Annotated in this window: 106 protein-coding genes (2 of these 106 only partly in view); 61 read left to right on the forward strand and 45 right to left on the reverse strand. The window is 68.4% G+C overall.

Going from position 1 to position 112,588, the window contains the following annotated elements; all coding sequences use genetic code 11:
- The 9 genes from WG922_RS11260 to WG922_RS11300 all read right to left on the reverse strand — a co-directional run.
- On the reverse strand, positions 1–61 hold the beginning of the coding sequence (locus WG922_RS11260; RefSeq protein ID WP_340282703.1) for an FAD-dependent monooxygenase. 1,187 nt of this gene lie to the left of the window's left edge; only the first 61 of its 1,248 coding nucleotides appear in the window; the start codon lies at positions 59–61; its stop codon lies beyond the left edge, outside the window.
- 3 nt (positions 62–64) lie between these two features.
- Positions 65–562: an aromatic-ring-hydroxylating dioxygenase subunit beta gene (locus tag WG922_RS11265; protein ID WP_340282704.1), complete on the reverse strand. Its 498-nt coding sequence runs from the start codon at positions 560–562 to the stop codon at positions 65–67.
- Positions 559–1,908: an aromatic ring-hydroxylating oxygenase subunit alpha gene (locus WG922_RS11270; protein WP_340282705.1), complete on the reverse strand. Its 1,350-nt coding sequence runs from the start codon at positions 1,906–1,908 to the stop codon at positions 559–561. The genes WG922_RS11265 and WG922_RS11270 overlap by 4 nt, the downstream gene beginning before the upstream one ends.
- The gene (locus WG922_RS11275) at positions 1,905–2,675 is read right to left on the reverse strand and encodes a class II aldolase/adducin family protein (protein ID WP_340282706.1); all 771 of its coding nucleotides are present in this window, start codon (positions 2,673–2,675) and stop codon (positions 1,905–1,907) included. The genes WG922_RS11270 and WG922_RS11275 overlap by 4 nt, the downstream gene beginning before the upstream one ends.
- Positions 2,672–3,166, reverse strand: coding sequence for a homoprotocatechuate degradation operon regulator HpaR (hpaR, locus tag WG922_RS11280; protein ID WP_340282707.1), 495 nt, complete (start codon positions 3,164–3,166; stop codon positions 2,672–2,674). Before hpaR ends, WG922_RS11275 begins: the two co-directional genes overlap by 4 nt.
- A gap of 34 nt (positions 3,167–3,200) precedes the next feature.
- Positions 3,201–4,631: an aldehyde dehydrogenase gene (locus WG922_RS11285; RefSeq protein ID WP_340282708.1), complete on the reverse strand. Its 1,431-nt coding sequence runs from the start codon at positions 4,629–4,631 to the stop codon at positions 3,201–3,203.
- Positions 4,632–4,650: 19 nt separating this feature from the next.
- Positions 4,651–6,381, reverse strand: a complete 1,731-nt coding sequence (locus WG922_RS11290; protein WP_340282709.1) for a thiamine pyrophosphate-requiring protein — start codon at positions 6,379–6,381, stop codon at positions 4,651–4,653.
- Between the two features lie 13 nt (positions 6,382–6,394).
- Positions 6,395–7,372: a Bug family tripartite tricarboxylate transporter substrate binding protein gene (locus WG922_RS11295; protein ID WP_340282711.1), complete on the reverse strand. Its 978-nt coding sequence runs from the start codon at positions 7,370–7,372 to the stop codon at positions 6,395–6,397.
- Between the two features lie 210 nt (positions 7,373–7,582).
- Complete coding sequence (locus tag WG922_RS11300) at positions 7,583–9,079, reverse strand: sensor histidine kinase (RefSeq protein ID WP_340282713.1); 1,497 nt, start codon at positions 9,077–9,079, stop codon at positions 7,583–7,585.
- Positions 9,080–9,228: 149 nt separating this feature from the next.
- On the opposite strand from WG922_RS11300, the gene WG922_RS11305 reads away from it, so the two are divergent.
- Both WG922_RS11305 and corA read left to right on the forward strand, forming a co-directional pair.
- Positions 9,229–9,594, forward strand: a complete 366-nt coding sequence (locus tag WG922_RS11305) for an H-NS histone family protein (RefSeq protein WP_340282715.1) — start codon at positions 9,229–9,231, stop codon at positions 9,592–9,594.
- Positions 9,595–9,624: 30 nt separating this feature from the next.
- Positions 9,625–10,593 carry a magnesium/cobalt transporter CorA gene (gene corA / locus WG922_RS11310; protein ID WP_340282716.1) on the forward strand — a complete coding sequence of 323 codons (969 nt, stop codon included), beginning with the start codon at positions 9,625–9,627 and terminating at the stop codon, positions 10,591–10,593.
- 263 nt (positions 10,594–10,856) lie between these two features.
- Here the strand turns inward: corA and WG922_RS11315 are convergent, their stop codons facing one another.
- From WG922_RS11315 to WG922_RS11325, 3 genes are all read right to left on the reverse strand, one after another.
- Positions 10,857–12,380, reverse strand: a complete 1,524-nt coding sequence (locus tag WG922_RS11315) for a protein adenylyltransferase SelO (protein WP_340282717.1) — start codon at positions 12,378–12,380, stop codon at positions 10,857–10,859.
- A gap of 430 nt (positions 12,381–12,810) precedes the next feature.
- Complete coding sequence (locus WG922_RS11320; protein WP_340282718.1) at positions 12,811–13,428, reverse strand: carboxymuconolactone decarboxylase family protein; 618 nt, start codon at positions 13,426–13,428, stop codon at positions 12,811–12,813.
- Entirely contained in the window at positions 13,425–14,654 is a 1,230-nt protein-coding gene (locus tag WG922_RS11325; protein ID WP_340282719.1) for a YbfB/YjiJ family MFS transporter, read from the reverse strand. The genes WG922_RS11320 and WG922_RS11325 overlap by 4 nt, the downstream gene beginning before the upstream one ends.
- A gap of 65 nt (positions 14,655–14,719) precedes the next feature.
- Between WG922_RS11325 and WG922_RS11330 the strand changes: the two genes are divergently transcribed.
- From WG922_RS11330 to WG922_RS11355, 6 genes are all read left to right on the forward strand, one after another.
- A complete protein-coding gene (locus WG922_RS11330) occupies positions 14,720–15,652 on the forward strand; it encodes a LysR family transcriptional regulator (protein WP_340282720.1) in 933 nt (310 codons plus the stop codon).
- Positions 15,653–15,841: 189 nt separating this feature from the next.
- On the forward strand, positions 15,842–16,510 hold the full coding sequence (locus tag WG922_RS11335; protein ID WP_340282938.1) for a XamI family restriction endonuclease: 669 nt from the start codon (positions 15,842–15,844) through the stop codon (positions 16,508–16,510).
- Between the two features lie 131 nt (positions 16,511–16,641).
- A complete protein-coding gene (locus tag WG922_RS11340; protein ID WP_340282721.1) occupies positions 16,642–17,913 on the forward strand; it encodes a CaiB/BaiF CoA transferase family protein in 1,272 nt (423 codons plus the stop codon).
- A gap of 16 nt (positions 17,914–17,929) precedes the next feature.
- Positions 17,930–19,123, forward strand: coding sequence for a thiolase family protein (locus WG922_RS11345; protein WP_340282723.1), 1,194 nt, complete (start codon positions 17,930–17,932; stop codon positions 19,121–19,123).
- Positions 19,120–19,554 (forward strand): Zn-ribbon domain-containing OB-fold protein, encoded by a 435-nt coding sequence (locus WG922_RS11350; protein ID WP_340282724.1) that lies wholly within the window; start codon positions 19,120–19,122, stop codon positions 19,552–19,554. The genes WG922_RS11345 and WG922_RS11350 overlap by 4 nt, the downstream gene beginning before the upstream one ends.
- Before the next feature lie 34 nt (positions 19,555–19,588).
- A complete protein-coding gene (locus tag WG922_RS11355) occupies positions 19,589–20,746 on the forward strand; it encodes an acyl-CoA dehydrogenase family protein (RefSeq protein ID WP_340282725.1) in 1,158 nt (385 codons plus the stop codon).
- A 173-nt stretch (positions 20,747–20,919) separates the two neighbouring features.
- On the opposite strand, the gene WG922_RS11360 is transcribed toward WG922_RS11355, so the two are convergent.
- Together WG922_RS11360 and WG922_RS11365 are read right to left on the reverse strand one after the other, a co-directional pair.
- Positions 20,920–21,429, reverse strand: a complete 510-nt coding sequence (locus WG922_RS11360) for a MaoC/PaaZ C-terminal domain-containing protein (protein ID WP_340282726.1) — start codon at positions 21,427–21,429, stop codon at positions 20,920–20,922.
- 4 nt (positions 21,430–21,433) lie between these two features.
- Positions 21,434–22,009, reverse strand: coding sequence for a DUF2889 domain-containing protein (locus tag WG922_RS11365; RefSeq protein ID WP_340282727.1), 576 nt, complete (start codon positions 22,007–22,009; stop codon positions 21,434–21,436).
- A 176-nt stretch (positions 22,010–22,185) separates the two neighbouring features.
- Between WG922_RS11365 and WG922_RS11370 the strand changes: the two genes are divergently transcribed.
- From WG922_RS11370 to WG922_RS11405, 8 genes are all read left to right on the forward strand, one after another.
- A complete protein-coding gene (locus tag WG922_RS11370) occupies positions 22,186–23,805 on the forward strand; it encodes a hypothetical protein (protein ID WP_340282728.1) in 1,620 nt (539 codons plus the stop codon).
- 20 nt (positions 23,806–23,825) lie between these two features.
- A complete protein-coding gene (locus WG922_RS11375) occupies positions 23,826–24,950 on the forward strand; it encodes a CaiB/BaiF CoA transferase family protein (protein WP_340282729.1) in 1,125 nt (374 codons plus the stop codon).
- Between the two features lie 349 nt (positions 24,951–25,299).
- Positions 25,300–26,619 carry a Rieske 2Fe-2S domain-containing protein gene (locus WG922_RS11380; RefSeq protein ID WP_340282730.1) on the forward strand — a complete coding sequence of 440 codons (1,320 nt, stop codon included), beginning with the start codon at positions 25,300–25,302 and terminating at the stop codon, positions 26,617–26,619.
- Between the two features lie 144 nt (positions 26,620–26,763).
- A complete protein-coding gene (locus WG922_RS11385) occupies positions 26,764–27,924 on the forward strand; it encodes an acyl-CoA dehydrogenase family protein (RefSeq protein WP_340282731.1) in 1,161 nt (386 codons plus the stop codon).
- Between the two features lie 22 nt (positions 27,925–27,946).
- Complete coding sequence (locus WG922_RS11390) at positions 27,947–29,083, forward strand: acyl-CoA dehydrogenase family protein (RefSeq protein WP_340282732.1); 1,137 nt, start codon at positions 27,947–27,949, stop codon at positions 29,081–29,083.
- A 47-nt stretch (positions 29,084–29,130) separates the two neighbouring features.
- Complete coding sequence (locus tag WG922_RS11395) at positions 29,131–30,708, forward strand: acyl-CoA synthetase (RefSeq protein ID WP_340282733.1); 1,578 nt, start codon at positions 29,131–29,133, stop codon at positions 30,706–30,708.
- On the forward strand, positions 30,708–31,733 hold the full coding sequence (locus tag WG922_RS11400) for a phosphotransferase family protein (protein WP_340282734.1): 1,026 nt from the start codon (positions 30,708–30,710) through the stop codon (positions 31,731–31,733). The genes WG922_RS11395 and WG922_RS11400 overlap by 1 nt, the downstream gene beginning before the upstream one ends.
- On the forward strand, positions 31,730–32,092 hold the full coding sequence (locus WG922_RS11405; RefSeq protein ID WP_340282735.1) for a DUF6285 domain-containing protein: 363 nt from the start codon (positions 31,730–31,732) through the stop codon (positions 32,090–32,092). The genes WG922_RS11400 and WG922_RS11405 overlap by 4 nt, the downstream gene beginning before the upstream one ends.
- Before the next feature lie 64 nt (positions 32,093–32,156).
- Here the strand turns inward: WG922_RS11405 and WG922_RS11410 are convergent, their stop codons facing one another.
- Both WG922_RS11410 and WG922_RS11415 read right to left on the reverse strand, forming a co-directional pair.
- A complete protein-coding gene (locus WG922_RS11410; RefSeq protein WP_340282736.1) occupies positions 32,157–32,555 on the reverse strand; it encodes a Zn-ribbon domain-containing OB-fold protein in 399 nt (132 codons plus the stop codon).
- Positions 32,556–32,559: 4 nt separating this feature from the next.
- On the reverse strand, positions 32,560–33,729 hold the full coding sequence (locus WG922_RS11415) for a thiolase domain-containing protein (RefSeq protein ID WP_340282737.1): 1,170 nt from the start codon (positions 33,727–33,729) through the stop codon (positions 32,560–32,562).
- Between the two features lie 99 nt (positions 33,730–33,828).
- On the opposite strand from WG922_RS11415, the gene WG922_RS11420 reads away from it, so the two are divergent.
- From WG922_RS11420 to WG922_RS11440, 5 genes are all read left to right on the forward strand, one after another.
- Positions 33,829–34,602 carry an SDR family NAD(P)-dependent oxidoreductase gene (locus WG922_RS11420; protein WP_340282738.1) on the forward strand — a complete coding sequence of 258 codons (774 nt, stop codon included), beginning with the start codon at positions 33,829–33,831 and terminating at the stop codon, positions 34,600–34,602.
- A gap of 31 nt (positions 34,603–34,633) precedes the next feature.
- Positions 34,634–35,683, forward strand: a complete 1,050-nt coding sequence (locus WG922_RS11425) for a DUF7064 domain-containing protein (protein WP_340282739.1) — start codon at positions 34,634–34,636, stop codon at positions 35,681–35,683.
- Entirely contained in the window at positions 35,680–36,501 is an 822-nt protein-coding gene (locus WG922_RS11430) for an enoyl-CoA hydratase/isomerase family protein (RefSeq protein ID WP_340282740.1), read from the forward strand. The genes WG922_RS11425 and WG922_RS11430 overlap by 4 nt, the downstream gene beginning before the upstream one ends.
- Before the next feature lie 69 nt (positions 36,502–36,570).
- A complete protein-coding gene (locus WG922_RS11435) occupies positions 36,571–37,443 on the forward strand; it encodes a MaoC/PaaZ C-terminal domain-containing protein (protein ID WP_340282741.1) in 873 nt (290 codons plus the stop codon).
- A gap of 130 nt (positions 37,444–37,573) precedes the next feature.
- Complete coding sequence (locus WG922_RS11440; RefSeq protein WP_340282742.1) at positions 37,574–38,821, forward strand: MFS transporter; 1,248 nt, start codon at positions 37,574–37,576, stop codon at positions 38,819–38,821.
- Positions 38,822–38,864: 43 nt separating this feature from the next.
- On the opposite strand, the gene WG922_RS11445 is transcribed toward WG922_RS11440, so the two are convergent.
- From WG922_RS11445 to WG922_RS11455, 3 genes are all read right to left on the reverse strand, one after another.
- The gene (locus WG922_RS11445) at positions 38,865–39,140 is read right to left on the reverse strand and encodes an NIPSNAP family protein (RefSeq protein ID WP_340282939.1); all 276 of its coding nucleotides are present in this window, start codon (positions 39,138–39,140) and stop codon (positions 38,865–38,867) included.
- 107 nt (positions 39,141–39,247) lie between these two features.
- Positions 39,248–40,987 (reverse strand): FAD-dependent oxidoreductase, encoded by a 1,740-nt coding sequence (locus WG922_RS11450; RefSeq protein WP_340282743.1) that lies wholly within the window; start codon positions 40,985–40,987, stop codon positions 39,248–39,250.
- A gap of 10 nt (positions 40,988–40,997) precedes the next feature.
- Positions 40,998–41,975, reverse strand: coding sequence for a Bug family tripartite tricarboxylate transporter substrate binding protein (locus WG922_RS11455; RefSeq protein WP_340282744.1), 978 nt, complete (start codon positions 41,973–41,975; stop codon positions 40,998–41,000).
- 465 nt (positions 41,976–42,440) lie between these two features.
- Here WG922_RS11455 and WG922_RS11460 point away from each other — a divergent pair, with 465 nt between their 5' ends.
- From WG922_RS11460 to WG922_RS11475, 4 genes are read left to right on the forward strand one after another with little or no spacing between them, the layout of a single operon-like run.
- Positions 42,441–43,457 carry a Bug family tripartite tricarboxylate transporter substrate binding protein gene (locus WG922_RS11460; protein ID WP_340282745.1) on the forward strand — a complete coding sequence of 339 codons (1,017 nt, stop codon included), beginning with the start codon at positions 42,441–42,443 and terminating at the stop codon, positions 43,455–43,457.
- A complete protein-coding gene (locus WG922_RS11465; protein ID WP_340282746.1) occupies positions 43,454–44,635 on the forward strand; it encodes a thiolase C-terminal domain-containing protein in 1,182 nt (393 codons plus the stop codon). The genes WG922_RS11460 and WG922_RS11465 overlap by 4 nt, the downstream gene beginning before the upstream one ends.
- On the forward strand, positions 44,632–45,099 hold the full coding sequence (locus WG922_RS11470; protein ID WP_340282747.1) for a Zn-ribbon domain-containing OB-fold protein: 468 nt from the start codon (positions 44,632–44,634) through the stop codon (positions 45,097–45,099). Before WG922_RS11465 ends, WG922_RS11470 begins: the two co-directional genes overlap by 4 nt.
- Positions 45,084–46,850: an FAD-dependent oxidoreductase gene (locus tag WG922_RS11475; RefSeq protein WP_340282749.1), complete on the forward strand. Its 1,767-nt coding sequence runs from the start codon at positions 45,084–45,086 to the stop codon at positions 46,848–46,850. Before WG922_RS11470 ends, WG922_RS11475 begins: the two co-directional genes overlap by 16 nt.
- Before the next feature lie 129 nt (positions 46,851–46,979).
- Here WG922_RS11475 and WG922_RS11480 read toward each other — a convergent pair whose 3' ends face one another.
- Together WG922_RS11480 and WG922_RS11485 are read right to left on the reverse strand one after the other, a co-directional pair.
- On the reverse strand, positions 46,980–47,816 hold the full coding sequence (locus WG922_RS11480; protein ID WP_340282750.1) for a FadR/GntR family transcriptional regulator: 837 nt from the start codon (positions 47,814–47,816) through the stop codon (positions 46,980–46,982).
- Positions 47,817–47,859: 43 nt separating this feature from the next.
- Entirely contained in the window at positions 47,860–48,666 is an 807-nt protein-coding gene (locus WG922_RS11485; protein ID WP_340282751.1) for a FadR/GntR family transcriptional regulator, read from the reverse strand.
- 206 nt (positions 48,667–48,872) lie between these two features.
- On the opposite strand from WG922_RS11485, the gene WG922_RS11490 reads away from it, so the two are divergent.
- Positions 48,873–49,844, forward strand: coding sequence for a Bug family tripartite tricarboxylate transporter substrate binding protein (locus WG922_RS11490; protein ID WP_340282753.1), 972 nt, complete (start codon positions 48,873–48,875; stop codon positions 49,842–49,844).
- Between the two features lie 40 nt (positions 49,845–49,884).
- Here WG922_RS11490 and WG922_RS11495 read toward each other — a convergent pair whose 3' ends face one another.
- Positions 49,885–50,688: an SDR family NAD(P)-dependent oxidoreductase gene (locus WG922_RS11495; RefSeq protein ID WP_340282755.1), complete on the reverse strand. Its 804-nt coding sequence runs from the start codon at positions 50,686–50,688 to the stop codon at positions 49,885–49,887.
- A gap of 123 nt (positions 50,689–50,811) precedes the next feature.
- Between WG922_RS11495 and WG922_RS11500 the strand changes: the two genes are divergently transcribed.
- The 16 genes from WG922_RS11500 (at position 50,812) to WG922_RS11565 (ending at position 69,267) form a co-directional block, all read left to right on the forward strand.
- The gene (locus tag WG922_RS11500) at positions 50,812–51,168 is read left to right on the forward strand and encodes a DMT family protein (RefSeq protein ID WP_340282757.1); all 357 of its coding nucleotides are present in this window, start codon (positions 50,812–50,814) and stop codon (positions 51,166–51,168) included.
- A 445-nt stretch (positions 51,169–51,613) separates the two neighbouring features.
- On the forward strand, positions 51,614–52,801 hold the full coding sequence (locus tag WG922_RS11505) for a hypothetical protein (RefSeq protein ID WP_340282758.1): 1,188 nt from the start codon (positions 51,614–51,616) through the stop codon (positions 52,799–52,801).
- A 1,668-nt stretch (positions 52,802–54,469) separates the two neighbouring features.
- The gene (locus tag WG922_RS11510) at positions 54,470–55,126 is read left to right on the forward strand and encodes a sugar transferase (RefSeq protein ID WP_340282940.1); all 657 of its coding nucleotides are present in this window, start codon (positions 54,470–54,472) and stop codon (positions 55,124–55,126) included.
- Entirely contained in the window at positions 55,123–55,764 is a 642-nt protein-coding gene (locus tag WG922_RS11515) for an acetyltransferase (RefSeq protein ID WP_340282759.1), read from the forward strand. The genes WG922_RS11510 and WG922_RS11515 overlap by 4 nt, the downstream gene beginning before the upstream one ends.
- On the forward strand, positions 55,758–56,933 hold the full coding sequence (locus WG922_RS11520) for a DegT/DnrJ/EryC1/StrS family aminotransferase (RefSeq protein WP_340282760.1): 1,176 nt from the start codon (positions 55,758–55,760) through the stop codon (positions 56,931–56,933). The genes WG922_RS11515 and WG922_RS11520 overlap by 7 nt, the downstream gene beginning before the upstream one ends.
- Complete coding sequence (locus WG922_RS11525) at positions 56,930–57,289, forward strand: VanZ family protein (protein WP_340282761.1); 360 nt, start codon at positions 56,930–56,932, stop codon at positions 57,287–57,289. Before WG922_RS11520 ends, WG922_RS11525 begins: the two co-directional genes overlap by 4 nt.
- Positions 57,286–59,250 (forward strand): nucleoside-diphosphate sugar epimerase/dehydratase, encoded by a 1,965-nt coding sequence (locus WG922_RS11530; RefSeq protein WP_340282762.1) that lies wholly within the window; start codon positions 57,286–57,288, stop codon positions 59,248–59,250. The genes WG922_RS11525 and WG922_RS11530 overlap by 4 nt, the downstream gene beginning before the upstream one ends.
- Entirely contained in the window at positions 59,247–60,713 is a 1,467-nt protein-coding gene (locus WG922_RS11535; RefSeq protein WP_340282763.1) for a mannose-1-phosphate guanylyltransferase/mannose-6-phosphate isomerase, read from the forward strand. Before WG922_RS11530 ends, WG922_RS11535 begins: the two co-directional genes overlap by 4 nt.
- A complete protein-coding gene (locus WG922_RS22005; RefSeq protein WP_445322821.1) occupies positions 60,691–61,095 on the forward strand; it encodes a GDP-mannose 4,6-dehydratase in 405 nt (134 codons plus the stop codon). The genes WG922_RS11535 and WG922_RS22005 overlap by 23 nt, the downstream gene beginning before the upstream one ends.
- The gene (locus WG922_RS11540; protein WP_340282764.1) at positions 61,071–61,973 is read left to right on the forward strand and encodes an FkbM family methyltransferase; all 903 of its coding nucleotides are present in this window, start codon (positions 61,071–61,073) and stop codon (positions 61,971–61,973) included. The genes WG922_RS22005 and WG922_RS11540 overlap by 25 nt, the downstream gene beginning before the upstream one ends.
- Before the next feature lie 184 nt (positions 61,974–62,157).
- Positions 62,158–62,940 carry a glycosyltransferase family 2 protein gene (locus WG922_RS11545; protein ID WP_340282765.1) on the forward strand — a complete coding sequence of 261 codons (783 nt, stop codon included), beginning with the start codon at positions 62,158–62,160 and terminating at the stop codon, positions 62,938–62,940.
- Between the two features lie 747 nt (positions 62,941–63,687).
- The gene (locus WG922_RS11550) at positions 63,688–65,046 is read left to right on the forward strand and encodes an oligosaccharide flippase family protein (RefSeq protein WP_340282766.1); all 1,359 of its coding nucleotides are present in this window, start codon (positions 63,688–63,690) and stop codon (positions 65,044–65,046) included.
- Positions 65,047–65,152: 106 nt separating this feature from the next.
- Complete coding sequence (locus WG922_RS11555; RefSeq protein ID WP_340282767.1) at positions 65,153–66,112, forward strand: hypothetical protein; 960 nt, start codon at positions 65,153–65,155, stop codon at positions 66,110–66,112.
- A gap of 175 nt (positions 66,113–66,287) precedes the next feature.
- Positions 66,288–67,037 carry a glycosyltransferase gene (locus WG922_RS22010; protein ID WP_445322824.1) on the forward strand — a complete coding sequence of 250 codons (750 nt, stop codon included), beginning with the start codon at positions 66,288–66,290 and terminating at the stop codon, positions 67,035–67,037.
- Positions 67,034–68,143 (forward strand): glycosyltransferase family 4 protein, encoded by a 1,110-nt coding sequence (locus WG922_RS11560; RefSeq protein ID WP_340282768.1) that lies wholly within the window; start codon positions 67,034–67,036, stop codon positions 68,141–68,143. The genes WG922_RS22010 and WG922_RS11560 overlap by 4 nt, the downstream gene beginning before the upstream one ends.
- A 47-nt stretch (positions 68,144–68,190) precedes the next feature.
- Positions 68,191–69,267, forward strand: coding sequence for a glycosyltransferase (locus WG922_RS11565; protein WP_340282941.1), 1,077 nt, complete (start codon positions 68,191–68,193; stop codon positions 69,265–69,267).
- Between the two features lie 540 nt (positions 69,268–69,807).
- Here the strand turns inward: WG922_RS11565 and WG922_RS11570 are convergent.
- The 4 genes from WG922_RS11570 to WG922_RS11585 all read right to left on the reverse strand — a co-directional run bounded on the left by WG922_RS11570 (position 69,808) and on the right by WG922_RS11585 (position 76,332).
- Complete coding sequence (locus tag WG922_RS11570) at positions 69,808–72,075, reverse strand: polysaccharide biosynthesis tyrosine autokinase (RefSeq protein WP_340282769.1); 2,268 nt, start codon at positions 72,073–72,075, stop codon at positions 69,808–69,810.
- 2 nt (positions 72,076–72,077) lie between these two features.
- On the reverse strand, positions 72,078–72,509 hold the full coding sequence (locus tag WG922_RS11575; RefSeq protein ID WP_340282770.1) for a low molecular weight protein-tyrosine-phosphatase: 432 nt from the start codon (positions 72,507–72,509) through the stop codon (positions 72,078–72,080).
- Positions 72,510–72,535: 26 nt separating this feature from the next.
- Positions 72,536–73,645 carry a polysaccharide biosynthesis/export family protein gene (locus WG922_RS11580; RefSeq protein ID WP_340282771.1) on the reverse strand — a complete coding sequence of 370 codons (1,110 nt, stop codon included), beginning with the start codon at positions 73,643–73,645 and terminating at the stop codon, positions 72,536–72,538.
- A gap of 332 nt (positions 73,646–73,977) precedes the next feature.
- The gene (locus tag WG922_RS11585; RefSeq protein WP_340282772.1) at positions 73,978–76,332 is read right to left on the reverse strand and encodes a YjbH domain-containing protein; all 2,355 of its coding nucleotides are present in this window, start codon (positions 76,330–76,332) and stop codon (positions 73,978–73,980) included.
- A 365-nt stretch (positions 76,333–76,697) separates the two neighbouring features.
- Between WG922_RS11585 and WG922_RS11590 the strand changes: the two genes are divergently transcribed.
- Complete coding sequence (locus tag WG922_RS11590) at positions 76,698–77,255, forward strand: hypothetical protein (protein WP_340282773.1); 558 nt, start codon at positions 76,698–76,700, stop codon at positions 77,253–77,255.
- A gap of 295 nt (positions 77,256–77,550) precedes the next feature.
- Complete coding sequence (locus WG922_RS11595; RefSeq protein WP_340282774.1) at positions 77,551–78,411, forward strand: hypothetical protein; 861 nt, start codon at positions 77,551–77,553, stop codon at positions 78,409–78,411.
- Between the two features lie 91 nt (positions 78,412–78,502).
- Here WG922_RS11595 and WG922_RS11600 read toward each other — a convergent pair whose 3' ends face one another.
- The gene (locus tag WG922_RS11600; protein ID WP_340282776.1) at positions 78,503–78,979 is read right to left on the reverse strand and encodes a tetratricopeptide repeat protein; all 477 of its coding nucleotides are present in this window, start codon (positions 78,977–78,979) and stop codon (positions 78,503–78,505) included.
- 209 nt (positions 78,980–79,188) lie between these two features.
- Between WG922_RS11600 and WG922_RS11605 the strand changes: the two genes are divergently transcribed.
- The 4 genes from WG922_RS11605 (at position 79,189) to WG922_RS11620 (ending at position 82,892) form a co-directional block, all read left to right on the forward strand.
- On the forward strand, positions 79,189–79,689 hold the full coding sequence (locus WG922_RS11605; protein WP_340282777.1) for a pilin: 501 nt from the start codon (positions 79,189–79,191) through the stop codon (positions 79,687–79,689).
- Positions 79,690–79,890: 201 nt separating this feature from the next.
- Positions 79,891–81,600 (forward strand): PglL family O-oligosaccharyltransferase, encoded by a 1,710-nt coding sequence (locus tag WG922_RS11610; protein WP_340282778.1) that lies wholly within the window; start codon positions 79,891–79,893, stop codon positions 81,598–81,600.
- Positions 81,601–81,805: 205 nt separating this feature from the next.
- Positions 81,806–82,060, forward strand: a complete 255-nt coding sequence (locus tag WG922_RS11615) for a hypothetical protein (protein WP_340282779.1) — start codon at positions 81,806–81,808, stop codon at positions 82,058–82,060.
- Positions 82,061–82,487: 427 nt separating this feature from the next.
- Positions 82,488–82,892: a DUF2182 domain-containing protein gene (locus tag WG922_RS11620; RefSeq protein ID WP_340282780.1), complete on the forward strand. Its 405-nt coding sequence runs from the start codon at positions 82,488–82,490 to the stop codon at positions 82,890–82,892.
- A gap of 64 nt (positions 82,893–82,956) precedes the next feature.
- Here WG922_RS11620 and WG922_RS11625 read toward each other — a convergent pair whose 3' ends face one another.
- The 3 genes from WG922_RS11625 to WG922_RS11635 all read right to left on the reverse strand — a co-directional run bounded on the left by WG922_RS11625 (position 82,957) and on the right by WG922_RS11635 (position 84,806).
- Positions 82,957–83,703: a VOC family protein gene (locus WG922_RS11625; protein ID WP_340282781.1), complete on the reverse strand. Its 747-nt coding sequence runs from the start codon at positions 83,701–83,703 to the stop codon at positions 82,957–82,959.
- 252 nt (positions 83,704–83,955) lie between these two features.
- Positions 83,956–84,444 (reverse strand): flagellar biosynthetic protein FliR, encoded by a 489-nt coding sequence (locus WG922_RS11630; protein ID WP_340282942.1) that lies wholly within the window; start codon positions 84,442–84,444, stop codon positions 83,956–83,958.
- Positions 84,339–84,806 carry a hypothetical protein gene (locus WG922_RS11635; protein WP_340282948.1) on the reverse strand — a complete coding sequence of 156 codons (468 nt, stop codon included), beginning with the start codon at positions 84,804–84,806 and terminating at the stop codon, positions 84,339–84,341. Before WG922_RS11635 ends, WG922_RS11630 begins: the two co-directional genes overlap by 106 nt.
- 131 nt (positions 84,807–84,937) lie before the next feature.
- Here WG922_RS11635 and WG922_RS11640 point away from each other — a divergent pair, with 131 nt between their 5' ends.
- Together WG922_RS11640 and WG922_RS11645 are read left to right on the forward strand one after the other, a co-directional pair.
- Positions 84,938–86,185: an EAL and HDOD domain-containing protein gene (locus tag WG922_RS11640; protein WP_340282783.1), complete on the forward strand. Its 1,248-nt coding sequence runs from the start codon at positions 84,938–84,940 to the stop codon at positions 86,183–86,185.
- A gap of 235 nt (positions 86,186–86,420) precedes the next feature.
- Positions 86,421–87,227 carry a glutathione S-transferase family protein gene (locus WG922_RS11645; protein ID WP_340282784.1) on the forward strand — a complete coding sequence of 269 codons (807 nt, stop codon included), beginning with the start codon at positions 86,421–86,423 and terminating at the stop codon, positions 87,225–87,227.
- Here WG922_RS11645 and WG922_RS11650 read toward each other — a convergent pair.
- A complete protein-coding gene (locus WG922_RS11650) occupies positions 87,224–87,637 on the reverse strand; it encodes a YbaN family protein (RefSeq protein ID WP_340282785.1) in 414 nt (137 codons plus the stop codon). The genes WG922_RS11645 and WG922_RS11650 overlap by 4 nt on opposite strands.
- A gap of 243 nt (positions 87,638–87,880) precedes the next feature.
- Here WG922_RS11650 and WG922_RS11655 point away from each other — a divergent pair, with 243 nt between their 5' ends.
- The 5 genes from WG922_RS11655 to WG922_RS11675 all read left to right on the forward strand — a co-directional run bounded on the left by WG922_RS11655 (position 87,881) and on the right by WG922_RS11675 (position 93,288).
- A complete protein-coding gene (locus WG922_RS11655; RefSeq protein ID WP_340282786.1) occupies positions 87,881–88,276 on the forward strand; it encodes a SirB2 family protein in 396 nt (131 codons plus the stop codon).
- A gap of 296 nt (positions 88,277–88,572) precedes the next feature.
- Positions 88,573–89,127, forward strand: coding sequence for a hemerythrin domain-containing protein (locus tag WG922_RS11660; protein ID WP_340282787.1), 555 nt, complete (start codon positions 88,573–88,575; stop codon positions 89,125–89,127).
- Positions 89,128–89,218: 91 nt separating this feature from the next.
- Positions 89,219–90,418 carry an NnrS family protein gene (locus tag WG922_RS11665; RefSeq protein WP_340282788.1) on the forward strand — a complete coding sequence of 400 codons (1,200 nt, stop codon included), beginning with the start codon at positions 89,219–89,221 and terminating at the stop codon, positions 90,416–90,418.
- Positions 90,419–90,701: 283 nt separating this feature from the next.
- Positions 90,702–91,886: a glycoside hydrolase 100 family protein gene (locus WG922_RS11670; protein WP_340282789.1), complete on the forward strand. Its 1,185-nt coding sequence runs from the start codon at positions 90,702–90,704 to the stop codon at positions 91,884–91,886.
- Positions 91,887–91,968: 82 nt separating this feature from the next.
- Complete coding sequence (locus WG922_RS11675; protein ID WP_340282790.1) at positions 91,969–93,288, forward strand: M16 family metallopeptidase; 1,320 nt, start codon at positions 91,969–91,971, stop codon at positions 93,286–93,288.
- Positions 93,289–93,372: 84 nt separating this feature from the next.
- Here WG922_RS11675 and WG922_RS11680 read toward each other — a convergent pair whose 3' ends face one another.
- The 6 genes from WG922_RS11680 to WG922_RS11705 form a co-directional block, all read right to left on the reverse strand.
- Positions 93,373–93,915, reverse strand: a complete 543-nt coding sequence (locus WG922_RS11680) for a c-type cytochrome (RefSeq protein WP_340282792.1) — start codon at positions 93,913–93,915, stop codon at positions 93,373–93,375.
- A gap of 66 nt (positions 93,916–93,981) precedes the next feature.
- The gene (locus WG922_RS11685) at positions 93,982–94,728 is read right to left on the reverse strand and encodes a hypothetical protein (RefSeq protein ID WP_340282793.1); all 747 of its coding nucleotides are present in this window, start codon (positions 94,726–94,728) and stop codon (positions 93,982–93,984) included.
- Between the two features lie 22 nt (positions 94,729–94,750).
- Entirely contained in the window at positions 94,751–95,737 is a 987-nt protein-coding gene (locus WG922_RS11690; RefSeq protein ID WP_340282794.1) for an acyltransferase family protein, read from the reverse strand.
- Positions 95,738–95,843: 106 nt separating this feature from the next.
- Positions 95,844–96,077, reverse strand: a complete 234-nt coding sequence (locus WG922_RS11695) for a DUF2798 domain-containing protein (protein ID WP_340282795.1) — start codon at positions 96,075–96,077, stop codon at positions 95,844–95,846.
- Positions 96,074–96,700 carry a flavodoxin family protein gene (locus tag WG922_RS11700; protein WP_340282796.1) on the reverse strand — a complete coding sequence of 209 codons (627 nt, stop codon included), beginning with the start codon at positions 96,698–96,700 and terminating at the stop codon, positions 96,074–96,076. Before WG922_RS11700 ends, WG922_RS11695 begins: the two co-directional genes overlap by 4 nt.
- Positions 96,701–96,816: 116 nt before the next feature.
- Entirely contained in the window at positions 96,817–97,314 is a 498-nt protein-coding gene (locus tag WG922_RS11705) for a DUF2938 domain-containing protein (RefSeq protein WP_340282797.1), read from the reverse strand.
- Between the two features lie 79 nt (positions 97,315–97,393).
- On the opposite strand from WG922_RS11705, the gene WG922_RS11710 reads away from it, so the two are divergent.
- Positions 97,394–97,864, forward strand: coding sequence for a helix-turn-helix domain-containing protein (locus WG922_RS11710; RefSeq protein ID WP_340282798.1), 471 nt, complete (start codon positions 97,394–97,396; stop codon positions 97,862–97,864).
- A gap of 82 nt (positions 97,865–97,946) precedes the next feature.
- Here the strand turns inward: WG922_RS11710 and WG922_RS11715 are convergent, their stop codons facing one another.
- Positions 97,947–98,261 carry a hypothetical protein gene (locus WG922_RS11715; protein WP_340282799.1) on the reverse strand — a complete coding sequence of 105 codons (315 nt, stop codon included), beginning with the start codon at positions 98,259–98,261 and terminating at the stop codon, positions 97,947–97,949.
- Between the two features lie 280 nt (positions 98,262–98,541).
- On the opposite strand from WG922_RS11715, the gene WG922_RS11720 reads away from it, so the two are divergent.
- The 3 genes from WG922_RS11720 to WG922_RS11730 all read left to right on the forward strand — a co-directional run bounded on the left by WG922_RS11720 (position 98,542) and on the right by WG922_RS11730 (position 102,105).
- Positions 98,542–100,356 (forward strand): sensor histidine kinase, encoded by a 1,815-nt coding sequence (locus WG922_RS11720; protein ID WP_340282800.1) that lies wholly within the window; start codon positions 98,542–98,544, stop codon positions 100,354–100,356.
- Between the two features lie 12 nt (positions 100,357–100,368).
- Positions 100,369–100,944: a flavin reductase family protein gene (locus WG922_RS11725; RefSeq protein ID WP_340282801.1), complete on the forward strand. Its 576-nt coding sequence runs from the start codon at positions 100,369–100,371 to the stop codon at positions 100,942–100,944.
- Between the two features lie 159 nt (positions 100,945–101,103).
- Positions 101,104–102,105 (forward strand): calcium-binding protein, encoded by a 1,002-nt coding sequence (locus WG922_RS11730; RefSeq protein ID WP_340282802.1) that lies wholly within the window; start codon positions 101,104–101,106, stop codon positions 102,103–102,105.
- Between the two features lie 58 nt (positions 102,106–102,163).
- On the opposite strand, the gene WG922_RS11735 is transcribed toward WG922_RS11730, so the two are convergent.
- The 7 genes from WG922_RS11735 to WG922_RS11765 all read right to left on the reverse strand — a co-directional run bounded on the left by WG922_RS11735 (position 102,164) and on the right by WG922_RS11765 (position 110,946).
- On the reverse strand, positions 102,164–103,585 hold the full coding sequence (locus WG922_RS11735; RefSeq protein ID WP_340282803.1) for a coniferyl aldehyde dehydrogenase: 1,422 nt from the start codon (positions 103,583–103,585) through the stop codon (positions 102,164–102,166).
- Between the two features lie 121 nt (positions 103,586–103,706).
- Positions 103,707–105,299: a GMC family oxidoreductase gene (locus tag WG922_RS11740; RefSeq protein WP_340282804.1), complete on the reverse strand. Its 1,593-nt coding sequence runs from the start codon at positions 105,297–105,299 to the stop codon at positions 103,707–103,709.
- Positions 105,300–105,346: 47 nt separating this feature from the next.
- Positions 105,347–107,134 (reverse strand): hypothetical protein, encoded by a 1,788-nt coding sequence (locus WG922_RS11745; protein WP_340282805.1) that lies wholly within the window; start codon positions 107,132–107,134, stop codon positions 105,347–105,349.
- Complete coding sequence (locus tag WG922_RS11750) at positions 107,131–107,541, reverse strand: GtrA family protein (RefSeq protein WP_340282807.1); 411 nt, start codon at positions 107,539–107,541, stop codon at positions 107,131–107,133. Before WG922_RS11750 ends, WG922_RS11745 begins: the two co-directional genes overlap by 4 nt.
- Positions 107,538–108,248, reverse strand: coding sequence for an HAD family hydrolase (locus tag WG922_RS11755; RefSeq protein ID WP_340282808.1), 711 nt, complete (start codon positions 108,246–108,248; stop codon positions 107,538–107,540). The genes WG922_RS11750 and WG922_RS11755 overlap by 4 nt, the downstream gene beginning before the upstream one ends.
- Positions 108,249–108,250: 2 nt before the next feature.
- Positions 108,251–109,252, reverse strand: coding sequence for a UbiA family prenyltransferase (locus tag WG922_RS11760; protein ID WP_340282810.1), 1,002 nt, complete (start codon positions 109,250–109,252; stop codon positions 108,251–108,253).
- The gene (locus WG922_RS11765; protein WP_340282811.1) at positions 109,249–110,946 is read right to left on the reverse strand and encodes a hypothetical protein; all 1,698 of its coding nucleotides are present in this window, start codon (positions 110,944–110,946) and stop codon (positions 109,249–109,251) included. Before WG922_RS11765 ends, WG922_RS11760 begins: the two co-directional genes overlap by 4 nt.
- Positions 110,947–111,182: 236 nt before the next feature.
- On the opposite strand from WG922_RS11765, the gene WG922_RS11770 reads away from it, so the two are divergent.
- Together WG922_RS11770 and WG922_RS11775 are read left to right on the forward strand one after the other, a co-directional pair.
- Complete coding sequence (locus WG922_RS11770; RefSeq protein ID WP_340282812.1) at positions 111,183–112,370, forward strand: thiolase family protein; 1,188 nt, start codon at positions 111,183–111,185, stop codon at positions 112,368–112,370.
- Positions 112,367–112,588, forward strand: the 5' portion of a protein-coding gene (locus WG922_RS11775) for an oxidoreductase-like domain-containing protein (RefSeq protein WP_445322822.1). 12 nt of this gene lie beyond the right edge of the window; 222 of the gene's 234 nt are visible here — the first part of the coding sequence; the start codon lies at positions 112,367–112,369; its stop codon lies beyond the right edge, outside the window. The genes WG922_RS11770 and WG922_RS11775 overlap by 4 nt, the downstream gene beginning before the upstream one ends.

Consider the following 112,588-nt stretch of genomic DNA (forward strand, 5'->3'; position numbering starts at 1 on the left):
CGGTCAGCCCGCCGATGCCGGCGCCGGCGACGAGGATCCTGCTTGTCGTCATGTCTCTCACGAATCACACATAGAAGAAGTCCAGCTTCGAGCGGAGCTGGTCGTTGGTGAGCACGACCTTCTTGCGCGCGATGCGCCACTGCCCGTCCTGCCATCGCAGCAGGTGTTCGTAGCGCCCGGCATAGGCAAGCGACTCCGGCTGCTTGTGCAGGTAGATGTGCGTCATCCATGCCGACTGCACCAGCGCGGCGTCGGCGTCGATGGCGTCCACCAGCGTGCCGCCCACCAGGTGCGTGGTGCGCGGCACCGGCATCGCCGCCACCGAGCGGCCGGAGGTCAGGCGCTGCACGCGCTCGTGCAGCAGCGCGCGGCCGTCCATGTAGATCAGGGACAGCTCGGTGTCGGGGTCGCTCGACAGCGTGCCGTCGCTTTTCCAGGTGGGCACCCAGAAGACCGCGTCTTCGCGGTACAGGTCGAGCCATTCGGTCCAGCGCTGCTGGTCCAGCAGTTGTGCCTCGCGCGCGACAAGCTCGCAGGCGAGCGCCTTGTGCTCGGGCGTCATGCGCCGCTCCCCGCGCGCTGCCGGCCGCGCTGGATCAGATCGAGCCAGGTGCGGTAGGTCGCGTGCATCACCGTCTCGTCGCCGAGGTTGAACGGACCGACCACGCAGGAGAGGGGCTCGATGCCGAGCTCGCGTGCCGCGTCGTTGGCGCCGGCCTGCATGAGCGTGGCGCCACGCGCATGCCCCTGCTGCCAATCGATCGTGCGCGCGCCGAAGCCGCGCTGGCAGTCTTCGTAGTTGGCGATGTCGTCGGGCGTGGCCAGCCCGCCTGGGTTGAAGAACTCCTCGTACTGGCGGATGCGCATGCGGCGCGCCTGTGGCGGCTCGCCCACGGGAGCCAGGCAGAAGGTGCGCATTTCCGTGCGCTCGGCCGAGAGCGGACGCCAGATGCGCAGCTGCAGCGCCGCGTTGTCGGCGATCTGCGCGTTGGGAAAAAGCGTGATGTTGCGCACGTGCTGCATCCAGCGCAGCCGGTCCTCGCCGACCCGCGCGCGGATCTCGTCGAGGCTGAAGGACAGCGGCGTGGGCTTGCCCGCGGGAGCCGGTCCCCACATGGCGTTGTGGCCATGGGCGAACGCGAAGCTTCCGCGCTGCAACTCTCCGCTGGAAAAGCCGGAGTAGACCGAGGTCTTCTCCGCGCGCCGCTGCAGCGACTGGATGTACGAGACGTGCGTGGAGGCGAAGTGGTAGGGGTCCACCCCGTTTTCCATCTGCAGCTTCCAGTTGCCTTCGTAGACGAACACACCGCGGCCGCCGACGCACTCCACGCCCTGCGGGCTCTGGTCGATCACCAGGTCGATCAGGGGGCGCAGGTCGCCGAGGTAGTCGTCGAGCTCGGGCACGTCGGCGCGCAGGCTGGCGAACAGCAGGCCCCGGTAGTTGGCGAAGCGCGCCACCGGCACGAGGTCGTGGTCGTGCTCGTGCGCATCGAATGCCGGCCCGTAGGCTCCCGCGTCGCGGTGGTTCACCAGCACGTTGCGGCCGTCGCAGGCGTAGGCCCAGCCGTGGTACTGGCACACGAAGCTGCGGGCGCTTCCCTGTTCGTGGTGGCACACCAGCGCGCCCTTGTGGCGGCAGGTGTTCAGCAGGCAGTGCAGCTCGCCGTTGCCGGCGCGCGAGATGATGATCGGCGCGCGTCCGATCGAGGTGGTGATGAAGTCGTACGGCCGGGGCAGCTGCGAGGCGAGTCCGACGAGGTTCCAGGTACCTTCGAACACATGCTCCATCTCCCAGGCGAACACCTCGGGGTCGCGGTAGATGTCGCGGTGCACGAGGAAGTCGCCGCCGGGCCGGTCCTGCAACAGGCGGGCGGGGTCGCGTTCGGGGGATGCGGGCGAGGCGTTCATCGCTGGTAGGACGGATCGATCCGGTCGAGCAGGCGCTTGAGGGCGGGCCAGTCGGTTTCGGTGGCGGTGCGTCCGGGGCGGTCCAGGACCGTGGCCACCTTCTCGGCGACCTCGCCCGCGCACTCGATCACCTCGACACCGCCGGCGAGCGCCTTGACCTGCGCGTCGCAGGCACGCTCGAGGTAGTACATCTGCTCGAACGCATCGCGGATGCTGGTGCCGCCCGTGAGCAAGCCGTGGTTGCGCAGGATCATGGCCTTGTGCGGGCCGAGATCGCGCACCAGCCGCTCCTGCTCCGAGGGGTCGAGCGCGATCCCTTCGTAGTCGTGGTAGCCGAGCCGGTTGTAGAAGCGCATCGCGTGCTGCGTGAGCATCAGCAGCCCGCGCTTCTGCGCGGCGACGGCCAGGCCCGCCGCCGTGTGCGTGTGCAGCACGCAGGTGAGGTCCGGCCGGGCCCGGTGCACGCAGCTGTGGATGAGAAAGCCCGCGGGATTGATGCCGATGCCGGTGGGGTCGTGGACGATGCGGCCATCGAGATCGACCTTCACCAGGCAGGACGCGGTGACTTCGTCGAACAGCACGCCGTAGGGGTTGATCAGGAAGTGGTCGGTCTGCGGCACCTTCGCGGTCAGGTGCGTGTAGATCTGGTCCGTCATGCGGTAGTAGTGCGCGAGCCGGTAGGCGGCCGCGAGATCGACCCGCTGGCGCCATTCGGCCTCGCTCACGCGCTCGCGCGTCTGCGGAAACTCGAAAGCCGCGGCGCTCATGGCCGCGCCTCGCGCTGCGCAAGTCGTTCGAGCACGGCCCCGAGCGTGCGGAAGGTCTGCGCCGCGAGCTCGGGCCCGAGATCTTCCTGGAGCGACTGGTACACCTGGTCGATGCGCGGGCGCATGCTGCGGATCAGGCGGCGGCTCGAGGTGGTGAGCGTCACGAGCTGGCGGCGCTGGTCGTCGGGGTGCGGCGTGCGGCTGACCAGGCCCAGGCCCTCCATGCGGGCCAGCACGCCGGCCAGGCTGGGGCTGGAGATGTGGCAGATGGCGCAGAGCTCGCGCGGCTCCAGCGATTCGTTCATCTCGATGGCGCGCAGGATGCGGTACTGCTGCTCGGTCACCCCGTGGGCGTTGAGCACCGGCCGGAAGCGCGCGAGCACCTGCTCGCGCACCTGCAGCAGCAGCAGCGGAAGGTTGCGCCGGACCTTGTTGTCGTCGTCGCCGGCGGGAGCGGCGTCTACAGGGGCGCTGGAAACTGCGTAGGGCATGGCTGGAGTCGCTGGGGTGGCAAGTGCGAAGGTGTCAGAACGGATACGCCTGGGGTGCGACCTGGATGGTGACCGAGCGCAGTTCGGTGAATTCCTGGATCGCCGCGCGTCCGCCGAAGCGGCCGTAACCGCTCGATTTGACGCCGCCGAACGGAAGCTGGGGCTCGCTCTTCACGGTGGGCCCGTTCACGTGGCAGACGCCGCATTCCAGCCGCTGCGCCACCTCGAGGGTGCGCGAGATGTCGCGCCCGAACACCGCGCCGGCAAGGCCGTATTCGGTGTCGTTGGCCACCCGCACGGCTTCTTCGAGGTCGGCCACCCGCACGATGGCGGCGATCGGGCCGAAGGACTCGTCGTCGTAGACGCGCATGCCGGGCCGCACGTGGTCGAGCACCACCGGGCCCATGCGCGCGCCTTCGCGCTGCAGCGGCACCAGCACACGGGCGCCGCGCTCCTGTGCGTCGCGCACCATCGCCTCCACCTGGTCGGCGGCGGGGCAGCTGATCAACGATTCGAACAGCACGGCCGGCTTGCCGGCCGTGGCCGCGCCGAGTGCCTTGGCCTTGGCGGCAAGCGCCTCGGCGAAGCGGTCGGCGATGTCCTCCTCGACCACCACGCGTTCGGTCGACATGCAGATCTGCCCCTGGTTCATGAACGCGCCGAACGCGGCGGCATTCACCGCCAGCTCGATGTCGGCGTCGCGCAGCACCACCAGCGGCGACTTGCCCCCGAGCTCCAGCAGGCAGGGCTTGAGGGCACGCCCGGCGATGGCGCCGATGATCCGGCCCACGCGGGTGGAGCCGGTGAAGTTGACCCGGCGCACGGCCGCGTGTTCGATCAGCGCTTCGACGATGGCCGCCGCTTCGGGCGCGTCGTGCGTGACCACGTTCACCACGCCCTGCGCGAACCCCGCATCCGCGAACAGCCGGCCGATCATCCAGTGGCTGCCGGGGCAGTGCTCGGAGGCCTTCAGCACCACCGTGTTGCCGCAGGCGAGCGGCGCGACGATGGCGCGCAGCCCGAGCAGCAGCGGCGCGTTCCAGGGTGCCATGCCGAACACCACGCCCACCGGAACCCGGAAGGTCATCGCCATGCAGCCGGGCAGGTCGGACGGGATGGTGTCGCCGCTGACGTGCGTCGTGAGCGCCGCCGCCTCGCGCAGCGCGCCGATGCCGCCGCGCACGTTGAACTGGGCCCAGCCGGCCGAGGTGCCGGTCTCCTCGACCATGCAGCGCACGAACGCGTCGGCGCGCTCCTGCAGCAGGTCGGCCGCGCGGTTGAGGAGTTCGCGCCTTCGGGCCGGACCGGTGCGCGACCAGGCGGGGAAGGCGGCCGCCGCCGCGTCGGCCGCGGCCAGCGCCTGTGCCACGGTGGCGGCAGTGGCGACGGTCGCGACTTCGCCCGTGACAGGGCTGCGTCGTTCGAAGGTGGCGCCTTCGGGCGCAGTGAGTGCTTCCAGTGTCATTGCAATTCCTTTGGTGTGTTCACAGCGGCGCGATGCGCGCGTGCAGCAGGGCGCTGCGCCCCGCGTCCAGCGCCTGCAGGCACCGGGCGATCGCTGCCTCGGCCTCGCGCGGATCGGACAGGCGCTCGCCGTGCGCGCCGCCCGCTTGTGCGATGGCCGCGAAATCCGTGCCTTCGGGAAGGAGCGAGGCGAACTCGTCGCTGGCGTGCGCATGGCCCTGCGGGTACATGCGCAGCACCGATTCCTTCACCGCGGACCATCCGCTGTTGTCGAGGACCACGGTGAAGATGGGAAGCCCGTGCGCGCGCGAGACCGCGTACACCGAGCTGGGGTTGCCGAAATAGAAGGTGCCGTCGCCGACCACGTGGACCACCCGGCGCTGCGGATGCGCCAGCTTCATGCCGAGCGCCATGCCGGCGGAAAAGCCCAGGCCGCCGCCCGGCAGCCCGACCAGCGTGCCGGGCTGCGAACGCGGGATCTGCTCGAACACGGCCAGCGTGTTGCGTATCGCCTCATTGAGAACGATGTCGTGCGCGTCCAGTGCGCGTCCCAGCGCGGCACACAGGTAGTGCGGGTTGATGGCGCCCACGGCGCCCGGGTCTTCGGCGGCGCGGGCAACGCGTGCGCTGCGCTCGGCGTGTTCGCGCGTGAGCCGCTCCAGGCGTGCACCGGCGCGCCGGCGGAAGTCGGGCGTGGCGAGCGCCTCCACCGCTTCGATGAGCTGCGCGAGCATGGCCTCGCTGTCGCCCTCGAAGCGGGCGTCGGCCGCGAAGCTCCACATGGGAATGTCGCGCTTGATGGCGTCCACGTCCATCTGCGCCCAGTACGCCCGCGGGTTGACGCGGGTGGTGCGCGGAATCCAGGGCACGTCGACGTCGAGCAGCAGGCCGAAGTCGGCGCGCTCGGCGAAGGGGCCGGGCTGGAAGCCGCCGAAGCAGGGCGAGTCGCGCCGGATGTTCAGGTGCACGCTGTTGAATTCGCACACGCGCATGCCTGTCAGGAGCGCCAGCCGCTCGATCAGCGCCACCGCCCCGGGGCGGCGGCCGGCGTACGCGGTCACCAGGAGCGGGTCTTCGCTGTCGACGAGCCGCTGCGCCACGGCGCGCACCAGCGCGGGATCGCCGTGGCCGGCCGGCACGGCGGCATGGCGGGCGGCGGGAAGCTCGGCGAGCTCGGCGGGCGGGCAGGGCGCGGCGAGCACCTCGCGCGGCAGCATGAGATAGACGGGGCCGCGCGGCTCGGTCTGCATCACGGCGTCGGCACGCGCGATCACCTCGGCGGCCATCGAGGGCCAGCCGAGCGTGTATTCCCATTTGACGTAGGGCCGCGCGACGCTGGCCTGGTCGAACGGCTCCTGGATGAAGTGCACGTAGGTGTCGCGCCCGCCCTCGACCTGCCCGAAGGTGGTGGCGGGCGCCCGTCCCGCCATCAGGAGTACGGGAAGGCGCGCGCGGAACAGGTTGTGCAGGCCCATCGCGGCGTTGGCGGTGCCTGCATCGACGTGCACCAGCACGGCCTGGCCCTGGCCGGTGGCGCAGGCGTAGCCGCCGGCCATGTGCAAGGCCGTGTTCTCGTGCGGACACAGGACGAGCTTCGGCGTCTCGCGGCCCTCGGCCCGCCACCGCGCGAGCTCTTCGATCAGCGGCGCGTGGTCGGTGCCGAGGTTGCAGAAAAGGTACTCGATCCCGCGGTCCAGCAGTGCCTGCAGCAGGTGGTGACTCGCCGAGCGCGCGGAATCGGGTGGGCTCATGTCGGTCGCCCTTTCACTTGCCCTGGGCCTGGCCCAGGCCGGCGGCGCGCGCAGCAGGTGCGAACGCCTTCTGCTCGGCGACGATGCGCTCGCGCACCACCTTGCCGTCGGCGGGATCTGCTTCGTGCCCGAGCTTGGTGAACGCGTCGCGGCCCTGGGGCGAGGCCAGGAAGCGGCTCAGCTCGGTGCTCACGCGCTTGATGACGTCGGGCGGCGTTTTCGCGGGGGCGTAGAGAGCCAGCCAGATCTCGAACGCGGCGCCGGGATAGCCGGCTTCGGCGAGCGTAGGCGCATCGGGCATGAACCGCGACCGCTCTGCGGACGCCACCGCCAGCGGACGCAGCGTTCCCGCCTGGAGCTGCCCACGGATCGACGCCATGTCGGCCATGACGATGCTGACCCGTCCGGTGATGAGGTCGCTCAGCGCGGGGGCGAACCCGGCATAGGGCACGTGGACCATCTTGGCGCCGGCGGCCTGAACGAGCGTCTCGGTGCCGAGATGGCCCATGGAGCCGGTGCCGTTGCTGGCATAGGAGAGGGCTTCGGGCTTGGCGCGGGCGGCGTCCATCAGCTCCTTGACGCTCTTGTACGGCTGCTTGCTGGAGGTCACCAGGAAGAAGGGCAGGCGCGACACCATGCCGACCGGCTCGAAGTCCTCGAGCGGGTCGAACGGCAGCTTGGTGGGATGCGTCAGCGGCAGCATGCTCATGGTCGAGCCACCCGTCAGAAGCAGCGTGTAGCCGTCGGAGGGTGCGCGCGCGACGAACTCGGTTCCGATCACGGTGGCAGCACCGGGCTTGGGATCGACGACCACGTTCTGGCCGAGCGCCGTCGTGAGGTGCTGGGCCACCACGCGCGCGGCCGAATCGACGCCACCGCCCGCGGCATACGGAACGACGATGCGGATCGTGCGGGAGGGGTAATCCTGCGCAGCGCCGGCGAGGGGAACGGCCATCGCCAGGGCAGCGAGGGCGAGTCGAAGCAGCTTCATTGAGATGTCTCCTGATGCGAGTCGATCGCTAAGATGTTAGTGAAATTCGATGCTACTCCTCGCCCAAGCGCCGACGGCAGCCGGAATAACCCTAGCGCCCGGGACACGAGTTGCGTGTGGTGTTTCCTGCTCCTGCTCGGCAACGCAGCGGCAGCCCGACCGTGGACGCGACGCTCCGGGCCGCTCCGGTGGCTCCACCGCCCCGCGCGGCTACGCCGCCGGCAGCTCGATCCGTATGCAGGTGCCCGCGTGGGGGCCGCCGCTGGACGCGCTCACCGAGCCGCCGTGCTGCTCGACGATGCTGCGCGTGAGGGCCAGGCCGAGGCCCAGGCCCTGGTTGCCCGCGCCGCTGGGCTGGGCCTGGACGAAGGCGCCGAACACGGCTTCGAGCAGGTCCGCCGAGATGCCGATGCCGTCGTCCTCCACCTCGCAGACGACCCGCCCGCCGTTCCGCGCGAGTCGTACTTCGACGTGCCCGCCCCGGGGCGTGAACTTGACCGAATTGCCCAGCAGGTTGATGAGGCACTGCGTGAGCCGGGTGGCGTCGCCCTGGACGGTGGGGGCTTCGGCGCCGGCGTCGGCGGGGAGGCTCAGCGCCAACGACAGACCGCCGTCCTCGGCCACGGGACGCATGGCATCGACCGCCGCTTCGACGACGGGGCGCAGGTCCAGCGGTTCGTTGCGCAGGCTGATCTGTCCGCGGTTGATGCGCGCGAGATCGAGCAGGTCGTCCACCAGCCGCGTGAGGTGCTGCAGCTGGCGGGCGAGCACGGTGGCCGCACGCCCGCGCACGGCGGGATCACCGCCGCCCAGGCGCAGCAGATCGATGGCCGAACGCATCGGGGCCAGGGGGTTGCGAAGCTCGTGCGACAGGGTGGTGAGGAACTGGGTCTTCTGCGCGTCCGCCAGCACCAGCTTGCGGTTGGTCTCCTCCAGGGCATGGCGCGTGCGCACCCGCTCGGTGATGTCGGCGACGGTGCCGACGAAACGGGTGGCGGCGCGCTCCGTCGCAGCGCCCTCGAAGCCGGCGATCCCGTGCGCCTCCACCCAGCGTTCCTGCCCGTCGGGCCGGATGATGCGCATCTCGAGGTGGTAGGGCTGCGGATCGTGCGGATCCAGCGCGCGCTCCACGGTGCGGGCGGCGCGCTCGCGGTCGTCTGGGTGCACCAGCTCGAAGAGGCGCTCGGCCGAGATCTCGCGTCCCTCGATGCCGAAGATGCTCGCGTAGCGCGCGTCCACCCGCGAGATGCCGGTGCGCGGATCGAAATGCCACCAGGCCATGCCGGCGGCATCCAGCGCCAGCTGCCGCTCCTGCGAGAGGGCGCGCAGGCGCTCGTCGTCCAGGCGGCGCTGGGTGACGTTGCGCGCCATTCCGAGCAGGCCCACCACGTCGCCGCGCTCGCCACGCAGCGGCGTCTTGCGGGTCCACCAGGTCTGGAGCGTGCCGTCGGGGGCGGCGAACGCGACCTCGGTCTCCACCGGCAGGCCCTCGCGCAGCACGCGCCGGTCGCTCTCGACGATCGGCGCCGCGACCGCCGCATCTCCCAGGATCTCGTGGTCGTTGTGCCCGATCACCTCGCCGGCCGGCTTGCCGAGCGCCGCCAGGGCGGCGGCGTTGGCGAAGCGGTAGCGGCCCGCGCGGTCTTTCGCGAACACGGCCTCGCTCCAGGCCTGTGCGATGGCGCGCCCGATCGTGTTCTCATCCATGTTGTCAGCTGCAGCGCGCGAAGGAAAGGAGCACCCATTGTCCATCGCGTCCGCCGCCGCAGGGGTCCGCCACGCGCCGTCCGAAAGGCAGCAAAGGTCGGCGCATGCGGTGCCTATACTGCGGCGCACCGATCACCGAAGGAGCCGATATGCCCCAGAAAACGTACATGGAAATCCAGGAGGAGATTGCGCGCCTGCAACGTGAGGCGGAAGAAGTTCGCGAGGCCGAACTCGCGGAGGTCATCGAGCGGATCAACAAGGCGATCGAGGTCTATGGCCTGCGCCCCGAGGACCTGAGCTTCCCCCGCGGCGGATCCGGCCGCGCGGCGTCTGCTTCCCCCCGCGCGAGCGGACCCTCGCAGCGTGCGGCGCGGCCTGCCGGCCGCAGCGGCCGCGCCGGTGCGGCGAAGTACCGGGACGACCAGGGCAACACCTGGGGCGGCCGCGGCCCGCGCCCGCAGTGGCTGCGTGACGCCCTCCAGGCGGGCAAGAGCCTGGACGATTTCCGCGCCTGATCGCGCCGACGCATTGCGCAGACCCACGCCATGTTGATCAACTGCGCTGCCTACAGCGAGGGCCGCAAGGTCGCAGACCTCGCGCTGTCCGACATCGGCGGCTATCTCCAGCAGCCGGACACCTTCGTCTGGATCGCACTGCAGGATGCCACCCACGACGAGCTGAGCCGCCTGCAGGCCGAGCTGGACCTGCCGGAGCTCGCTGTCGAAGATGCGCTGCATGGCCACCAGCGCCCGAAGATCGAGGAGTATTCCGAGTCGCTCTTCGTCATCCTGCACCTGATCGAAGCCGGTGAGGAAGACCAGCTGGACGTGGGGGAGGTCGCGATCTTCGCGGGCAGCCGCTATGTGGTGTCGGTGCGCAACGGCAGCAAGCAGTCGTTCCTTGGTGTGCGCACGCGCGCCGAGCGCGAGCCGCAGCTGCTGAAGTTCGGGCCGGGCTATGTGCTCTACGCGCTGATGGACGCGGTGGTCGATCGGTACTTCCCCATCGTGGAGCGCCTGGAGGCGCAGCTCGAGCAGATCGAGGACGAGATTTTCGGCGCCGCCCCGGGCCGTGCCAACGTGGAGCGGCTCTACCTTCTCAAGCGCAAGCTCACGGTGTTGAAGCAGGCGGTGGCGCCACTGCTGCACGACATCGGCAGGCTGCACGGTGGACGCGTGCCGGCGCAGGTGCAGGGGGTGCAGGAATACGTGCGCGACGTGGCGGACCACCTCGCCCGCGTCAACGCCAGCATCGACGCGCTGCGCGACACCATCACCACCGCCATCCAGGTCAACCTCTCGTTGGTGACCATCGACGACGGCGCCGTCACCAAGCGCCTCGCAGCCTGGGCCAGCATCTTTGCCGTGTGGACGGCGTTCGCGGGCATCTGGGGCATGAACTTCGAGTTCATGCCGGAGCTGCAATGGCGCTATGGCTACTGGATTGCGCTGGCCGTCATCTCGCTTGCGTGCGCGGCGCTGTTCGCCCGGTTCCGGCGCATCGGCTGGCTGTAGCAGGGGCAGGCCGGGGCGCGGCCTGCCGGCAGGCACCGGCATTCACTCCGCTTGCGTCGCGGCGCGTGTCTCGGCGGACCGCGCGCCGGACCGGAGTTCTTCGCGGGCGTGCCGCGCAACGGTCAGGGCTCCGGTGATCGCCAGCGCCGCCATCAGCCCGGCGACCAGCAGATCCGCTGGCGTGCGCGCAACGCAGCGGACGGCGGATGCGGGCACGCGGCGTGATGAGGCGCCGAGGCACGCGCCCGCAGTGCGCGTGGCGCTCAGGTCCCGCAGAACGTCTGGTAGGCCGCCGTCACGGCGAGCGGCGCGGGTTCGGCGTAGCGCGCATACCGCGGCTGCTCGTCGAACGGCTCGCACACCGCCGCGAGCAGGCGCTCGAAGGGTTGGAGGTCGCCCTCCGCCGATGCCGCCTGCAAGGCCTCTTCCACACGGTGGTTGCGCGGAATGATCCAGGGGTTGGCGCGGCGCATGCGCGCGGCGCGTTCGCGCGCGCCCTGGTCGCTCCCGGGGTTTGCTTCGTCCTCGCGCGTGCAGCGGGCGCGCCAGCGTTCCAGCCACTGCGCCAGGTCCGCATGGCCTTTGTGCGGCAGCAGCGCCCGCAAGGGCCCGTCGTCGCCCTCGGCCGCGTCGGCCAGACGCCGCCAGCCGAGCGTGAAATCGATCTGCTGCGCCTGCATGAGATCGAACCAGGCGCTCGCCAGGGCTGCGTCCTGCGCGTCGTCGCTGGCCGGGCTCCCGGGCGCCAGGCCCAGCTTGGCCCGCAACCCGCGCAGTTGCGCGGCCTGATACAGCGCGGGAAAGTCGCCGATCGCCGCGGTGGCCTGTTCGACCACTTCGTTGGCGGCGGCTTCGTCCTGGTCCTCGCGCACCATCAGCGGCAGCAGGGCTTCGGCAAGGCGTGCCAGGTTCCACTGCGCCACGGCCGGCTGCCGGGCCCAGGCATAGCGGCCGTTCTGGTCGATGGAGCTGAACACCGCGCCCGGGTCGTACGCCTCCATGAACGCGCAGGGGCCGTAGTCGATGGTCTCGCCGGAAATCGTCATGTTGTCGGTGTTCATCACGCCGTGAATGAAACCCACGCACATCCAGCGCGCGACCAACTCGGCCTGACGCTGCGCCACCCGGCGCAGCAGCGTGAGGTGGCGGTCCGGCGCACCCGCCAGGTCCGGGTCGTGGCGGGCGATCGCGTAGTCGGCAAGGCGCCCCAGCTTGTCGAGCTCGCCGCGCGCCGCGAAGAATTCGAAGGTGCCCACGCGCAGGTGGCTCGCCGCGATACGCGTGAGCACCGCCCCCGGCAGCACCTGCTCGCGGATCACCGGCTCACCCGTCGCCGCCACGGCCAGTGCGCGGGTGGTCGGGATGCCCAGCGCATGCATGGCTTCACCGATCAGCGCCTCGCGCAGCATCGGCCCTACGGCCGCCTTGCCGTCGCCGCCACGCGAAAAGGGCGTGCGGCCCGAGCCCTTGAACGCGACGTCTCGCCGCTGTCCCTGGCGATCGATCACCTCGCCGAGCAGCACCGCGCGGCCGTCGCCGAGCTGCGGCGAAAAGCCGCCGAACTGGTGCCCGGCATACGCCTGCGCCAGCGGCTCTGCGCCTTCGGGCACCGTGTTTCCCGCAAGCAGCGCAGCCCCGTCGGCGCTCTCCAGAAACGCCACATCCCAGCCCAGTTCGCGGGCCAGGGACCGGTTCAGGGTCAGCAGCCGCGGTTCGGGCACCTGGGCCGGTTTCCAGGGGACGTAGAGCCCCGTGAGCTCGCGGGCGTAGCTGTTGTCGAAGTGCAAGGGGGCGCTGCCGGGATGTCGCATGCAGCCGAGTGTGCCTCTGCGCAGCGAGCCACGTTGTGGGGCGAAACGATCATGCGTTGCCGGTGGGGACCGCGTGGGCGCGGCAGTGTGGCCAAAGGCTGAGCGCAGCAGGCGTTGCCGTGTCGGCGGGTCGCTCGCCGGCCGCCCGAGCGACCGCTGTCGCGCCACGAGCCGCTGCCGCGCAGCAGGAGCAGAGCCTGGCTATCGCCGCCGGCGCAGGCACAGCACGGTGGCGCTTGACGACGGCACCCAGGTGGCGACGTCGAGTTGGACTGCGAACGCATCGGACACTGGCTGAACCACTTCGCCCTGGTGCGCTACCTGGCTGCGCGCAACCGATGCACTATGCGCGGCCCATGGGAGGCGCAGTACCGGGCAGCTCTTTCCGGTGCCGTAGCCGGCGCGATCAGGCGGACGCGGGCGCAGGGCCGGGGGTGTGCGCGACGTTCATCAGCCAGCACACCATGGCGAAGTAGCCGACCAGCGTGAGCAGTTCCACGAGCGCCGCTTCGCCCCAGCGCGCCAGCGCCTGGGCGTAGGTGGCGTCGTCCACGCGGTGGTGTGCGAGCAGTTGCTCGGCCAGCGCCCGCGCGAGGGCCAGCTCCGGCGCCAGGACGGCCGGCGAAGGGTTGCCGGCATCGAGCGCTTCGAGTGCCTCCACCGGCACGCCGGCGGCCCGTGCAAGCGGCAGGTGCATGTCCCACTCGAACACGTTGGACAGTGCGCGCGCCACCACGCAGATGGTCCATTCGCGCACCGCGGCGTCGAGCGTGCCCTCGTAGCGCAGCGTCTCGCCCACCTTCGCGGCGGCCTGCAGCAGTGCCGGGGTGTGCAGCAGCGGACGGAAGGGGCCGTAGACCCCGCGCCGCGGGCCGTTGATCAGTGCGTCGGCCGCGGCCTGCTGTGCGGCGTCGAGCCGGGCCGGCGGCCCCAGCCGCTCGGACAGCCCCGCTTCGGGAAAGTGGCGGGGTGAGCGCGCGGAAGGCGGGGTCGGGGGCGTGGAAGCTGCGGTGTCGGCATTCATGTGGATTCTCCGGAAGGGTGGGCAGGCAAGCGGGCGCGCGCAGGCAGCGCGAGCCACACGGCGGTCAGCGCGAGCAGGCCCGTGGCGGCGGCGTTGCTCCACCACAAGGCGTCGTGCCCGCCGTAGCGGGCCGGCCCCAGCGCGCGCACGAGCAGCGGCCCCGCGATCTGGCCGAGGGCGAAGGCCACGGTCATGCGCGCGAGCAGGGGCGTCGGGTTCTCGGGGGCGTGCTCGCGGGCCAGCTGCAGGCCGGCCATGGTCGCCACCATGAAGGTGCCGCCGACCAGCACGGCCGAGATCGCGAGCGCCCAAAGGGCCTGGGACACCAGGAGCACACCGGTGCCCAGCGCCATGCTTGCCTGCGCCAGCGCCCACACCGTGCGGCGGGGCCGTCGCGCGAGCCAGCGGGCGGCGGCCGCCACCGACAGCGCGGCGGCCAGGCCGAACAAGGGCCAGCTGATGCCGAAGACGGCAGGGTCCGCGACCTGCGCCCGCCCCATGGCCGGCAGGAAGGTGGCCGGCACGATGTAGCCGAAGCCGAAGCTGCCGTAGCAGAACACCAGCGCCCAGCGTCCCGGCGCAGCGGGCGCCGTGCCGCGGGTCGCGGAGTGCGGCGCCACCGGAGGTGTGCTGGTCTCGAGGCGCTGCAGGCTGGCCAGCAGCGCCCCGGCCGCCGCGACGGCGCCCAGCTCGAGCCACAGGGCACGTGCAGGCTGGGCGCCCCCGGCCCACGTGAGCACGCCCGTGATGCAGATGCCGAAGCCCACGCCGGTGTAGACCCAGGCCGAACGCTGCGCGGCCCCGCGCCGAGCCAGCTCGGCCAGGCACCAGCTGCTGGCGCACACCAGGCACCAGGCGCTGAACACGCCCGCGGCCAGGCGCAGCACGGCGCCCGCTGCGTTCAGTTGCGGCCCCGCCAGCACACCCACGGCGAAGGTGGTGAGTGCCACGCCCCAGAGCGCCACGCGCAGCCCCCAGACCGGGTCGCGGCCGATGCGCGGCGCCGTGATCGCGCCCAGCAGGTAGCCGATGTAGTTCGCCGCCGCCCATTCGGCGCCGCCGGCCCCGTCGAGGTTGCCGTCGCGCAGCATCAGGGGCAGCAGCGGCGTGAACGCGAAGCGGCCGATGCCCATGGCGACGGCCAGCGCCAGGATGCCGGTGAGCACGATGCGCGTGGTGCCCTGCGGCGCGCTGCTGGGGGTCGGGGCTGGCGCTGGCGTTCGCATGGGGTGGATTGGAACGCAGCGCATTCTTTTTGATAATTGAATTTTTGCGAACGACCATTCCCGATATGAGAACGCTCAGCCTGGACGAACTCGAGATATTCCGCTGCGTGGCGCGCGAGGGCGGCGTACTGCGCGCGGCCAGCCGGCTGCACCGCGTGCCGTCCAACGTCACCACCCGCATCAAGCAGCTCGAGGCACGCCTTGAGGTGCCGCTGTTCCGGCGCCAGGGGCGCGGCCTGGTGCTCACGGACGCGGGCCAGACGCTGCTCGGGTACGCCGACCGCCTGCTGCGCCTCGCCGACGAGGCCGAGCAGGACATGCGCAGCGGCACCGTGCGCGGCACGCTGCGCCTGGGCAGCCTGGAGAGCGCCGCGGCGACACGGCTGCCGCCGCTGCTGTCGCAGTTCCACCAGCAGCATCCGGATGTCTCGGTCGAGCTGCGCACCGGCACCACTGCGGCCTCGCTGCGGCTGCTCGAGCGCTTCGAACTCGAGGCCGCGTTCGTCTCCGAGCCGTTCGAAGCCGCCGGCATGAACGCCGTTCCCGTGTTCGACGAAGAGCTGGTGCTGATCACCGCCCGGCACGCCCCGCCGCCGCGCGGCGCCGCACAGCTCGACGGCTGCACCATGGTCGCCTTCCCGCACGGCTGCTCGTACCGCCGGCGGCTGCTCGAATGGCTGGCGCAGGCGGGCGCGGCCCCCGCGCGCCTGCTGGACCTCGGCTCCTACCACGCCATCGTCGCCTGCGTCGCCGCCGGCTCGGGCGTGGGCATCGTGCCGGCCGAAGTCCTGGACCACACGGTGCTCGCCGATGCGGTTCAGCGCCATCGACTCCCGGCGCGGCTGCGGGTCAATCGCACGCACCTGGTGTGGTCGGGTGAACCCAGCGTGCCCTTGCGTGCGCTGATGGAGTTGCTGCCCGCGCGCTCACGCGGCGGCCGTCGCCGCGGGGTTGCGTCGCCCGGCGAGCTGCGTCTGGCCATGACGCGTTCTGGCTGAACGACGGAAAGAACCCGGGGGGCGCGGCTCGTTGCTTTCGCGCGCGTGTTGCGCATGCGGCGGAGCGACCCTCCGGTCATTCCGCACGCTTTGCTCCTGCCGGCGCAAGAGCGGCTTCATTGCGACCTGCAGGACTGGATGGCACCAGGCGCGCGGATCTGGCAGCACCTCTCTTCCCGGTCGCCAGCCATGCAAAGGCGCCCACGGTCGGACTTCGCGACTGACGACCGAGAAATCGGGCCGGCCCGCGCTGCCGATGGAGGCGCTCGCCGTGAGCGATGCCTTTCTTGCGCGCCGCTCGCGCCCACTCACCCGTTGGCTCGACCTGCGGCGGCAGCCCACCCGCGCCGAACTGCGCCGCCTCTTCGTGTCGGTCGCGCCGCTGATCGCACGCCAGCAGGTGCAGGACATCCAGCGCAATCGTGCAGCAGCCGCGCAGGGAGCGCCGTCGTCCAGCTGCTCAAGGACATGGGCTGGAAGCAGCTGCCTGCCAAGTCCATCGACACGCTCGGTGCCCTGCCGTTCAAGCACTTCAGCCACAAGACACGGTTCGCTACGAAGAGCGTGACCCCGCAGGAGGTCGATCTGGCGCTCGGCTTCAAGGGCACCGTCGTCCTTGCGATCGAGTGCAAGGTTTCGAACGACGGCACCAACTCCATCAAGCGCGTCAACGACGTGATCAAGAAGGCTGCGGCCTGGAAAGATTACTGGGGCAACTTCGTGAAGACGGCCGCCGTGCTGCAGGGCGTGATCGCGCCCAGGGACGTGAACCGGCTCCTCGACCAGGAGGTCGAGGTCTTCTGGTCGCATGACCTGGCGGCCTTCGAAGCCTGGCTCGTGTCACAAGGGCAGGTCTAGTTCATCGATCGCACGCGCAGCGCTCGACCGCTGCTGAGAACCCCGAGTGGCCGTGCATCGGCCGTACCATTGCCAAACAGGCCGGCGAAGGTAGAATGGTTGGACCAACGCTTCCCCACAGGGATTCCGACGTGTTCGACCAATCAAGAATCAACGCCTTGCCCGAGGCGCCGCCCACCGATGCGGGGGCGCCGCGCGTGCTCGACGGCGTGCGGGTAATCGATTTCACGCACTTCGTCGCGGGGCCGCTGGCCACCATGACGCTGGCCGACTTCGGTGCCGATGTGATCAAGATCGAGTCGCCCGGCAAGGGCGACGATTTCCGGTACTACCCGCCGCACGACCCCGAATTGCCGGCCCAGGGCGCGCCCTACCTCTGGACCAATCGCAACAAGCGCAGCCTCGGCCTGGACATGAAATCCCCGGCCGGACTCGCGGTCGCAAAAGCGCTCATCGAATCGGCCGATGTGCTGGTCGAGAACTTTTCCACCGGTGTCATGGAGCGCTTCGGGCTCGACTGGGAGACCTGCCGCAAGCTCAACCCGCGCCTGATCTACACCTCGGTCTCGGCCTACGGCCGCAGCGGCCCGTATGCCGACCGGCTGGGGTTCGATCCGGTGGCGCAGGCCGAGAGCGGCTTCATCTCGATGAACGGCTACCCCGACCGGCAGGGCGTGCGCTCGGGCGCCGCAGTGATGGACACGGCCACCGCCATCAGCGCCACCAACGCCATCCTGCTGGCGCTGCTGGCCCGCGCCAAGGACGGCAAGGGGCAGTTCGTCGAGGTGGCGCTGTTCGACACGGCCATCCTCATGACCGGCTTCGGCGCGATGCAGCACCTGACCACGGGCTACGAGCCCCGGCGCAACGGCAACACCAGCCCCGACACCTGCCCCTCGGGCGTGTTCGAGTGCCAGGACATGCCCTTCTATATCAACTGCGGCAACGACGCGATCTTCGTGCGCCTGTTCGAGCAGGTGCTCGAGCGCCCCGACATCGCGCACGACCCGGTGCTGTCGCGCCGCGACGCCCGGCTCGCCGAACGCGAGCGCCTTTTCCGGATCATGGAGGAGGAGTTCGCCAAGCATCCCTGGAGCCACTGGCAGCCGCGCCTGCGCGCCGCCGGCGTGCCCAGCGGCGAGGTGCGCACGCTCGCCCAGGCGCTGGCTTCGGACGAGGCGCGCTCGCGCGGCCTGGTGCATCGCATCCCGCATCCGGTCAAGGGCTGGATTCCCAACGTCGCGACTCCGCTGCGGCTATCGCGCACGCCGGCCGTCCCGGCCCGTGCGGCGCCCGCCGTGGGCGCCGACACGCAAGCCATCCTGAGCGAGGTGCTGCACTTCGACGAAGCCCGCATCCGCGAGCTGCGCGAAGCCGGGGCCTTCGGCGCACGCAGCGTCTGAGCGCGCGGCGGGCAGCATGACGCGACAGGTCGCCATCGTCGGCGCGAGCGCCATTCCGGTCGGGCGCCACCAGAGCGCCGACGACGCGGCCTTGCAGGCGCTCGAGCACGAGATCCTGGGCCGGCTCGTGGTCGATGCCGTGCAGGACGCGGGCGTGGACAAGCAGGACATCCAGAGCCTGGTGTTCACGTTGCCGCGCCCGTACACGCGCCAGAAGTATTTCCACACCTTCCTGATGGGCCAGCTGCGCCTGGCCTGCCGCGGCAACGTGATGGAGGTGATGGGCAACGGCATGACCGCGGCGCTGGCCTTCGATCAGGCCTGCAACGACATCCTGCTGGGGCGCGCCGAGGTGGCGCTGGCGTTGGGCATCAACATGGAAAGCGCGGTGTCCGCCGCCGAACACATGATGAGCAGCATGCGCACCACGGGCGACGTGGACTTCCACACCTCGGCGGGGTTCACGCCGATCGCCTGGTATGCGATGGATGCGATGCGCTACATGCACGAGCACGGCGCCACGCGCGCGCAGTTCGCCGCCGTCGCCGTGAAGAACCGTGGTCACGCGGCGCTGAATCCGGTCGCCCAATACCGCAAGCCCATCACGCTCGACGAGGTGCTGGCCCAGCGGCCCATCGTCGAGCCGCTCGGCCTGTACGACGTGCCGCCGCGCGGCGATGGCGCCGCCTGCCTGGTGCTGGCGAGCGAGGCGGTGGCGAAGTCGCTCGGGCGGCCCTACGTGCTGGTGCGCGGGCGCGGCTTCTGCCACGACGGCACGCACCAGATCAGCGACGTGCCCAACGACATGATCGCGTTCGACGCGGCGCGCCAGGCGGCGGGCGCCGCCTACGCCCAGGCCGGCATCGCGGCGGCCGATATCGACGTGGCCGAGCTGTATGCGCCGTGCACCATCGTCGAGGTGCTGGTGAGCGAGGCCGTCGGCCTGGTGGAGCGCGGACGGGGCGCGCAAGCGGCCGCCGAAGGGCAGACCCGCCTGGGCGGGCGCATTCCGATCTCCACCTCGGGCGGGCTGACCTCGCGCGGCCATCCGGCGTACGTCACCTCCCTCTACAACTACGTCGAGCTCGCCGAGCAACTGCGCGGCCGCGCCGGCGAGCGGCAGGTGCGCGATGCGCGCTTCGGCCTCGCCACCGGCGAGCTGGGCAACTACAACGCCGCGCTGGTGCACGTGCTGGAGGCGGTGCGATGAGCCGGCTGCCAGAAGTGCGGATCGACGCCACGCGCGCCTATCCGCCGCGCGCGTCGGAGTTCACGCAGACCTTCTGGGAAGCGTTGCGCGAGGGTCGTTGGCGCACCACGGCCTGCCAGGCCTGCGGGCGCCGCACCTTCCCGCCCAAGCCCGTGTGCCCGCACTGCTGGAGCACGGAAGTGGCGTGGGTCGATGCAGGCACGCAGGGCGTGCTGTACGCGTGGACTCGCATCCACGCCGCGCCAGCCGTGTTCGCGCCCGAAGCACCGTACGCCTGCGGCATCGTCGATCTGGACGAAGGCCTGCGCCTGGCCTGCCGGCTGGTGGAGCCGCCCGGCGCGCCATTGGCGATCGGACAGCGCATCGAAATGGTCGTGCTGCAGTACCGGGACGGGCCGCTCTTCGCGGCGCGCCCGCTGGGCGCTGCGTGAGCGCATCCCATCACCGAAAACAGGAGAGAACCGAATGTCCCTGATCAACACCGTCGGCCTGACCGAAGACCAGCGCATGATGCGCGAAGGCGTGCTGGACCTGCTCTCGCGCCATCTGCCGTGGGAGAACGTGCGCAAGATGGACGAGGCGCGCGAGTTCCCGCACGAGGCCTACCAGGCCCTCGCCGATGCCGGCTACATCGGCCTGTTCTACCCCGAGGAGCTCGGCGGCATGGGCGGCTCGTACCGCGACATTGCGGTGTTCCTGGAGACGCTGGGCTACTACTACACCGGCATCGCGCAGGCCATCACCACCTCGGCCGTGTATGCAGGCATGCACGTCGCCAAGTTCGGCACGCCCGAGCTGCAGCGCGAGCTGGTGCCGCGCATCATCGACGGCACGGCCAAGCTGGCGCTGGGCATGTCCGAGCCGGGCACCGGCTCCGACGTGGCGGGCATCAAGACCTACGCCGAGCGGCGCGGAGACGAGTACATCCTCAACGGCAACAAGGTCTGGATCACCTGCGCCCACGTGGCCGACTACCTGGTGGTCATCACGCGCACCGACCGCGACGGCGCGAGCCGCCACCAGGGCATCAGCACGCTGCTGGTCGATGCGCGCGCTCCGGGAGTGACGATCCGCCCGCTGGCCATGCTCGGGCGGCGCACCACGCATGCCAACGAGATCTTCTTCGACAACGTGCGCGTGCCGGCCACCAACCTCTTCGGCGGCGAGGGCCGCGCCTGGCGCAACATCATGAGTTGCCTGGGCCTGGAGCGGCTGGGGCTGGCGGCCATCTCGGCCGGGCACTGCTTCAAGATCACCGAATACGCCCGCGACTATGCCAAGCAGCGCGTGCAGTTCGGCAAACCCATCTCGGAGTTCCAGGTGATGCAGCACAAGCTCACGGACATGCTGATCCTGTCCGAGACGGCGCGGCAGATGGTCTATCGCACCGCCGACGTGCTCGACGCGGGGCTGCCGGCGGTGGCCGAGGCGTCCATGGCCAAGATCGTCGCCACCGAGAACAACTTCAAGTGCGCCGACATCGGCATGCAGGTGCTGGGCGGCGCCGGCTACTCGATGGAGTACGACATGCAGATGTTCTTCCGCGACTCGCGAGTCGGTCCCATCGGCGGCGGCACCAATGAGATCCAGCGCAACATCCTGGCCAAGCAGATGGATCTGTGAGGACGGCCCCCCGCGAGAGACGGAAACAAACCGGGCTGCGGCCCGGTTTCTTCCTTCTGTGCGGCGGTCCCGGGAGATGGCGAGCGAAGGCGGACGCGGCCCCGGCGACAGCTGGCGCCGCCGCACGCCCGGTCCTTGCTGCTTTCGACGCCGCCGAGCGCGTGGGGCGATGCTCAGCCCGCCGGCACCTCGCGGCACTTGTACATGTTCGAGATCAGCATCGAATGCACGGTCTCGCCGCGCTGGTTCTTGACGATGCGCTCGCAGGTGACGATGCCGCGTGTCGCGCTGCTCGTGAGCTTCTTGTCCGTGGGCGTAATCAGCGCGTGGATGGTGTCGTTGGCCTTCACCGGAAGGTGCATGCGCCAGTTGTCCAGGCCCGTCATGGCGATGATGGTCCCGTCGTTGATGCCGCTGAGGCACTGCAGGCCGCCCACGATCGCCAGCACCAGCGGGCCGTGCGCGATCGGCTCGCCGTAGGGCTGGGTCTTGCAGAACTCGTGGTCCACGTGCGGCGCGTTGTGGTCGCCCGAAAGGCAGGCGAAGTTCACGATGTCGGCGAGTGTGACGGTGCGGCGCGAGGTGACGATGGTGCGGCCGATCTCGAAGTCCTCGAAGTACATGCCGCGCGGCTCGCGGCTGTAGGTGTAGCTGGCGGTGGCGTCGTTGTCGGTGGCGGGCATGGTTCTATTCCTGGGGCGGCACCGCGGCTGCGGGTTCGTGGAATTGCGGGTAGTAGCGCAGCACCACCGGCCCGTCGAGGCGCCAGCCGTGGCACTGGCCGAGGAAGTAGGGGCGTTCGGTGGACGGCTCGCCGGTTCGGCGCCGTTGCTGGCCGTGCCAGGTCGGGATGGTCTGCAGCGCTGCGGTGGCCAGGTTCACCAGCAGCTCACGCAGGTGCGTGCAGCCGCGTTCGCCGCCCATGCAAGCGTCCACGGTGCGGCGCCAGCCCGGCCCGATGCGTGCGCCCACCATCGGCTGCAGCGCCTCTTCGGCCTCGCGGCACGTTCCGAACGGCGCGGCGAGCATGCGCGCGCTGGCGGCCCGCACGACGAGGGCGTCGTCGAGCGTGAGCGTGATGCGCATGTGGTGCACCGACTCGCCGGCAGGAAGCAGTCCGCGCTCGTGCACCTCGGTGTCGTAGTGGCGCCAGTCGCGCAGCTCGGCCTCCATGTCCCACAGTCCGTCGCTGCGCCGGAAGCCGTTGAATTCGATGCGACGCGTGTGCAGGTGCTCGCGGGTGGGATCGCGGTGGGGGGACATGGGCAGAGGCTTCGCGGTTCGTTCAATGCGGGCGGGGAGGTGGTGTGTGCGTCTGAGTGGCGAGGGCTTCGCGGCAGATGAACATCGCCCGCTATCGACGCGTCAATGGTAGGGCCATTGTATAGTCCTGGGATGACGGCTGGCAAACGGGCGCGACGCGCGCAGGGAGAGGGCGCATGCGGATGACCCGGCCCGCACTGCTGGGGCTGGCGCAGCTGGGCGTCCTCACGTTCACGGTGATCGATCTCGCGTCGCCGCAGCCTTGGGCGGTGTGGCTCATCGCTGCATCGGCCCTCGCCGTCGTGGCGCTGGGGGACGCACCCGCTTCGCTCGGCATGCGCCGGACGGCGGCCGTGCTGGCCCTGCTCACGGTGGCGCTCCTGCCCACGCTGGCGGCGCCCGGTGAGGTAGTCGAACAGGGCATCCGCATCGGTGGACTGATCTCCTCCATCCTCATGTCCGTAGCGCTGCTCTCGCGCGCGGCGCAGCGGGTGGCGCTGCTGCGGCAGGTGGTGGTGGCGCTGCTGGAAGTGCCGGTCCGGCGCCGTGGCTTGTCGATGGCCTTGGCGACGCAGTTGTTCGGTGGCTTCCTCGGGTTCGCGGGCATCAGCATGCTCATGGAGGTGGCCTCGCAGCGGCCGGCCACCGCCCAGGAGCGGCTGCAGTGCTTCCGGCGCATCTCCCGTGGCTTCGCGGCGGCCAACCTCTGGAGCCCCATGTTCAGCAACATCAGCATCCTCCTGGCGCTGAGCCCCGGCCTCAGCTGGGCGCGGGTTTTTCCGCTGGCGGTGCTGCTGGCGCTGGCCAGTCTTGCACTGGGATTGGCACTGGACCGGGTGCACCCTGTGGCGGGTGCCCGGGCCGATGGCGGCGACACCGAAGACGCAGGCAACGGGGGCTCCGTCAGTACCGTGAGCGCCATGACACCCTTGGGCACGGTGGCGGCCGTACGCGAGGCGAGCGCCGTCGGCGCCGGGAGCTCCGTCGGAAGCATCGGCCTCGTGCGGCTGGCGCAAGCCGTGGAGTCCGGAACACCAGGCACCGGCACCGGCACTGTCACGGGTACCGCAGGCGCAGGCGCAGGCATAGCGAAGCCGTCCGACCCTGCACCGCCCCTGGAAGGCGCGGGACTTGCGGCGGTGCTGCGCGCCGCCTGGCCGGTCTTTGCCTGCATGTGCGCCGTCCTGACGTGCGTGCTCGGCCTGAGCATCGCCGCGCACCTGCCTGTGGCGGCCATCATCATCGTCGCGGCGCCGCTGGGCGCGCTCGTGCTGGCCGCAACGCTGGGGCCCGGACCGCGCGGTCTGCGCGGTGCGGCGGGGCAACTCGCCGCCGACTTCCGCGGACTGCGCCCGCTCGCCGGCGAGGTGCGCCTGCTGATGGCATCGGGCTGCGCCGGCACCGTCATCGCCGCGGCCATCCCGGCGGCGTGGACTGCGCCGCTTTCGGCGGCACTCGCGCCTTATCCGGTTCTCGGCTGCCTCTTCCTCGCATCGGCGGTGGTGCTGCTGTCCTGCACCTCGGTGCATCCGATGCTCTCGGGCATCGTGGTCGCCGGTGCGTTCCCGGCCGCGGCGATGGGCCTGCCGCCGGTGGCGCACGTGCTCACCGTGCTGGCAGGCCTGGGACTGGCCGTCACCACCACGCCGTTCTCGGTGGTCAGCCTCAGCGCCAGCCGCTTCTCCGGTTTGCCGCTGCTCACGGTGAGCATGCGCGCGAACCTCGGCTTCGCCGCGTTGAGCACGGTACTGGTGGGCCTGCTGCTCGGGGGCGCGGCTGACTACTTTCCTCGGTGATCACGACAAGGAGCGACCCCATGACCCCTGACAACCCGACCCCCCGCGCGCCCACCGCCGGCGGCCCGCTCGCCGGGCTGCGCGTGGTGGAGTTCGCCGGCATCGGCCCCGGCCCGTTCGCCTGCATGCTGCTGTCCGACATGGGAGCGCAGGTCGTTCGCATCGACCGGCCCGACGCGCGGCTGGGCGATGCGCACGACATCGTGGGCCGCGGGCGCCGCACGGTGCTGCTGGACCTCAAGGACGAAGGCGATCGCGCGCAGGCGCTGGAGCTGCTCGCGCATGCCGACGTGCTCGTCGAGGGCTTCCGCCCGGGCGTGATGGAGCGCCTCGGCCTGGGCCCGCAGGAGGTGGCCGAGCGCAACCCCAGGCTGGTCTACGGACGCATGACCGGCTGGGGCCAGGACGGCCCGCTCGCGCAGTCCGCCGGCCACGACATCAACTACGTCGCGCTGTCTGGCGCGCTGGCGGCCGTCGGTGAACCCGGCGGCGCGCCCCTGCCGCCGCTGAACCTGGTGGGCGACTACGGCGGCGGCAGCCTCTACCTGGTGGCGGGCGTGCTGGCGGCGGTGATCGAGGCGCGCCAGAGCGGCCGCGGCCAGGTGGTCGATGCCGCCATCAGCGACGGCGTCGTCTCGCTCATGAGCCTGTTCCAGGCGCAGGCCGCGCGCGGCCGCTGGCAGGAGGCGCGCGGCAGCAATCTGCTCGACGGCGGCGCACCGTTCTACCGCGCCTACGAAACCGCCGACGGCGCCTGGGTGTCCATCGGTCCGCTGGAGCCGAAGTTCTTCGCGCAGCTGTGCGAGAAGGTGGGCGTGCCGCCCGCGCTGCGCGACGCGCAGGGCGACCGCGCACGCTGGCCGGCGCTGCGCGACGCATTCGAAGCGATCTTTCGCAGCCGCAGCCGCGCCGCCTGGTGCGAGCTGCTCGAGGGCAGCGACGCCTGCTTCGCGCCGGTGCTGACCCTGTCCGAGGCCGCGCGGCACCCGCACCACCAGGCGCGGGGCAGCTTCGTGGATGTCGCGGGCGTGCTGCACACCGCGCCCGCGCCGCGCTTCTCGCGCACGCCCTCGGCCATCCAGGGGCCGGCGCCCCGCCAGGCGGTGGAACTGCAGGAGGTGCTGCGCGCGTGGCGCGAGGGCTGAGCGCCGCTTGTTGGGAATGCCGCGTCTCCAGAGGCGGGCGCGAGCCCTGGCGCCAAGGACGCACCACCACCTGGCAGCAGGCCCGTTCAGCGGTCTCCGGCTCGCGGGCGAAGGTCCGCAGCGCGTGCGCCGCCCTCCCGCCTCGGTGCGTGCGCCGTCGTGCTCAAGGTAGGCATGCTGCTCGAGCGTGCGGTGGAGGCGGGAACGCCACTGCGGAGCCTGCAGGCCGATGCGCGCCGGTCGCCTCAAAGAAGGTCGATCGGCCACCGTCGCCGTTGACTGGCCGACATGCGCGATGCTACGATAGGTCCAATGGTAGTACCAAACCGACGAACAGGAGCATGACGTCATGTTGACCCGCGAAGACAACGAGCGCCTGGTGCGCGTGGGCCCGGGCACCGAGATGGGGCGGCTGATGCGCCTCTACTGGATTCCCTTCCTGCTCTCGCGCGATGTTCCGCCCGACGGGCAGCCGTATCGCGTGCGGCTGCTTGGCGAAGACCTGCTGGCCTTTCGCGACACGCAGGGGCAGGTCGGGCTGGTCGATCAGGCCTGCCCGCACCGTGGCGCTCCGCTCGTGTTCGCGCGCAACGAGGAGGGCGGGCTGCGCTGCGTCTACCACGGCTGGAAATTCACCACCACCGGCGCCTGCGAGGAAATGCCCGCCGAGCCGGCCGGCTCGCGCATGCCGACGCGCGTGCGCCTGAAGGCCTATCCGGTGCGCGAGCGCAACGGCGTGCTGTGGACCTACATGGGGCCCGATCCCGAGCAGCCGCCCGAGCTGCCGATGGTCGAGTGGAACCTGGTGCCGCAGGAGCAGGTGGCGCTGTCGGTGCGGGTGCAGGAGTGCAACTGGCTGCAGGCGCTCGAAGGCGAGGTGGACTCCGCGCACGCCGCCCTGCTGCACGGCCGCGTCGATACCTCGGGCGCGATCAACCAGTGGAAGCAGGCGCAGGACCTGGCGCCGAGCTTCGAGTGCGCGGTGCACGACTCGGGCGTGAGCATCGCCTCGCGCCGCAAGATCGGCGAGGACCGCAACTACATCCGTGTGAACCAGTTCCTGATGCCGTTCTGGACTCTCGTGCCGCCGCAGAGCCACTTCCCCGAACTGAGCGGCCATGCCTGGGTGCCCATCGACGACGAGCACACGCTGTGCCTCATGTTCTCCTACCACCCGGCGCAGCCTTTCTACGAAAAGACGCGCCGGCTGTTCAAGGAGGGCCACGGCGGCCGCGAAACCGGCCATGCTTCGGAGAAGGCCTTCGAGCCGCGGCCGGTCACGGTGCCGTATCACACGTACTGGACGGTCTACAACCGCGCCAACGCCTACCGATTCGACTACCAGCTGCAGGTGGACAAGTTCAACTCGGGCCTGCCGGGGCTGTGGGTGCAGGACGCCGCCTGCCAGTCGGGCGTGGCGCCGATCTACGACCGCACGCGCGAGAACCTCGGCAGCAGCGACACCGGCGTGGTGCGCACGCGCCGGCTGCTGCTCGACGCGGTGCGCAAGCTCGCCACCGAGAACGTGGTGCCGCCCTCGGCCGCCAAGCCCGAGCAGTACCTGTGGCGTGCCATCAGCATCACCGTTCCCGCCGGCGCCGACTGGAAGGCGGAAGGCGCCGAGTTCATGAGGGCTCGGCCGGGGCAGGGCTTCGGCTACGAGCCTTGAGTTCCTTGAGCCGGGCACCGCGGGGCGGCCTGCGCATGGATCCCCACCCAGCGACACCGCAGCCTCTGCTTGTGTCCGGCGAATTGGTAGAACCATAATGCACGCATGCCGGCGCGGGCCGGCGTGCCCCTCCCGAGGACACCGATGGATCTTGAACTGACGCCGGCGCAGCGCGCCTTCCGCGCCGAAGTGCGCGCCTTCATCGCCGAACGGCTGCCGCAGGAGATCCGCGAGCGGCTGCGCGCCGGGCACCCGCCCCGCAAGCAGGACACCGTGCAGTGGCAGCGCATCCTGAACGAGCGCGGCTGGGCGGCGCCGCACTGGCCCAGGCGCTACGGCGGTGCCGAACTCGGGCAGATGGAGCGGCTGATCCTGCTCGACGAGCTCTACCGCGCGCCGGCGCCGCTGCCGCAGGTCTTCAACCTCACCATGCTCGGCCCGGTGCTGATGAAGTTCGGCACGCCCCAGCAGTGCGACCATTTCCTGCCCCGGCTCGCCAACCTCGACCTGTGGTTCTGCCAGGGCTTTTCCGAGCCCGGCTCCGGCTCCGACCTCGCCTCGTTGCGCACCGCGGCGCGCCGCGAAGGCGACGAGTACGTGGTCAACGGCCAGAAGATCTGGACCACCACCGCGCACGTCGCCGACTGGGTCTTCGCGCTGGTGCGCACGGACACCGGCGCGCGCAAGCAGGAAGGCATCTCCTTCCTGCTCATCGACCTGCGCACGCCCGGCATCACCATCCGCCCCATCACGTCCATCGACGGCGAGCACCATCTCAACGAGGTGTTCTTCGACGAGGTGCGGGTGCCGGTGGCCAACCTGGTGGGTGAAGAGAACAGGGGCTGGGACTGCGCCAAGTTCCTGCTGGCCAACGAACGCACCGGCATCGCCAACGTGGGCCTGTGCCGCGAGCGCCTGGACCACGCGCGCGAGGTCGCCGCGCGCACGCGCCAGGGCGACGCGCGGCTGCTCGACGATGCGCGCCTGCGCAGCGAGATGGCGCAGCTCGACGCCGAGATACGCGCGCTCGAACTCACCAACTGGCGCTTCCTGCTCACGCCCTCGGCGCAGCAGGCCCTGCCGGCCTTCGCGTCGGTGCTCAAGCTCAAGGGCGTGGAGCTGCAGCAGGAGATCAATGCCTTGCTGGCGCGCATCGCCGGCCCTGCGGGCCTGGAGCGGCGCGGCGCCGACGACACGGTGCACGGCCCGCTCACGCCGCGCTACTTCTATTCGCGCGCCGCGAGCATCTATGGCGGCACCAGCGAAGTGCAGAAGGACATCCTGGCCAAGGCCATCGTCGGCTGACCCTACGACAAGGAACACGCACATGGACTTCGAGCTCAACGACGAGCAGCGCGCACTGAAGGACAGCCTCGCGCGCGTGCTGGCCGACCGCTACGGATTCGAGCAGCGCCGCGCCATTGCGGCCGGCGCGCGCGGACATGACGAGGCGACCTGGAAGACGCTGGGCGAACTCGGCGTCCTGGGACTGGCGGTGCCCGAGGCCTACGGCGGCTTCGGAGGCCGCTGCGAGGACCTGCTGCCGGTGATGCAGGAGCTGGGCGCGGCCCTGTCGCTCGAGCCGGTGCTGCCCTGCGTGCTTGCTGCGACGGCGCTGCGCACCGGCGCCGACGAGGCGCTGTGCGCGCGGGTGCTGCCGTCCCTGGCGACCGGCGAGCGCATCGTGGCCTGGGCCCACGACGAGACGGCGGGGCGCCACGCGCCACGCTGGATCGAGACGGCGGCGCGCCGCGAGGGCAGCGGCTGGGTGCTCGAAGGCGTCAAGCCCGCCGTGCCGGGCGCGCCGCTGGCCTCGCAGTTCGTCGTGAGCGCGCGCGTCTCCGGTGCCCCGGATGCGCGCGAGGGATGCGCGCTGTTCCTGGTCGATGCCACGGCGCACGGCCTGCAGGTGCAACCGCACCGCCTGGTCGATGACAGCGTGGCCGGCGAGCTGGTGCTGCAGCATGTCCCGGCGCAAGCCCTGGCCGATCCGCTCGACGGCGCGCGTGGCGATACCGCCATCGCCGCCACCCTCGCGGTGGGCACCGCCGCGGCCTGTGCCGACATGGTGGGCACGATGGGTGCGGCCTTCCGGCTCGCGATGGACTACCTCAACACCCGCCGCCAGTTCGGCCGGCTCATCGGCGAAAACCAGGCCCTGCGCCACCGGGCGGCCGAGATGCTGGTGAGCCTGGAGATGGCGCGCAGCATGGCGATTGCCGCCGCCGTCGCGGTGGACCAGCCCGACGGCGAAGGCGCCGCGCTCGACCTGCACCGCGCCAAGCTCTCGATCGGACGGCACGCCCGCAGCGTGGCGCACGGCGCGATCCAGCTGCACGGCGGCATCGGCATGACAGAGGAATACGCGGTGGGGCACACGCTGCGCCGCATCCATGTGCTGGACCAGTGGTTCGGCGACGCCGATGCGCATGCCGCGCGGCTGGCGCAGGCGCTTGCGGCCTGAGCTGCGCACCACGAAAACCACCAGAGCGAGCGGAGCGAGACACCCCCATGAACCAGCCCACGAAATCGCCGACGACCTTGCCGGCGCACGAGCGGACGCAGCAAGCCTTGATCTACCTCGACGAGCAGGGCGTCGCGCGCGACGAGGTGCTGCTGCAGGGGCGCCGCGCCGCCACCGGATTGCACGCGCTCGGCGTGCGCGAGGGCGACACCGTCGCCCTGCTGCTGCGCAACGATTTCGCCTTCTTCGAAGTGCAGCAGGCGGCCGCCGCCGTGGGGGCCTATTCGGTTCCGCTCAACTGGCACGGCAAGGCGGACGAGGCCTCCTACATCCTGCGCGACGCCCGGCCCAGGGTGCTGGTCGCCCACGCCGACCTGCTCGCCGCGCTGCGCCCGCACCTGCCGGCCGGGCTGCAGGTGCTCGTGGTGCCCACGCCGCCCCAGGTGCAGGCGCGCTACGGCATTCCCGAGGCGCTGTGCCGCGTGCCCGAAGGCGACATCTCCTGGCCGCAGTGGTGCGCCGGCTTCGCACCCTGGAGCGAGCCGCCCAAGCGCAGCCGCGCCACCATGATCTACACCTCGGGCACCACGGGGCATCCCAAGGGCGTCAAGCGCGATCCCGCCACGCCCGAGCAGGCGCAGGCCTACGTGGAGCAGATCGCGCAGGTCTACGGCCTGCGGCCCGGCGCGCGCTCGCTGGTCACGGGGCCGCTCTACCACGCGTCGCCGAACGCGTACGGACGCCAGGCGCTGATGGTGTCCGACGTGCTGGTGCTGCAGTCGAAGTTCGACCCCGAGGAGACGCTGGCGGCCATCGAGAAGCACCGCATCACCAACGCCGTGATGGTGCCCACCATGTTCGTGCGCATGCTCAAGCTGCCCCGGGCGGTGCGCGAGCGCTACGACGTGAGCTCGCTCAATTGGGTCACGCACACGGGCGCGCCGTGCCCGCGCGAGGTGAAGCAGGAGCTGATGCAGTGGTGGGGCCCGGTGGTCTACGAGACCTACGGCGGCACCGAGGTCGGCACTGCCACGCTGGCGACGCCGCAGGACTGGCTGGAGCACCCCGGCTCGGTCGGCGTGCCGACGGAGGGCACCCGCATCGCCTTCTACGGCGAGGACGGCCAACCCGTCGCCCCCGGCGAGCCCGGCGAGATCTACATGCGCGTGCCCGCCTATGCCGACTTCACCTACCTCAACCATGAGGAGAAGCGGCGCAGCGTCGAGCGTGACGGCCTCATCAGCGTGGGCGACATCGGCTACCTGAAGGACGGCCGCCTCTACCTGTGCGACCGGCGCTCCGACATGGTGATCTCGGGCGGCACCAACATCTATCCGGCCGAAATCGAGATGGTGCTCACGCAGTGCCCCGGCGTGCAGGACTGCGCGGTCTTCGGCATTCCCGACGAGGACTTCGGCGAGTCGCTGGCAGCGGCCGTCCAGCTGATGCCGGGGGCCCAGCTCACGGCGGCCGATATCCAGGGTTGGCTGGAAGCGCGGCTGGCCCGCTACAAGGTTCCGCGGCGCATCGATTTCCATGCCGAGTTGCCGCGCGAGGACAGCGGCAAGATCTTCAAGCGGCGCCTGCGCGATCCGTTCTGGCAGGCCACCGGGCGCAAGATCTGATGCTGGCCGGCGACGCGCAGCAGCAGGCGACGGCCGAGGCGCTGCGGCGCGCCCTGGCCCGCCGCAGCGGCCACGACGGCGAGGTGCGCGCGCTGCGGCGCCTGACCGGCGGCGCCACCAAGCAGACCTGGCGTTTCGACTGGGTGAGCGCGGGCGGCGTCGAGCCGCTGGTGCTGCAGCAGATTCCCGCGCCGGTCCCCGGCGCGGCCGGCGTGCCCAAGCTGCGCGCGGCCCACGAGGCGGCGCTGATGACGGCCGCCCGCGAGGCCGGCGCCCCGGCGCCGCGCGTTCGCCTGGTGCTCGAAGCCGACGACGGGCTCGGCGAGGGCCATGTCACCGCGTGGGTGGAGGGCGAGACCCTGGGGCGCCGCATCGTGCGCGACGCCGGCTTTGCCGTGGCGCGCGCGCGCATGGCGCGCCAGTGCGGCGAGATACTGGCCGCCATCCACCGCGTCCCGCTGGCGCCGCTGGCCTTCCTGCATACGCTTTCGCCGGCGCAGGAGCTGGCGCAGTACGGCGAACTGCTCGCGCAGTGCGGCCTCACGCGCCATGCGGCGCTCGCCTGGTCGCTGCGCTGGGTCGAAGAGCATCTGCCCGGCGAATCGCAGCACGCATTGGTCCACTCCGATTTCCGCACCGGCAACCTCATCGTCGGCCCCGAGGGCGTGCGCTGCGTGCTCGACTGGGAAATCGCGCGCATCGGCGACCCCATGCAGGACCTGGGCGTGCTGTGCCTGCGCAGCTGGCGCTTCGGCGGTGCCGGCGAAGTGGGTGGCTTCGGCGCGCGCGAGGAGCTGTACGCCGCCTACGAAGCCGCGTCGGGCCAGCCGGTGGATCGGGAGCGCGTGCGCTTCTGGGAGGCGTTCTCCAACCTCAAGTGGGCCATCGCCTGCGCCCGCCGAGGTCTCGCCACGCGGCCCGACGGCAGGCCCGCGAGCCTCGAACTGGCGGCCGTGGGGCGCCGGATGGAAGAGCCTTTGTGGGACCTCATGACCCTGGCCGCACCGCAGGAGCACACGCGATGAGCGATTCCGTTCCCACTGCCGACCGGCTGCTCGATGCCGCCGCGGCTTATCTCGAAGACGAGCTGCAGCCGCAGCTGTCCGGCTACTACGCTTTGCAGACCCGCATCTGCGCCAACGTGCTGCGCATCGTGCAGCGCGAGCTGCGGCACGGGCCGGCGCTGGAGCAGGCCGAAGCGCAGCGGCTGCAGGCCCTGCTGGGGCAGCAGGGCGATGAACGCAAGGCGCTCGATGCCGCGCTGGCCGACCGCATCGCCTCCGGCGCGCTGCCGCTGGACGCGCCCGAACTGCTGGAGCACCTGCGCGAGACGCTGCAATCGCGCCTGCGCGTGAACAACCCGAAGTGGACGCAGCGGCCCTGAGGGCCGCGCTCGCCGGTGTCGTCCGCGACAGCCCGGCGCGCTCGCGCTGCGGGCGGCCGTGGCCTCAGGCCGGCGTGAACATCGGCACAGCGGCGCCGCCCTCGGCCGGTTTGAAGCACACCTTCACGGCCTGGCCGATGCGCACGCTGTCCAGGTCGCAATCGACGATGTTGGTGAGCATGGTGATGCCTTCGTCCAGCGTGACGTAGGCGATGGCAAAGGCCTGCGGTGCGCCCTTGCGCGTCACGCTCACGCTGTAGACGGTGCCGCGGCCGGACAGCTCGCACCACTCGGTGTCGCCCATGCAGAAGGGGCACACCGCGCGCGGGTACCAGTGCAGCTTGCCGCAGGCGGTGCAGCGCCGCGTGGTCAGCCGGCCTTCGCGCGCGGCGTTCCAGAAGGGTTCGGTGGCCGCATCGACCAGGGGCGCCGCGAGCGGGCGCTCGACATAGGGGGTGCTCATGCCGTTACTGCCTTTCCATGATGAGGGTGGCGCTGCCGTGGCGCGAGCCGAGCAGGCCGCCGGTGCCCTGCGCCAGCGCCAGCCGGCAGTCCGGGACCTGCACCTTGGGATGCGCCTCGCCGCGCAGCTGGCGCACCGCCTCGATCACCTTGGTGATGCCGCCGCGGTTGGCCGGGTGGTTGTTGCACAGGCCGCCGCCGTCGGTGTTGAACGGCAGCTTGCCCACGCCGGAGATCAGGTTGCCGTCGGCGACGAAGCGCCCGCCCTCGCCCTTGCGGCAAAAGCCCAGGTCTTCGAGCTGCATGAGCACCGTGATGGTGAAGCTGTCGTAGATCGAGACGTACTGGATGTCGGCCGGCGTCACGCCCGCCTCGGCGAAGGCGATGGGGCCGGAGACTGCGGCGCCCGACCAGCTCAGGTCCACGGCGCCATTGAGCTGCCCCTTGAGGGCTTCGCCCGCGCCCAGTACCCGCACCACGGGCCGCTTGAGCGTGCGCGCGATCTCGGGGCGCACCACCACCAGCGCGCCGCCGCCATCGCTGACCACGCAGCAGTCCAGCTTGCGCAGGGGATCGGAAATCATGGGCGAGGCCAGCACGTCCTGCACGGTGACCGGCTCGCGCAGCATCGCATTCGGGTTGTGCTGCGCGTGCGCGGCCGCGGCCACCTTGATCCAGGCCAGCTGCTCGGCGGTGGTGCCCCAGTCGTGCATGTGCCGCGCGGCGGCCAGCGCGTACATGTTCACCGTGACGGGGGAGTAGGGCAACTCCCAGGGCACGTCGGGCGTGCTCGGGGTGACCAGCCGCGCGGCCACGCCGCTCGAACCCTCGCTGCGCGGACGCCCGGCCAGCGTGATCAGCGCCACGTCGCACTTGCCCGCGGCGATCGCCTGGGCCGCATGCGAGACGTGGATCAGGTAGGCCGAGCCGCCGGTGTCGGTGCTGTCGATGTGGCGCAGCCGGGTGAGGCCGAGGTAGTCGGCCATGCTGTTGGCACCCAGCCCGGGGGCGTCGCCCGCGCAGAAGTAGCCGTCCACGTCCTGCAGCGTCAGCCCGGCGTCCTGCAGCGCGCCGCGCGCGCATTCGGCGTGCAGCTGCGCCACCGTCCTGTCGGGCGCCTTGCGCGTCGGGTGTTCGTAGGCGCCGGCGATGCAGGCCTGTCCCTTGATGCTCATGTTCCGTGTGCTCCGGTTGACCGCGTGAGAGGGCCTAGAATATCATTGGTTCAACCAAGCAACAAGCCAGCAACACGCCACGCAGCAAGGAGGCCGCTCTTGAATCCCCTCGTCACTCTCGCAGGCCGCACCGTCGTCGTCACCGGCGCCGGCCAGGGCATCGGCAAGGCCATCGCCGAACTGGTGGTCGAACTCGGTGGCAACGTGGTGGGCATCGACCTGAACGGCGAAACGCTATCCGCCGCGCTGTCGCCGCTGCCGGCCGAGCGCGTGCTCGCGGTGCAGGGCAGCGTCGCCGATCCGGCGCTCGCGAACCGCGCGGTGGCCGACGCGGTGGCGCGCTTCGGCGCCGTGCACGGGCTGGTCAACAACGCCGGCATCATCCGCCCCGCGATGATCGACAAGATGACCGACACCCAGTGGCAGGAGGTCATCGACGTGCACCTCACCGGCTCGTTCTACTGGATGCGCGCAGTGGGCCAGCACATGATCGCCCGCGCCAAGGAGGGCGACAAGAGCGGCGGCTCGGTGGTGAACATCTCCTCGGACGCGGGCCGCAAGGGCTCGATCGGGCAGATCAACTACGCCGCGGCCAAGGCCGGCATGCTGGGCATGACCATGACCGCCGCGCGCGAGTGGGGCCGCTACAACCTGCGCGCCAACTCGGTGTGCTTCGGCGTGGTGGAGACGCCCATGACCGAGGTGGTGCGCGGCGAGAAATTCCGCGACGCCATGCTGGCGCAGATCCCCCTGGGCCGCTGGTCCACTCCCGAGGAGGTGGTGCGTGTGGTCTGCTTCCTGCTCTCCGACGCTTCGAGCTACGTGACGGGCCAGCACCTGGGCGTCAACGGCGGCTTCCACATCAGCCTCTGATCGCGGCACCACCACACTGGAGACGCAGCCCATGTACATGCCCCCCGACACCCGGCTCAAGCTCGATCCGCGCGACGAATACACGCACCCGCCGGAGCCGGTCTCCAACTACAACGAGAGCATGTACTTCAACGCGTTCGACGCCCGCTCGCGTATCGGCGCCTGGATGCGCATCGGCAACCGCCCCAACGAGGGCCATGCCGAGATGAGCTGCTGCGTCTACCTGCCCGACGGCCGCGTGGGCTTCATGTTCGCCCGCCCGCCGATCGCGTCGAACGACGCGATGGACGCGGCCGGCATGCGCTTCGAGGTGCTGGAGCCCTTCAAGCGGCTGCGCGTGCGCTACGAGGGCGAGCTGCTGCTGATGGACGACGGGCGCGACCTGGCCGACCCCGGCGCCGCGTTTCGCAAATACCCCAAGCGACCCGCCGCAATCGCGCTCGAGTTCGAGGGCGTCTCGCCCATGCACGGCGGCGAGATCGTCGGCCTGGACGGCCAGCCCGCCGCGCTCGATCCGGAGCACGCCGTCTACCGCGGCCACACCGAGCAGCACATGGGCGTCACCGGCCACATCACGGTCGATGGGCAGCGCCACGAACTGGGCGCCGGCGTCGGCTACCGCGACAAGTCCTGGGGCCCGCGCCACTGGCACAGCTTCCATTGGTACAAGTGGCTGCCGGTCGCTTTCAGCCGCGACTTCGGCGTGCTGCTGTCGGTGAAGGGCCGCCCCGAGGGCGGGCCGCACCGCATCAGCGGCAACGTGCTGGTCGATGGCATGTACGACCCCGTGGTCGATGGCCGCATCGAGACCGACTACGACGATGACTGGTACCCGCGTGGGCTCACCGCCTGGGTGCGCACCGCCAGCCGCAGCTACGTGCTGCGCGGTCGCGTGCTCACCACCGTGCCGCTGCGCCACCGGCGCAAGGATGCTGCGCCGACGGACAGCTATACGCGCATCACCGAGAGCCTCACCGAGTTCACCTGCGAGGGCCACACCGCGCTGGGCCTGGCCGAGTACTGCGACCGCATGGAAGGCGGCGTGCCCATCTCCGCCCGGCTCGAAGGAGCGACGGCATGAGCGCCGGCCTGCGCGTCGAACGCGAGGGCGGCGTGGCACTGCTCACGCTGGACCGCCCCGGCGTCAAGAACGCCCTCGACCGCGCCACCGTCGATGCGCTGGTGGCGCAGCTGCGCAGCCTGCGCGCCGACGAGGGCGCACGCGCGATTGTGCTGGCGGGCGCCGGCGGCGATTTCTGCGCCGGCGGCGATGTCAAGGAGATGTGGCAGGGCGGCGCGCGCACCGTGGAGCAGCGACGCGCCGGCATGGCGCGCTACCGCGAGCTGGTGCTCGCCTTCACCGAACTCGACAAGCCGGTGATTGCCGCCGTCGATGGCATCGCCTTCGGCGCCGGCCTCAGTCTGGCGCTGCTGGCCGACATCGTGCTGGTGAGCGAGCGCGTGCGCATGGCGATGGTGTTCCACCGCATCGGGCTGGTGCCCGACGTCGGCGCCTTCTACACGCTGCCGCGCATCGTCGGGCTGCAGCGCGCGCGCGAGCTGATCTTCTCGGCGCGCGAGTTCGGCGCCGCGGAGGCCCTGCGCATGCAGCTGGCACTGGAGGCGCTCGCGCCCGAGCAGCTGCTGCCGCGCGCGCTGGAGATCGCCCACAGTTTCGAGGGCGCTTCGGCGACGGCACTGAGCCTGTCCAAGCGCGCGCTCCAGGCCTCGCTGCACAGCGACCTGCCCACCATGCTCGACATGGAAGCCTCGGCCCAGGCCATCGCCGCGTCGAGCGACTATGCGCGCGAGTCGGTGCGGCGCTTCGCCGCGCGCGAGCCGGCGCAGTTCCAGTGGCCCGCGGCGACGCCGACCCAGCCGAACGATCGCAAGAGCTGAACCCGCCGTCCGTCCACGAGCCACCTGTGGCGCTTTCGCGCGCCGCCTCCCATCATCCGAGGAACGCCCATGCTCGATTACGAAAAGACCAAGGCCTGGCGCTCCGGCGCGGTGCGCCACACCTACACCGTGCGCGACACCATGCTCTACGCGCTGGGGCTCGGCGCCGGCTCCGATCCGCTCGATGCCGCGCAGCTGCGCTACGTCTACGAGAAGGACCTGGTGGCGCTGCCCACCATGGCTGCAGTGCTGGCATCGCCGGGCGCGTGGATGCGCGAGCGCAGCGAGCTGGGCATCGACTTCCTCAAGCTGGTGCACGGCGAGCAGGGCGTCACGCTGCACGCGCCGCTGCCGGTGGCCGCCACGGTGGTGGGCGAGAGCCGCGTCACCCGCATCATCGACAAGGGCGAGGGCAAGGGCGCCGTGCTGACGGTGGAGAAGACGCTCACCGACGACGCCACCGGGCAGCTGGTGGCGGTCTGCGAGCAGGTGCTGTTCCTGCGCGGCGACGGCGGCTTCTCGCAGGGCCAGGGCGGCGACGCCGCGGCGCCGGCGCTTCCCGCCGTGCCCGAGGGCGCGCCCGAGTCCATGCTGGAACTTCCCACGCGGCCCGAAGCGGCCCTGGTCTACCGCCTGTCCGGCGACACCAACGCGCTGCACGTCGATCCGCAGGTCGCGGCCAAGGCCGGATTTCCCCGCCCCATCCTGCACGGGCTGGCGACCTGGGGCATGGCCGGACGCGGCGTCGTGCAGCAGGCGTGCGGCGGCGAGCCGCATCGGCTGCGCGCGCTGCAGGCGCGGCTGACCGCCCCGGTGTTTCCCGGCGAGACGCTGGTGCTGGAGAGCTGGCGCATCGGTACCGACGAAGTCGCTTTCCGCGTGCGCGCCAAGGAGCGCGACCTGGTCGTTCTGAACAACGGGCGCGCCCGCATGGACGTGTGAGCCTGCACGCCATCGAGCGCAGCCTGGCGCGGTGTGCAGCCCGCGCACGCGGCACGCGCATCGCAGGGGGCACGGCGCATCGGGGCAGCGCGTCGCGCCGGGGCCGGCACAGCTGATCGGATCGCACGGCATGGGCGCAGACACTTCCGCAGCTGCCGGCTGGTTCCCAGCCCTGGGCGAGCCGCGGGTGCGCCGCTATCTGTTCGGGCAGGGCGCGTCGGTCATGGGCAGCTGGGTGCTGGACATCACGCTCAACCTGCTGGTGTGGCAGCTGACGCGCTCGCCGGCCACGCTGGGCCTGCTCAACTTTCTCATCTACGGCCCGGCGGTGCTGGTCATTCCGCTGCTCTCGCTGCGCCTGCATGCCGGCAACGCGCGAAGCATCAGCCTGGCCGTGCTCTGGAGCGCGCTGGCGGTGGCGCTGGGACTGGCAGCGGCTGCGGTGCTGGACGCGCTCACGCTGCCGCTGCTGCTGGTGGCCGCTGCGCTGCGCGGCATCCTGGGCGGCCTGGAAGTGCCTTCGCGCCTGATGCTGCTCACCACCATTGCCGCAGACGCGAACCGCATGGGCAGTGCCATCGCGATGAACACGGTGGTGTTCCTGCTGGCCCGCACGGCAGGGCCGGGCATCGCGGCGCTGATGTTCGAGCCGTTGGGGCCGGCCTGGGCCTTCGGCCTCGCGGCACTGGGCTTGATGGCCATGCTGCGCTGCGTGATCGGCTTGCGCGGCGCGGGACTCGGGCCCGGTGCACCGGCGCCCACCAGAGGTCTCGGACCGGCCTGGGATTTCGTGCGCCAGGACGGCTTCGCCAGCCTGCTTCTGCCGCTGCTGACGAGCGTGGGCCTCACCGCCGGCGCCTACCAGACGCTGGTGCCGGTGCTCGCCGACCGTGTCTTCGGCGATGCCGCGCGCTGGATCGGCTGGTTCTTCGCCGCCGCCGGAGGTGGCGCCCTGGTAGGCGCGGTGCTGCTGTCTTCGCGATTCATGGACGTGCTGCTGCGGCGCCTCCTGCTGCTCGGACCCTGGCTTGCGGTGGTGGGGCTCGTGCTCATCGCCGCGAGCCGTTTGCCATCCGTCAGCCTGCTCGGGTTCGCGTTGCTGGGGTTCTGCATGTCGTTCATCGCCACGGGCACCAGCGCCACCATGCATCGGCGCGTGCCTGCAGCCGCGCGCGGAGGATTGATCGCCTTGTTCCAGCTCGCCTTCATGGGCGTCGTGCCGTTCGCGCAACTGTTCGGGGGCGCGCTCGCGCAGTGGCTGTCGGTGCGGTGGGCCTTCGGGCTGCTGGCGGCGTTGCTGTTCCTGGCCACCCTGGTGCTGTGCGCGCGGCGCTGGCGACGCCTCGGGCGGCTGGAGTTCGATGCGAGCCGGCTGTGAACGCGTGCGGGCGTAAATGCCGCGCGGCGCCGCTTCGGAGTCGTCAGGCCTGGGCTGCGGACAGCGGCGCGGTGCGGATCAAGCGCGTTTCCTGCGCCGTGATCAGGTGCGCCGACGCCGCCAGGTAGGCCGCGAAATCCGGGTGTGCGTCGCGGGCGCGGCTGCGCCGCTCGTAGTCGGCCAGGTCGTCGTAGCCCCACAGGTGCACGAACTGGTTCTGCGGCCCGACCAGGCTGGTCCAGAAGCCCAGCGGGTGCCCCAGCGTCTCCATGAGCACCGGCAGCGCCAGGCGCTGGAACACGTCCAGGAACTGCGGCATCTGCCGCAGCGCGATGGTGTAGATGCGGTGGTCCACCAATGCCTTGGCGTCCTGCAGTCCCGATGCAGCCGCCGCCGCAAGCGGCACAGGTGTCACGACGGCACTACTCATGCCGACGCCTCGACCGCCGGCTGCTCCTCGGCGCCTGCGGAGCGGGCCGCAGCCTGCCCGGCGATGTGCAGGGCCGTGAGATAGCCGAAGGTCATGTTGGGGCCGTGGGTGATGCCCGCGCCCGGGTAGTTGCCCCCCATCACGCTCGCGCGGTCGTTGCCCACTGCGTACAGGCCTTCCACGCGGCTGCCGTCGCGGCGCAGCACCTCGCCGGCCACGCTGGTGCGCAGGCCGTCGAAGGTGCCGAGTTCGCCCATGACGAGCTTTACGGCATAGAACGGTCCCTGCGCGAGCGGCGCAACGCAGGGGTTGGGCTGCTGCGCCGGATCGGCGAGGTAGCGGTTGAAGCTGGTGGTGCCACGGCCGAAAGCCGGGTCTTCGCCGCGCTGCGCACCGACGTTGTACTCGCGCACGGTCTGCTCAAGGCCGGCCGCGTCGATGCCGGCGCGCTGGGCCAGTTCAGCCAGCGTGCGGCCCTGCAGCAGATAGCCGTTGCGCACGAAGCGGCCGATCGGCATGGGCGCGGGCTTGACGTAGCCCAGGCCGTAGCGGGCGAGTGCCGTCTTGTCGCACACCAGCCACATGGCGGTCTCCGCGCGGCCGGCGCAGGCGCGGTGCAGCGCAGCGCCGACGTCGTGGTAGGAGTTCGACTCGTTGGTGAAGCGCCGGCCGTCGGCCAGCACGCCGATGACCCCCGGCTTGTAGCGGTCCAGCAGGTGCGGGAACACGCCCACTTCGCCCTTGCCGAAATCGACGCGGCTGACCGGCATCCAGGCGGCCGGCTCGGGGAAGCGGATGTCCACCACGCCGCCCGCCGACTCGGCCATCGTGCAGCCGTCGCCGGTGTTGCCGGCCGGGGTGGGCGAGAGGTGCTCGTGGCCGCGCTGCACATGCGGATAGGCCTGCGCGATGCGGGCCTTGTCCTGCGGGAAGCCGCCGCAGGCCAGCACCACGCCCAGGCGCGCGGTGAACGTGCGCTCGCCCTGTGCGCCGCCGGCCACGACGCCGCTGACGCGCTCGCCCTCGCGCTGCAGGCTGCGCACGGGCGTGTCGGTGAGGATGGGAATGGACAGGTCGAGCGCGGAGCGGGCCAGCCGCGCCGCCAGCGCATTGCCGCTGGTGACCTGCACCGCGCGCCGGTGCAGGGCCAGCTCCTTCATGTGGCTTGCGAGCCGCCGGGCCACGTACCAGGCCGAGGCGGGCGACTTGGTCGCACGGAAGAAGTGCTTCAGGTCGGCGTTCGACGAGTTGAACATCATCCCGATGAAGGTGATGGTCTTGAGCGGCGGCTTCAGGCGCGCCATGTCGGCGCCGAGGCCGCGGATGTCGTAGGGCGCCGCCAGGATCGAGCGGCCCACATCGGCGCCCCCCGGTGCCGTGGGGTGGTAGTCGGGGTAGAGCGTCGGCACGAACTGCATCTGCGTCTCGCGCTCGAAGAAATCGACCATCTCGGGCCCGTGCGCGATGAAGGCCTCGACCGCCGCCTCGTCATGGAACGCGCCGGTCTCGGCCCGCAGGAACTCGCGCACCTTGTCCAGCGAATCGGTGGGGTCCTGCTTGCGTCCGTGGTGGGTGAGCGGGATCCACAGCACGCCGCCCGAGAGCGCGGTGGTGCCGCCGAACACCGGCTCTTTTTCGAGTACCGCGACGTCCAGGCCGCGCTTCTTCGCGGTGATGGCGCAGGCCAGGCCTGCTGCACCCGAGCCGACGACGATCAGGTCGTATTCCGTTCGCATCGCGGGCTGCTCAGTCGGCCTTGATGTTGTACTTGCCGATGATGTCGCGCCACTGCGCCGACTCCTCGCGCATCATCTTGGCCAGTTCAGCGGGACCGGAGACCTGGGGCAGGGCGCCCGTCGGCTGCAGCCGCGCCTTGAGCGACTCGTCGGCCATCACCTGCTTCACGGCTCCGTGGATCCTGTCGATCACCTCGTCGGGCGTGCCGGCGGGCGCGAGCAGGCCGAACCAGACCTCCGAGGTGAAGCCGGGCACCACCTTGTTCAGCGGCTGCGCGCCCGGCACCACCGGCGAGGGCTGGGGCGTCGCCACCCCCAGCAGCGTGAGGTTGCCCTGCTGCACCTGGCCGAGCATGGCCGACGAGGGCGTGGTCAGCAGCATCTGCACGTCGCCCGAACGCACGGCCATGGTGGTGGCGGCCTCGCCCTTGTAGGGCACGTGTTCGACCTTGATGTTCGCCATCTGCGCGAGCCGCGCCGACGCCAGATGCCCATAGGACGCGGTGCCGGCCGAGGCATACATCACGCTCTTGGGCTGCTTGCGCGCCCACTCGACGAAGCTGGCGGCGTCTTTCGCGGGCACCGACTTGTTCGTCACCAGCACCATGGGCACCGCGGTGGTGGTCGTCACCGGCTTGAAGTCCTTCAGCGCGTCGTAGCCGGCTTTCTCGTTGAGCAGCGGCGCGATCACCACGCCGTTGTTCGGGTAGAGCAGCGTGTAGCCGTCGGGCTTGGAGCGGGCCACGTGCTGGGCCGCAATGGCGCCGGAGGCGCCCGGCCGGTTCTCCACCACGATGGGCTGGCCCAGCGTCTTGCCCAGTGCCTCCTGGAACATGCGCACCTGGCCGTCGCTGGTGCCGCCGGCCGGATAGGGGATCACGATGGTGATGGGCCGGGTCGGGAAGTTTTCCTGCGCCGTCGCGGGTGCCGCGGCGGCCACGAGGCCGCCCACGGCGAGTGCCACGGAAAAGATCGTCGGGTGCGTCATGGGGAGGTCTCCTGTCGGTGGTGTGGGTGCGTGGTGTGCAGGTCGCGATACGTCCGAGGAATGCGGCCAAGGATCTCGGGACGACGGCGCGAACGACACCGGCCCGGCAATGGTTGGTCCAAATTATTGGCTATGGTCCAACCAATGTCCACCCCGTTCTGCGCACGGCAGGGTTGCCAAGCCGCCAACGGTCGTGTCGAAACGCATCCCCGATGAAGGGTTGAGCCCTGCGCGGCGGGCAGCGAACGGGGGAATCCCGGGGGTTCACACGGCCGTGTGCCTAGGTAGAATGGTTGGACCGAAGAGCCTCCTGCTCCCGGCTCCCGTGTGCCTGCCGCGCGGCGATGCGCCTGCCCCGCAGGGCGGCGCCGCCCACTACGCTCTTGCGGCGCACGTCAGGCGCGCGACCTCGCGCGACGGACATCGCACACGGACAACGTTCGAACACACCGAAGGAGACACGCCATGGATCGCAGCCCGCGCACCGCACCCCCCACGCTCACCCGCCGCCGCCTGCTCGGCGCCGCGACGGCGGCCACGGCCGCCACGGCCGGGCTCGTGCCGTGGGCCGCCCATGCACAGTCCGGCGCCTCGTGGCCCACGCGGCCCGTGCGCATCGTCGTTCCCTACCCGGCCGGTGGCACCACCGACCAGGTCGCGCGGGCGATTCAGCAGCCCATGAGCGAGTTCCTGGGGCAGCCCGTGGTCATCGACAACCGCGCCGGCGCGGGCGGCACCATCGGCACCGACCACGTCGCCAAGTCCGCCCCCGACGGCTACACGCTGGTGTTCGGCAACACCGGGCCGAACGCGGTGGTCGGGCTGCTGCGCAAGATCCCCTACGACCCCGTGGCCGACCTGCAGCCGATCTCCACCGTCGTGGTCACGCCCATGATCCTGGCGGTGCCCATCGACAGCCCTGCCAAGAACCTCAAGGAGTTCCTGGCCTACGGCCGGCGCGAGGGCGACAAGCTGAACTACGGCTCTGTCGGCAACGGCTCGCTTTCGCACCTCTCGGGCGAGTACTTCAACCAGGCCTCCGGCCTGAAGATGCAGCACGTGCCCTATGCCGGCGGCGCGCCCATGCTGGCGGCGTTCCTGAACGGCCAGCTCCATGCGGCTTTCGTCACCGGGCTGGACGGGGCGGCCATGCTCAACACGGGCAAGGTGCGCTACCTCGCGGTGGCCACGCCCAAGCCCAGCGAGGTCGTGCCCAACCTGCCCGCCATCGGCGAGGAAGTGCCCGGCTTCGCCAGCTCGGCCTGGTTCGGCCTGCTCGGCCCCAAGGGCATGCCGCCCGAGGTGGTGGAGCGGCTGAATGCGGCGGTGCGCGCCTCGCTCGCCAAGCCGGACGTGCGCAAGAGCTTCGAGGCACGCAACGTCGAGCCCATCGCCAGCTCGCCCGAGGAGATGGCCAAGCGCATCGCCGACGAGATGCGCCTGTGGGGCGAGGTCATCAAGAAGGGCGGGATCACCACGTGAGCGCGCGCACCCTGCGCGGGCGCGCGGCGGTGGCGGGGGTGGGCGAAACCACCTACTTTCGCCACGGCCAGTCACCCGACGCCGAGTTCAAGCTCGCGCTCACGGCCATTCTTGCGGCCTGCGCCGACGCCGGCATCGACGCGCGCGAGATCGACGGCTTCTCCTCGTACAGCGACGACCGCAACGACCCCACCCGCCTGGCCGCGGCGCTGGGCCTGCCGCGCCTGCGCACCTCGCTCATGCAGTGGGGCGGCGGCGGTGGCGGCTGCTGCGCCGCGGTCGCCAACGGCGCCGCCGCCATCGCCACCGGCCAGGCCGAGTGCGTGGTGGTCTATCGCGCGCTCGCGCAGGGCCAGTTCGGGCGTTTCGGCCAGACCGGCGGCATCGACACCATCTCGGGCGAAAAGGCGTACCTCATGCCCTACGGCGTGCTGTCGCCGCCGCAGCGCTTCGCGATGCGCGTGCAGCGCTACCTGCACGACCACGGCATCGGGCACGAGGCGATGCGCGCCATCGCGATGGCGTCCTACCACCACGCGCAGGCCAACCCCCGCGCCGTGATGCACGGCAAGCCGCTCGACGAGGCGCGCTACGACGCGTCGCGCTGGATCGTCGAGCCGTTCCGCCTGTTCGACTGCTGCATGGAGAACGACGGCGCCGCCGCCATCGTGCTGGTCGATGCCGAGCGCGCGCGCGACTTCCCGCACAAGCCGGTGTACCTGCTGGGCGCCGCTTCGGGCTCGGGCCCGCGCTTCGGCACCCACGCTCACAACTCGGTGCACTACGCCTCGGCGAACTTCGGCACCGTCGCGCCCGACCTGTACGCCATGGCGGGCATCGGCCCCGCCGACGTGGGCGTGGTCCAGAGCTACGAGAACTTCACCGGCGGCGTGCTCATGGCGCTGGTCGAACACGGCTTCTTCGCCCCCGAAGAGGGCAACGAATTCCTCACCTTGGAAAACCTGCTCGCGCCCACCGGGCGCCTGCCGCTCAACACCAGCGGGGGCAACCTGGCCGAGTGCTACATGCACGGCTTCGAGCTGGTGCTGGAGGCCGTGCGCCAGGTGCGCGGCACCTCGACCAGCCAGGCCGCGCGCAGCGACGTGGCGCTGGTGATCGGCGGGCCGATGGTCTCGCCGGTGAGCAACCTGCTGCTCGGATCGGAGGCCGTGCTGTGAACTCGTCGAACGCTTCGAATCCCCCGCCCGCGCGCGCCCTGCCGCCGGGCCTGCCGATCCCGGTGAGCGAGCCCGACGGGCTCTCGGCTCCCTACTGGCAGGGCCTACGCGAGGGGCGGCTGCTGGTGCAGCGCTGCACGCAATGCGCGCAGTGGCAGTTCGGCCCGGAGTGGATCTGCCACCGCTGCCATGCCTTCGATCCGGCCTGGGTCGAGGTCGCACCGCGCGGACGGATCTTCAGCTGGGAGCGCGTGTGGCACCCGGCGCATGCGGCGCTCAAGGAGCACGGCCCCTACCTCGCCGTGCTGGTGGAACTGCCCCACGCAGGCGATGTGCGCATGGTGGGCAACCTGCTCGGAGACCCGCTGCAGCCGGTGCGCATCGGCGACGCGGTCGAAGGCGTGTTCGAGCACCATCCCGACGCGTCCACGCCCCATTCGCTGCTGCAGTGGCGACGCCCTTGACGGATCGGGCGGGCGAGGGTGTCGGCTCCGCTGCCGAGCCGCATGCCGCGTCGCGCACGAGCGATGGCTGCGATCTCGTCGTCATCGGCGCCGGCATGGGGGGCATGGCCGCCGCCCTGGTGGCGGCACTGGAGGGCCTGAACGTCGTGCTGTGCGAAGCGACGCAGCAGGTCGGCGGCACCACCGCGACGTCCGCCGGCACGCTCTGGATGCCGGGCAACCGGCACGGCCACGAGGCCGGCCACGGCGACAGCGTGGAGGAAGCCGCCCGCTACCTCGAGGCGCTGATAGGCCCCGACGACGCCCGCGGCACGCGCCGTGCGTTCCTCGCGAGCGCCGGGCCCGCCGTGGACGACCTGGAGCGGCGCACGCACCTGGCCTTCGCCAGCGCGGGCAAGCACCCCGACTACCGGCCCCTGCCCGGCGCCGCGATCGCCGGTCGCGCGCTCGCGCCGCTGCCTTTCGACGGGCGCCTGCTCGGCGCCGACTTCCATCGCATCCGCCCGCCCATGCCGGAGTTCATGCTGCTGGGCGGGATGATGGTCGGCAAGGCCGACATCCGCGCGCTGGTGCGGCGCTGGCAGAGCTGGCCGGATTTCCTGCACGCCGCCCGCCTGGTGGCCCGCTATGCGCGCGACCGGCTGACGCATCCGCGCGGCACGCGGCTGGTGATGGGCAATGCGCTGGTGGCTCGCCTGTTCCTGAGCCTGCGCGAGGCCGGCGTGGCGATGCGCTTCGGCTGCAGCCTCCAGGCGCTCGAGCGGGTGGATGGCCGCGTGGCTGTCGTACGGCTGCGCGACGCGGCAGGCGCCACCCAGGTGCTGCGTGCACGGGTGGGCGTCGTGCTGGCAACCGGCGGCGTGGGGCACCACCGCGCACTGCGCGACGAGCTCGGACCCGCCGGCTTCGAATTCAAGAGCCTCGCGTGCGAGAGCGTCGCCGGTGCCGGCATCGAGGCGGCACGGGCGGTCGGTGCACGCATCGAGCAGCACCGTGAAAACTTCCTCTGGCAGCCGGTCTCGGTGGTGGCGCGCCCCGACGGCAGCACCGGCCTGTTCCCGCACCTGTTCCTGGACCGCGCCAAGCCCGGCCTGGTGGCGGTGGACACGCGCGGCCGGCGCTTCGTGAACGAGGCCGCCTCGTACCACCACTTCGTCGAAGCCATGCTGGCGCTGCCGCGCGATGCGGGTCGCCCGCCCGCCTGGCTGGTGTGCGACGCGCGCTTCGTGCGCCGCTACGGCCTCGGCGCGATTCCGCCGGGCACCCGGCGCCTGGAGACGTGGGTGGCACGCGGCTATGTGCACACCGCGTTCACCCTCGAGGCCCTCGCCGGCCGCATCGGGGTCGGCGTGGCGGCGCTGCAGGCGACCATCGATCGCAGCAACACGTTCGCACGCGCCGGGCGCGATGCGGACTTCGGCAAGGGCGACAGCGAGTTCGACCGTTTCAACGGCGATCCGGAGCACGCGCCCAACCCCTGCCTCGGGCCGGTCGAGACGCCGCCCTACTGCGCACTGGCGATGTGGCCGGCGGACGCGGCCTCCAGCGGCGGCCTGGCGACCGACGCCCAAGGACGCGTGCTCGGCGAGGACGATGCGCCGATCCCCGGGCTCTTCGCCTGCGGCAACGATGCCGCATCGGTCATGCGCGGAAGCTATCCGGGGCCGGGCACCACGCTCGGGCCGGCGCTGGCGGCGGGCTGGCGTATCGGGCGATTCGCGGCCGGTGCGCGGGACGGCAGCAGCGAATGAGCAGTGCGCCGAGGGCTGGGCCCTGTCGCATGCTCCAGGCGTCGCTGACGTCGATGCACCCTGGATGGTCACGTCCGCTGGTGGCCATGCCCAGCGTGATCGCCGCCAGCGCGTGGTGATGACTGGCGCTCAGGCCGCCTTCTTCTTCGCGGCAGGCGCGCGGCGCCGCACCGGTGCCGGGGGCTGCTCCTTCTTCTGCTCGACGCGCGAGAGATAGCCGCGCTGCAGCCGCTTGAGGCTGGTCTCCATCTCCGCCACCGCGGCCTCGGCGTCGCCCTCTTCGAGGTGCTTGATGAAGCGCCTGCGCGAGGGCAGCACGAAGGTGTTCTCGTACTCGCCGATGGTCTGGATGAACTGCGCCAGCACCGTGAGCAGCCCGTCCATCACGATCATCATGATCGGGTTGCCGGTCATGCGCGCGAGGATGCGGTGGAAGTCAAGGTTGACCGCGGCGCGGTGGTTGAAGTCGCCTTCGGCCGCCGCCTGCGCCGCTTCGGCCACGTTGTCGCGCAGCGCCTGCAGGTCTTCGGGCGTGGCGCGGGCGCAGGCCTCGCGCACCAGCACCGATTCGAGCCAGATGCGCGCCTCGGTCAGCTGGTCGGGGGTGAGCGACCCCATGTGGTAGAGGTCCAGCATGCTGCTGATGATGGCGTTGCCCGAGCCCTGGCTGATGAAGGCGCCGCCGCTGGCGCCCTTTTGCAGGCGGATCAGCCCGGCGTGTTCGAGCGAGCGCAGGGCTTCGCGCAGGGTATTGCGCGAGACGCCGAACTGCAGCGCCAGCGCGCGCTCCGCGGGCAGCCGGCTGCCGACCTTGAGCCGGCCGTCGGCGAGCTCCTGGCGGATCTGCATCGCGATTTCCTCGAAGGCGCGCGCCGAGCGCACCGGCTGGAACAGCGGCGGCGTGGCGGCGGCCGATTCGGCACGCGGTGCGTCCACGGGGAGGGCGCTCTGTCGGGTCCGGGGCATGGGAGGTTCCGTCTTTCTGGTGTTCTTGTGGGCAGGCCGGCGCTCAGGCGACCCGGCGCCGCCGGTCGGGCTTGCGACTTTCGCTTTCGAGGTACTCGCTGATGGCTTGCAGGTGGGTGGCCATCGCTGCGGCGGCGCCTTCGGCATCGCGCGCGCGCATCAGGGCCAGCACCGTGCGCCGCACCTGGATGATGTCCTGGCGCGGCTGCGGATCGACCCGGGCCAGCAGCGTGCGGATGATCTCGGACAGCGCGTCCACCATCATCACGATCACCTGGTTGTGCGTGGCGCGCGCGATCAGCCGGTAGAACTCGATCACCGAGCGCGTGTTGCGTGAGCCGCGGCCACGCTCGAAGAGCGCCGTGTGGTGGTCGATGTCGGCCTCGATGGCGTCGAGCTCGGCCTCGGTGGCGCGGGCGCAGGCGAGCCGGATCGCCACACCCATCAGCTCGATGCGCGCCTCGGTGAGGTCGGCGATCGGAACGCGCCCGAGCGACACCATGTCCTGTACCGTGCGCGTGAGGCCGGTGGCGTCGCCGCTGTGGATGTAGAAGCCGCCGTTGACGCCGGTGCGCACCTCGACCAGGCCGGCCGATTCGAGGCTGCGCAGCGCCTCGCGCACGCCGCTGCGGCTGATGCCGAACTGCTCGGCGAGTTCGCGGTCGCCCGGCAGCCGGTCGCCGGGGCGCAGCTGCCCGCGGGCGAGCTGCCGGCGCACCTGGTCGCACACCACTTCGAAAGTGCGGCGCACACGCACCGGTTCGAACATGGGCCGCGAGGCCTTGTCGGTTGGGGCAGGGCTGGTCGCGGTGCTGGGTGCGCCGCCGCGTGGCGGGCGAGTTTCTGGCATGGGTGAACCTTTGTGCGGGCGATCGTAATACAGCGCACCCCTGGCTCAGGGTTAGCCCTAGCCCGAATTGACGGACGCCGGACAAATGCATATGGTCCAACCATTCACACGGGAAGCCCGGCGACGACTCCTGTCGCGCCTTGGGGCTTGTCCGCTGCGAAGCCCGCTTGCACACCTTCCTCGACTGCAACAACCGGAGACTCGCGATGAACATCAACCGCCGCCAAGCCGTGGCCCTCGGCCTCGGATCCCTCGCAGCCGGTGTCGGCGCCCCCGCCTGGTCCCAGGCCCCCCAGTTCCCCACCGGCGTCATCAAGTTCGTCATTCCCACGCCGGCCGGCGGCGGTCACGACACCATGATGCGGCTGATCGGCCAGAAGCTCACCGAGAGCCTGGGCCAGGCCGTCATCGTCGAGTCGAAGCCCGGCGCGAGCGGCTCCATCGCCGCGGCCTCGGTGGCGCAGGCCGCGCCCGACGGCCACACCCTGCTGCTCGGCTACAGCGCCTTCCTGAGCAACCAGGTGCTCATGCCCAAGCCCGGCTACCGCACCGAAGATTTCGTGCCGGTCAGCATGCTGGCCCTGACGCCCATCGCCATGGGCGTGCGCGAATCGCTGCCGGCCAAGACGCTCAAGGAGTTCATTGCGCTGGCCAAATCGCAGCCGGGCAAGCTCTCGTACGGCTCGTACGGCCAGGGCTCGGGCGGCCACTTCGTGGGCGAGCTGTTCAACACGGCGGCGGACCTGAACATCCTGCACGTGCCCTACAAGGGCGAGGCGCCGGCGCTGCAGGCCCTGCTGGGCGAGCAGATCGACGCGGCCTTCACCTCGGTGGGCGGCGTGCACCGCTACCCGGGGCGGATCCGCCCGATCGCGGTCGGGACGGCCGAGCGTTCGCCGAGCTACCCCAACGTGCCCACCTTCGCCGAACTCGGCCTGCCGGCGGTGGACATGCCGGGATGGGGCGCGCTGTTCGCTCCGGCGAAAACGCCCAAGGCGGTGGTGGACAAGCTCACCGCCGAGATGAATCGCATCGTGCTGCTGCCCGAGGTGAAGTCCAAGCTCGCCGAACTGGGCTTCGATTCGGTGGGCTGGGAGCCGGCGCGCGTGAAGAGCTTCATGGACGAGCAGCTCGCCGCGACGAAGAAGATCGTCGACAGCGGCCGCGTCAAGCTCTGAGCCTGGCGGGGCGCGAGAGCCCGCCCCCGGCCGGCGTCGCTCACGACATCTTCGGCTGCCCGCTCGACGCGCTGATGCCGCCGTCTACCGGCAAGGCGACGCCCGTCACCATCGCCGCATCGCCGCTCGCGAGGAACGCGACCACGGCGGCCACGTCGGCCGGGGTCGCGGGCCGGCCGAGTGGCATGCGCTCGCCGAACTGCAGCAACAGCGCCTGGTCGGACTGCATGTCCTCGGTCATGGGCGTGAGCGTGAAGCTCGGGCACACCGCGTTCACCCGCACGCCGTCGCTCCCGTGGTCGAGCGCCAGGGCCCGGGTGAAGTTGATGATCGCGCCCTTGGACGCGTTGTAGAACGACAGCCCCCAGTCGCCGCCCAGTCCAGAGACCGAAGCCATGTTCACGATGCAGCCGCGGCGCCTGGCCAGGTGCGGCATGGCGGCGCGGCAGCCATGGAACACCCCGCCCGCATTCGTGGCCATGGTCCGCTCCCAGTCGTCCAGGCTGGCTTCGTCGATGCGGCCCTCGGGTGCGATGCCCGCGTTGTTGACCAGCACGTCCAGTCCGCCGAATCGCTCGACCGCCGCGTCCACCAGCGCCTGTACCTGTTCATAGCGCGACACGTCGGCCACGTGCGCCAGGGTCTGCGTGGGCGGCAGATCGCGCGCGACGCGTTCGAGCTTGTCGCGGTGGCGACCTGCCAGCACGACGGCCGCGCCTTCCGCGCTGAACCATCGCGCGATCCCTTCTCCGATGCCTGATCCCGCGCCGGTGACGATGACCACGCGGCCCTCGAAGCGACGGGCGAGGGGTTGGGGGACGGGCGGCGTGATGCGTGCGTTCATGCGGCAATTCTGTGGCGCGCCCGCGACCGAGGTGGCCGCCGCGCGCAGGAATCCGGCGGCGTCCTACGGCGGCGCCCGCGCGGCGCGCCACGTCTGGCTGCACAGCCGTATGCTTGCGCCGCCATGCCCACCGCTCCCGCCCTGCACACCGTCCTGCTGCTGATCGCGTCCAACGTCTTCATGACCTTCGCCTGGTACGGCCACCTGCGCAGTCTCGCCACCGCGCCGTGGTGGATCGCGGCGGTGGTGAGCTGGGCCATCGCGCTGGCCGAATACCTGCTGCAGGTGCCGGCCAACCGCATCGGCTACCAGCAGGCCGGCTTCAGCCTGGGGCAGCTGAAGATCCTGCAGGAAGTGATCACGCTGTCGGTGTTCGTGCCCTTCGCCGCGCTCTACATGGGAGAGTCGCTCAAGCTGGACTATCTGTGGGCCGCGCTGTGCCTGGTCGGCGCGGTGTACTTCATCTTTCGGGCGGGGTGAGGGGCCCACAGGTGCGGGGTGCGTCAGCGCATCGCGCCGACGAAGCTCTCGAGGCTCTGGTGCATCACGCTGGGCAGGTGGTTGATCGACTCGACTTGGCATCCACGGCATCTACGCGTTTCATTGTTACTGCTCCCTAGCTGATGTGGCTCAGCCTTCTATTCAGTCCTTTGCTTGCTCCTGCACCCAGTGACCCGGACGGGCGGCTGCATCGCTTCGAGTTCCAATTGGCCCCCTGTTCAACACTGCTTCCGTTTCGAGGCTTCCGCCAGGGCGCGGCTTTCGGTTGAAGCGCCTCAACTGCGGGCTGTTTGCGCTGTGCGTGCACCGTCCAGAGACACGATCGTGATCTTTTGCGCAGGGTTCTGCCGCGCCAGGGAAGGGCATGTGCTTCTGGCCTTTGGAGAAGTCTATGGTCCCCACTCCCTCGAACTCAGCAGCCGCAATGAAGATGTTGAACGCGTCTACAGCATCAGCGCTCCTATGTGCCTTAGCCCTCGCAGGCTGCGGGGGCGGCGCGCCCGAGCCCTCGCCTGCAGATCTTCCTGCGCTCAAGAGCGCTGCCTCCTCGCCACCGGGGCGGCTGGCGCAGCACCTGGCAGGCTGCCCGGCAGCTGCAAGCGGGACGTACCGCTCCATCGCGCTAGACGGGCGCACCCATACCGGGCGCTTCGACTTCGAAGCGATGATGTATTGGCCTGACGATTCCTCCGCAGCTGGTTGGACACTGAGCCCAATCGCACCGTGCGAGTTCACCGCGGTCGGCCGGAATGAACGTGGAGAGGTTGAAACGGTCACCTTTGCCATCGGCAAACACGGCGCCGGCATATTCCGAGCAACTAGTTCGCAGCAACCAGACGATTGGCAGTCGTCTGCCATCGGTCACGTGTTTCCAGTGCAAATGCATGCTGTCCCAGAACTCAAAGGCGTGTGGAACATGCTGGAGTCCGGAGCGGCTACGGTGGGTCAGAGTGCCGCTCCCGGGCACTCATTTTCTCGCGTGTCACTGCACGAAAGCGGGTCGGCCTCCGTATGCGAGAACGGCTTGTTCGAAGAGCAGGCTTGCAAGGACGCTCCGACGCTTGCCTTGGTGACCAATCCACGAGGCGGCTTTGACCTCAAGGAGGCAAAAGGAGCATCCCGCGCACGGGCACGGCTGTTCGCCTTCCGCGGCTTCGATGGGCTTCTTACGCTGTACGGAACCATGAACCCCGCAGGTGACGAGTTGGCGCCGCGTCGCACCGTGTTGGTCGGCGCGCCGGCGCGTCGGCTCGACCTTCCTCCTGAGTCTGCGGTCGTTCGCTACTGGGAGGTAAGCAACATCGCGAGTGGCTGGACCGGCTTCTACAACGCGGGGGCCGTACAGATGGCCCGAGTCGATCCTGTTGCGGGCACAGTCACCCGCCTGCTCAACGCCGATTCGCCCAGCGACCAATACGACGTCTTGCACTACAACCGCCCCATCGACGGGGTGCGGTTCAGGCCTGCTCGAACATGGACGAACCATCGAGGCATGACCAGTTACTCGCCCGACATGTTCTACCTTCCGCTGGCAAGCGGAGCTGTCGTGGTGGTGAACGCCAACACTGTGGATGGCCATCACCACTCGATTGCGCTTTTTAAGCCGAACTAGGCCGTTTGCGACCACTTTCAGCCTCCAGCTGGCTTATGTCGGCACGCTGGTGTAGCAAAGAGCGATCGCGCCACTTGCTGACGTGCCCGCGCTGATGCCGTTGACCGATGCGGCAAGTGCAGCACAGCCCCTTCTTGGTCACACCGTCGCCGTGCGATTGCCCGAAGCGGCGGGCGCGCTTGTATTTGTGCCTAGTGCAAGAGTTGGAGCTAGTCGATCGGCGCGCAGTGCACGCGAGCGATGCTGCACTCATGTGTACGAGTCGCTCCGGCTACCGGACCTTGCATCGCCATCAGCGCGGATGGCGAGCCGTTGATCCCAGCGCAGCGCCGGCATCGTGTGCCCTGAGTCGTGCGCTGGAGGATACGACCTGCAACTCCCTGCCTCGCGCGGCTTGTGAGGGTGGGCCGGTGCCCGGCTACACGTGCACTGACTGTCAAGAATCTCACGCGGGCTCGTCGAAGGGGCCCGCGCGCGCGAAGTAAGGGGACTGATGACCGTTTCGAACCACCCGGCCGCGCCGGATCGCGTAGCCGAAGTCGCGCATGTCTATGGTGCACAGGTCGCGCGAGCTCGCGAGCTTGCCTTGCGCCTGTTTTCACAGCTGGCCGCAGGTACTCTGTCGAGATGAATTGGATCAGTACGTGCGGAAGGTGCAAGGCAGCGAGGAAGATCAGGCAAGTGCAGCAAAGTCTCGGCTGCTTGCGGCTGCCGTGTCGCTCCCCAGGCAGGCTGAGATGATGAGGGAGCTGGTCGCTGCTCTGAGCACGCTGATGGAATTCGAACGCGTTGCCATGCAGCTTCGTTCGGCGAACTTGCCCTCTTTCCGCGACGCTTCGCTAAACGCCACATAGTTCAAGCGGCGCCGATTGGCCGCTCGGCGGCACAGACGTCACAGCCAGGATTGCAAAGGCGCAGGTGCTGGCGGCTAGCCGCAGGCTACCGCGTCTCGACGGCAGGCGTGGCGATAGCCAACGCGCGCAATGCCAAGTTGCGGCGTCCCTCGGCTCGTCAGAACGTCGGATTTGCCGTCGGAAGTGTGAACGCGAGTATGTCCGCCTGTCCTCCGTTACGGGCCGCAGCACATTCATCCCACAGGCCATCCCGCGCAGCACTCAACGGTGACGGTCTCGCCGCACGATGGTGAAAACCGACTGCATCTGCTGGTCCGCGACGTCTTGAGCCGCACCAAGGGCTCTGCCTCGATCGCCTTCATTGACGCTATCCACGCCTTCATTCGGCTGATGCCATTGTCGTCGCCACGCTTGCGGATCTCGCAAGCAGCGGTCGCAGCCGCGCCGCTTGCGCGATCGGCCCGTAGGGCCAGCCAATAGTGCACGCGGCCCCAAAAAAAGCGGTGTTCCGGATGAAGTCATTGGGTCGATGAACGCCAACGACGCCGCACCGTGTCAAGGGTTTCGTGCTCGATTTGCACAACGGCAACAGCACCGCGGGAAATGCTTGCTGCGTGCGGTCGGGTCAAACTCGTTCTAAAAATGATGAGTTACCATCGGCGCCCGATGAGGTGTGGGGGAGGCACTTCCAACCGTGCAGATTCCGTTGCATGGAGGGGGAGGGGCGCTGGGGCCACGCCAAGAGTTTGAATGCAGGTCGCCGCAGCGCGTGCTGGTGATCGCACCTACTGAGTACTTTGTGCAGTCCAACTTTATCGCCACCGGCAAAGAGCGCAGGCAGCCTGCGAAAGCTCGGGTTACTTCCAGCGCAGGAGTCCTCAAGCGCGCGTGCGATTTCGCCGCTGCTCTAGTTCTGACCATGGCGCTTTCACCGCTGATACTGCTGCTGGCCCTTCTGGTCCGAGTAAAACTGGGCGGACCGGTGTTGTTTCGACAGTTCCGGCCGGGGCTAAACGGGGTGCCGTTTCAGATGGTCAAGTTCCGCACCATGACCGACGAGCGGGGCCCAGATGGGGCGCTGCTCACCGATGCCGAGCGACTTACGGCATTCGGGCGCATGCTGCGCGCCACCAGCCTGGACGAACTGCCGGAGCTGTGGAACGTCCTGAAGGGCGAGATGAGCTTTGTCGGCCCGCGCCCTTTGCTGATGGAGTACCTTCCGCTCTACTCGCCGGAGCAGTCCCGTCGCCACGAGGTGCGGCCCGGCATCACGGGCTGGGCGCAGGTCAATGGACGCAACGCCATCAGCTGGGAACAGAAACTGAAGCTCGATGTCTGGTATGTGGACAAGCGCAGCTTCTGGCTGGATCTGAAGATCATTGGAAAAACGATCATCTGCGTATTTGCGCGATCGGGTATTTCCGCCCCCGGTGAAGCGACCATGGGCAGATTCTCAGGCAGTGAGCGGTGAAACGCCTGGCGATTCTGGGTTGCGGCGGGCACGGCAAAGTGGTCGCAGACACGGCGATCGCTGCCGGCTGGGACACTATCGACTTCTTCGACGACAGATGGCCTGAAGCTCCCAACAACGACCACTGGCAGGTCGTCGGTGACACAGCCGAGCTACTGAGGCGCAAAGGCCGCTACGAAGGCGTCGTCGTAGCCATCGGTGATTGCGCCATCCGGTGGCGAAAGCACGGTGCGCTCGTCGAACAGGGCACGCCGATCGCGACCATCGTGCATCCGTTCTCGTGGGTGAGCCCTCGCGTCAAGCTGGGGGCCGGCACCGTGGTCGTCGCCGGTGCGGTGATCAACATCGATGCCGAGGTCGGGCAGGCCTGCATCGTCAACACGGGCGCCACCATCGACCACGACTGCCACCTTGGCAACGCCGTGCATGTCACACCTGGTGCACATCTTCTGGGCAACGTCACTGTCGGTTCGGGCAGCTGGGTGGGAGCGGGCGCTGTGATTAAGCAGGGCGCGAGAGTCGGTGCCGGCGTCCTCGTCGGCGCAGGTGCGGTAGTGATCCAAGACGTCGCTGACGGGCTGACAGTCGTCGGCAATCCCGCTCGAAAATTGCAGCGCCGCGGGGAGCACCCATGCTGAATACGAAGTTCTCTCCATGGCCAAGCTTCACGGCGGAAGAGGCCGATGCCGTTCGCGCCGTGCTGCTGTCCAACAAGGTCAATTACTGGACGGGTGGCGAGTGTCGCGCCTTCGAAGCCGAGTTTGCCGCTTGGTGCGGAGCGAAGCACGCGGTGGCATTGGCCAACGGTACCCTGGCGCTGGACGTGGCGCTCAAGGCCTTGGGGATCGGCCCTGGCGACGAAGTTATCGTCCCGCCCCGCACCTTCATGGCGACCGCTTCCAGTGTGGTCACCGCCGGCGCAGTGCCTGTGTTTGCGGATGTGGATGCAGACAGCGGCAGTCTGTGCGCGGCCACCATCGAAAAGGTGATCACCCCGCGCACCCGAGCTGTGATTTGCGTGCACCTTGCCGGCTGGCCGTGCGACATGGACCCGATCATGGAGCTGGCTCGCAATCACGGGCTGAAGGTGATCGAGGACTGTGCCCAGGCCCACGGTGCGCGCTACAAGGGCCGCAGCGTCGGCTCGATCGGGCACGTGGGTGCCTGGAGCTTCTGCCAGGACAAGATCATGACGACCGGTGGCGAAGGCGGCATGGTCACCACGTCAGAGGAGGCGCTCTGGCGCAGCATGTGGGCCTATAAGGACCATGGAAAGAGCTACGCCGCCGTGTATGAGCGCGAGCACCCGCCGGGCTTCCGCTGGTTGCACGAGAGCTTTGGCACCAACTGGCGGATGCTCGAGATGCAGGCGGCCATCGGGCGCATCCAACTGCGGCGCATGGCCGAGTGGACGGGCGCCCGCACACGGTATGCGAATGCAGTTTGGAATGCGTGCAAGCCCTACCCGGTGGCGCGAGTCCCGGCCGTAGCTGCGGACAGTGTCCACGCGCACTACAAGTGCTACGTCTACGTGCGTCCGCAGGCGCTGGCACCTGGTTGGAGCCGCGATCGGATTGTCGAAGAGATCAACGCTGAAGGCGTGCCTTGCTATCAGGGCTCGTGCTCAGAGGTGTACCTGGAGAAGGCCTTCGAAGGCACCGGCTGGCGACCCGCCGAGCGACTGCCTGTTGCTCGTGCGCTCGGGGAGACCAGTGTCATGTTCTTGGTGCACCCCACGCTGTCTGCAGCCGAGATTGACCGTACTTGCACCGTCGCAAGCCAAGTTTTTCAGGCGGCCAGCGCGTGAACACCACTTTGCAAGTGCGTGGGCCATCGCAATGGCGCCTGGCTTTATTTGCCTGCTGCGCCGCGGTGCTGGTGCTGGCGACCATGCCAATTCAAGGGCCGGTGCCCACGACGGGCTGGGACAAGAGCGACCACGTGCTGGCGTTCGTGGTTCTAGGTTTATTGGGCCAGCGCGCGTACCCGTGTGCTGTGGCCCGTTGCCAGCTTTCGTTGCTGTGTTTTGGCGCTGGAATCGAGTTGCTGCAGTGGATGCTGCCGCATCGATTCGCCGAGTGGCGTGACCTGATGGCAGACGGTGCAGGCCTCGTGCTGGCGCTGACGATAACGAGCTTGGGGCGGAGGGTTCGAAAGTTATGAGCAGCCAACTCACTGCGCGATTGCTGGTACTGCCGCGTCGCGCAAAGCAGGTGATCACGATCACCATGGACGTCTGCTTGTGCATGGTGGTGGTCTGGCTCGCCTTCGGTCTACGTATCGGGTACTGGGGCTCGTTCGGCCCGGCGCAGTGGTGGACGGCCGCATGGACGATCGGCATGGCGATGCCGCTGTTCTATTTTTCCGGGTTGTACCGCGTGCTACTGCGGCACGATGGCGGCGCCGTCTTGGCCCGCGCATCCCTGATCTTTGGCGGCATTTTCGCCGCGCTGTTTACCGTCATCGGCGCCAGCATCATGCCCCGCACTCTGGGGGTGCTGGTGCCCGTGCTTTTATTTTTGGCGACGAGTGGCGCCCGCGCGGCCGCAAGGCATTGGCTGGCCTCGGCGGCAACAAGAAGCCACGCTTGTGCAAATCAGGCGCAAGTACTGATCTATGGCGCAGGCGATGCCGGCCGCCAGCTGGCGGCCCTCTTGGCAAGCAGCCGAGAAATGGTCGTGCGCGGTTTTGTCGATGACGCGCCTTCTCTGCAGCGTGCGACGATCCGCGGGCTACGGATTTACTCCAGCGACGATCTAGGACGCGTAGTCCGCGCGCAAGGTATTACAGAAATCCTGCTTGCCATCCCGTCGGCCAGCCACGCGCGGCGTGCCGAGATCGTGCGTGGCATTCAGTCGCTCGGGTTGCCTCTTCACGTGCGTTCCCTGCCGGACCTGCACGACATCGCGCGGGGACGCGTGAAGGTCGATCATCTGCGTGACTTAGATATCGAGGACCTGTTAGGGCGGGACCCGGTAGTGCCGGACGAAAATCTTTTGCGCAGCAAGATCACTGGCAAGGTGGTGTTGGTCACCGGCGCCGGGGGCTCCATCGGCAGCGAGTTGTGCCGGCAAATCGCAAAGCTGGCACCCTCAGCGCTGGTGCTGCTGGACGTGAGTGAGTTCGCTCTGTATGCGATTCATCATGAACTGGAAGCCAGCACACAAGGACTGCCGCTGAAGCTGGTACCGCTGTTCGCCTCCGTGAGAGATCGGGAGCACATCAGCCGCATTTTGGCCACTTGGAAGCCGGACACCATCTATCACGCGGCGGCCTACAAGCACGTCCCCCTAGTAGAGCACAACCCCGCTGAAGGCATCCGGAACAACACGTTCGGCACCATGAACATGGCCTTGCTCGCGCGTGAGCACCAGGTCAGCGACTTCGTCCTGATCAGCACCGACAAGGCGGTGCGGCCAACCAATGTCATGGGCGCGAGCAAGCGCCTGGCCGAGATGGTGCTGCAGGCGCTTGCTGCGGAAGGTGGGCCAACGCGCTTTTCAATGGTGCGCTTTGGCAACGTGCTGGGCTCCAGCGGCTCTGTGGTTCCGCTGTTCCGCCGCCAGATCCGCGCGGGCGGGCCGATCACGGTCACGCACCCGGAGATCACGCGCTACTTCATGACGATTCCGGAAGCGGCGCAACTGGTGATCCAGGCGAGTGCCATGGCCGAAGGGGGCGAGGTGTTCCTGCTAGATATGGGCGAGCCGGTGAAAGTGATTGACCTCGCGCGCAAGATGGTGGAGCTGTCGGGCATGATGATACGTGACGCGGCCAACCCGGATGGCGACATCGAACTTGCCGTCACGGGCTTGCGACCCGGTGAGAAGCTCTATGAGGAGCTGCTCATTAAAAATAACCCGATTGCGACCTCGCACCCGCGGGTGATGAAGGGGCATGAGAGCTTCCCGGCGTGGCATGTTCTACGCATGCAGCTTGAACTACTCGCATGCGATGGCATTTCGCGCGACGCTCAATCCATCAGGAGCGCCTTGAGGCTTTTGGTACCCGGATATGCGCCGCCGGAAGCGGAAGTGAGCGGCAGGTGGTCGTACGATCACGCGAGAGAGGCAGTTCGATCGTTCGCCCTTACTGAGCAGGACCACCAGGGAACGAATTCATGATTCAGCCGGTGATTTTGTGCGGTGGCTCCGGCACGCGCTTGTGGCCGCTCTCCCGCAAGGCCTACCCAAAGCAATTCGTTCCCCTGATCCAGGGCAAGAGCCTGCTGGCTCTTACGTTGGAACGCGTGGCGAGCTTCTGCGCCGAGCCGGGGCAGCCGGGCGCCATTTGTGTCGGCTCGGAAGACCACCGGTTCCTGGTTGCCGAAAGCCTGGAAGAAGCCGGCCTGCACGGCAGCGTGCTGCTAGAGCCGGTGCCTCGCAACACCGCTTGCGCCATGGCGCTGGCGGCTTTGCACGCCGCTCACCCCGAGCAGCTCCTGCTGTTTTCCCCGTCCGACCACCACATACCCGACGTCGCGGCTTTCGCCGAAATGATGCGCAACGCCGCACGGTCAGCCAACGTCGGGGGCACCATCGTCACCTTCGGCGTTTTGCCCACCTTCCCCAGCACCGGATACGGCTACATCGAGCAGGGCGAGGCGATCGGCGACGGCAGCCACGTCGTGCGCCGCTTCATCGAGAAGCCTAACGCCACACTGGCGCAGGAAATGCTCCTGGGCGGCTCGGTGCTGTGGAACGCCGGCATCTTTTTGTGCAGAGCGGACACCCTGCTGGCAGCGCTGGACGAGCAGGCTCCGGACATCCTCGCAAGCTGCCGCGAGGCCATGGTCACGACTGAGCGCGACGGCGTGTTCGTGCGCCCCGCCGCCGCGCCGCTGCACGCCTGCCGCAGCGAAAGCATTGACTACGCCGTGATGGAGCGGCACCCGCAGGTGCGCGTGTATCCCTTCCGCGCATTGTGGAGTGACGTGGGCAGCTGGAATGCGGTGGCCGACATGACCGAGCCCGATGCACATGGCAACCGCATCGAAGGGCAGGGCGTCGCCGTCGATTCGAGCAACGTCTACATCCACGCGCCGCACCGTCGTGTGGTGGCTCTGGGCATGGACGACGTGGTGATCGTGGACACGCCAGACGCGGTGCTGGTGACGCGCCGCGCAAAGGCCGAACAGGTGAAGGCAGTGGTCGCCGAGCTTGAAGCACGCCGCAGCCCCGAAGCCGTAACCCACCGCAAGGTGCATCGCCCCTGGGGCAGCTACGACAGCATCGAGGCTGGGCCACGCTTCCAGGTGAAACGCATCATCGTCAAGCCCAACGCGTCGCTCAGCTTGCAGAAGCACTATCAGCGCGCCGAGCATTGGATCGTGGTCAAAGGCACGGCCGAAGTGACCCGGGGCAAGGACACCTTCCTAGTGACCGAAAACCAGTCCACCTACATCCCCCTGGGCGAAGTGCACCGTCTGCACAACCCCGGCAAGACGCCGCTCGAGATGATCGAAGTGCAATCGGGCAGCTATCTGGGTGAGGACGATGTCGTTCGCCTGGACGACAGCTACGGGCGCGTGGTGCACCGGCCGACGCAATCCACGAGAGAATTGCATGACAACGCATCAAAGCACTGACAGCAAGGTGGCCTTGGTCACGGGCATCACGGGCCAAGACGGCTCCTGCCTCGCCGAGTCCCTGCTGGACAAGAGCAACATCATTAATGGCACCTCCTTCGACACGCAGCGGGTGGACTGTAGCTGCGAGGGGCCCAACATCCAGCACCGCAGCTTCATACTGAAAAACGGCGACCTCACCGAAACCCCCGCTTCGACTGGCGCACTCCGCAGAGCGATCTCACGTCCCGCAGCGTCGGGGGCCAGCTCGGGACCTAGCCCTACGGCACTTCGGTGGCGCTTGCCAGCACGCGTCAATGGCCGCCGCCGCTGGTCCGCTGCGCCATACCGCTGCTGCCGCCATGAAATCGTCGCGGCATGGGACTTGAGGACATTGCCATAGCCGATGCGCTGTTGAATTTACGATATTTCGAACTACAGATGCTCACAGCCTTATCTTTCAGACAGCGCGTTAAACTCATGGGCGCGTGGGTCAAGGACGTCGGGACGCTTTCGGCGCGGCTTCCGTTTAGCACTCTCAGCCGTTTTCTGGTGCTCACTCCTGGCGTCCTTCAAACCCAAGTCATCTATGATCGGATAGCGCGGCGGTGGTTTACCGTCAATGTGCGCGACTTGGTCGATGTACAGGTGGTGAGACAAATATTTGCCAATAACGACTATGGTTTCGAAAGACTGCGGCGTGGGGAGGAATTGCGGGCGCTGTACGAACGAATCGTTTCGTCTGGGCAAAAGCCTTTGATCATTGACTGTGGCGCTAACAGCGGAATGTCAGTTCGCTATTTCTCGGAGACTTACCCTCACGCCCATATCGTAGCGATCGAGCCGGACGAGGCGAATTTGGCACAAGCTAAACTTAATAATCGTGCCGCTGACGTAACGTACCTGCATGCAGGAGTGGCAAGTTCGAGCATGCGCGCAACGCTCTGCAATCGAGGGCAGGGGAACTGGGCATACCAAGTAGAGGCGGACCCGAAGGGCGCAATTCAGCTGGTCTCAATCTCTTCGATTCTTACCGAGCACGCACGCCGCGGTGCGATCCCTTTCGCAATCAAAATCGACATCGAGGGCTTTGAGGAGAACCTGTTTGAGAAAGGAATCGAATGGATTGACGAGTTTCCGGTGCTAATAATCGAGTTGCACGACTGGATGCTTCCCCGGCAGGGCAATTCAAAGAACTTTCTAAAGGCGATCGCTTTGCGAAACCGAGACTTTGTTCTTCATGGTGAGAACGTGTTTAGCATTTCTAACACTTTGACATGAACAATTCGGCACAGCGGCATCAGCTCCGCCACAGCCGTCATTTCGACGACCGACCGGTATTCACTCGACCGGACTGTCACCCGCCGGCCGAGTGTTGGCTTGCGCTTCCCGCCCACGCAAGATCTCCAGGGCGGCCCGCACGGAACGTTGTTCTTTAGGAGCCTTATGGCAAAGGTGCTTTGATGTGAACGGACGGACTGTCGATTACATTATACCGGCTTACAACTGCTCTTCCACCATAGCGGAAGCAGTCGATTCCATTTTGGCTGACGATTTCCCGGTGCGGCAAATTATTGTTGTTGATGATGGGTCGACTGACCAAACAAGGGATGTTCTTGCGCGATATTCCTGTCAGCCTGCCGTAAAGGTGTTTCGGAAGAACAGCAATGAAGGCGTTGCTGCTGCACTCAATCTAGCCATACAAATGACGACTGGCGACTATGTGTTTCGCCTTGACGCAGACGACGTAAACGTGCATGGACGGACCAGGGCGACGCTCGCGTACATGCTGGAGAATGATCTGGACGTCTGCGGTGGCTTTGTTCAAACGTTTCCCTCGCCTCGCGCAGTATGGAAATATCCAACATCGGCGGCGGGCATTCGAGCGGCTTTGCCGTTCTGCAGCCCATTCGCACACCCTTCTGTGTGCTTTCGCGGTAGCATTTTGCGTAGTTCAGAGTACCCGAATAGCCGTCTTGAGGATTTGCTTTTATGGAGAAAACTGTCTGCTGATGGCTGTAAATTCGGAAATGTTCCACGAGTAGTTCTTGGCTATCGGCTACATCCTGAGCAGCAGACCAAGAGTCTTCCGCATATCGAAAACACAAGAAATGCGATCGCAGATGCCCGCGCTTTTTTGCAAATGCTGACGCGACTCGATGTTGGCGTCGCTGATAAGCTGTGGATTGCTCGTCGCTACCTGAAAGTGGGGCGACTCTTGAGGGGCCGACGCGATAGCCTTAGCTGATAATTCTTGGTGGCCCGAGTCAATAGAGGCGCCCCGTACAGCAGCATTACTGCAACAACCCCACAGGCGGTCCGCAAGGCCAGGCAGCTCGGCTCGAACCCGTGTGGGTGCTTCTCGGTGAGCTCGTGCAGGAGGATCGATGGGCCTATCCATAAAAGACGGCGAACGCATGGCCAAGGTACTGCGGCGGACTAATGAGCTTTTCAAGCTGGTGAGCTCGCTCTGGCGGAGCTCGACCGCCAACTAAGCGAGCAACTAATGCGGCTGATGCGGTGAAATCGCTGGGTCGGGACGACCGGCTCTGCTAATGCTGACCGGGCGCCGGAGTGCAGCGCACTTGATCGGCAACGATCGCGGGGTTCCGCGCGGCGCATAGGCGCTGCGCGGCTTCAACGTTTGCACTGCTCCTCTTTAGACGTGAGGTTAATTGCACTGCACCGGTTTCTATAGCCCCTGCCAGCGCACGTGGTCGCGGTAATCGGCGTTGCCGGGAAAGCGGCTAGAGCAAGCCATGCGATTCCATATGCACTGCGGATCGGGGGGGCAAGTGGCACCATCGCAACAGCAGTATGCCGGAATCAGGTCAAACGTAAATATGGTCCAGAAACATAGCAGTCCAGAAAACACGCTCGTAAACTACAGCGAGTGGAAAGGCCACAAAGTATGCGGCTAGGGTTCTCCGGTCAGTTCCTCGTCATAGTCCTCGGGAAGGTCTTCACTATTGGCGTGGGTTTGTTGAGCCTCCGCATGGTAACGGAAGTTCTGAACCCAGAGCAGTACGGGGTGTTAAGTTTGCTCGTCGCGGTTCAAACCTTTTTCGGGCTCCTTTTTCTTTCTCCTGTTGGTCAGCACATTAGCTTGAATGCTCACCGCTGGGCTGACGAGGGTGTATTGAAGCACTACCTCAGCGTATTTGGCTTTTATGTTGTTGCCGTAGCCTTGTTGGGGTCTGTAGTTGGATGTTTTGCAATTGGCTTGTCCCAGTTTGGCGTTGTATACGCATCTTCAGGCCTCGCAATTTTCCTGGCAATACTGGGAGCCACACTCAATGGAACGTACGTGTGGCTGCTGAATCTGCTGCATCACGCTTCTATATCGACGCTCTTCTTAGTAGCGACCGCAGGAGCGGCCCTCGGGATGTCAGTTACGCTTGCAACTGGAGAGGGGGCTGCATTTTGGTGGCTCATTGGGCAGGCGCTTGCAATGCTCGGCATTGCGCTCGTAGCAAGAGGGGTATTGAACAAAAAGGTCGCCAATGTCTCGGCGCATGCGCAGCATGTTTCATACCCTTCGAAAGAGTTACTTGCGTTTTGTCTCCCGCTCGCAGCGACGGTCGCGGTGATATGGGTTCAAACAAGCGGATACCGCTTCTTGGTGGGTAGAGAATGGGGCGCGGCGCAACTTGGGTTGGTAGCGCTTGGACTCCAGTTGGCTGTCCAAATGGGATCCGTGGTCGAATCGTTGGCTATTCAGGCGGTTTACCCCGCGTTCTACCGAAGGTGTAAGCTGATTTCAGACGAGCGTTCAATCAGCTGCGCGTTCTCAGATATGCTAAATGTTCTTGCACCAATATATATTATCGTTGCCGGGCTAGTGGTTGCAACCTCAGCCTCGCTGACCAAAGTTCTGGTGTCAGTTAACTATCCGGGTGCGAGCCAATTTTTGGCTCTTGGTGCTGGAATTGAACTAATGCGAGTACTAACGAGCTTGCTAAGTAGCGCTGCACACGGACTTAGGGATACTCGCATTTTGCTCCTGCCCGCATGTTGCGGCTCTGGTGTCGCCGTGATTTCTGTCGCTGCGGCAGCGGCCGCTAATGTGGGAATTATCTGGGCTCTTTATGGACTTTTGTTGGGTGCAGTTACTACTCTTGTTCTTACCGCACTCAGTGTCGCGCAAAGAGTCTCCATCGCGATAGACGCGGCTCGGTGGCTTGCTGCGGTTGCAGTCGCGCTGCTCCTCATCTCAGTAGCCGCCGCTATATCGTCACACTCGACCTATTTCGCCGCTTTAGCAAACCTCGCACTGTTCGGTTTGTGTGCGACTGCCGCTGCACTCCTTATCATGTGGCGGAATGATGCTGCTGCTAGGCTGCTGGCGGCGTGATGACGTCGTCAAGCGTCTTATCGTTTAGTCACGTGGTGGTAATGCCACCCTGCCGACCGGGATTTCCTGATGGGTTAGCCGCAGAATTTTGCAGGGTGGCTCGATAATGATCTATGTAGCTAACGTCGCAGCGTTTGTCGTCATTATCACCCTGCAGTACTCGGGTGCGCTTTTCGCACTCACCGGCTACACGGATTGGCAGTTCTACGCGCTCGTAATATCTGGCTTAGATGTGTCCGACGGGCATTTCGGCGGAATTCTGCAGTTTTTTGCGCGTGCCTTTGGCGACGCCTCAATTGTCGTGTGGCACGCAACGGTGAGTGTCTATGCTTGGTACGTCCTTTCGAAAACGCAGACGCAACTTGTGAACGCCCGGCGGTGGTGCGCGTTAGTTCTTTCAGTGAATCCGTTTATCTATGTCTTGCTCGCTGGGGTTTTCAAAGAGGCGCTGCTGTTGTACCCGCTTGTGCAAATCATTGCGTTTGGACGAGGTGCCGCACATCGCTGCCGTCCTCGGATCCGTGCTGCCTTGCCATTCCTTACTGCTTCAGTGGTCGTTCTCTTGATCAGACCTCATCTGTTCCCCTTAGTTATATTTGCCGCAACTAGATCGGTCGCTTTCACCGTGGCGACTCTCCCCCTGCCGTTTTTCTTTTCTGCATTAATTGGTCAGGAACCATTTGCAGTTATTGGCGCTTCCGTCGATGAAATCGAGGGGCTTAGCTTACATGACATGCCCACGCGTCCGCCGACTTCCCTGTCAGATCTGGTTTACACACCCCTAAACATCGCAACAATGCTTGTTTACTGGGTGTTTAGTAGTTCGCATGTAATCCGGGTGGCAGGCTTGGTGCAGTTTGCAGCTTTGTTGTGCGATCATCTGCGGCGGAGAAAGAGTTGCTTGCCGGGTGCGACAAATACCATTTGGTTTCTTTTTAGTTACATTGCGGTGTATGCAATGGTCGCGAGTAATTCGGGTACATCAGCAAGGATTGTCTCTTTTGCTTGTCTTCTTTATTTGATTGCTGGACTGCGTGAGTCGCGCCCGCGCAATCAATCGGTTTGATAGTTGCGCTGCGCTTGGCCTACACACCGCAAGCTCGCAAATTCCAGATTCGACATCATTTAGGTTTACTCATAATATGCGACAAGCTGCGCTGTATTTCATTGTGGCTTCGATCGAGGGCCGCGAGGCATCCCTCGAGCTGTTGATATCGTCGATCCACGCCGCGTTTACGTCAATGCGTCGAAAGATCATCGTTGTGCGGCAGTATCGCCTGCAACCGTTGCCATCTATCGCTGGTGCCGACAATATACTCAACACTACGCATTACGGTGCGTCGAATGCACGGAATGTTGGCCTTCGGCTGGCTCGGGCTACTTCATCTCAGTCAGACTATTTCGCATTTCCAGACGATGACTGCTATTACTCGCCGGATGCAGGTGCTCACTTGCTCGCTGCCGTAGCAGCTCATGTTGATGTCCTCTTCGGTGATGTTCGAGATCCTGATGACCGGTTTAGGATGGGAATGCGGCCACTTTCGAGGAAAAGGCTAGCGCTAAACTACGTGGCAATAAATTGCCCCAGCTTCTTCATCCGCGCTCCGTTGTTGGACGTGCTAACGTTCAGTCCCGATTTTGGACCTGGTGCGGTCTACGCAGCCGTAGAGGAGACTGAGTTGTTCCTTCGAATTTCACGCTCCAATCCAAGGGCGTCCGCTCTTTACGTTCCGGGTCTAAAGATATTCCACCCCTACGAAAAAGCTAGCGGGGAGAAGTTGGCTGCGTATTCATATGCACAAGGGGTGCTCCTCAGATCGATGATGCGGGCCGTATCGCTAGAGGTACTGGTTTATGTTGTGGTTGCTCTCAGACCAGTAGTTGGCTATCTCGCGGCAATCCCAAAAGGGCAAAATGCGAGACGGTACTATTCGACGCGTGTTTGCTTTATTGTACGCGGCCTGCTAAAGCTGGAGCAGGCGTCTATATGAAAGTTCTGATTACAAACGCTACGTGTATTCAAGACATCCCCGGTGGCGCGTCACGCTGTGTCGATGAGATTGCACGTTTTCTTGCCCGGTCTGGCCATCTTGTCACAATTTACGTCCCTAATCGGCTCCAGAAGAGGCAGAGAGAGTCGGCCGGAGACGGCGTGGCTATTATCAGATTCCCCTATTTCCGTGGTTTTTTGAGGATTTTGAATCCAGCGGCCGCGTTTTATCACTACTGGCGTAATTTTCGCGGCGAGCAATTCGATCTGATCTGGGGCAATTCGCCTGAGCCCTGGCTATATATTCCGAAGCGGGCAGCGAAACGAATTTATACGATGCATGGTCCTTGGCTCCTTGAGGCTAGTCTCGATGGGTCGGACTCAAGGATTAAGAGGTTTTTAATTCCGCATCTCTATAAGCGAATTCTATCGCTGGGGCCGCTGTTGCACTTCCAATCTAACTACGTGCGCAAAGCATGTCGTGCAGAGTTTGGGGGTATTGATGCATTGCAATCAGTTGTCGCTCCAGCTCTCGTGGACGAGGCCTGTTTGGCGCCGGGTCGTGATCTACTCGTCGAATCGCTTGATCGTGAGAAGTTGACCATATTAGTGGCGCGGCGGCTCGTTAACAGGACCGGGGTGGTCCGATTCTTGAACGATGTGCGTAGCTTTGAGGCGATAAGCGGTGCTCTTCAGGTCATTGTTGTTGGCGATGGCTATCTCGCTGCCGAGGTGCGGGAGATAGCGAGGCACTGTTCATTTCTGCGGTATCTTGGCCCCGTTGAGCAAGAGGTGCTGGATTCGCTGTACGCAAAGTGCGACGTCTGCGCAATGCCGTCACTCGACGCCGAGGGCTTCGGGGTTTCTGTTCTTGAGGCCGTATTTCGTGGTCGGCCGGTGATTTACTCAAAAGGCGGCGGGATGGGAGAGTTTTTAGATCAATTTATACCTGAATACGGCTATGATATTTCAAATCGTGCGGCGCTGAAAAAGATTCTAACGATGTGCCTCCAGCGGAAGCGGGCTGGACTACTCAAGGTCGAGCCTTCTGAAGTTCCATACTCCTTTTCTAAGTCGCTTTCGGCAATTCTGGCGGCGCTGCAATGAGGGAAATCACTCACATTTTCACAACTTCCGTGACGCCTACATCCTTTATGCTTGACTACTTTGATTGGTTTCGGCAAAAGGGCTGGCGAACTGTCGTCATTGTGGCGCGAGATGAGTACTCCAATGAGCTCGAGTGTGGGGCTGAAAGAATAGGTTACGACATTGTTTACGCGCCGTACTCGCGTCGTCCAAACTTAAGATGCCTGTTAGCAGCTATTTTATTTACTGCGCGACTAATGCGTTCTAGCACTTCTGAACTCCACGTCTTTCACACTCCCGTTGCGTCGTTTATCGCGGCGATCGCTCGCATGTTTGCCCCCGGAAGGCTTTGCGTGTACTACTGTCATGGGTTGGTTTCGTACGGGCAAATCGGGATCAAAAGGATGTTGCTTTACGCTATGGAGCGCTTCACTTGCAAAATGGCCGATAGGGTTATATTTGTCAGTCCGTCGCTTGCTCAGTACGCCGTGCGGCATGGGTATGTGGACGCGAAAAAGGTGTTGGGTTACCAGGGGTCTATATGCGGTGTTATGCCAAACTCAGTCAAATCTCCGCGTGAGATTGGCTCTAGAAGTTCGATTGTTCTAGGCTACTTCGGGAGGATATGCGAGAGCAAGGGGGTTGAACATTGCTTTGGTGTGCTTGATCATCTGCGCCTCGCTGGTGTCGAGGTGCGTCTCATAATTGGTGGGCAGGTGGAGGGGGATGGTGGTTGGTTTGACTCCAGGGTCGCAAGCTATCGAGCTTGCGTTGAGTATCTTGGCTACGTTCGAGACAAAGAGGCGTTTTTCAACTCCATCGACCTGCTTCTTTGCCCCAGCTCGCGGGAGGGGTTCGGGATGAGTGCGCTCGAGGCGAACTCGTTCGGAGTGCCTGTGGTAGGGTTCGATATCGTTGGCTTGCGCGATGCGGTTCAAACGGGGGAGACGGGTTTTCTTGTTGAGCCTGGCTCAACGCCGGCGTTAGCGCAGGCTGTCGCGGCTTATGTCGGCGATCCCGCCATTTACTTCCAACATTCCTCGGCAGCGCTGAAGAGAACGGGCGAGTCATTCAGGAGGGACGAAGTTTTATCCTCCCAATTCGAGCTGATCTCGACGCTTAGGAAAGTGAAGCCGACTGGTTAGCAATGTGCATGCATGCTCTGTGTAGTGAATCCATAAGCCCTGATGATTTTGCTGTGCCATCATCACTATCAGCAGCCCGACTGCGTTGGCTCCGCCAGCCGGCACTCCGCTTTCCGCTGCAACCCGCGCGACTAGAGCTGGGATCGAGAGAGCCGTCGATGAAGGGTTTGGCCTTCTTACAGTGTCCGGGAATTAGGCGCTTCGCCGCTCGTTTCGCTAAACCTGCGTTGCTAAGCGGCAAGCTTGCTGACACCGCACGGGGGCGGCGATCCAGTTCGTGCAGTTGACTCTCTGAAGCCTGCCAAGTAACACCGCCGCCGTTGCTTTCCCCTTTTTCTCCATACCTTGCACCACGTCGCTCAAACTCGGTGTGGTGGTGCCTAGCGCCAGGTGGTCGAAGAAAGTAGTGATCCCGCTTGATTTACAGAAGGCCCGCGCCTCCTGCCCCTCGGATTCTTGCCGAGCTCGGCTCCTGTCGAGCGAATCGACGTTGATGTTCCAGCACTGCTTCGAAGATCAGCAGAACTCTCCCTGGGTCAATCAAAACTTCTCGTTAGGAAGCTGATAAGCGTACTGGCGGTACCGATACCCACCGTACTTGGAGCCGTAGCTGCCGTAATGACGATTACTTAGGTCCATTGCGTTCAAAAGGACGCCATCGGTATTTCGACCGGCATGGCGCAAACGTCGAGTTGTTTCGTGGAGTTCGCCCATCTGAGTGGCGCCAGCGCGGGCCACGAGCAGCAAGGTTCCGACTAGCGCAGAAATCGTTAATGTATCTGCCGCAACCAATATCGGCGCTGAGTCGATGATCAGCATATCGTAATCAGCTGAGAGCGCTTCCAAGTGGTTCGCAAACGCACCGCTCATAACCAGTTCCGCAGGGTTAGGCGGAAGTTGTCCCGTTGGGATGAAGTCCATCCCCGGCAGCACACTGCGACGGACCGCTTGCTCCACGGTGATCGAGCCAGCAACCATTTCGCTCAGTCCATGGCTGCGCTCTATGCCAAAGTATTGGTTCAAGTGCCCCTTGCGCAGGTCCGCATCGATCAACAGCACTCGCTTGCCAGCACTTGCGACGACTGCAGCGAGGTTGGCAGATACGAAGCTCTTGCCCACGCCCGGCGTCGCACCAGTGATCAGCAATCGGTTGTTCGGTGCCTCCAGCATCGCGAACTGGAGGGAGGTGCGAAGGCTGCGCAAGCTCTCCACCGCCGGATCCTGCGGCGCAGTGTGCGCCAGCAAATGTAGTCCGGGCTGCTTCTCCTCGGCTTCCTTCGCCAGCGAGCGCTCCAGCTCGCTCATCGGGATGGTGCTGTACACGCTCACGCCCGTCTGCGCCTCGATCTCCTGCGGGTTCACAACGCCGCGTCGGAGCGATGCCCGTGCGATGGCGCAGGCCACTCCGCCGAGCAGGCCGAGCAGCAGCGCCAAGCCCAGGGTGATGCCCTTGCGCGGTTGCACCGGCGTTCTGGGGCTAGCCGCTTGGTCGATGACACGCACGTTTCCAATCTTTCCCTCGCGCACCAACTGCAGTTGCAAGGCTTGACGGCGCAGTTGCTCGTACAGCGCGTTGTTTACCTTCACGTCCCGCTCCAGCCGCACGGTGTCCTGTTGCACGGCAGGCAGGCGTTTCACCTGCGCGTTCAGGCTGGCAATCTCCCGGTCCCAGGCGGCGAGCTGCGTGTCCAGGGTCTGGATGCTCGGGTGTTCAGAGGTGAATCGTTGCAGCAGCTCCCGGCGCTTTTGTTGCGCCTCCATCTGCTTAGCCTGCAAGTCCACGCTCCGCGTGAGGATCAGCTTAGCCTCTTCATCCAGGGCGACGGTGCCCTTTTGGTTGCGAAAGCGGTTGTACGCTTCTTCGCTCTGAGTCAGCTGCTGCTTGAATTGCGGCATTTGCGAATCGAGAAAGGCTAGTGTTTGCTTGGCCTCAGCTGCCGTGCGTTCCACGTTTTGGCGCACATACTGCTCGCCGATCTCGTTCAGGATGCGCGTGAGGCGGCCGCGGTCTGTGTCTTGCAGGGTGGCGTCGATCACACCGCTCTGGCGGCCTTTCTCGGCAAGCTTCAGTTGCTTTTGCAGGTTCTCAATAATCGCCAGGCGCGAATGGCGCGTCAGCTCAAACTCGGCGCCAGGCAGGCCCTGCAAGCCAGTGACCATCAGATTTATGGACCCACCGTCCACCGAGCGCGCCAATGCCTGGCCTACTTTTCCCGTCAGAGGCTCACCCAGCTGGGGGTGGCGCAGGCTGTAATCGCCGCCGGGGCCGGTTACACGCAGCGTGAAGGGCGTGCCTTCCAGGTCCGCCGGGACGTCGAACAGTGAGACGCTGATGCTCTCCTTGCCATACACGTAGCCGCGCTTCGGCTTGCTCAGGCCTTCCGCACTGCGCGCGAGCCAGTCGCCTACCACCGGGAGCAAGCGGGGCTGCGCTTCGATGTACAACGCCGTTTCGTCCACCGCCCCGCCAATTACCATGCGGGACCGGATAATTTCGACCTCCGCGCTGGCGGCGGTCTTCACTTCAAACAGGCTGGCGGCCTCACCTAGCAGGCTGGCAGCACCGCCCTTTGAGTCTTCCACTTGAATGAGCAGGTTGCTCTGGTAAACCGGCGGGGCCAAATAGGCATAGGCGCTGCCCACGGCAAGTGCTACCGCTGTGGTGGCGGCAATTAGCCAGCGGTTGTCGATGATGATGTCCCAGTACTCGGCTAGGTTGATCTCATCGTCATCGTCCTTCAGCGGTGCGGCCATGGATGGCGGCACCGAGGTGGCGAGTGTTTTCTGCAGCGGGTGGGGGGCGTTCATGCTCACAATCTAACGATGCGCCGCAGCCACCCGGTGGTGCCTGCGTCAATCAGCGCCAGTGCCTCTCGGAAAGCTAGTTCACTCTGGCGAAAAGGGTCGGGAATGTCTTGTTTCAGGGGCTCGGCCAGACGGAACACGCGGCCGCGCACCTGGGGGTAGAGCGCCTCGACGCGCTGGCGCTGGTCGGTGTCCATCACCAGCACCAGGTCGGACTGCAGGCACAGAGCGCGCGTGATCTGCTGCGCACGGTGGGCGCTAATGTCAAGGCCGCGTGCCGCCATGAGCTGCATGGCCGTGCTGTCCGCCGGATATCCGACCAGCGCACCCAGCCCGGCCGACTGCACGTGCGCCACAGGAAGCGCCTGCGCCAGCAGGGCCTGCCCCATGGGGCTTCGGCAAATATTGCCTTCGCACACGACCAGGATGGACTTCATACCGGACATTGCGTGCACTGCCGGGCTCAGTTCCCGAGCGCATTGCGTCCCGCGCCCACTGCCAAGGCAGACGGCACGATCAGCGACACGATGCGGTTCCAGTTCACCAGCGGCACGGCGTCGATGTAGACCACGTCGCGCGGCTTGAGCGGAAAGGTCTCCGCCAGCGCCAGGGCCACGGGCGCGCCGGCGTTCAGGTGGTAGATGGCGGGCGTGCCCTGCGGCGTGTTGCGGATCACGTAGATCTGCCGGGTGTTGGCGGTGGCCAGGTTCGGGCCGCCGGCTTCGCCCAGGGCTTCGTTCAGGCTCAGGCGGCCGTCGCGCATGGGCAGTGCCGAGGGGAGCAGGATCTCGCCCATCACGAACACCTTGCTCTCGTCGCGGTTGCGAACGGTGACCAGGTCGCCCGGCTGCAGCAGGATCTGGTTGGGGTTGACGCCCAGGTCTTGCAGGTGGGTGAGGTCGATGCGCGTGGTCTCGTTGCCGCGGGTGAGGATGACGGCCGATCGGTCGCCCTCGGCGGTGATGCCGCCCGCGCGGTTGATGGCCTCGGGCAGCGTCATGGGCACGTCGGTGAAGATCTGCGTTCCCGGCGTGCGCACGGCGCCATCGACATAGGCGCGCCGGCTGCGAAAGCTGCTGATGCGCACCACCACCTGCGGGTCCTTGATGAAGCGCGAGAGCCGCTGGCGCAGCAGCTCGGAGGCCTCTATTTCCGTGAGGCCCGCCACCTGCACGCGGCCCACAAGCGGGAAAGACACCTGGCCGTCGGCGCCCACGATGAAGCCGGGCGCGCTGCTGATGCCGGTGGGGTCGGCCTGCTGGCTGATCACTGTGCCGGCGTTGGGCAGCAGCTCGGGGTGGTCATACACCACGATGCTGATGATGTCGCTGGTGCCGATTGTGTAGGGATGGGCCGTGCCGAAGAGGCGCGTGACCTCGGGCGACACGGTCTGCCTGCGCGCGGCCGCCTGGGCCTGCACGAGCTGCGGCGTGATGGGGGTGACCATGCCCTGGGGCGGGTTGGCGGGGTCGGCCGGCACATACTGGCCCAGCGTGACGCTGGTGCGCAGGGTGGGGTCTGCGTAGTCGAACCCCGGGGCGGTGACGACGGCGCAGCCTTGCAGCAGCAGCATTAATAGTATGGTTGCCACCAGGCCTGCGATGCTGCCCGCTGTCTTATTCGGCGCTCGGGTGGGCTGTGTCTCGATCGCTCTCATTTGCATAACTTGTTGGAAACCGCGCATTCTCCACTAAGGCGCCGTCCTACTTGCGAACCGGAACGGATGGTTGCGCTTGACCGCAGCAAACGTGCGACGCAGTTTCGGCACCGTGTGGAACATTTCCGAACTCTCGCAGAAGCTTGTAGCGGGAAAGTTCCAGATAACGTGGCGCCTGACGTCTGGCACCCGCGCGTCGTAGCTGGCCCCGCCTGGCGCCTCGTTCGTGCAGAGGCCCACGCCGGGATTCAGGGCAAGGTGTATGGCTTGTCGGAAGAAGCACCGGTGCCAGGACGCTCAGACGTTGCGCGCGCCGCATCGCGAATACGGCGCGCGCTGTCTTCGAAATGCACCAGCGCCGAGCGGTCGCTGTTGAAGGTGGCATCGAGACTAGGCGCGGGCGGCAGCACGCCGTAGCCAAAAACAGTCGGGTTCGCGCCGCCGCGCACCACCGTTTCCAGGCCGGTGGAAAAGCGCGACGTGCCGCCGACGCGCAGGTGCGGCAGCGCGGACCAGTCGCGCCGCGGTCCGAGGGGCAGGCTGATCTCGACGCCCGCGAACTGCCGCGTGGGCTCTCCGGAGAATTGCGAGCGCCGATAAAACACATGCACGTTCACGTCGGTGAACCACTGGCGCAAGCCCAGTTGCACGCCACGGTCGTTGAAGAAGAACTGGCCGGCGGTGGCTTCCAGATAGGTGCGGGTGGGCGCGACGTGATAGCGATAGCTGGCGAGCAGCGGGCGCGCGTTGCGCGGCCCGGGCTGCTCGATGCTGCCGGGGTCGTCGTGCCGGAAGGCGCCTGCCTGGGCCGACACGCGGTGCACGCCGTCGCCCGGCTCCCAGCGCAGTGCGGCCAATGCGCCGTCGTACCAGCCGCCGATGCGGCCCACGGTGAGCTGGCCTGTCACCGCAGCCAGGCCCCAGCGGCGTATCGCAAGCTCGTCACCGGGCGCGACCCAGCGCTCGAGGGGCAGGCGCACGGTCTGCGTGAAGGTGAGACGCTCGGTGAGGTTGCGCACCCTGCGCGGGGCGAACACGCCGGCGTCTTCGTAGTTGCGCGAGTTGGCCACCGGCACCAGCTGCCGTAGCTCCACGCTGCCCCCGGGCCACACGGGCAACTGCAGGCCGAGCGCGGCCCCGAGCGACGCATCGAAGGCGCCGACTTCGGTGCCCACCTGCGTGCGCAGCACGGGGCTGAGCGACACGTTGAGCGTGCGGGTGCTGGGCTGCGTGTTCTGCACGACCCAGGTGGCGCCGGCATGCAGCGCCGCCAGCGGCCCGGCGCTGCCCGGCGTAGAGAGTTCGCCGCCCGGACAGGTGGACGCGTCGCTGGCCACCCACTCGCGCAGGCAATCGGCCTGGCCGGTGACCGCGACCAGGGGAATCTGGCGCTCGCTCAGCACCAGCCGATAGGCCTGGCGCGTGTCGCCGAGCTCGCGCGCGATGGCGCCCAGCGCGGCGCCCAGGGCATCGACGCTGTTCCAGCGGTAGCTGCCGTTGTCCGCACGGATGGCGAGGGACCCATCGGCCATGCGACCGATCCAGATGTCTTGCAGACCTTGCCGGGCCAGGGCGTCGGCCAGGGACTCGAGCCGCGCTTGCGTGGCGGGCTCGGCAGGCTGTGGGGGAGGGCCGGACGGCGCAGGGCGCGCCACGGCGCCGCCGCCCGCCCGGGGCACGGAGTGCGTCGGAGCCGCTGCGCTTTCGCCCGGAAGGACGACGCCTGCGTCTGGCGCTGTCTGCGTGGGAGGTGCCACGGTGGGGCCTGCAGCGCTGCCGGCAGCGGGCGCAGCGATAGCCGGGAGTGCCGGCTCGCGCGCCTCGTAGGCGGGCAGAGGCCGTTGCTCGCCTTGCAGCACAGGCAGCGGCGCCAGTGCGCGGCCAGGGCGCGCGGGCAGCGAGGGCACCTTGTAGAGAGGGATCGACAGCGAAGCCGACAGCCACTGTCGCTCAGTCAAGGCGCTGTCGGTCAGGCGGCGCTGCGCCCCGGCGGACAGCCGCCATCCTTCGGGCAGCCACCCATCGGGGGCGAACACGCGCAGGCCCGCCCAGGCATTGCCGTCGGCATATTCGAGATGGCCGCGTACCCAGGGCAGCGGCTGCCACGCCGCAGCCGCGAAGACGCCGCTCAGGGGGGAGCGCGAGCCGGCCACGCCCGCACCGCTGCGTTGCGCGAACCCGGCGCTGGCCTGGAAAGGCCCCTCGTCATACGTGAGCACTCCGTACAAGGTGCGGAAGAACGTCGCTTCGCCACCTACGTCCGTGAAGCCGCCGCCAATGCGGAAACGACCGGCCGCATCCAGGCCGATGGCTGCCTTCGCAGAAGCGGAGAGGTCCCGCGCACCGCAGTCGGCCGCGAAGCAGTTGGTGTGCAGCGTGTTGGCTGCCAGCCGGCCTGCAATCTCCAGATTGGGCAACAGCCCGAAACCGAGCACGAAATTGTGGCCGCCTGGGTTGCGCACCACGCCGGGCACCTGGTTGTCGTACTGCAAGGCTGCGCGTCCCCAACCGAGCAGGTGGGCATTGGGCGTAATCCCCAGACCCGTGAAGCCGGCCTGGGTGAGAGTCTGGCCCACCACCTCCCGGCTGTGAGCGTGGGGCATGGCAAACGGTTGGAGAGCCGCCGCCAAGAAACTGGCAACAACGACAGGCGGGTGCGCGCGCATCTAGACAGGGAGGCGAAAAAGGATCCAGCCATTATCCGGGCTGCTGAGCAGCGGCTGACGCCCCTGCGCTTCAGCAAGGCAAGTCAAGGCAAGGCAAGAAAGTCGAGGGCTACATACCCGGTTTGCAGCACATGTGGGTCCATGACAGCAGCCGCGCCGCGCCAGTGGTCCCAAGCTGGGCCACCCGGCACGCCTGTGTGCACATAGCAACAGCCTGGCCCCTGCGGCTCGTAGCTTTGCGTTACTGACGGTAGAGTTGCGATGGCATTCTCCAAACGTTCCAAATTCAAGAAGGCTGATTCGTGAAGTTCCAACTCCCTCTCATTGGCGGACTGCTTGCACTGGCCCTGGCGGGCTGTGGCGGCGGCGGAGGCGGCAGCAGCGCTGTCGTCGGCAATGACATCAAAACCAACGCCAACGAGACCACCACTGCCGCGTTTGCCAATGAGACCTTCGGCTTCGCCTCCGGAGTTGCCGCGTTCGGCACGAGCGGCACCGCCACCGAGCTGACCTTCACCAGCGGCAGTTCGTTCGCCGTCAGCGCCGGCGGCAAGAGCGCCGCCGGCACCACGCGCTACGGCTCGTGCATCTTCACCATTGCCACCAGCACGTTCGAACCTGCGCATCCGCTGGGTCAGGTGGGCGCCTCCATTCGCGTCGATCCCTGCGAGATCGAGATCAAAGCCGGCGGGATGGCTGCCAACGGCGTGCCTGCATCGCGCAACGCGCGCCTGGTGCTTGCCAACCTCGCTTCGCGTGACATCACGGCCGCTATCCGCGTGACCGAGAGCGGCCAGCTTTATGTTGGCAACGCGCTGTTCGGCGAAGCCCCGATCGTCACCGGCAGCGGTTCGTTCTGAACCAGGCGAAGTAGGGAGCTTCCGCGCCGCGGTGGCGCGCGTTGCGGCCGCTGGCGTGGTACTTCAGCAAACATCCACACACGATTGCTCGCGCCCGCTGTAACGCCAAAGCAGATCGTGAGGGGACGATGCGTGAAACAGATCACGTAACGACCAGCCCATCCAATACTTTTTCACACGTAAGTCACCCCCGATGTGTGACATGTAACCTCCGCAGCGCGCACCCTGAACACAGGCCCTCGAGGCTTGTGGATCCAGGGAGGTGGCTATGCGGTTCAGGATGTGCGGAGCGCTATTGCTGTCGGCGCTCACGGTGGTTGGCTGCGGCGGTGGCGGCGACGGACCGCCGCATTCCTTGGCAGATGGGGAGCTCGCGGCTTCCGCGGCTCCATCCACCCAAGCGCCCGATGCCGTGCAAACGCGCTCGCGCCCGGCCGGGGCGTGGTTGGGCATGGTGGGTGAGAGGGTGACCTTCGGCTTCGTGCTGAGCGACGGCAGCTACCACCTGCTGTACTCGCCGCCTGGCGACGCCCAGGCGCTGGCCGGCTTCATGCATGGACGCGCAAGCCTTGCTGCCGGCGGCTTCCGCTCCCCAGACGGGCGGGATTTTGCGTTCAGCGGGGCACCTCGCAGCGTGGAAATCTACGCCGCGATCGAGCCCGGGCAAAGCCTGATCGGCTCCGTCAGCGCTTCTGACATCGCGCCAGATCACGCCGCGACATCTCCAACCGTGGGAGATGCCTCCGCCGGAGATGCCGCCCCCCCGGCGATCGGCGCAAGTGCTGGTGCCGAGGGCGATCTGCTTCTTCGGTTCGTCGCCTACTCGGAAGCGCCGCCCACATTGCCCTCCGTGGCGGGCCGCTACGCAGCGCAGTCGTCGCTCGGTGCATCGGGCACGCTGACCATCGACGCCCATGGGGCGCTGCTCAGTGAGGGAGATCCGAACGTGTGCCGCCTCTCCGGCCAGCTCACGGCTCGCGCGGACGACCACGCGCTCGACGTGACGCTTGCCTTCGAAGGGCCGCAGTGCAGCCATCCGGGCCAGAGCTTCACCGGTGCCGCGTTCTTCCATCCGGCGTCTCAATCAAGGCTGTATTTCACCGTCACCAATCCCGTTAGGGACATTGGCGTCGTGTTCGTGAGCGACCGCACCTAGGCACAGGCATGGAACGTCGTCGCACGCTTCCATGAGTTCTGAATTCTGAGTGGCAGTCGATGCGCTTCGCCGCCCCAAGTGCAAAGATGAATCACCGGAGCAGGCGGCTCTTGATCCCCGACATCTGCTCGCTCGCGATCGTATGCCCCGCGGCAGCGGCCTTGGCTAGGAACGAAAGCGCTAGATCATCGCTCTGAGGCACCCCTTTGCCCGTGACGTGGCAGTGCGCAAGCCAGTGCAAGGCGTCTGGAAGTCCGTGCTCCGCAGCTTCCCTGAACCAAAATACTGCGGAGTCGTGCAGGCCAGCCTGGAGACAGAGAGTACCGACCTCACATTGCGCCGCCGCGTCGCCACTATCGGCGGCGACCACCAAGTCCCACTCTTGCCCGTCCAGCGGCAGCGTCGAATTCCGCCGTACCCAGTCGCTATCGATCAGCGTTCGCCCCCGGGCGTCTGACCGTTGCAGCACCTCATCTTGAAGGCGGCGCCAGAGCGTGCGCCTGCTCTTTCCCGTCACGGCGATAGCGGTCTCAAAGCTCAAGAAGCCCATCCGCAAAGTGTGCCACATGCGTGTGATCCCAACCAGCCTCCCAGTTGGCACAGCAAGAGCAGTGCCGGGATGGAGTGGCACGGGGTAGAAGCGCCACTGACTCAGTAATTGCTGAGCCATCATGTCTCCTTGAACCCTGTTGCGTGAAGTAACACACAGGAAACAAGCTGGCACACAGGTTGCAACTACTGGGTTGCTCCCCAAACGCTAACCAACTGGAGGTTTCTATGAAGCGTCAACTGCAAAAGGGTTTCACCCTTATCGAACTGATGATCGTTGTGGCGATCATCGGCATCCTGGCCGCCGTGGCCCTGCCTGCCTACTCGGACTACACGAAAAAGGCAAAAATGTCTGAGGTTGTGCTCGCTTTGAGTACGTGTCGGACGACGGTGACCGAGAAATTCCAAAGCGCTGTGGGCGCAAGCTCGCTCACGGCAGGCGCCTGGGGCTGCGAATCCTCGACTGGCTCGGGCAAGTACATCACGAGGATTTCCACCGACGCAGCCGGTGGCATCGAGCTGACACTGAACGGCGCAATCGACAGCACTCTGCTTGACCAGAAAGTTCAGCTAATCCCGACCGACACGAACGGTGTGAAGTTGACGTCTGCTGCAATCGGAGGAACCGTGCACGCTTGGAGCTGCGGTTCTAACAGTGCCGCTGTGCGCAAATACCTGCCAGGCTCGTGCAGTGCGACCACCACGGCCCTCACGTCGCCCTCTCCGTAACTGACATTCCTTACTTCGTGTCCGGCCCGGCCGGATAGTTGACCAACGCGACTGCGCCGTAATGGCGCAGTTGCGTTTTGAGGGGGTACTCTGAACAGCCGGCGAGTTCCATCGCTCTCTTCACCTTGGGACCTTGCCTTGATCTATATCGGCATTTGGCAGTGTTGAGTCCGTTTAGAGGACTCGATGGAGAGTTCAAGCATGTCATCAGTCTTGGCCATGGGCCGTTCTGCACGTTACCCAGGTTCTCTGCTGTTCATCGGCGGCTTGTTGTGCGCCCCGCTTGCCTTCTTGGTTCCGGACCACATTCCCCCCTGGTTGGCATTTCGTGCGGAGGCACTCGCATTCGCGGGCCTCGCGATCGCGCTACTCGGGATGCACCTGTCAGGACGAGGGCGCGACGGCCCGCATCCGCTTACGCTGCTGATCGCTGCATTTTCTGTTTTTCCATGGCTGCAATGGGGTGCGGGCATTCACCCGTACGCTGGCGACGCACTGCTTTCCTGGTTCTATTTGGCGGGGGCGGCGATGGCAGTTCACTTGGGAACGACGATCGCATCCGAACCCAATCGGAACACTTTACTGAACACGGCCATGGCATTCTTGGCCGTCGGTGCAGTGGCTTCGTCCGCCATAGGAGTAGTGCAGTGGTTCGGGATTTTTGAGTCAGGATGGATCGTCGATGCGAGCGCGGGCAGCCGGGCCAGCGGGAATCTCGCTCAGCCCAATCACTTGGCAACGGTCTGCCTCGCAGGGGTCGTCGCCATCGTATGGCTGCACCATCGTGGCTTACTTGGCCGCCTCGCCTTCCTCTCAAGCCTGGGTATAGTCACTGCAGGCGTGGCTTTATCGCAGTCGCGCACCGGTTTGCTAAGCGCGTATTGTTTAGTGGGCCTCTCGTTTTTCCTTAGGCCCCGCGTAATCACTGCACTCAACGTCGGCGGCGTTCTTGCATGGTTGCTCGCACTGTCGCTGGCATGGATTGCCGCTCCAAGGTTGGCGGGGTTGCTACAGCTCGGTCAGGCGCGCGAACTCTTTGCGGTTGCCAGCGACGGGCGTTGGGAAATTTGGCGCAAGATCATAGATGGAATTCTGCAGCGGCCTCTCCTTGGCTACGGCTGGAATCAAACCACTGTATCTCACATGGCTGGTGCCGGCGCAGGCGGGCCAGGCGGAATCACCACTACACATGCGCACAACATCGCACTAGATCTAGCAGCATGGGTCGGCATTCCAATGGCGAGTCTTCTGCTGATTGCGTGCATTTATTGGATCTGGACGCGAGTTCGCGCTCTGCGCGAGCCTGAAGCAGCGTTTGCGTTTCTCACGCTTGTTCCTTTTGCGGTCCACTCGTTCTTGGAGTTTCCGTTTGCGTATGCGTACTTCTTAATCCCGGCGGCCATCGCCGTCGGAGTTGTTGAGGCGCATTATGTGCGGACGACGCTGCCGATCCCAAGGACCCCTTTTATAGCACTGTATGTGCTGTGGGTAGGGTTAGGGGCTGGAATTGCATTCGAGTACCAAGTCATTGAGTCTGAATACAGGGAGGTGCGCTTCGCTGCGGCAAGAATCGGGCGACCATCGACCGTTGATGGGCACAAGGCGCTCGTGTTGAATACGCATATGCGCAGCATGATAGATGCAGCCAAAACCAGGATCCGGCCTGACATGCCGGAGGATGAGTTGGCCAACCTTGAGCGTGCATGTAACCGCTTTCCTTATTCGTCATTAACGATGCGATGCGCAATTGCTTTCGCATTGAATGATCGACCTGCTCTTGCTGCGGCCACGATGGAGCGATACCGGCACATCTTCGGGGCGGCGGCGTACGAAGCTGCAAGTCATGTGTACGCGCATCAACTGCAGGTAACGGGAATTGACCCTCATTCGGGAAAGAAGGTGCGTCCTTAACCTCTTCAACTTCGCCTGCAATGTGGCGCGAAACCGGCAAAGACCCTCCCGCTTGATCTTCAGCCAGTCCTCGCCGCGCCCGGTTAGTAGACGCAGGACCAGCCCTTGGCTACCACACCCTCAATCGTCAGGTCGGCGCCGCAGCCGCTGCTGGAAACCTGGCCACGCTGCTTCGGGCGAGCTCAGTAGACTGTCGGGCTTGAACATGAGCAGATCTATCACTCTTTCTTTGTTCGTCTTGTTCCTGGCCGGCTGCAACCCCATCAGTCCCCTGGGTGGCTATGAATACAAGGCGTGCCAGCTGGAACTCGACAAGCTGCCGCGTAGATCCGAACTTGCCGGTGGCGATCGGCTGGTCTTCATCAACCGGTGCATGGCGGAAAAGGGGTTGCGCCCATCCGGGAAGTGCCTAGCCGCGGGCGCACAGGGCAAGCGCCATTGCGAATACGTTCAATCGTAGCTGCAATACGGCAGACGGCTCTTGCCGATGCCGTCGGCGTGTTGCTCGGACGGGCGCATTCCGGCTAATGGTCGCCGCCGCGCAGACGCGCAAGCGGTTCGACAGACGCTGAGTAAGCGGCCGCGCAGCGCACGTCGATCCCCGGCGAACAGCGCGCGATGGCTGTCCATCGAAGGGAGAGGACAGCGGATGCGGATATGCACGTGTCGCACAAGCCGGCGCCTGCAATCCTCTCCCTACGAGTTTGGGGCAATCCGACCCATGCCCTTCAGAGGGTTTCCGCAGCGTCCCCAATCGGGCCGGTCCTCGCTCGCGGGGATCCGTAAAGGCGGTTCGCGGTTCAGTTAATTGCGTGTTGCGCTGAGCTTGACTCGGTCGATGCCGGGTCCATAGTCGTTCCAACGGTTGCACCGGTACTGCCCTCCTGGTGGCCGCGCAACGGGGTCATCGAAAGGAGCAAGCTGATGGAACAACGAGCCAGCGACTCGCGGGGGTGGTGTTCATTGCGGCAGGCGTCTATCAATGGACGCCGCTCAAGCAGTCGTGCCTGCGTCGGTGTCGCTCGCCCCTGGAGTTCGTGTTGACGCGCTGGCGGGAAGGGCGCATGGGCGCTTTCCGGATGGGGCTCGAGCACGGTGGGTATTGCCTCGGGTGCTGCTGGGTGATCATGTTGCTGCTGTTCGTCGGCGGGGTCATGAACCTGCTGTGGATCACCGGACTGACGCTCCTCGTCCTGATCGAGAAGCTGGCCCCGGCAGGACACTGGTCCAGCAAGGCCGCAGGTGCCCTGCTCGTGGCATGGGGGGCGGCAACGCTCGTCGGTGCCGGATAGTGCGCAGGCGTTGGGCCCTACGCAGCAGGCGAGACCCACGTCGAGCAACGAGCAGGGCTGCGGGCTACGCTTCGAACGCCACCCTGTGCGCCAGCTGCGGTGGCACTTGCACGCCTGAGCGCGCTTGTGCGAACGCCAGCGTGATCCCGCAGGGACCTTCGTCGCGTGCGCCGGCGCTGCGAGGCAGCAAGCGAATGCGCGTGCCGGGCAACTGCACGAGATCGGGCGCCGCGATGGCTTCGTCGCCCAGGAAGGCGCGGTAGCGCGCGAGGGTACGCGCCGGGTCGTTGCAGGCGACGCGAATTTCCGCGACACCGAGCGCGCCGTTGGCGTGCTGGCGCAGGTCACCCTCGGGCACCCGCAGGTGTCGGGGCGTCACGTCGGCGCAATAGAACGGCAGGTCGTGACTCGCCTGGCGCACGATCTGCCACGCGACCTCGACTCCGTCCTGACGCAATCGCCCGCCGGGCTGCGGATCGCCAATGCCGGCGAGGCCGCGTGCCCGCGCCTCGCGCACCCGGGCGGCCACATCGGTTGGCAGCAGGGCGTAATCGACCAGCCCCTCGCCGTGACGTGCAAGGACCTGGTGCCAGCGGTCCTCGGTGGGCTGGTCGAAGGCGATCAGTTCGAGGTAGCTGCCGTCCTGGAACAGCACCAAGGCGTTGCGGGTGTGTCGCCCCGGATGAACACCGCCGGGGGCGACGGTGAAACCGGCCGCGCGGTAGTCGGCCGTGGCACGGGCAAGGTCGGACACCGTGATGACCACATGGTCCAGCGGCGGCAGTGCGGCGGAGGCGGTGGTGGCGCTCACTCGTGAAGCTTCAGGATGTTGATGTGGGGAACGAAGGCCGACCGCTGCCCGTACTCTCGTCGTATACCGAACCACGGCCAATTCCCGATGGTGCCTTCACCTGGAGCCCGTCATCAGTGGGCTTTTTGTTCTAGTTCACTCACGGGTACGAGCCAGTATACCGAGGCGATTTCGAGCCCCTGGGCAGCAGCCCATGCGCGAACGCGCTGCTCACCGGCCCGCCCGAGCCGACCAACGCGCCTCCGTGCGCCTTCAGCGCACGGCGCCGATGAAGCGTTCGAGGCCCTCGTGCATCACGCCGGGCAGGTGGTCGATTCCCAGCAGCAGCACCAGCATGCCGGCCAGCAGCGTGATCGGGAAGCCCACCGCGAAGATCGACATCTGCGGCGCCATGCGCGAGGCGAAGCCCAGGACGACGTTCACGAACAGCATCAGCATCGTGGCCGGAAGCGCCAGCGTGAGCGCGAGCCGGAACACGTCGGCGCCGAGCTGCTCCAGCCGCAGGCGCGACAGCGCGGCCAGCAGGTCGGCCGCGATCGGCAGCGACTCGAAGGTGGCCACCAGCGCTTCGATCAGCAGGAGGTGCGCGTTGATCGATACGAACAGCAGCATGGCCAGCACGTTCAGCCAGCTGCTCACCGCCGACTGGCTGCCGCCCTGGGGGTTGAAGAACCCGGCGAAGGACAGGCCCATCTGCAGCCCGATGATCTCGCCGGCGGTCTCGAAGACCGCGGCGGCCAGGCGTGCGGCAGCGCCGCGCGAAAGCCGGCCAGCGCCTGCGGCTGCGAGGCCAGTCGTTCTTCCACCGTGTCCAGTCCGGAAAACGTCGCGAAGAAGGGATCGATCCCGAGCAGCACCAGGGCCGCCGTCACCGTCTCGACCGTCCGGCTCAGCCGGGCGCTGAAGCGCTGCTGCGCCTCCGTGAGCACCCGAACGGCCATCAGCGGATCCTGCAGCACCAGCTGGGCCAGCGCGTTGGCATCGAGCCGGTCGGAGCGCGGCCGCAGTGCCGCAAGCGCCTCGCGGGTGGCGCCGAGCACCGGGAGCGGGCGGGCGCACAGCCGGGCGGCCCAGGCGGAGACCATCGGATGCGGATGCGACATACCGGCCTTATCGGCGCGGCGGCGCCAGGCTGAAGGGTGGGTGTGCCGCCGCCCGCATGCTGCGAGGGCCGGGAAAGCCCTCTGTTGTGCGCTCGCACGGTCGCGCTAGGTTCCAGAAACTGAAGCAATCGATGCCGAGTACCGACACCGTCCCCGTCCCTGTGCCGCAACGGCCGGACCGCGCAGCCGCGCAAGCAGCCGTCGGCGGCCTGGCCCTGCAGGCGCTTCTCGACGCCCAGGGGGCGCTGCTCGGCTGGATGGTGCGGCTGCAGGACGGCAGCATCGGCGAGCCGCTGATGGCGGCTGCGCAGGCCGTGCACGACGCCACCGGCGCCGCGTCGCTGGTGTGGGTTGCGGCATCGCTCGACGCGCTCATGGACGACCGGCTCGATCAGTTCGACCCCCGGCGCACCGTGCTGCAGTTCGAGTTTCCGGCCGAGCGCGACCCCGACACGCTGGCGCAATGCGCGTCGGTGCTGGCAGCCTGCCGGCGCCTGGGCTTTCGCGTGGCGCTTGCGCAGGAGGCGCTGCCCGTGCTTGTGGAGCCCGCCTTGCGCGGGCAGATCGACCTGCAGGTGCTACATCTGCCGCACGCCAGCGTTGCGGGTGCGGCGGGGGTGGACCCGGCGCTGCGACCCGGGTTGCCGCTGCTGGTGACCGGCATCGACACCGAGGTGCAGCGCGCCCTCGCGCAGCGGGTCGGCGCGCTCTGGTTCTGCGGCGGCTGGTACACCCGGCCGCCGGTGCCGCCACGCGCCACGATGCGGCCCTGTCACGCCGTGCTGCTGGAACTGGTGGCCCTGGTCCGGCGCGAAGCCGAACTGGCCGAGATCGAGGCGGTTCTGCGGCGTGACCCCCTGCTGTCGCTGCGTTTCCTGCGGCTGATCAACCACTGTGGCAACGGGCTGCAGACCGAGGTCACCTCCTTCGGTCACGCCGTGATGCTGCTGGGGCTGCGCAAGCTGCTGCGCTGGTGCTGCCTGCTGATCGCCACCGATGCGGGGGAGGTGGCGCCGGCCGTGGGCACGACGGCCGTGCTGCGCGGCCGCGTCATGGAACTGCTGGCCGAGGACCTGCTGGGGCCGCAGCACTGCGACAGCGCCTTCATCGCCGGCATGTTCTCGCTGCTCGACGTCATGACCGGGCTGCCGATCGCCCGGGCGCTGGGCGACCTGCCGCTGCCGCAGGACGTGCTCGATGTCCTTCGCGCGGGACGCGGGCCGCTGCAGCCGCTGCTGAGCCTCGCGATCTCCTGCGAACGTGACGAGCCTGAGGGCTTCGCCCGCGCCTGCGAGGCGCTGGCGCTGTCCGCAGCGCAGGTGAGTGCTGTGCACCTGCGCGCCCTGGCCTGGACCGAGGAACTGCTGGAGCGGCGCTGATGCGATCACGGCGACCCCGGCGCGGTACCTGCGCCGCACGTGCCTGAAGGCCTGCGAAGCCACCGTGTCCGGAGCCGAAGGCGCCGTACGATGAGAGCACGCACGACACGCACGACACGCACGACACGCAACACGGCCACCATGCGCAAGCGCAGGTGGCGAATCAGCGAGTCAGCTCGAACCCGGCGCACACGTTCTACGCACCGCACTGACACCTTCTGCCGCAGGAGCCCCCATGTCCCAAGCCGCCTCTTTCGTGGTCCACCACATCCCGGTGTGCCCGTTTTCCCAGCGCGTCGAGATCCTGCTCGCCCTCAAGGGCAATGACGCGCAGGAGCGGGTGCGCTTCGAGGTGGTGGACATCACCCGCCCGCGCGATGCGGCGCTGCTGGCCAAGACGCGCGGCACCACGGCGCTGCCGGTGCTCGAGCTGCCGGACGGCCGCGTCCTCAAGGAAAGCCTGGTGCTCATGCGCTACCTCGACGAGGTGCTGCCCGGGCCGGCGGTCGCTGCGGCCGATCCGTATCGCCGCGCGGTGGAGGGCATGCTCTCGCGCCTGGAGGGCGACTTCGTGCAGGCTGGATACGTCTTCGTCATGAACCAGGACCCGGACCGCCGCGGCGCCCTGCGCGAGCGCATGCTGGAGCAGTTCGCGCGCCTCGACGCCTTCCTGGTCGAGCACGCACCGGCGGGCACCTTCCTGTTCGACGACTTCGGCTGGAGCGAAGCCGTGTTCACCCCGATGTTCATGCGCTTCTGGTTCCTGGAGTACTACGAGGACTTCGATCTGCCGCCCGAGCCGCGTTTCGAACGCGTGCGCCGGTGGCGCACGTCCTGCCTCGCGCATCCTGCGGCGCAGCAGGTCACGCGCGAAGAGATCGTCAAGAGCTATTACGACTACGCGCTCGGCGCGGGCAACGGCGCGCTGCCGGCCGGGCGGGCGCGCTCGTCCTTTGCCTTCGAGCCGCACTGGCGCACGCGGCCATGGCCGCCGCGTGACAAGTACGGCCCGCCGCCAGGCGACGCCGCACTCGGGCTCTAGGTGCTGGCCGACTCGTCCGGCCGGGTGGCGCCCCGCGTGTCCTGCGGCTCGGGCCGCCGCCACAGCCAGATGCCCACCGCGACGAACACGGCGTAGACGCCGCCACGCAGCCAGGGCTGCACCGGCAGGAACCACAGCAGGGTCGCACTGGCCGCCATCGTCGCCAGCGCCATCCGCTTGGCCGCGCGCGACACGGCGCCATGGGCGCGCCAGTTGCGGATCGGCGGCCCGAAGCGCGGGTGCGCGAGCAGCCATGCCTCCAGCCGTGGCCAGCCCCGCCCTGCGGCCCAGGCGGCCACCAGCACGAAGGGCACCGTCGGCACCACCGGCAGGAACACGCCGACGAGCCCGACGGCCAGCGAAACGACAGCCAGCAGGCGCCACAGCAGTTGGCGGGGGGTGCGCGGCACGAACGTGGGAGTAGGCGTGAAGGTCAATGCGGGGCCGCCTGGTCCGGCGGGCGTGGGGACATTCTGCCGCGAGCGTCGGCCGCAGCGTGGCGCAAGGCAAGGCGGGGCGAGGCGGGGCGAGGCGGGGCGGGGCGAGGCGGGGCGAGGCGGGGCGGGGCGTCGGCAGCGGCCCTGCTGCGCTACGCGTGCGGCCGCAGCGCCCGCCGCATACTCGCAGCGCTGGCAACAAGCAAAGGACCTGCAGTGGACTACTTCCTCATCAAGACCGTGCACCAGACGGCGGTGGCGATTTCCTTCGCAGGCTTCTTCGCGCGCGGCCTCGGCGGCCTGCAGGGCGCCGGATGGGTGCGCGATCGCCCCGCCAGGACGCTGCCGCACCTGGTCGATTCCGTGCTGCTGCTGTCGGCGCTGTGGCTCGCCTGGAGCCTGCGGCTGTCGCCGCTCGACGCACCCTGGCTGCTGGCCAAGATCGTCGGCTTGCTGGCGTACATCGCACTCGGGGCACTGGCCCTGCGCCCGGGCCGGCCCCGGCGCCTGCGGGCGGCGGCCTGGGCTGCGGCGCTGCTTGCCTTCGGCTGGATCGTCTCGGTAGCGCTGACCAAACATCCGGCTGGCGTCCTGTCCGTGCTCACCCGCTGAGACGGACCGGGGAAGAGCCGGATCGGGCTGCCTGCCGGGATCGGCTCGTTTCGACCAGGGGCGTCGCATCGGGCCCCTCCGCCCGGGCCGCTCGACACGCGCGGCGCGGCTTGCTGCAGTTCGATGCGGCGCGGGTGCGGTGCGGTGCGGTGCGGTGTGCCGCACGAAACGCACGCACGCACGCATGCACGCATGCAACGCATGCAACGCTTGATGCAGCGCAAGCCGCCCACGGCATGGCGTGCCTACAGTCTCTCCAACAGGCACGCCACAGTGCGCACAGGAGAAGAGTCGCCATGCAACGCAAACCAGGCCCCACATCGACCGGCGTCGATCTCGAGCACCCGCTGGTCACCTTCGCGGCCGATCACACGCTGTTCACCGGGCAGCTCGAGGCCTTGTCCTGGCTGCCCCAGCTGGCCCGCTCCGCAGCGCGTGCGCGCCGCGTCGCAGAAGAGTCCCTTGCGCTGTTCGCGACCGAGGTCGAGCGCCACCACCGTGAAGAGGAGAAGCAGCTCTTCACGGCCGTGCTGCGCAGTGCCCGGCCGGGCGCCGAGATGGCGCAGATGCGCGCCTGGGTCGAGCGCCTCACCGCCGAGCACGCGAGCATCGAGGCGCAGTGGCAGCAGCTGCGGCCGCAGCTGCGCAAGCTGGCCGCCGGCAAGGACGCCGAGCTCGATGCCGAGGCACTCGAGGCGCTGATCGAGGCCTACTTCGCCCACGCACGCTGGGAGGAAGAAGTCTTCCTGCCCCGCGCGGACGAGATCCTGCGGCGCGACGGCAACCACATGGCGGCGCTGGCGCTGTCGCTGCACATGAGCCGGGTGCCCCTGCCCGTGCCGCGCATCTGAGCGGCACCCGGCGCTCGCACCCCGCGCGCGTCGCATGGTCTCCAATGCATCGATGGCGCGCTCTCCGACACCCCACCAACACGCCGACCGCATGAGGTCCGCCCCCGCACCGCAACGCGCCGCGGCAGCATCGTCCGCACCAGGCTCCGGCTTCGCTCTCTGGCGCCTGGGTTTTCGGCCGTTCTATCTGCTGGCCAGCCTGTTCGCGGCGCTGTCGGTGGCGCTGTGGGCCGCGCAGTTCACCGGGCTGCTCGCAGCGGCCGTGCTGCCCAGCCCCGCCTGGCATGCCCACGAAATGCTGTTCGGTTTCACGCTGGCGGTGGTGGTGGGCTTCCTGCTCACCGCCGTGCGCAACTGGACCGAGCAGCCCACGGCGAGCGGCGCCTGGCTCGCGGGTCTGGCCGGGCTGTGGCTGGCCGCGCGGGTGCTGGTGCTCACGCCGTATGCCGGCGCCGCCGCGGTCGCCAACGTCGCCTTCCCGCTGGCGGCGGCCCTGGCCATCGCCATCCCGCTGGTCGCCGCAGGCAACCGCCGCAACTACTTCTTCGTGCTGCTGCTGGTCGGCATGGCGGCGGCGGCACTGGCCTTCCACCTGGCGCAGGCAGGCGTGTGGGCGCTGCCGCCGCAGTTCGGGCTGCAGCTGGCCCTGGACATCGTGTTGTTCGTACTGGCGGTCATGGCCGGCCGCGTGGTTCCGATGTTCACCAACAACGGTGTGCCCGGCGCCGGCGCTCAGCGGCATCCGCTGGTCGAGCGCTGCGCCCTGGGCAGCCTGCTGGCGCTGCTCGGCGCCCAGGTGCTGGCGGCGCCGCCCTCGGTGCTGGCGGCACTCGCCGTGTTCGCGGCGGGTGCCCACCTTGCGCGCTGGCTGCTGTGGCATCCCTGGCGCACACGCGCCGTGCCGCTGGTGTGGGTGCTGCACCTGGCGTATGCCTGGATTCCGGTGCACCTGCTGCTGCGCGCTGCGGGACTGCTGGGCATGGTTGCGCCCTCGGCCGCCGTTCACGCCCTGGCCGTGGGCGCCCTCGGAGGCCTCACCATCGGCATGATGTCCCGCACCGCGCGCGGACACACCGGGCGGCCGCTGCGCGCCGATGGCGCAGACGTCGCCTGCTATCTGCTGGTCTTCGCCGCTGCGCTGGCGCGGGTGGGCGTGCCGCTGGTGGCGCCGCAGCTCACCCTGGCGGCGGCCGGCGTGGCGGCGGTGCTGTGGTCCGGCGCTTTTGCGCTGTACGTGCTGCGCTACGCGCCTTCCCTCACGCGTCCTCGCGCAGACGGTCGCCCCGGCTGAACGGCAGGGCGGCGTCCGGGCGCCTGTCGCAGCCCGGGCACGCCCCGTAACTTTGCGCTATCGCATCGAGGCGGCCGCAGCGCAAGGGCCGGCATGAAATAAGTCGCAGATGCCCGGCGCCGAATGTCGCAATTACGGATGAGCACTAGGTCTGCCGGGTCCGAAATGGTGCAGACTTGCCGGTGATGCTCAACAGTAGGTGCCACTGCCGCCCCGCAACCGTGCGGGCTGCCCGCAAAGCGGGCGCACGGGCACCCCGTTTCGTCTGCCGTGGAGGCACCCCATGAACGCCGTACTTGCCCCAGCCCGCGCCACCAGCCACCTGGCCGCCCGGCAAGCCGCAATTGCGCTGCTGCGCCGCAACCTCACCCCGCAAGGCATCCTCGCGGCCAGCCGGACCCAGGAGGCCGAGGCGCGCCGCTACACCCGCATCTTCGGGCGCGATGCCGCCATCTGCATCATGGCCATGGCCGGCAGCGGCGATCCGCTGCTGGAGCAGGGCGCCATCGCCAGCCTCGATGCGCTGGCCGCCAAGCAGGCGCACAACGGACAGATCGCCAAGTACGTAGACCCCGAAGGCAGCGGCGCCGACTTCTGGTATGTGGGCTGCATCGACGCGACGCTGTGGTGGCTGATCGCCGTCGATCACGTGCGCGGCGTCGGCGCCGTGGACGCCGCCCGCTGGGAGCCCCAGGTCGCCAAGGCCATCGGCTGGCTGTACGCGCAGGAGCATCCGCACTTCCGGCTGTTGCAGCAGAACGAGGCGAGCGACTGGGCGGACATCATGCCGCGCTCGGGCTTCGTGCTCTACACGAACGCCCTGTGGGTCGAGGTGAAGCAGCGCTTCGATCTGGACGGCACAGCCGAGACGCGACAGCACTTCAACGACCTGTTCGATCCCTTCAGTCCGCAGCTTCCCAGCTATTCCCGGGCGCGCCTGATGCGCCACTACGCACGACGCGGCCAGAGCAGCGACGGCCTGCTGCTGAGCTTCGTCAATCTGTCGGTGTGCGGCCTGGAGGGCGACGTTTTCGGAAACATCCTGGCGGTGCTCAGCGGCGCGGTGGACGCACCCACCGGGCGGCGCATCCTCGAGGCGATCCGCAGCGCCAGCGCGAGCGACCCCTACCCCGTGCGGGTGGTGCTGCGCCCGCTGGAAAAGGACCACAAGCTCTGGCGCGCCTACATGGGCCGCCACAAGCAGAACCTGCCGCACCAGTACCACAACGGCGGCATCTGGCCCTTCGTCGGCGGCTTCTGGGTGGTGGCGCTGGCGCGGCTGGGGCTGGCCGAGCAGGCGCGCGAGGAGCTTGCGCGCCTTATCGCCATGAACGACGAGGACGGATGGCGTTTCACCGAGTGGTTCCACGGCAAGTCGCTCGCGCGCGGCGGCATGCCCGGCCAGAGCTGGAATGCCGCGGCGCTGCTGCTGGCACTGGACGCCGTGGCGCGGCTGGACGGACGCTGAGCGCCGCGCAACTGGCCCTGCAACCGCCGGGGCGCGGCGCGATGCCCGAAAATCGGGCATTCACCTCACTTCGCTCCCCGGTTTGCACCTCCCCACTGCACTCTCCTTCGCCGGCACCCTCGACGCCGGCGCCGCGCCCCTGCGCCGCACCCTGCCCAACGGACTGACGCTGCTGGCCGCGCCCATGCCGCAGCTGGCCAGCGCCAGCGTGGCGGTCTTCATCCGCGCCGGCTCGCGCGACGAGACACCGGAGAAGGCGGGGGTGAGCCACTTCCTCGAGCACATGGCGTTCAAGGGAACGGCGGGGCGCTCGGTGCAGGCCATCAATCTCGCGGCCGAATCGCTGGGCGCGGACATGAACGCCTACACCGACAAGGACGCGACCTGCTACTACCTGGAGGGACTGGCCGAGCACACGCCGCAGATGCTGGAGCTGCTGGCGGACATCGTGCTCGCCAGCACCTTTCCGGCACACGAACTGGAGCGCGAGCGCGACGTCATCCTGCAGGAGTGCACCGAGTACGACGAGGATCCGCAGCAGCTCGCCTTCATGCTGCTGGACGAAGCGCTGTGGGGCGCGCACGCCATGGGCCGTCCCATCATCGGCACCCCCGCCACCATCGCGGGCATCGGCCGCGATGACCTGGTCTCGCATGTGCGGCGGCACTATGTTGCCGAGCGCATCGTGGTGGCCGCGGCCGGCCAGATCGATGCACAGCGTTTCTTCGAGCAGGCAGAGAGCCATTTCGCCGGCGTCGCGTCGGGCGGGGCAGACGCCTGCCGCCCGCCCGACGCGCCGCCGCACGTGGGGCGGGCCAATGCACGGCGCCTGCCGGGTGTGTCGCAGACCTATGTGAACGTCGCCTGGCCCGTTGCCAGCCGCAGCCGCGATCCGCACCTGGCCAACCTGGCCGCGACGCTGTTCGGCGGCGGCATGAGCGCGCCGCTGGTCGATGCCGTGCGCGAACGCATGGGCCTGGCCTATTCCGTGGGGGCCACCGCCGACGTCGGCGACGTGCACGGAGCCTTGGTGGTGGACGCCACCACCACGCCCGACAAGGTGCCCGCCTTCGTGGAGGAGCTCTCCCGACTGCTTTCGGCGCAGGCCGCCGAGGTGGGGGCGACCGACCTCGCCCGCGCCAAGAACCAGCTGCTGGTCTCGCTGGTGCGCACGGCCGAGCGGCCGCTGCGCCTCCTGCAGCGCAGCGTCGAGCAGCTGTGGTCCGGCGGCGGCGACTTCCGCCTCGGGCAGGAGATCGCCGCGGTCCAGGCACTGGAGGCCGACGCGCTGCGCCACGCGTTCCGCGACATGCTGGCCTGCCCGCCGGCCACGGTGCTGGTGGGCGCGGGCGCGACGCTCAAGAAGGCGCGCGAGCTGCAAGCGCGGCTGCAACCGGGTTGAGGCTGCTTGTCGCGGGGCGGCGGAGCCGGTCCGCGCAGCGGCCATGACGCGGACGCAGTGCGCGCGGTCCCTTGCCGAGGCGCCTCAACGCGCCTGCGCCACCATGTAATCGACGGCCGAGCGCACGTCTGCGTCGGCCAGCGCGGTGACGCCGCCCTTGGGCGGCATCACGCCCTTGCTGCCCTTGTAGCCCTCGATGGAGTGCCGGTACAGCACCTCCATGCCCTGGGCGATCCGCGGTGCCCAGTCGGCCTTGTCTCCCAGCCGCGGCGCGCCGGCGACCCCCGCGCCGTGGCAGGCCACGCAGGCGCGTGCGAAAACGCTCTGGCCGGCCTGGGCACTCCCCGCGGGGTTGGCACTGGTGCCCGCGGTGGGCTGGGCCGGCGGCGCAGCGCGCGCCGCTTCCACGTTGCCCGGGACGGGCGCTCCCGTGCCCGCTGGGGCCGGGGTGATCGACGCATCGGTGGGCGCGCCACTGCCGGCGCCCGAGCCGACCATGGTGGACGGCGGCGGCGGCGCCTCTTCGCGGCCACAGCCGGCCAGGGCGGCGGCCAGGGCGACGGCGCAGCCCAGCGCCAGCGGGCCCGCGCTGCGGCGGGGCGGTGGGTGGTGTCGGTGCAATCTCATGCGTGCAGCTCCTTCGGTGCGGGGTGCGGGCCAACATACCAACGCCCGCGCGGCTTCCGTGCAGGTTCAGGCCGCGTGTCCGGTGGTGGACAGCAGGGCCTTTGCAGCATCGATGCGCAGAGGCAGCGGCGTGGCCGGATCGCGCATCACCGCCAGCAGAAATGCCCGGGGATCGTGGGCGTCGTCGAACGGGGCTGCAGGGCGGGACTGGCGGTTCACCTGTGGCTCTCCATCGGCGTGGGAACCGGTCGTCCCCGCGTCGGCGGCACGCGGAACCTGCAGCTGCCGCAGTGCGCGCTGGAAATCGTCCGCGGCGCAGCAGCGGATGCGCGAGAGCAGCTCGGCCTGGGCGTCGGCGCCGGGCGGCTGGTCGAGCCAGGGCTCGTCGGCGAACAGCGGCGCCAGGTCGGGCGCGACGAACGCCGACCAGCGGCCGGCATCGAGCTGTGACGGCGGCACGCCTTTCGGCGGCCAGGCTTCGGGCGGGACCCTGCGCACGCGTTCGGCCGGTAGCTCGGCCAGGTGGCGTCGGCGCAAGCCTTCCAGGAAGTCCTCGGCCTCGGACCGCGGCACCGGCTGCGCGAGCGAGAACCACAGCTGGCAGCCAGCGCCCGACACGGCGATCGCAGGCGCCGGCAGATCCATCTCCGACTGCACGGCCTGCCAGACGCGGGACAGCGCCGGCCAGCCGCTCGCGCCTTCGACCGACAACACCAGCGCCCGGACCTCGCCGTCGGATGCGGCCGCGCCTACCGGGGCGGCGCCGGCGGGCAGGAGAAAGAGCCGCAGCAGTTCGGACTGGAGGCGGTTCATCGAGAGGGGGGACGGAACAGCGTCATGCGGCCGACTCTAGTGTGCGCGGCGCGCGGCGGCGCGCAGCGCCGTTGCCCAGCAGCAGCGTCCCCGCGGTGGCTGAGCGCAACACGATGCGCTCCACCAGCATCGGCCCGGCCACGCCGGCCAGCATGCCGGCTGCGACCAGCACGGCAGTTTCCTCCACCCCCAGACGCTCGAGCGCGATGCGGCTCGCGGCCGTGAAGAAGACGTGGAACAGGAAGATCGCGTACGAGGCGCCACCGAGCGCGGCCAGCACGCGCTGCCGCCACGGCAGGAAGATCAGCAGCCAGGTCGCCCCGGCGCCCAGGGCGATCGAGACAGCCGAGTTGCGTGGCCACACCGCCTGCTCGCTGGCCAGCACGGCCGCGGTGCCCGCCGCCAGGGCGAGCAGCATCGCCGCCAGCAGCCAGCGCGGCAGCGGCGGACTGTGCCGCGCGGCGACGCCGAGCAGGAAATAGGGCAGCAGGTACAGCGCACCGTCCGCCGAGAACCAGGCGGGCGGCTTCGCCGCCATCAGCACGATGGCGGCGAGCGCCGCCATCAGCAGGGCGCGTGCGGCGGTGCGCAGCAGTCCGAGCCGCTCCAGCACGACCGTGACCGCGAACACCAGGAACAGCGCCTGCAGGAACCAGAAGTGCGCCTTGGGCAGCACCAGCAGTTCCCAGGGCGCCTGCGAGTTCTCGTTGACGCCGGGAGTGACCGCCTGCAGTGCAGCGAAGACACTGCCCACCGTGAGCAGCGGCAGCAGCAGGCGACGCGCCTTGCTGCGCAGGAAGACCGGCCACTCGGCGCCGCAGGGACGCAGCGCGTAGACATAGCCGGCGATGCAGCCGAACAGCGGCATGCGCACATAGCTCAGCACCTGGTTGAACAGCTGGAGGGGGTGGTCGAGCGGCAGTCGCAGGCCGGCGTCCGGCGTATCACCCACTACATGGAAGAGGACGAGCAGCAGGCAGGCAAGGCCGCGCAGGGATTGAATGTGCATGAGCGGGGCAGCATGCCTTCGGCTGCGCTCCAGCTGGTGCCACTGCAAGCCGATGTAAGCGCCTGCGCGGCGCCGCCCGGCCGCGCAGGGCACAGGCCGGGTGCGCCTAGGCGGTCCGCCCGACCAGGCGCGCGGTGGCGCGGCGCACCATCGGCGCCGCCACGAGCACCACCGGAAAGGCGAGCAGCCAGGACGCAGCCCAGGCGCCGGTCCATGCGCCGACCCAGCCCGGCACCGGCCCGAAGGCCCGCAGCGTGCTCACGGCCGAGACCACGCCGGACATGAGGCCCGACAACAGGAAGCCGAACAGCAGCGGCTCGAAGCGCGAAGGAACTCTCACGCAGCCTCCGCCTGCTCCGCCTGGTTCCGGGTCCCGACGCCTGGCTGCGCCGAAACATCGCTTGCGCCCAGGCGCTGGAGTGCACGCGCGAAATGGGCGCCGAACATGCGCGCGGTCTTGATGTCTCCGGCCGCGAACGCGTCGGCGGGCGACGCGTGCCCGGCCTGTGCCATCAGGCCGGACCAGGAGCCCAGCCGGTTGGCGGCCTGTTCATAGGGCACGCCGGCATGCTGCTCGGGCAGGATGGGGTTGCCCATCCAGAGCATCCCGTGCTGCATGGCGAAGACGAACATCGACATCAGCGTGGACTGCTTGTCGCCGGCCGGCAGCGAGGACACCGTGAAGCCGGCCGCCAGCTTGCCGCGCAGCTGCTGCTGGCGCCACATGCGGCCGGTCGCGTCCATGAAGGTCTTGAAGGTGCCCGAGACGCCGCCGAGATAGGTGGGCGAGCCGAAGACCAGCCCGTCGTAGGCGACGAGCGCCTCGGGTGCCGAGGCGAGGTCCTCGGCCCGCAGCAGCTCGGCGCGGATTCCGGCGAGCTCGCTGGCACCCCGCAGCACCTGCGTGGCGATGTGTTCGGTGTGTCCGTGGGCGCTGTGATAGATGAGGGCGATGCGTTGCATGGTGGAGTTCTCGAAGGGGGAGGAAGGTGCTGTGAGAGAAGGAGAGACGGAGTGCGGAGAGAAGGGAAGGAAGCGAAGGCGAGGCGGTCGGGCCGGTGCCGGAGTTGAGCGCGCGCTCAGGGCACGAGCGCGGCGATGCACCAGCCGGCCAGGTACAGCCCGACGCCGAACACCGCGTGGTTGGCGAGGCTGCGCAGGCGGTTGCGCATGGGCGCTGCCGTGCGCGAGGCGGCGATTCCGGCGCCCATGGCCGGCTGCATGAGCAGCCAGGGCGCCAGCACGGTCGCCACGCCGGTGCACAGGGCCGGCAGCAGCCGGGGCTCGCGCAGCCAGGCTGCGCCGTGCAGCGCCACCAGCAGGCCGGCGAAGCCGATGCCGACGGCGTAGTGCACCAGCCAGCCGAGCGCCCGCTCGCGCGGCACCGGCTCGGCGCGCGCGATCGCCTCGTGGCGCCAGCGACCGCGCGCCGCGTGCCCGGCCCAGCGGCCGATCAGCGCGAAGTCGAGCTGCGGGACGCCGGCGCGGCGCAGCAGCAGCAGCCACAGGTCCATGGTGGCGGTCGCACCGACGCCGATCAGTGCGACCCGGATGAGTTCTTCAGGAGAAGGGGTCATGCAGGGCTCCTCGTTGACGACATGCCAACGTGCCTGCACGATAGAAGTTCAAGTCAACTTGAGGTCAAGAGGTTTTTTCATGGACATCGCGGAAGTGGCGAAACGCTCCGGCCTGGCGGCATCGACGCTGCGCTTCTACGAGGAAAAGGGGCTGATCGCCTCGGTCGGCCGCGACGGGCTGCGCCGGCGTTTCGGTCCGGGCGTTCTGGAGCGGCTGGCGCTGATCGCCCTGGGGCGATCGGCCGGGCTGTCGCTCGACGAGATCCGCTCGATGCTGCTGCCCGAGGGCGGCGCCCGCATCGACCGCCAGCTGCTCGCGGCCAAGGCCGACGAGATCGATCTGCGCATCGCGCGGCTGGCTGCGATGAGCCGGGGCCTGCGCCATGCGGTGGCCTGCCCGGCGCCCAGCCATGCGCAGTGTCCGAGCTTTCAGCGGCTGCTGCGTGCCGCCGCGTCGGGGGCCCTGCCGCCCCCGGCGCAGGTGGGTGCGGGCGAGCCCTTGACGGCAGCGGCCGGGCGCCGGCGCAAGGCGGCGGCGCCGACGCCGTGAGGGCGTGGGCGTGGGCCGCTCGCCAATGACGCGCGCGGCGCATCGGCGCTGGTCACCTCGGGCGGGCCGACGGCTGCGGTCTTCAGTGCACGGTGTCCACCTGCTCCAGTTCCGATTCGTCCCCCACTACGACCATGCCGATGGCGGTGAGCCGCTCTACCAGGTAGGCCAGCGCCGCCTGCAGCTGCTGCGGGTCGCTGTCGGGCAGCAGCAGCAGCGTCGTCTGGGAAGCATCGCCTGTCTTGGCGACCAGGGCGGGCCGACCCTCGACGCGGGCGATGGTCGCGTACACGCAGGGTGCGCCCTGCGGGCCGGCCGGCGCATCGATGACGCTGCGGGCGAGTTCGGCGATCGAGGTGAAACGGGACGTTTCGTAGGCAGATTGGAGCGTGCGCATAGGTCCTCTCAGTAGCGAAGCCGGGCTTCGATGCAGGCCATTCTTCACGTCCCGGACGCGAGGGCCTTGTCGGACCGCGGCGGCGGATGGCCGGGCAAAGCGGCGGTGCGCCGCAGCTCCGCAAGCTCGAGTGCGTGTCGTGCAATCGCCCCGATGCACCTAAGCCTTTCTCCCGCCGCGCTGTAGCGCGTTGTCGCACGCCGAGAACCGAGCCGATAGCCGCCCCACGCCGGCGGGGCCGCCGGTAAGCTGGAGCCCAATGCGCCTTTCCCTGCCTCCCGTGTCGCTACGCACGATTGCGCTCGCGACCACGCTCAGCGTGCTGCTGACCTCGGCGCTGGTGGGAGCCTGGCTGATCCAGCGCTCCCTCACCGCCCAACGTGCGCTGATGCAGGCGCAGCTGGTGCAGCTCGCGCAAACGGTGGCCGAGTCGGTCGATCGCGAGCTGACCGCCGGCGCCCGCAAGCTGCAGGCGATCGCCCTGGGCCTGCCCGACGACGCGCCGAGCGCACGGGCCGCGCTCTACCGCCGCGCACGCGATCTCCTCGCCATCGACGGCAGCATGCAGGCCGTCGCACTGAACGACCCGCGCGGAGCGCAGCTGTGGAACACGCGCCTGCGCGTTGGGGCGCCGGTCACGCCGCGCGTGTTCGCGCACGAGAACCGGGCCATCAGCGCCATGAAGCCTCTGGTGTCCGACCTCTACCCCAGCCGCAGCTCCGGCGAGCTCATTGCGTCCTATGTGGTGCCGGTGCTGATCGCCGGGGCGCCGCGGCTGCTGGTGGGCAGCCTCGACCCGAAGCTGCTCGCGCAGCGCCTGCAGCCGCTCGCGACCGACGAAGGCGCGGTAGCCACGCTGCTCGACCGGGAGAGCCGCATCGTCGCGCGCACCGGCGGCTCGGGTGAGTTTCTGGGCGCGCCGGTGTCTCCGGATTGGGCCCGTGCATTGGACGCAGAAGCCGGGAGCGGGCTGGCGCAGGTGGTGACGCGCGAAGGCGTGCCGGCCTACGGCGCCTGGGCACGGATGCCCGAGAACGGCTGGACCCTGCTGGTGGCGGTGCCGCGCGAGCCGTACCGCAGCGCGCTGGTGCAGGGGCTGGTGCTGCAGCTGGGCGCGGGCGCCGTGCTGGCCGCGCTCGGCACGCTGGTGGCCTACCTCCTGGGACGGCAGCTGGTGGCCGGTGCCGGCCGTCTGGCGGCCGACGCCGAGCGCCTGGTAATCGACCGCGAGGTGACGGCCGTGGCCACCGGCATCAAGGAGTTCGACACCATCCAGCACGGCCTGGTGCAGGCCGCTGCCCGTCTGCGCGAGCAGGACGCCCAGGCGCGCGTGCTGGAGCAGGCCCGCGCGGACCTGCTCGACAAGGAACGTGCGGCGCGGCAGGAGGCCGAGGAGGCGAACCGGTTCAAGGACGAGTCTCTCGGCGTGCTCGGCCATGAGATGCGCAGCCCGCTGGCCGCGATCCTGAATGCAGCGGTCGTGCTCGGCCACCGGATCGGCGACGAAGGCGGCCGAAGCGCGCACCTGGTGCAGGCCATCCAGCGGCAGGCGCAGACGCTGACCCGGCTGGTCAACGACCTGCTGGAGGCCGGGCGGCTGGTGGGAGGCCACAAGCAGCTGGACACGCCCGCGCCGGTCGATGTGGCCGACGTGGTGCGCGAGGCTTGCCACATGCTGCAGCTGTCGGGCGCATCCGCGCGCCACGAGGTCGAGATGGACCTGCAGCCCGCGCGGGTGCTGGGCAATTTTGACCGGCTGCAGCAGGTCGCCACCAACCTGCTGACCAACGCGCTGCGCTATTCGCCTCCCGGCAGCAGCGTCCATGTATCGCTGCGCACCCGGTCGCTGGGCGGCCCACCGGTCGTCGAGCTGCGCGTGCGCGACCAGGGCGTCGGGCTGGCGCACGAAGACCTGGAGCGCGTGTTCGGCATGTTCGTGCAGGGCTCGCAGCGGCAGGCGAACAGCGGCCTGGGCATCGGCCTGAGCGTGGTGCGCCGGCTGGTCGAGATGCACGGCGGCGACGTCCGCGCCGAAAGCGCCGGCACCGGCCAGGGCGCCACCTTCATCGTCACCCTACCGGCCATCGCCGACTGAATGCCACTCGACATGAGCCATTTCGCACCCGTCGAGCTGCGGCACGCCAGCCGCCTCATCAACCACGGCCCCACCGTACTCGTCACCAGCAGCGACGGCGGTCGCGCCAACGTGATGGCCGCCGCCTGGTCCATGCCGGTCGAGTTCACGCCGCCGCGCATCGCGGTCGTGATCGACAAGCACACCTACACCCGCGAGCTCGTCATGCGCTCGGGCCACTTCGGCCTTTGCCTGCCCGGTGCGCGGCTGGTCGATCTCACCCACGCGGTGGGCAGCGAAACCGGCCGCAGCATCGACAAGTTCGCCCGGCACGGGCTGCGCAGCCGGCCCGGCCCGAACTCGGGCGTGCCGCTGCTCGAGGACGGCTGCGCGGCCTGGCTCGAGTGCCGCCTGCTGCCCGAGCCGCACACGCAGGACGCCTACGACACCTGCTTCGCCGAGGTGCTGGCGGCGGCCGCCGATGCGCGCATCTTCTCGGCCGGCCACTGGACGCTGCGCCCGGACAACGCCGAGCTGCACACCATCCACCATCTCGGAGGTGGCAACTTCGTGACCCCTTCGGGAGTGGTGCAGGCGGTGCCGGTGTAGAGCCGCCTCGCGTGCCGCTGCGCACTCCGCTGTCGTGCCGCGCAGACGCTGTCAACCCGAGCTCAGCAGCAAGCGCCCGCAGAGCGTGGAAACACTTTGTTGGTCTACCCCATCGGTTTCCACGGCTGGCCTAAGGTGGCGCTTCCAAGGAGGAAAAGCATGCGTAGATCGATCACACGCCGACCCCGCGTGGCCACCCCCGCACTGGCGGCGTGCCTGCTGGCGCTGCTCGCGGGCTGCGGTGGCGGCGGCGGAGGCGAAGACCCGCTGGCGCGCAGTGGCGCTGGCAGCTCGAACCTGTCCACCGCTGCCGCGCCCGCCGACAAGGGTCGCCCGGGTGGGCCTTCGGGCTCCAACGGCGTCCGCCTCGAAGCCGAGACCGGCGACCTGCTGGGGTCGGACAAGCCCAACATGCTGCGCGGCACCGATGCCGACGACGTGCTGCGGGGCCAGGGCGGGCACGACGTGCTGTTCGCCCTCGGCGGCAACGACTGGCTGTACGGCGGCAGCGACCGCGACCGCATGGTCGGCGGTCCGGGCGACGACCAGTACCTCGTCGAGGACGCGGACGACCAGGTGGTCGAGCGCGACGGCGAGGGCACCGACCACGTGCACACCACGGTGAGCTTCACCCTGCCCGAGCACGTCGAGAATCTGAGCGCCCATCCCGAGGCCCCGGGGCCCTTCGTGCTCACCGGCAACGAGCTCGCCAACCACATCGTCGGCAGCCCGTTCTCGTACGACACGATCTACGGGCTGGGAGGTGACGACGTGCTCGAAGGCGGCGGCCGCCACGGCGCCATGCTCGACGGCGGCGAGGGCCGCGACCGGCTGATCGTGAGCTTCGGCGAGCTGCGCGGCGGCCCCGGCGCCGACACCTTCGTGGCAGCCGGTCGGGGTGCGCACACCAGCCCCGAAGTGCCGGTCACGGTGCTCGATTTCAACGCCGCCGAAGGCGACCGCATCGAGATCCCGCACGTGCAGACGACGGCCACTTCGGCCGAGCTGTTCGTGACCGGAAAGCTCCGCTTCGACCCGGTCACCAGCACCCTGGTGCTCGACCTGCAACCGACCGTCGGGGGCGTCGATCAGGTGATGGTGCTCGAGGGTGTAAAGGAGTTCAACCCGGCCTGGGTGACGGTCGGCACGCCCAAGCCTTGACAGCGCGCGGGCGCGGCAGGATCGAGGCCGCGCCCGTGTCCCGCGGGCCGGTGTGCGCTCAGCGCAGAAGCAGGCGCGCCAGCAGGTCGGTCAACCGGCCGTAGGGCGGATTGAACAGCGACAGGGCGTTCACGCGCGACTGCAGGAACACACCCTTCATCTTGGAGAAGGTGCGAAAGCCCTCCTCGCCGTGGTACTGGCCCATGCCGCTGGGTCCGACCCCGCCGAAGGGCAGCTCCTCCTGGCCGAGGTGCACCAGGGTGTCGTTCACGCACACCCCGCCGGCCACCGTGCCGCGCAGTACCTGCTCGATGCGCTCGCGCTCGTTGTCGAAGAGGTACAGCGCCAGCGGCCTGGGGTGCGCGTTCACGTGTTCTACGGCGTGGGCGATGTCGTCGTACGGCAGCACCGGCAGGATGGGGCCGAAGATCTCGTCCTGCATCACCCGCATCGCGTCGTCCAGCCCGGTCAGCGCCACCGGCGGGAAGCGGCGTCCGGCCGGATCGGCCGACGCCTGCGACAGCGGAACCACGCGGGCGCCGCGCGCGCCGGCATCCTGCACGAGCTCCTGCAGGCGCTCGAAATGGCGGTCGTTGACGATGCTGGAGTAGTGGGGCGTGTGGGCGATGTCGGGGTGCAAGCGCTGCACCACCGCGCGCGCCGCCTCGAGGAAGGCCTGCTCCTGCCCGCGCGGCACCAGCGCGTAGTCGGGAGCGACGCAGGTCTGGCCCGCGTTGTAGAGCTTGCCGGCCATGATCCGTTCGGCGGCCTTGTGCAGCGGATAGCCCGGCGCCACGATGGCGGGCGACTTGCCGCCGAGTTCCAGCGTCACCGGGGTCAGGTTGTCGGCGGCGGCGCGCATCACGCGCCGGCCCACCGACGTGGATCCGGTGAACAGCAGGTGGTCGAAGGGCAGCGCCGCGAAAGCGGCGCCTACTTCGGGACCGCCGTTGACCACCCACAACTCGTCCTCGTCGAAGTGGCGCCGCACCAGCTCGGCGAACAGCGCGCCCGTACGCGGCGTGTACTCGGACATCTTCACCATGGCGCGGTTGCCGGCGGCCAGGGCCGCGCACAGGGGCGAGCACGCGAGCAGCAGCGGGTAGTTCCACGGGACGATGATGCCGGCCAGCCCCAGCGGCTGCGGGATCAGCCGGGCCTGCGCCGGGCGCGACCAGGTGCTCACGGGGCGCCGCTGCGGCCGCATCCAGCGTGCGAGCCGTTTGCGCGCATGACCGATGGCTTCGAGGGTGGGGAGGGCCTCCAGCAGCAGCGTCTCGTGGCGGGAGCGGTGGCCGAAGTCGTCCGAGATCGCCTGCGCCAGGGCATCGACGTGCTCGCGCACCAGCGCGGCGAGGCGCTCGAGTCGGCGCTCGCGCACCGCAAGCGGCACCTCCAGCTGCGCGCGGCTGGCACGGTGCAGCAGGTCGAAGCGGGCGCGCAGTGCGTCCTCGGGCGGGGTCTCCGGTGGGGCAGCCATGCGTCTCCTGCGTTGTCTGAAAAAAGTGGGAGGGAAGGCGCGCGCGGTCTGCTCGCCGGCTGCTCGCGAAGCGCCGCACGGGGGGGCGCGAGCGCCGATGGTAGGCGGCGTGGCCGGCCTGCTACGCGCGCCGGGTCATCAGGTCGGCCGCCTTCTCAGCGATCATGACCGTCGGTGCGGTGGTGTTGCCGCTTACGATGCGCGGCATCACCGAGGCATCGACCACGCGCAGGGCGGCCACGCCGTGCACGCGCAGCTGCGCATCGACGACCGCCTGCGCGTCGCTGCCCATGCGGCAGGTGCCCACGGGGTGGTAGATGGTGTCCGCGTGGCTGCGGATCCAGTGCTCCAGTGCGGCGTCGTCCTGCGCCGCCGTGCGCGACCCGGCCGCTTCGGTGCCGAACGCGGCCAGCGCCGGCTGCGCCAGGATGCGCTGGGCGCAGCGCACGCCCGCGCGCAGCCGGCGCAGGTCGTGCGGATCGGCCAGGAACTGCGGATCGATCAGCGGCGCGCTGTCGTGGTCGGCATCGGCCAGCCGCAAGCGGCCGCGGCTGCGCGGCTGCAGCAGGCAGACATGCAGTGAAAAGCCGTGGCCCGCGCGCAGCGCGCGGCCGTGGTCCAGCAACTTGGCCACCACGAAGTGCAGCTGGATGTCGGGCTGGGCCAGCTCCGGCGTGCTGCGGATGAAGCCGCCCGCTTCGGCGAAGTTGGTGGTCAGCAGCCCGGTACGCTCGCGGCGCCACTGCACGATGCCGCGCAGGACCCGCCAGGCGCCTGTGGCGGACAGGCCGACCAGCTCGGCCTGTCCGGGCGCGTCGGCGACCAGCACCACGTCGGGGTGGTCGTGCAGGTTGGCGCCGACGCCGGGCAGCTCGTGCACGAGCGGGATGCCCAGGGCCTGCAGGTGCGGCCCGGGCCCGATGCCCGAGCGCATCAGCAGCGCGGGGGATTCGATGGCGCCGGCGCTCAGCACGACTTCGCGCCGCGCCCGCACGGTGAGCGGCTCGCCGCCGCGCCGCGCCAGAACCTGCCGCGCGGCACCGGCCTCCAGCACCAGCTGCAGGGCGCGCGTGCGGGTGAACACGCGCAAGTTGGGACGGCTGCGGTGCGGCTGCAGGTAGGCGGTGGCGGCGCTGCAGCGTTCGCCGCCGCGCTGCAGCACCTGGTAGAGCCCGACGCCTTCCTGCGCCGCGCCATTGAAGTCGTCGTTGCGGCGAAAGCCGGCCTGCTGCGCCGCCTCGACGAAGCGCAGGGAAAAAGGATTCGGGGCCTGCAGGTCGCTCACCTGCAGCGGCCCGTCGCGGCCATGCCATTCGTCGGCGATGCGGTGGTTGTGCTCCGAGCGCAGGAAGTAGGGTTTCACGTCCGCCCAGGACCAGCCCTCGTTGCCCAGCGCGGCCCAGGCGTCGTAGTCGGCGTGCTGGCCGCGCCCGTAGCACATCGCGTTGATGGACGTGGAGCCGCCCAGCACGTGGCCGCGCGGCTGGTATCCCCGCCGTCCGAGCAGCCCGGGCTGCGGCACGGTCTCGAAGGCGTGCGCGCCGATGCGGGTGCGGGCGATGGCGGCAATCCCGGCGGGGCAGCGAAAGAGCGCGCTGCGGTCCTGCGCGCCGCTCTCCAGCAGTGCGACCTGCACCCGGGGGTCTTCGCTCAGGCGTGCCGCGAGCACGCAGCCGGCGGCGCCGCCCCCGACGATGACGTAGTCGAACTCCATGCGTGCATTGTTCCTTGCCGCCCTCGAAAGCCGGGCGCCGCGCGACTCTAGGGCGCGGGGCCCCGGCCGGCAACCACCGTCGGGGCGTGGCCATCCGCCGACGAAGGCCCGCGCGGCTGCGGCTCGCGCAGCAATTCGAGGGTGTAGGCCTGCGGCAGGTCGGGGCGCCAGTCGAAGGCCCACACGCGGTGGCCCGGGAAGTGTTCGGCCAGCCGAGCGTCCCGGTCCGGCCCGAGGGCGCGTGCCCACACCACGCGCGCGGCGTCGATGTCGGCTTCGTTGTAGACGAGTTCGTAGTGCACCGGGTTGTGCGCGCCGGACCGCACCATCACCAGATGCCGGCCCGGCAGCGCGGCAAGACGCGCGTCCAGCACCTGCCTGAGCGCGCCCGTGCCGATCGAGCAGCACACCAGTGTCCGGTTCGACTCGAGGCGCGGCGTGCCCAGGATGGCGGCGCTGGCCGGCAGCAGCAGTGCCGCCCCGAGCGCGGCCGGCATCGCCCGCGTGAGGAAGCGGCCGGTGGGCCGGCCGCGCCAGGACCAGCCGCGCAGCTGCGCGAAGCCGCGCATGAGGACGATCAGCAGCAGCGGCATGGCCGGCGCGGTGTAGTGCGGGAAGTTCCAGGTCTCCAGGGCGAATCCGGCCAGGAAGAAGCCCAGCGCGGCCGGCACGAAGACGTTGCGGCGCAGCGCCCACAGCCCGGCGAGGAAGGCCACTGTGAAGATCGGCCCGACATAGAAGCGCCAGGTGTGCCAGACCTTGGCGGCCACGCCGGCCACGAGCCCCTTCGCACTGGTGCGGCGCGCGTGGGGGCGTGCCTCCTCGGCGTAGAAGGCGCGCATGTGCGCAGGGCCGCGGCGCTCGGACGCGACGGGTGCGCTGGTCAGGAACGCCGGTGCCTCGGCATAGGCCAGGCGGTTGACGCCATAGGCACTGCGCATTGCGTGCCCGGTGGTCGCGAGGTTGTGCGCAGCCAGCAGGCCCACCGCCGCGGCCACGCAGGCGAGTGCAGGCACGGCGGCCCGCGCGAACCCGCCGCGCCATCCGGGCCGCGCCGGCCGCAGGAAGCGCCATGCCAGCAGCGCGGCGACCGGCAGGCACAGCAGTGCGCCTTCGTAGGGCCGGCTGGTCGCCAGGATCGCGGCGCCGGTGCCGAGCACCGCCCCCAATCCCCAGCCCGGGCGCGCCAGCAGCCGCGGCAGGGCGCCGACCACCAGCATTGCGCCGAAGGCGGTGAAGCTGCCGCCCCAGAAGCCGTTGATCCAGTAGCTGAAGAGGCCGAAGCGCAGCACCACCAGCATCCCGCCGAGCAGGGCGTAGGGCGCGGGCACCCAGGCCTGCAGCATCCAGGTGGCGGCCATGGCCATCGCGACGGTGGCGATCCAGATACCTGCCCAGGCCTCGCCCGCGAGCAGCAGCCCCAGTGCGAGCGGCGCGCCGCGCCCCGGGACATACACCGAGGCATAGGCCGGGACCTGGTTGACGTGGAAGGTTTCGAAATGCTCCCAGAACGGGTGGGTCGGAAGGGCCAGCCGCCCGAGCAGGTGGGTCTGCGCCTGCAGCAGCAGGCTCTGCTCGTCGTGGACCACGGGCTGCGCGGGACCGATCCAGGGCAGCAGCGCGGCACGCAGCAGCAGGGCCAGCAGGCCGACGGCGGCGATCTGCCGCACCGGCGTGGCGAGCAGACGGGCGGCGCCCGCTTCGACGCGGCCGAGGCCTCGCTCGCCCAGACGTGGTGCGGTGAATGCCAGCGCCAGCACGACCAGCGCGAGCACCGTCTCGCCCAGCATGAAGGTGCCGAACACCCCGTCGAGGCGGTCGAGCAGCACGCTCATGGCTGGGTGGTCGGCGCGGGCGCCGGCTCGGCGCCGCGGAACACGATCAGCGCGTTCATCAGGAAGTTGGCGACGAAGGCGATGCCTACGCCGCCGACCTTGGCCAGCGTGGGCGGCAGGGGCAGGCTGGTGGCGAGCGCCCAGGTGCTGCCTGCGTTCACCGCCAGGCCCACGGTGGCGAACAGCAGGAACAGCGCGGCGCGCCGGGGGTTGCGCCAGTCGCGGCGGAACACGAAGGCCGAGGTGAGCAGGTAGTTCACCACCGCCGCCAGCAGGAAGCTGGCGACCGCCGGCAGCAGCAGCCCACCGAGTCGCGGCGCCAGCAGGTGGAAGCCGCCGATATCGACGACGGCGGCCAGGCCCCCGGTGAGCAGGTAGCCACCCGCCTGGCGCAGCAGCACGCTCACCGCAGCGATGCGGCGAGCCGCCCCTCGGCGGGGGCCAGCACCGGCTGGAACACCGGGTCGTCGTAGCGGCGGAAGGTGGGCACCTCGGGGTGCGGTCGGCGTGAGCGCACCAGTGCACGCACGCCTGCGCGCTCTGCGGCAGCGGCGTCGCGGTCGAAGCGGTCGCCGATCAGGACGGCGCGGCCTGGCGGCACGCCGGTGCGCCGCAGGATCGCGAGCAGGCCGGCGGGATCGGGCTTGAGCCGTGTGCACTCGGCGTCGCCGGCGCAGACCACCGGATGGGCCTGCAGCCCGAGCGCCTCCAGCTTGGCGGCCGCCGGGTAGTCGGAGAACACCGCGATGTGCTTGCCCGCCGAGCGCAGGCCCGCGAACAGCCTGTCCACATGGGGCAGCCTGCAGGCGGCCAGCAGGTGCAGCGGCCGCTGCTCCATCCATTCGGCGGCGAGCGCGCGGACCTGCTCGGGCTCGCAGCCGAGCTGCTGCGCGGTGCGGCCGTACTGCAGTTGCAGGAAGTCGGCGGCACCCTCGTCGCCGAGGGTCTCGCGCACTTCGCGAAAAGCGCGCAGCACGCGCAGCGTGTGCAGGCTGCGCGTGCGCGCGGCGTCCAGCAGCAGCCGCGCCAGCATCGCGCGGCGCAGCCGCTGCTGGTCGTAGAGCGTGCCGTCCACGTCGAACACCACCAGGTCGATGCGGCTCCAGTCGAGCATGTTCAGCGCGCTCCCCGCTGCACGGTGATGTAGTGCGGCTCGGTGAAGGACTGCAGGAACGGCAGATCGACCAGACCGGCCACCATCAGGGCGGCGACCGTGGCGCCGGTGAGCGCCATCAGGCGCTTCTCGCGAAACAGCTTCTCGGGCTTCTGGGCCACAGAGCCGGCGCGCATGGACAGTGCGAGGTATTGCGCGAACAGGGCGATGATCAGCGGGCAGGCGATCAGGAACTCGATGCGGTACTTGACCATGAACACGCCGATCAGCAGCGTTGCGAGCAGGGCGTAGGTGAAGCACGAGATGGTGAGCCGCTCCTCGGTGTAGTGCTGGAACGAGCGGCGGTAGCGGTGCAGTACCTCGACGCCGGGCCCGGCGGCGATCTCGCGGTATTCCGACAGGCGCTTGGCGCCCATCAGGAAAGCCCCACCCATCCAGTAGGCCAGCAGCAGCGAGGCCGGCGCCACGGTGGTGTGCTCGACCATCCCCCAGCCCAGCATCAGGCGGATGGGGTTGTTCAGCGACTCGGACAGCACGTCGAGGTAAGCCTTGTCCTTGGAGCGCAGGGGCTTGACGTTGTAGACCACGCCGGAGAGCCAGAACAGCACGCTGGTGACGAAGAACACCGGGCCGAGCTGCCACGCGAGCAGCAGGCCCACGGCGACGCAGGCGGTGTAGGACGCATACACCGGCAGCGGCGTCATGGACACGTTGACGGCAGGCCGCTTGGACTTGTCGGGATGGAAGGCGTCGAACTCGCGGTCGAGCCACTCGTTGATGATGTAGTTGGCCGAGGCGATCAGCACCGCGCTCGCGAAGCCCAGCAACAGGCTGGGCAGCAGGTCGTCCAGCGGCGGGTTGCGCAGCACCCACGCCAGGACCAGCCCTGGGAGGATGAACACATGCTTGGTCATGTGGTCGAGGCGCGCCATCTGCAGGTAGTCGCGCCAGCTGGCGCGCGGCGGCAGGGCCGGTCTGGAGGACGAGAGAACGTCGATGCTCATGGAGTGGATCCTTCGAGGGGTGATACGGGGGCGCTGGCGGGCTGGGCCACCAGACCCTGGCAAGCGGCGGTCCTGCGGTGCTGGAGCGCGAGCGCAAGCCAGCTGAGCGCGAGGAACGGAACGATCCAGATCACGCGCGACTGGAATCGCTCAAATGACGAGGCAAAGGCGGCACAGACCACCGCGTTGCCGAGCACGCCGGCCACGGCCACCCATGCGAAGGCGTGGAAACCGGGTGGGCCGGCGTGGGCGGTTGCGCCCCCGCCAGCCTGCCGTCGGCGCCAGGCGAGGGCTCCGGCGAGCAGCAGGCTCGCGCCGACGCTGGCATAGGTCAATGTGGTGAAGAAGTCGTGCGCGGCGTGCGTGTCCAGCGTGCGCGAGCGCTGCAGTCCTTCGAAGACCGACTCGGGCACGCGTCCGGCGTACATCGGAAGGTGGTCGGTTCCGATGCCGGTGATGTCCACCTGGAACAGGACCACCTGCCGCACGATGTCGGCGCCGATGCCCGACAGCACGCCGACCGGGTCGTGCCACAGCACCGCCATGGCGAGGTCCAGCTGCTCTTCGGAGATGCGCCGCTTGTTCGCTGCGTCGGCGAGCGCGAAGGCGCCCTTGTCCGGGTCGGTGGAGAAGAGGAAAGCGGTCCACTCGGTCGGGTAGTTGGACACGTATGCGCAGGCCGCGAACTTCGTGGTGGCGCAGTGGCGGCGCAGGTAATCGGTGCCTGGCCCCATGTCGATCAGGCGGCCGGTCAGGTGCGGCAGGCGCAGCGGCGGAGCGCCGAGGGCGCGGGTCACGGCCAGGTTGAAGGCCGCTTCCGCCACCAGCGCGCCGGCCACGCACGCGGCCGCCACGCCCAAGCCGCGCAGCGAGACGGCCTGCCAGCGCCCCATCCAGCGCAGCACGAAGGCACCTGCCAGCAGCAGGACCGCCAGGGCTACGTGGCTGCCGTGGCCGGCGAGCGAGAACAGCAGCAGCGCAGCGAGCCCCCAGCGCGTGCCGCGGCCGACCCGGTCCCAGTAGACGCCCAGGACGGCGATGCACAGGATCGACAGGCCGGCGAACACGTCGGGCATCAGCAGCCCCGTGAATGCCGCCAGCGGCGAAGCCACCGTCAGCACGGCGAGCGTGGCGAAGAACGCCGTGGTCGGCAGTCGCCACAGGCGCACCATCACGAGGTGCAGCACCCAGGCGACGCACAGGCCGTGCACCAGCACCGTGAGCCACAGGCTGCCTGCGAGAAAGCTGAGGTAGAGCAGGGCGCCGTAGTAGACGGAGCGGCCCGCCAGCACGATCTTGTCCTCCACCGAGCTGATCGAGCCGGCTGGCGCGACGGCCTCCATCGGGATCACGCCGGCGTCTTCGCCGTGCGCGTCCGCTGCCGCCGTTGGTTGTGGTTGTTGTTGTTGTTGTTGTCGCGTCTCTACGCCGGCCGATGGTGCCGTGCGGTCGGCGGGAACCCACGCCGGCAGGCGGTTCGGGCCGACGATCTTCGTGGCGCCCATCTCCGCCCCCCGCAGGTAGGTGGGCGTGTCCGCATACATGAACGGGTGGCCGTTCCACACCGCCACCAGCGCCAGCAGGCAGGCCGCGGCCAGCAGGACGAACGCATACCGCAGGCCGCCAACGTGATGATGTCCCGATGCTGAAACGGATCGCGCGCTCTCCGGCAATTCACCTGCGGCTGCGGCCATGGGCAGTTCCCTTGTTTGTTGTGACTTTTGAAACAAACTTTGGCCGCTGCGCCTTGTCGCGCTCGTAGGTGCAGCGCGAAACCGCCCGTAGGAGCCGCAGCGTGGCTGCGTACGCGTCTGCTGATGAGGTGTGGGCCGCGGCGCGGGATCGCCGACGGCTGTTCCGCCCTCGTGGAGCTTGGCTACGATGCGCTTCCCGCCCCCTTCCGGGGCGCTCCACGGACCTTCACCCACCCATGCAGTTCGACAACGCCTTCATCCCCGCTCCGCTGTCGTGGTCCTCGCCGTTCATCCGCTGGCAGGGCGCCACCGCCGATGTCTCCAGCCTCGATCTCGCCGTGCAGGTGACACGCGACGCACTAGCCGCCCGCCGCTTCGACACGTCGCGCGTCACCCAGCTCGTGTACGGCACCACGGTGCCGCAGGCCGGCAGCTTCTACGGCGCGCCGCTGGTGGCCGCGCGCATGGGCCTGGCGGGCGTCGGGGGACCGACCCTGGCGCAGGCCTGCGCCACCTCCGTCGCGTGTATCGCCCACGCCGCCGCGGCGGCACAGCTCTCGGGCGGCGCGCTGCAGCTGGTGGTCACGGCCGATCGCATCAGCAACGGCCCGCTGCTGGTCTACCCCCGCTCGGGGGGCATGGGCGGAGCCCCGCAGACGGAACACTGGGTGCTCGACTCGTTCGCCGCCGACCCCTGGACGGGTGAATCGATGGTGCACACGGCCGAAGCCACCGCGCGCGACGGCGGCTTCACCCGCGCGCAGTGCGACGAGCTCACCCTGCTGCGCTACAGCCAGTACGAGCGCGCCCTCGCCGACGACCGGCGCCTGCAGCGCTCCTATCTGCAGCCGATCGTGCTGCGCCAGCGCAAGGGCGAGAAGGTGCTGGAGGCCGACGAGGGCATCAGCCCGTACAGCCGTGAGGGCCTGGCCGCGCTCAAGCCGTCGCTGCCCGACGGCATCACCACGCCGGGCACCCAGACGCATCCGGCAGACGGCGCGGCGGGCCTGGTGGTCTGCGGGCGCGACGAGGCGCGCGCTCTGGCGGGTGGCGAAGGCGTGGTGCGCCTGATCGCAGCCGGGTTTGCCCGTGCCGAGAAGGGGCGCATGCCCAAGGCGCCCGCGCTCGCGGCGCAGCGCGCGCTGGCGGCGGCGGACTGCACGGCGCAGGCGCTGGGCGCGGTGGTCACGCACAACCCGTTCGCGGTCAACGACCTCTGGCTAGGGCAGCAGCTGGACATTCCGCTGGAGAAGATGAATGCGCTCGGCTGCAGCCTGATCTACGGCCACCCGCAAGGGCCCACAGGCATGCGCGGCGTGGTCGAGCTGGTGCAGACGCTGCGCCGGCAGGGCGGCGGGCTGGGCCTGTTCACCGGCTGCGCGGCCGGCGACATGGGCGCCGCACTGGTGCTGGCGGTCGAGTGAGTCTCGTGCCGGGCCCGCTGGCGCAGGCGCGTGCGCGGATCGCCGCCACCCGCGCCGCGCTGGCCTGTGCCGGCGTGTGGCTGCGCGAGCCGCCGCCCGAGCCCACCACCTGCTGCGGCCGCGGCTGCAGCGGCTGCGTCTGGGAGGGCTTCTACGACGCGCTGGCGTTCTGGGAGGAGGATGCCGGCGCGCAGCTGCAGGCGTGCAGGGCGGCGGCG

Source organism: Ramlibacter sp. AN1015 (genome assembly GCF_037726105.1).
GTDB lineage: Bacteria > Pseudomonadota > Gammaproteobacteria > Burkholderiales > Burkholderiaceae_C > Ramlibacter.

Excerpts from the sequence above, each read along its gene's own strand:
- WG922_RS11265 (WP_340282704.1), bottom strand. The coding sequence starts at position 562 with ATGACGCCCGAGCACAAGGCGCTCGCCTGCGAGCTTGTCGCGCGCGAG.
- WG922_RS11270 (WP_340282705.1), bottom strand. The coding sequence starts at position 1,908 with ATGAACGCCTCGCCCGCATCCCCCGAACGCGACCCCGCCCGCCTGTTG.
- WG922_RS11275 (WP_340282706.1), bottom strand. The coding sequence starts at position 2,675 with ATGAGCGCCGCGGCTTTCGAGTTTCCGCAGACGCGCGAGCGCGTGAGC.
- hpaR (WP_340282707.1), bottom strand. The coding sequence starts at position 3,166 with ATGCCCTACGCAGTTTCCAGCGCCCCTGTAGACGCCGCTCCCGCCGGC.
- WG922_RS11285 (WP_340282708.1), bottom strand. The coding sequence starts at position 4,631 with ATGACACTGGAAGCACTCACTGCGCCCGAAGGCGCCACCTTCGAACGA.
- WG922_RS11290 (WP_340282709.1), bottom strand. The coding sequence starts at position 6,381 with ATGAGCCCACCCGATTCCGCGCGCTCGGCGAGTCACCACCTGCTGCAG.
- WG922_RS11295 (WP_340282711.1), bottom strand. The coding sequence starts at position 7,372 with ATGAAGCTGCTTCGACTCGCCCTCGCTGCCCTGGCGATGGCCGTTCCC.
- WG922_RS11300 (WP_340282713.1), bottom strand. The coding sequence starts at position 9,079 with ATGGATGAGAACACGATCGGGCGCGCCATCGCACAGGCCTGGAGCGAG.
- WG922_RS11305 (WP_340282715.1), top strand. The coding sequence starts at position 9,229 with ATGCCCCAGAAAACGTACATGGAAATCCAGGAGGAGATTGCGCGCCTG.
- corA (WP_340282716.1), top strand. The coding sequence starts at position 9,625 with ATGTTGATCAACTGCGCTGCCTACAGCGAGGGCCGCAAGGTCGCAGAC.
- WG922_RS11320 (WP_340282718.1), bottom strand. The coding sequence starts at position 13,428 with ATGAATGCCGACACCGCAGCTTCCACGCCCCCGACCCCGCCTTCCGCG.
- WG922_RS11325 (WP_340282719.1), bottom strand. The coding sequence starts at position 14,654 with ATGCGAACGCCAGCGCCAGCCCCGACCCCCAGCAGCGCGCCGCAGGGC.
- WG922_RS11330 (WP_340282720.1), top strand. The coding sequence starts at position 14,720 with ATGAGAACGCTCAGCCTGGACGAACTCGAGATATTCCGCTGCGTGGCG.
- WG922_RS11335 (WP_340282938.1), top strand. The coding sequence starts at position 15,842 with ATGCAAAGGCGCCCACGGTCGGACTTCGCGACTGACGACCGAGAAATC.
- WG922_RS11345 (WP_340282723.1), top strand. The coding sequence starts at position 17,930 with ATGACGCGACAGGTCGCCATCGTCGGCGCGAGCGCCATTCCGGTCGGG.
- WG922_RS11350 (WP_340282724.1), top strand. The coding sequence starts at position 19,120 with ATGAGCCGGCTGCCAGAAGTGCGGATCGACGCCACGCGCGCCTATCCG.
- WG922_RS11355 (WP_340282725.1), top strand. The coding sequence starts at position 19,589 with ATGTCCCTGATCAACACCGTCGGCCTGACCGAAGACCAGCGCATGATG.
- WG922_RS11360 (WP_340282726.1), bottom strand. The coding sequence starts at position 21,429 with ATGCCCGCCACCGACAACGACGCCACCGCCAGCTACACCTACAGCCGC.
- WG922_RS11365 (WP_340282727.1), bottom strand. The coding sequence starts at position 22,009 with ATGTCCCCCCACCGCGATCCCACCCGCGAGCACCTGCACACGCGTCGC.
- WG922_RS11370 (WP_340282728.1), top strand. The coding sequence starts at position 22,186 with ATGCGGATGACCCGGCCCGCACTGCTGGGGCTGGCGCAGCTGGGCGTC.
- WG922_RS11375 (WP_340282729.1), top strand. The coding sequence starts at position 23,826 with ATGACCCCTGACAACCCGACCCCCCGCGCGCCCACCGCCGGCGGCCCG.
- WG922_RS11380 (WP_340282730.1), top strand. The coding sequence starts at position 25,300 with ATGTTGACCCGCGAAGACAACGAGCGCCTGGTGCGCGTGGGCCCGGGC.
- WG922_RS11385 (WP_340282731.1), top strand. The coding sequence starts at position 26,764 with ATGGATCTTGAACTGACGCCGGCGCAGCGCGCCTTCCGCGCCGAAGTG.
- WG922_RS11390 (WP_340282732.1), top strand. The coding sequence starts at position 27,947 with ATGGACTTCGAGCTCAACGACGAGCAGCGCGCACTGAAGGACAGCCTC.
- WG922_RS11395 (WP_340282733.1), top strand. The coding sequence starts at position 29,131 with ATGAACCAGCCCACGAAATCGCCGACGACCTTGCCGGCGCACGAGCGG.
- WG922_RS11400 (WP_340282734.1), top strand. The coding sequence starts at position 30,708 with ATGCTGGCCGGCGACGCGCAGCAGCAGGCGACGGCCGAGGCGCTGCGG.
- WG922_RS11405 (WP_340282735.1), top strand. The coding sequence starts at position 31,730 with ATGAGCGATTCCGTTCCCACTGCCGACCGGCTGCTCGATGCCGCCGCG.
- WG922_RS11410 (WP_340282736.1), bottom strand. The coding sequence starts at position 32,555 with ATGAGCACCCCCTATGTCGAGCGCCCGCTCGCGGCGCCCCTGGTCGAT.
- WG922_RS11415 (WP_340282737.1), bottom strand. The coding sequence starts at position 33,729 with ATGAGCATCAAGGGACAGGCCTGCATCGCCGGCGCCTACGAACACCCG.
- WG922_RS11425 (WP_340282739.1), top strand. The coding sequence starts at position 34,634 with ATGTACATGCCCCCCGACACCCGGCTCAAGCTCGATCCGCGCGACGAA.
- WG922_RS11430 (WP_340282740.1), top strand. The coding sequence starts at position 35,680 with ATGAGCGCCGGCCTGCGCGTCGAACGCGAGGGCGGCGTGGCACTGCTC.
- WG922_RS11435 (WP_340282741.1), top strand. The coding sequence starts at position 36,571 with ATGCTCGATTACGAAAAGACCAAGGCCTGGCGCTCCGGCGCGGTGCGC.
- WG922_RS11440 (WP_340282742.1), top strand. The coding sequence starts at position 37,574 with ATGGGCGCAGACACTTCCGCAGCTGCCGGCTGGTTCCCAGCCCTGGGC.
- WG922_RS11445 (WP_340282939.1), bottom strand. The coding sequence starts at position 39,140 with ATGCCGCAGTTCCTGGACGTGTTCCAGCGCCTGGCGCTGCCGGTGCTC.
- WG922_RS11450 (WP_340282743.1), bottom strand. The coding sequence starts at position 40,987 with ATGCGAACGGAATACGACCTGATCGTCGTCGGCTCGGGTGCAGCAGGC.
- WG922_RS11455 (WP_340282744.1), bottom strand. The coding sequence starts at position 41,975 with ATGACGCACCCGACGATCTTTTCCGTGGCACTCGCCGTGGGCGGCCTC.
- WG922_RS11460 (WP_340282745.1), top strand. The coding sequence starts at position 42,441 with ATGGATCGCAGCCCGCGCACCGCACCCCCCACGCTCACCCGCCGCCGC.
- WG922_RS11480 (WP_340282750.1), bottom strand. The coding sequence starts at position 47,816 with ATGCCCCGGACCCGACAGAGCGCCCTCCCCGTGGACGCACCGCGTGCC.
- WG922_RS11485 (WP_340282751.1), bottom strand. The coding sequence starts at position 48,666 with ATGCCAGAAACTCGCCCGCCACGCGGCGGCGCACCCAGCACCGCGACC.
- WG922_RS11490 (WP_340282753.1), top strand. The coding sequence starts at position 48,873 with ATGAACATCAACCGCCGCCAAGCCGTGGCCCTCGGCCTCGGATCCCTC.
- WG922_RS11495 (WP_340282755.1), bottom strand. The coding sequence starts at position 50,688 with ATGAACGCACGCATCACGCCGCCCGTCCCCCAACCCCTCGCCCGTCGC.
- WG922_RS11500 (WP_340282757.1), top strand. The coding sequence starts at position 50,812 with ATGCCCACCGCTCCCGCCCTGCACACCGTCCTGCTGCTGATCGCGTCC.
- WG922_RS11505 (WP_340282758.1), top strand. The coding sequence starts at position 51,614 with ATGAAGATGTTGAACGCGTCTACAGCATCAGCGCTCCTATGTGCCTTA.
- WG922_RS11520 (WP_340282760.1), top strand. The coding sequence starts at position 55,758 with ATGCTGAATACGAAGTTCTCTCCATGGCCAAGCTTCACGGCGGAAGAG.
- WG922_RS11530 (WP_340282762.1), top strand. The coding sequence starts at position 57,286 with ATGAGCAGCCAACTCACTGCGCGATTGCTGGTACTGCCGCGTCGCGCA.
- WG922_RS11535 (WP_340282763.1), top strand. The coding sequence starts at position 59,247 with ATGATTCAGCCGGTGATTTTGTGCGGTGGCTCCGGCACGCGCTTGTGG.
- WG922_RS22005 (WP_445322821.1), top strand. The coding sequence starts at position 60,691 with ATGACAACGCATCAAAGCACTGACAGCAAGGTGGCCTTGGTCACGGGC.
- WG922_RS11540 (WP_340282764.1), top strand. The coding sequence starts at position 61,071 with ATGGGACTTGAGGACATTGCCATAGCCGATGCGCTGTTGAATTTACGA.
- WG922_RS11550 (WP_340282766.1), top strand. The coding sequence starts at position 63,688 with ATGGTAACGGAAGTTCTGAACCCAGAGCAGTACGGGGTGTTAAGTTTG.
- WG922_RS11555 (WP_340282767.1), top strand. The coding sequence starts at position 65,153 with ATGATCTATGTAGCTAACGTCGCAGCGTTTGTCGTCATTATCACCCTG.
- WG922_RS22010 (WP_445322824.1), top strand. The coding sequence starts at position 66,288 with ATGCGTCGAAAGATCATCGTTGTGCGGCAGTATCGCCTGCAACCGTTG.
- WG922_RS11560 (WP_340282768.1), top strand. The coding sequence starts at position 67,034 with ATGAAAGTTCTGATTACAAACGCTACGTGTATTCAAGACATCCCCGGT.
- WG922_RS11565 (WP_340282941.1), top strand. The coding sequence starts at position 68,191 with ATGCTTGACTACTTTGATTGGTTTCGGCAAAAGGGCTGGCGAACTGTC.
- WG922_RS11570 (WP_340282769.1), bottom strand. The coding sequence starts at position 72,075 with ATGAACGCCCCCCACCCGCTGCAGAAAACACTCGCCACCTCGGTGCCG.
- WG922_RS11575 (WP_340282770.1), bottom strand. The coding sequence starts at position 72,509 with ATGAAGTCCATCCTGGTCGTGTGCGAAGGCAATATTTGCCGAAGCCCC.
- WG922_RS11580 (WP_340282771.1), bottom strand. The coding sequence starts at position 73,645 with ATGCTGCTGCTGCAAGGCTGCGCCGTCGTCACCGCCCCGGGGTTCGAC.
- WG922_RS11585 (WP_340282772.1), bottom strand. The coding sequence starts at position 76,332 with ATGCCCCACGCTCACAGCCGGGAGGTGGTGGGCCAGACTCTCACCCAG.
- WG922_RS11600 (WP_340282776.1), bottom strand. The coding sequence starts at position 78,979 with ATGTGGCACACTTTGCGGATGGGCTTCTTGAGCTTTGAGACCGCTATC.
- WG922_RS11605 (WP_340282777.1), top strand. The coding sequence starts at position 79,189 with ATGAAGCGTCAACTGCAAAAGGGTTTCACCCTTATCGAACTGATGATC.
- WG922_RS11610 (WP_340282778.1), top strand. The coding sequence starts at position 79,891 with ATGTCATCAGTCTTGGCCATGGGCCGTTCTGCACGTTACCCAGGTTCT.
- WG922_RS11615 (WP_340282779.1), top strand. The coding sequence starts at position 81,806 with ATGAGCAGATCTATCACTCTTTCTTTGTTCGTCTTGTTCCTGGCCGGC.
- WG922_RS11635 (WP_340282948.1), bottom strand. The coding sequence starts at position 84,806 with ATGTCGCATCCGCATCCGATGGTCTCCGCCTGGGCCGCCCGGCTGTGC.
- WG922_RS11640 (WP_340282783.1), top strand. The coding sequence starts at position 84,938 with ATGCCGAGTACCGACACCGTCCCCGTCCCTGTGCCGCAACGGCCGGAC.
- WG922_RS11645 (WP_340282784.1), top strand. The coding sequence starts at position 86,421 with ATGTCCCAAGCCGCCTCTTTCGTGGTCCACCACATCCCGGTGTGCCCG.
- WG922_RS11660 (WP_340282787.1), top strand. The coding sequence starts at position 88,573 with ATGCAACGCAAACCAGGCCCCACATCGACCGGCGTCGATCTCGAGCAC.
- WG922_RS11665 (WP_340282788.1), top strand. The coding sequence starts at position 89,219 with ATGAGGTCCGCCCCCGCACCGCAACGCGCCGCGGCAGCATCGTCCGCA.
- WG922_RS11670 (WP_340282789.1), top strand. The coding sequence starts at position 90,702 with ATGAACGCCGTACTTGCCCCAGCCCGCGCCACCAGCCACCTGGCCGCC.
- WG922_RS11680 (WP_340282792.1), bottom strand. The coding sequence starts at position 93,915 with ATGAGATTGCACCGACACCACCCACCGCCCCGCCGCAGCGCGGGCCCG.
- WG922_RS11685 (WP_340282793.1), bottom strand. The coding sequence starts at position 94,728 with ATGAACCGCCTCCAGTCCGAACTGCTGCGGCTCTTTCTCCTGCCCGCC.
- WG922_RS11690 (WP_340282794.1), bottom strand. The coding sequence starts at position 95,737 with ATGCACATTCAATCCCTGCGCGGCCTTGCCTGCCTGCTGCTCGTCCTC.
- WG922_RS11700 (WP_340282796.1), bottom strand. The coding sequence starts at position 96,700 with ATGCAACGCATCGCCCTCATCTATCACAGCGCCCACGGACACACCGAA.
- WG922_RS11705 (WP_340282797.1), bottom strand. The coding sequence starts at position 97,314 with ATGACCCCTTCTCCTGAAGAACTCATCCGGGTCGCACTGATCGGCGTC.
- WG922_RS11710 (WP_340282798.1), top strand. The coding sequence starts at position 97,394 with ATGGACATCGCGGAAGTGGCGAAACGCTCCGGCCTGGCGGCATCGACG.
- WG922_RS11715 (WP_340282799.1), bottom strand. The coding sequence starts at position 98,261 with ATGCGCACGCTCCAATCTGCCTACGAAACGTCCCGTTTCACCTCGATC.
- WG922_RS11725 (WP_340282801.1), top strand. The coding sequence starts at position 100,369 with ATGAGCCATTTCGCACCCGTCGAGCTGCGGCACGCCAGCCGCCTCATC.
- WG922_RS11730 (WP_340282802.1), top strand. The coding sequence starts at position 101,104 with ATGCGTAGATCGATCACACGCCGACCCCGCGTGGCCACCCCCGCACTG.
- WG922_RS11735 (WP_340282803.1), bottom strand. The coding sequence starts at position 103,585 with ATGGCTGCCCCACCGGAGACCCCGCCCGAGGACGCACTGCGCGCCCGC.
- WG922_RS11740 (WP_340282804.1), bottom strand. The coding sequence starts at position 105,299 with ATGGAGTTCGACTACGTCATCGTCGGGGGCGGCGCCGCCGGCTGCGTG.
- WG922_RS11745 (WP_340282805.1), bottom strand. The coding sequence starts at position 107,134 with ATGAGCGTGCTGCTCGACCGCCTCGACGGGGTGTTCGGCACCTTCATG.
- WG922_RS11755 (WP_340282808.1), bottom strand. The coding sequence starts at position 108,248 with ATGCTCGACTGGAGCCGCATCGACCTGGTGGTGTTCGACGTGGACGGC.
- WG922_RS11760 (WP_340282810.1), bottom strand. The coding sequence starts at position 109,252 with ATGAGCATCGACGTTCTCTCGTCCTCCAGACCGGCCCTGCCGCCGCGC.
- WG922_RS11765 (WP_340282811.1), bottom strand. The coding sequence starts at position 110,946 with ATGGCCGCAGCCGCAGGTGAATTGCCGGAGAGCGCGCGATCCGTTTCA.
- WG922_RS11770 (WP_340282812.1), top strand. The coding sequence starts at position 111,183 with ATGCAGTTCGACAACGCCTTCATCCCCGCTCCGCTGTCGTGGTCCTCG.